The sequence below is a fragment of the Corynebacterium endometrii genome (assembly GCF_004795735.1).
GTDB classification, from domain to species: Bacteria; Actinomycetota; Actinomycetes; order Mycobacteriales; family Mycobacteriaceae; genus Corynebacterium; species Corynebacterium endometrii.
On record NZ_CP039247.1, the window covers coordinates 1897848 to 2013190 of the forward strand.

General features: G+C 63.0%; 98 protein-coding genes, 6 tRNA genes and 2 pseudogenes (2 of these 106 cut by a window edge). 41 read left to right on the top strand and 65 right to left on the bottom strand.

Annotation, left to right across the window (positions count from 1 at the left end):
• From CENDO_RS08565 to obgE, 13 genes are all read right to left on the bottom strand, one after another.
• A protein-coding gene (locus CENDO_RS08565) for a ComEC/Rec2 family competence protein (RefSeq protein WP_342773404.1) crosses the window boundary here: on the bottom strand, positions 1-1473 show its 5' portion. It extends 234 nt beyond the left edge of the window; only the first 1473 of its 1707 coding nucleotides appear in the window; its start codon is at positions 1471-1473; its stop codon lies off the left edge, out of view.
• A complete protein-coding gene (locus CENDO_RS08570) occupies positions 1470-2174 on the bottom strand; it encodes a ComEA family DNA-binding protein (RefSeq protein ID WP_136141656.1) in 705 nt (234 codons plus the stop codon). Before CENDO_RS08570 ends, CENDO_RS08565 begins: the two co-directional genes overlap by 4 nt.
• A gap of 159 nt (positions 2175-2333) precedes the next feature.
• Complete coding sequence (locus tag CENDO_RS08575; RefSeq protein WP_136141657.1) at positions 2334-3182, bottom strand: DegV family protein; 849 nt, start codon at positions 3180-3182, stop codon at positions 2334-2336.
• On the bottom strand, positions 3179-3880 hold the full coding sequence (locus tag CENDO_RS08580; RefSeq protein ID WP_136141658.1) for a histidine phosphatase family protein: 702 nt from the start codon (positions 3878-3880) through the stop codon (positions 3179-3181). Before CENDO_RS08580 ends, CENDO_RS08575 begins: the two co-directional genes overlap by 4 nt.
• 6 nt (positions 3881-3886) lie before the next feature.
• Positions 3887-4357, bottom strand: coding sequence for a ribosome silencing factor (gene rsfS, locus CENDO_RS08585; RefSeq protein WP_136141659.1), 471 nt, complete (start codon positions 4355-4357; stop codon positions 3887-3889).
• 108 nt (positions 4358-4465) lie between these two features.
• The gene (nadD, locus tag CENDO_RS08590) at positions 4466-5095 is read right to left on the bottom strand and encodes a nicotinate-nucleotide adenylyltransferase (protein ID WP_136141660.1); all 630 of its coding nucleotides are present in this window, start codon (positions 5093-5095) and stop codon (positions 4466-4468) included.
• A gap of 72 nt (positions 5096-5167) precedes the next feature.
• Positions 5168-6118, bottom strand: coding sequence for a hypothetical protein (locus CENDO_RS08595; RefSeq protein WP_136141661.1), 951 nt, complete (start codon positions 6116-6118; stop codon positions 5168-5170).
• A 91-nt stretch (positions 6119-6209) separates the two neighbouring features.
• A complete protein-coding gene (locus tag CENDO_RS08600; protein ID WP_136141662.1) occupies positions 6210-7106 on the bottom strand; it encodes an alpha/beta hydrolase in 897 nt (298 codons plus the stop codon).
• A gap of 21 nt (positions 7107-7127) precedes the next feature.
• Positions 7128-8435 (bottom strand): glutamate-5-semialdehyde dehydrogenase, encoded by a 1308-nt coding sequence (locus CENDO_RS08605; protein ID WP_136141663.1) that lies wholly within the window; start codon positions 8433-8435, stop codon positions 7128-7130.
• 137 nt (positions 8436-8572) lie between these two features.
• Positions 8573-9484: a D-isomer specific 2-hydroxyacid dehydrogenase family protein gene (locus CENDO_RS08610; RefSeq protein ID WP_136141664.1), complete on the bottom strand. Its 912-nt coding sequence runs from the start codon at positions 9482-9484 to the stop codon at positions 8573-8575.
• Positions 9485-10423 (bottom strand): D-isomer specific 2-hydroxyacid dehydrogenase family protein, encoded by a 939-nt coding sequence (locus tag CENDO_RS08615; RefSeq protein WP_136141665.1) that lies wholly within the window; start codon positions 10421-10423, stop codon positions 9485-9487. It abuts the gene before it with no gap.
• Positions 10424-10449: 26 nt separating this feature from the next.
• Positions 10450-11646 carry a glutamate 5-kinase gene (proB, locus tag CENDO_RS08620; RefSeq protein WP_136142231.1) on the bottom strand — a complete coding sequence of 399 codons (1197 nt, stop codon included), beginning with the start codon at positions 11644-11646 and terminating at the stop codon, positions 10450-10452.
• A gap of 268 nt (positions 11647-11914) precedes the next feature.
• A complete protein-coding gene (obgE, locus tag CENDO_RS08625) occupies positions 11915-13447 on the bottom strand; it encodes a GTPase ObgE (protein ID WP_136141666.1) in 1533 nt (510 codons plus the stop codon).
• Positions 13448-13584: 137 nt separating this feature from the next.
• Between obgE and CENDO_RS08630 the strand changes: the two genes are divergently transcribed.
• Genes CENDO_RS08630 through CENDO_RS08640 form a run of 3 tightly spaced genes read left to right on the top strand, consistent with a single transcriptional unit; the run spans position 13585 to position 15646 of the window.
• The gene (locus CENDO_RS08630) at positions 13585-14010 is read left to right on the top strand and encodes a hypothetical protein (RefSeq protein WP_136141667.1); all 426 of its coding nucleotides are present in this window, start codon (positions 13585-13587) and stop codon (positions 14008-14010) included.
• A gap of 5 nt (positions 14011-14015) precedes the next feature.
• Positions 14016-14498, top strand: coding sequence for an RNA polymerase sigma factor (locus CENDO_RS08635; protein ID WP_246014250.1), 483 nt, complete (start codon positions 14016-14018; stop codon positions 14496-14498).
• Positions 14495-15646 (top strand): hypothetical protein, encoded by a 1152-nt coding sequence (locus CENDO_RS08640; RefSeq protein WP_136141669.1) that lies wholly within the window; start codon positions 14495-14497, stop codon positions 15644-15646. The genes CENDO_RS08635 and CENDO_RS08640 overlap by 4 nt, the downstream gene beginning before the upstream one ends.
• A gap of 24 nt (positions 15647-15670) precedes the next feature.
• Here CENDO_RS08640 and CENDO_RS08645 read toward each other — a convergent pair whose 3' ends face one another.
• From CENDO_RS08645 to ndk, 5 genes are all read right to left on the bottom strand, one after another.
• On the bottom strand, positions 15671-18982 hold the full coding sequence (locus CENDO_RS08645) for an AAA family ATPase (protein WP_136141670.1): 3312 nt from the start codon (positions 18980-18982) through the stop codon (positions 15671-15673).
• A gap of 154 nt (positions 18983-19136) precedes the next feature.
• On the bottom strand, positions 19137-19415 hold the full coding sequence (gene rpmA, locus CENDO_RS08650) for a 50S ribosomal protein L27 (RefSeq protein ID WP_136141671.1): 279 nt from the start codon (positions 19413-19415) through the stop codon (positions 19137-19139).
• A gap of 42 nt (positions 19416-19457) precedes the next feature.
• Positions 19458-19763 carry a 50S ribosomal protein L21 gene (gene rplU, locus CENDO_RS08655; RefSeq protein ID WP_136141672.1) on the bottom strand — a complete coding sequence of 102 codons (306 nt, stop codon included), beginning with the start codon at positions 19761-19763 and terminating at the stop codon, positions 19458-19460.
• Positions 19764-20003: 240 nt separating this feature from the next.
• Complete coding sequence (locus CENDO_RS08660; RefSeq protein ID WP_136141673.1) at positions 20004-23408, bottom strand: translation initiation factor IF-2 N-terminal domain-containing protein; 3405 nt, start codon at positions 23406-23408, stop codon at positions 20004-20006.
• Positions 23409-23764: 356 nt separating this feature from the next.
• Positions 23765-24175 carry a nucleoside-diphosphate kinase gene (gene ndk / locus CENDO_RS08665; protein ID WP_136141674.1) on the bottom strand — a complete coding sequence of 137 codons (411 nt, stop codon included), beginning with the start codon at positions 24173-24175 and terminating at the stop codon, positions 23765-23767.
• Positions 24176-24258: 83 nt separating this feature from the next.
• On the opposite strand from ndk, the gene CENDO_RS08670 reads away from it, so the two are divergent.
• Entirely contained in the window at positions 24259-25338 is a 1080-nt protein-coding gene (locus tag CENDO_RS08670; RefSeq protein ID WP_136141675.1) for a purple acid phosphatase family protein, read from the top strand.
• Between the two features lie 5 nt (positions 25339-25343).
• Here the strand turns inward: CENDO_RS08670 and CENDO_RS08675 are convergent, their stop codons facing one another.
• From CENDO_RS08675 to CENDO_RS08690, 4 genes are all read right to left on the bottom strand, one after another.
• Positions 25344-25802 (bottom strand): DUF4233 domain-containing protein, encoded by a 459-nt coding sequence (locus tag CENDO_RS08675; RefSeq protein ID WP_136141676.1) that lies wholly within the window; start codon positions 25800-25802, stop codon positions 25344-25346.
• Positions 25799-27349 (bottom strand): bifunctional tetrahydrofolate synthase/dihydrofolate synthase, encoded by a 1551-nt coding sequence (gene folC, locus CENDO_RS08680; protein WP_136141677.1) that lies wholly within the window; start codon positions 27347-27349, stop codon positions 25799-25801. The genes CENDO_RS08675 and folC overlap by 4 nt, the downstream gene beginning before the upstream one ends.
• Positions 27349-30087 carry a valine--tRNA ligase gene (locus CENDO_RS08685; protein ID WP_136141678.1) on the bottom strand — a complete coding sequence of 913 codons (2739 nt, stop codon included), beginning with the start codon at positions 30085-30087 and terminating at the stop codon, positions 27349-27351. Before CENDO_RS08685 ends, folC begins: the two co-directional genes overlap by 1 nt.
• Positions 30088-30153: 66 nt before the next feature.
• The gene (locus tag CENDO_RS08690) at positions 30154-31137 is read right to left on the bottom strand and encodes a malate dehydrogenase (RefSeq protein ID WP_136141679.1); all 984 of its coding nucleotides are present in this window, start codon (positions 31135-31137) and stop codon (positions 30154-30156) included.
• A gap of 285 nt (positions 31138-31422) precedes the next feature.
• Here CENDO_RS08690 and CENDO_RS08695 point away from each other — a divergent pair, with 285 nt between their 5' ends.
• Entirely contained in the window at positions 31423-32193 is a 771-nt protein-coding gene (locus CENDO_RS08695; RefSeq protein WP_246014252.1) for a TetR/AcrR family transcriptional regulator, read from the top strand.
• A gap of 62 nt (positions 32194-32255) precedes the next feature.
• On the opposite strand, the gene clpX is transcribed toward CENDO_RS08695, so the two are convergent.
• Positions 32256-33536, bottom strand: coding sequence for an ATP-dependent Clp protease ATP-binding subunit ClpX (gene clpX, locus CENDO_RS08700; protein ID WP_136141680.1), 1281 nt, complete (start codon positions 33534-33536; stop codon positions 32256-32258).
• A 299-nt stretch (positions 33537-33835) separates the two neighbouring features.
• Between clpX and CENDO_RS08705 the strand changes: the two genes are divergently transcribed.
• Entirely contained in the window at positions 33836-35146 is a 1311-nt protein-coding gene (locus CENDO_RS08705) for an MFS transporter (RefSeq protein ID WP_136141681.1), read from the top strand.
• Between the two features lie 63 nt (positions 35147-35209).
• On the opposite strand, the gene CENDO_RS08710 is transcribed toward CENDO_RS08705, so the two are convergent.
• Both CENDO_RS08710 and CENDO_RS08715 read right to left on the bottom strand, forming a co-directional pair.
• The gene (locus tag CENDO_RS08710; protein ID WP_136142233.1) at positions 35210-35854 is read right to left on the bottom strand and encodes an ATP-dependent Clp protease proteolytic subunit; all 645 of its coding nucleotides are present in this window, start codon (positions 35852-35854) and stop codon (positions 35210-35212) included.
• 35 nt (positions 35855-35889) lie between these two features.
• Positions 35890-36489, bottom strand: a complete 600-nt coding sequence (locus CENDO_RS08715) for an ATP-dependent Clp protease proteolytic subunit (protein WP_136141682.1) — start codon at positions 36487-36489, stop codon at positions 35890-35892.
• 163 nt (positions 36490-36652) lie between these two features.
• Here CENDO_RS08715 and CENDO_RS08720 point away from each other — a divergent pair.
• The 3 genes from CENDO_RS08720 (at position 36653) to CENDO_RS08730 (ending at position 39781) form a co-directional block, all read left to right on the top strand.
• Positions 36653-37878 (top strand): IS3 family transposase gene (locus CENDO_RS08720; RefSeq protein WP_136141683.1). Its coding sequence is split into 2 segments (ribosomal slippage): positions 36653-36914 and positions 36914-37878, totalling 1227 coding nucleotides; the frame shifts between segments, so codons are not numbered across the junction.
• 49 nt (positions 37879-37927) lie between these two features.
• Positions 37928-38686, top strand: a complete 759-nt coding sequence (locus tag CENDO_RS08725) for a hypothetical protein (RefSeq protein ID WP_136141684.1) — start codon at positions 37928-37930, stop codon at positions 38684-38686.
• Positions 38687-38758: 72 nt separating this feature from the next.
• A complete protein-coding gene (locus CENDO_RS08730) occupies positions 38759-39781 on the top strand; it encodes an HNH endonuclease signature motif containing protein (RefSeq protein WP_136141685.1) in 1023 nt (340 codons plus the stop codon).
• A 136-nt stretch (positions 39782-39917) separates the two neighbouring features.
• Here CENDO_RS08730 and tig read toward each other — a convergent pair whose 3' ends face one another.
• From tig to CENDO_RS08755, 5 genes are all read right to left on the bottom strand, one after another.
• Positions 39918-41267, bottom strand: a complete 1350-nt coding sequence (gene tig, locus CENDO_RS08735; protein ID WP_136141686.1) for a trigger factor — start codon at positions 41265-41267, stop codon at positions 39918-39920.
• Between the two features lie 92 nt (positions 41268-41359).
• A tRNA-Pro gene (locus CENDO_RS08740) sits at positions 41360-41433 on the bottom strand.
• A 151-nt stretch (positions 41434-41584) separates the two neighbouring features.
• Positions 41585-41797: a YbdD/YjiX family protein gene (locus CENDO_RS08745; protein ID WP_136141687.1), complete on the bottom strand. Its 213-nt coding sequence runs from the start codon at positions 41795-41797 to the stop codon at positions 41585-41587.
• Entirely contained in the window at positions 41798-44083 is a 2286-nt protein-coding gene (locus tag CENDO_RS08750; RefSeq protein WP_136141688.1) for a carbon starvation CstA family protein, read from the bottom strand.
• Positions 44084-44349: 266 nt separating this feature from the next.
• Complete coding sequence (locus tag CENDO_RS08755; RefSeq protein ID WP_136141689.1) at positions 44350-45147, bottom strand: DUF1542 domain-containing protein; 798 nt, start codon at positions 45145-45147, stop codon at positions 44350-44352.
• Positions 45148-45315: 168 nt separating this feature from the next.
• Between CENDO_RS08755 and CENDO_RS08760 the strand changes: the two genes are divergently transcribed.
• From CENDO_RS08760 to CENDO_RS08770, 3 genes are all read left to right on the top strand, one after another.
• Positions 45316-45390: transfer RNA gene (locus CENDO_RS08760), tRNA-Gly, on the top strand.
• A 121-nt stretch (positions 45391-45511) separates the two neighbouring features.
• Positions 45512-45913 (top strand): hypothetical protein, encoded by a 402-nt coding sequence (locus tag CENDO_RS08765; RefSeq protein WP_136141690.1) that lies wholly within the window; start codon positions 45512-45514, stop codon positions 45911-45913.
• A gap of 54 nt (positions 45914-45967) precedes the next feature.
• A complete protein-coding gene (locus tag CENDO_RS08770) occupies positions 45968-46801 on the top strand; it encodes an aldo/keto reductase (protein WP_136141691.1) in 834 nt (277 codons plus the stop codon).
• A gap of 115 nt (positions 46802-46916) precedes the next feature.
• Here the strand turns inward: CENDO_RS08770 and CENDO_RS08775 are convergent, their stop codons facing one another.
• Positions 46917-47399 carry a ribose-5-phosphate isomerase gene (locus CENDO_RS08775; RefSeq protein WP_136141692.1) on the bottom strand — a complete coding sequence of 161 codons (483 nt, stop codon included), beginning with the start codon at positions 47397-47399 and terminating at the stop codon, positions 46917-46919.
• 11 nt (positions 47400-47410) lie between these two features.
• The gene (locus CENDO_RS08780; protein WP_136141693.1) at positions 47411-48025 is read right to left on the bottom strand and encodes a DsbA family protein; all 615 of its coding nucleotides are present in this window, start codon (positions 48023-48025) and stop codon (positions 47411-47413) included.
• A gap of 117 nt (positions 48026-48142) precedes the next feature.
• Between CENDO_RS08780 and pepN the strand changes: the two genes are divergently transcribed.
• The 4 genes from pepN to CENDO_RS08800 all read left to right on the top strand — a co-directional run bounded on the left by pepN (position 48143) and on the right by CENDO_RS08800 (position 53397).
• Positions 48143-50686, top strand: coding sequence for an aminopeptidase N (pepN, locus tag CENDO_RS08785; RefSeq protein ID WP_136141694.1), 2544 nt, complete (start codon positions 48143-48145; stop codon positions 50684-50686).
• Between the two features lie 141 nt (positions 50687-50827).
• Positions 50828-51223, top strand: coding sequence for a hypothetical protein (locus CENDO_RS08790; protein ID WP_136141695.1), 396 nt, complete (start codon positions 50828-50830; stop codon positions 51221-51223).
• Positions 51223-52659, top strand: a complete 1437-nt coding sequence (locus CENDO_RS08795; RefSeq protein WP_136141696.1) for a sensor histidine kinase — start codon at positions 51223-51225, stop codon at positions 52657-52659. Before CENDO_RS08790 ends, CENDO_RS08795 begins: the two co-directional genes overlap by 1 nt.
• Positions 52660-52713: 54 nt before the next feature.
• A complete protein-coding gene (locus CENDO_RS08800) occupies positions 52714-53397 on the top strand; it encodes a response regulator transcription factor (protein ID WP_136141697.1) in 684 nt (227 codons plus the stop codon).
• A 33-nt stretch (positions 53398-53430) separates the two neighbouring features.
• On the opposite strand, the gene CENDO_RS08805 is transcribed toward CENDO_RS08800, so the two are convergent.
• Complete coding sequence (locus CENDO_RS08805) at positions 53431-54150, bottom strand: SDR family oxidoreductase (protein WP_136141698.1); 720 nt, start codon at positions 54148-54150, stop codon at positions 53431-53433.
• A 122-nt stretch (positions 54151-54272) separates the two neighbouring features.
• Between CENDO_RS08805 and CENDO_RS08810 the strand changes: the two genes are divergently transcribed.
• The gene (locus CENDO_RS08810) at positions 54273-56186 is read left to right on the top strand and encodes an FAD/NAD(P)-binding protein (protein ID WP_246014254.1); all 1914 of its coding nucleotides are present in this window, start codon (positions 54273-54275) and stop codon (positions 56184-56186) included.
• On the opposite strand, the gene CENDO_RS08815 is transcribed toward CENDO_RS08810, so the two are convergent.
• A complete protein-coding gene (locus CENDO_RS08815) occupies positions 56183-57358 on the bottom strand; it encodes a cystathionine gamma-synthase (protein WP_136141699.1) in 1176 nt (391 codons plus the stop codon). The two genes, CENDO_RS08810 and CENDO_RS08815, sit on opposite strands and share 4 nt — an antisense overlap.
• A gap of 132 nt (positions 57359-57490) precedes the next feature.
• Between CENDO_RS08815 and CENDO_RS08820 the strand changes: the two genes are divergently transcribed.
• Positions 57491-58543, top strand: a complete 1053-nt coding sequence (locus CENDO_RS08820; RefSeq protein WP_136141700.1) for a mechanosensitive ion channel family protein — start codon at positions 57491-57493, stop codon at positions 58541-58543.
• A 2-nt stretch (positions 58544-58545) separates the two neighbouring features.
• Positions 58546-58962 carry a globin domain-containing protein gene (locus CENDO_RS08825; RefSeq protein WP_136141701.1) on the top strand — a complete coding sequence of 139 codons (417 nt, stop codon included), beginning with the start codon at positions 58546-58548 and terminating at the stop codon, positions 58960-58962.
• Between the two features lie 28 nt (positions 58963-58990).
• Here the strand turns inward: CENDO_RS08825 and ald are convergent, their stop codons facing one another.
• From ald to CENDO_RS08855, 6 genes are all read right to left on the bottom strand, one after another.
• Positions 58991-60082: an alanine dehydrogenase gene (gene ald, locus CENDO_RS08830; RefSeq protein ID WP_136141702.1), complete on the bottom strand. Its 1092-nt coding sequence runs from the start codon at positions 60080-60082 to the stop codon at positions 58991-58993.
• 144 nt (positions 60083-60226) lie between these two features.
• The gene (locus CENDO_RS08835) at positions 60227-60916 is read right to left on the bottom strand and encodes a DUF8185 domain-containing protein (RefSeq protein ID WP_136141703.1); all 690 of its coding nucleotides are present in this window, start codon (positions 60914-60916) and stop codon (positions 60227-60229) included.
• Between the two features lie 47 nt (positions 60917-60963).
• Positions 60964-61419, bottom strand: a complete 456-nt coding sequence (locus CENDO_RS08840; protein ID WP_136141704.1) for an acyl-CoA thioesterase — start codon at positions 61417-61419, stop codon at positions 60964-60966.
• Between the two features lie 9 nt (positions 61420-61428).
• Positions 61429-63099 (bottom strand): energy-dependent translational throttle protein EttA, encoded by a 1671-nt coding sequence (ettA, locus tag CENDO_RS08845; RefSeq protein WP_136141705.1) that lies wholly within the window; start codon positions 63097-63099, stop codon positions 61429-61431.
• A gap of 78 nt (positions 63100-63177) precedes the next feature.
• Positions 63178-63888, bottom strand: a complete 711-nt coding sequence (locus tag CENDO_RS08850) for a single-stranded DNA-binding protein (protein WP_136141706.1) — start codon at positions 63886-63888, stop codon at positions 63178-63180.
• A gap of 190 nt (positions 63889-64078) precedes the next feature.
• A complete protein-coding gene (locus CENDO_RS08855) occupies positions 64079-66163 on the bottom strand; it encodes a bifunctional copper resistance protein CopD/cytochrome c oxidase assembly protein (protein ID WP_136141707.1) in 2085 nt (694 codons plus the stop codon).
• 136 nt (positions 66164-66299) lie between these two features.
• Here CENDO_RS08855 and CENDO_RS08860 point away from each other — a divergent pair.
• From CENDO_RS08860 to cmrA, 3 genes are all read left to right on the top strand, one after another.
• Positions 66300-66373, top strand: a tRNA-Arg gene (locus CENDO_RS08860).
• 257 nt (positions 66374-66630) lie between these two features.
• Entirely contained in the window at positions 66631-66900 is a 270-nt protein-coding gene (locus CENDO_RS08865; RefSeq protein WP_136141708.1) for a hypothetical protein, read from the top strand.
• A gap of 55 nt (positions 66901-66955) precedes the next feature.
• On the top strand, positions 66956-67804 hold the full coding sequence (gene cmrA, locus CENDO_RS08870; protein ID WP_136141709.1) for a mycolate reductase: 849 nt from the start codon (positions 66956-66958) through the stop codon (positions 67802-67804).
• A 111-nt stretch (positions 67805-67915) separates the two neighbouring features.
• On the opposite strand, the gene CENDO_RS08875 is transcribed toward cmrA, so the two are convergent.
• Positions 67916-69451, bottom strand: a complete 1536-nt coding sequence (locus CENDO_RS08875) for an alanine/glycine:cation symporter family protein (protein WP_136141710.1) — start codon at positions 69449-69451, stop codon at positions 67916-67918.
• 375 nt (positions 69452-69826) lie between these two features.
• On the opposite strand from CENDO_RS08875, the gene orn reads away from it, so the two are divergent.
• Together orn and CENDO_RS08885 are read left to right on the top strand one after the other, a co-directional pair.
• Positions 69827-70489: an oligoribonuclease gene (gene orn, locus CENDO_RS08880; protein ID WP_136141711.1), complete on the top strand. Its 663-nt coding sequence runs from the start codon at positions 69827-69829 to the stop codon at positions 70487-70489.
• Between the two features lie 50 nt (positions 70490-70539).
• A tRNA-His gene (locus CENDO_RS08885) sits at positions 70540-70615 on the top strand.
• A 165-nt stretch (positions 70616-70780) separates the two neighbouring features.
• On the opposite strand, the gene CENDO_RS08890 is transcribed toward CENDO_RS08885, so the two are convergent.
• Positions 70781-72022: a L,D-transpeptidase gene (locus CENDO_RS08890; RefSeq protein ID WP_168707193.1), complete on the bottom strand. Its 1242-nt coding sequence runs from the start codon at positions 72020-72022 to the stop codon at positions 70781-70783.
• 269 nt (positions 72023-72291) lie between these two features.
• Here CENDO_RS08890 and CENDO_RS08895 point away from each other — a divergent pair.
• From CENDO_RS08895 to CENDO_RS08905, 3 genes and pseudogenes are all read left to right on the top strand, one after another.
• Positions 72292-72364: transfer RNA gene (locus CENDO_RS08895), tRNA-Lys, on the top strand.
• A gap of 243 nt (positions 72365-72607) precedes the next feature.
• A pseudogene (locus CENDO_RS08900) lies at positions 72608-73793 on the top strand (IS1249 family transposase).
• Between the two features lie 251 nt (positions 73794-74044).
• Positions 74045-74236: a hypothetical protein gene (locus tag CENDO_RS08905; RefSeq protein ID WP_136141712.1), complete on the top strand. Its 192-nt coding sequence runs from the start codon at positions 74045-74047 to the stop codon at positions 74234-74236.
• Between the two features lie 86 nt (positions 74237-74322).
• On the opposite strand, the gene CENDO_RS08910 is transcribed toward CENDO_RS08905, so the two are convergent.
• Positions 74323-75687: a glutaminase gene (locus CENDO_RS08910; RefSeq protein ID WP_136141713.1), complete on the bottom strand. Its 1365-nt coding sequence runs from the start codon at positions 75685-75687 to the stop codon at positions 74323-74325.
• A 45-nt stretch (positions 75688-75732) separates the two neighbouring features.
• Here CENDO_RS08910 and CENDO_RS08915 point away from each other — a divergent pair, with 45 nt between their 5' ends.
• Positions 75733-76284 carry an isochorismatase family protein gene (locus CENDO_RS08915; protein WP_136141714.1) on the top strand — a complete coding sequence of 184 codons (552 nt, stop codon included), beginning with the start codon at positions 75733-75735 and terminating at the stop codon, positions 76282-76284.
• Positions 76285-76330: 46 nt separating this feature from the next.
• Here CENDO_RS08915 and CENDO_RS08920 read toward each other — a convergent pair whose 3' ends face one another.
• Positions 76331-76609 (bottom strand): DUF3618 domain-containing protein, encoded by a 279-nt coding sequence (locus tag CENDO_RS08920; RefSeq protein WP_136141715.1) that lies wholly within the window; start codon positions 76607-76609, stop codon positions 76331-76333.
• Positions 76610-76723: 114 nt separating this feature from the next.
• Here CENDO_RS08920 and bcp point away from each other — a divergent pair, with 114 nt between their 5' ends.
• From bcp to CENDO_RS08935, 4 genes and pseudogenes are all read left to right on the top strand, one after another.
• On the top strand, positions 76724-77194 hold the full coding sequence (gene bcp / locus CENDO_RS08925) for a thioredoxin-dependent thiol peroxidase (RefSeq protein ID WP_136141716.1): 471 nt from the start codon (positions 76724-76726) through the stop codon (positions 77192-77194).
• Positions 77195-77200: 6 nt separating this feature from the next.
• A pseudogene (locus tag CENDO_RS11190) lies at positions 77201-77332 on the top strand (TetR/AcrR family transcriptional regulator); the annotation flags it as partial.
• A 34-nt stretch (positions 77333-77366) separates the two neighbouring features.
• A complete protein-coding gene (locus tag CENDO_RS08930; RefSeq protein WP_136140358.1) occupies positions 77367-78749 on the top strand; it encodes an IS3 family transposase in 1383 nt (460 codons plus the stop codon).
• A complete protein-coding gene (locus CENDO_RS08935) occupies positions 78750-79286 on the top strand; it encodes a TetR family transcriptional regulator (RefSeq protein ID WP_136141717.1) in 537 nt (178 codons plus the stop codon). It abuts the gene before it with no gap.
• A 76-nt stretch (positions 79287-79362) separates the two neighbouring features.
• Here the strand turns inward: CENDO_RS08935 and acpS are convergent, their stop codons facing one another.
• From acpS to CENDO_RS11195, 3 genes are all read right to left on the bottom strand, one after another.
• Entirely contained in the window at positions 79363-79764 is a 402-nt protein-coding gene (gene acpS, locus CENDO_RS08940; protein ID WP_168707217.1) for a holo-ACP synthase AcpS, read from the bottom strand.
• 17 nt (positions 79765-79781) lie between these two features.
• The gene (locus tag CENDO_RS08945; RefSeq protein ID WP_246014256.1) at positions 79782-88637 is read right to left on the bottom strand and encodes a type I polyketide synthase; all 8856 of its coding nucleotides are present in this window, start codon (positions 88635-88637) and stop codon (positions 79782-79784) included.
• 135 nt (positions 88638-88772) lie between these two features.
• A complete protein-coding gene (locus tag CENDO_RS11195; protein WP_168707194.1) occupies positions 88773-88934 on the bottom strand; it encodes a hypothetical protein in 162 nt (53 codons plus the stop codon).
• Positions 88935-88972: 38 nt separating this feature from the next.
• On the opposite strand from CENDO_RS11195, the gene CENDO_RS08950 reads away from it, so the two are divergent.
• A complete protein-coding gene (locus tag CENDO_RS08950; protein ID WP_246014258.1) occupies positions 88973-89650 on the top strand; it encodes an HNH endonuclease family protein in 678 nt (225 codons plus the stop codon).
• A 156-nt stretch (positions 89651-89806) separates the two neighbouring features.
• Positions 89807-90823: an HNH endonuclease signature motif containing protein gene (locus CENDO_RS08955; protein WP_136141720.1), complete on the top strand. Its 1017-nt coding sequence runs from the start codon at positions 89807-89809 to the stop codon at positions 90821-90823.
• An 8-nt stretch (positions 90824-90831) separates the two neighbouring features.
• Here CENDO_RS08955 and CENDO_RS08960 read toward each other — a convergent pair whose 3' ends face one another.
• Both CENDO_RS08960 and CENDO_RS08965 read right to left on the bottom strand, forming a co-directional pair.
• Positions 90832-92094: an alpha/beta fold hydrolase gene (locus CENDO_RS08960; protein WP_136141721.1), complete on the bottom strand. Its 1263-nt coding sequence runs from the start codon at positions 92092-92094 to the stop codon at positions 90832-90834.
• Positions 92095-92115: 21 nt separating this feature from the next.
• The gene (locus CENDO_RS08965; RefSeq protein WP_136141722.1) at positions 92116-93114 is read right to left on the bottom strand and encodes an SPFH domain-containing protein; all 999 of its coding nucleotides are present in this window, start codon (positions 93112-93114) and stop codon (positions 92116-92118) included.
• A gap of 95 nt (positions 93115-93209) precedes the next feature.
• Between CENDO_RS08965 and CENDO_RS08970 the strand changes: the two genes are divergently transcribed.
• Positions 93210-94742, top strand: coding sequence for a hypothetical protein (locus CENDO_RS08970; protein WP_136141723.1), 1533 nt, complete (start codon positions 93210-93212; stop codon positions 94740-94742).
• Here CENDO_RS08970 and CENDO_RS08975 read toward each other — a convergent pair.
• The 5 genes from CENDO_RS08975 to CENDO_RS08995 form a co-directional block, all read right to left on the bottom strand.
• Positions 94718-95920, bottom strand: coding sequence for a site-specific DNA-methyltransferase (locus CENDO_RS08975; RefSeq protein ID WP_136141724.1), 1203 nt, complete (start codon positions 95918-95920; stop codon positions 94718-94720). The genes CENDO_RS08970 and CENDO_RS08975 overlap by 25 nt on opposite strands.
• Positions 95921-95941: 21 nt before the next feature.
• Positions 95942-96811, bottom strand: coding sequence for a pyruvate formate-lyase-activating protein (gene pflA / locus CENDO_RS08980; RefSeq protein WP_136141725.1), 870 nt, complete (start codon positions 96809-96811; stop codon positions 95942-95944).
• A gap of 21 nt (positions 96812-96832) precedes the next feature.
• The gene (gene grcA2, locus CENDO_RS08985) at positions 96833-97084 is read right to left on the bottom strand and encodes an autonomous glycyl radical cofactor GrcA2 (protein ID WP_136141726.1); all 252 of its coding nucleotides are present in this window, start codon (positions 97082-97084) and stop codon (positions 96833-96835) included.
• Positions 97085-97109: 25 nt separating this feature from the next.
• Positions 97110-99206, bottom strand: coding sequence for a formate C-acetyltransferase (gene pflB, locus CENDO_RS08990; protein ID WP_425456174.1), 2097 nt, complete (start codon positions 99204-99206; stop codon positions 97110-97112).
• Between the two features lie 290 nt (positions 99207-99496).
• A tRNA-Leu gene (locus tag CENDO_RS08995) sits at positions 99497-99579 on the bottom strand.
• Between the two features lie 99 nt (positions 99580-99678).
• Between CENDO_RS08995 and CENDO_RS09000 the strand changes: the two genes are divergently transcribed.
• Positions 99679-100122, top strand: coding sequence for a hypothetical protein (locus tag CENDO_RS09000; protein ID WP_136141728.1), 444 nt, complete (start codon positions 99679-99681; stop codon positions 100120-100122).
• Between the two features lie 35 nt (positions 100123-100157).
• On the top strand, positions 100158-100505 hold the full coding sequence (locus CENDO_RS09005; RefSeq protein WP_136141729.1) for a DUF3817 domain-containing protein: 348 nt from the start codon (positions 100158-100160) through the stop codon (positions 100503-100505).
• A 69-nt stretch (positions 100506-100574) separates the two neighbouring features.
• Here CENDO_RS09005 and rdgB read toward each other — a convergent pair whose 3' ends face one another.
• Genes rdgB through clpS form a run of 7 tightly spaced genes read right to left on the bottom strand, consistent with a single transcriptional unit; the run spans position 100575 to position 105162 of the window.
• Positions 100575-101177, bottom strand: a complete 603-nt coding sequence (gene rdgB, locus CENDO_RS09010; protein WP_136141730.1) for an RdgB/HAM1 family non-canonical purine NTP pyrophosphatase — start codon at positions 101175-101177, stop codon at positions 100575-100577.
• Positions 101178-101179: 2 nt separating this feature from the next.
• Complete coding sequence (gene rph, locus CENDO_RS09015; protein ID WP_136141731.1) at positions 101180-101908, bottom strand: ribonuclease PH; 729 nt, start codon at positions 101906-101908, stop codon at positions 101180-101182.
• 19 nt (positions 101909-101927) lie between these two features.
• Positions 101928-102695, bottom strand: coding sequence for an MBL fold metallo-hydrolase (locus CENDO_RS09020; RefSeq protein ID WP_136141732.1), 768 nt, complete (start codon positions 102693-102695; stop codon positions 101928-101930).
• 58 nt (positions 102696-102753) lie between these two features.
• Positions 102754-103554 (bottom strand): glutamate racemase, encoded by an 801-nt coding sequence (gene murI / locus CENDO_RS09025; RefSeq protein WP_136141733.1) that lies wholly within the window; start codon positions 103552-103554, stop codon positions 102754-102756.
• A gap of 7 nt (positions 103555-103561) precedes the next feature.
• Positions 103562-104260 carry a rhomboid family intramembrane serine protease gene (locus CENDO_RS09030; RefSeq protein WP_136141734.1) on the bottom strand — a complete coding sequence of 233 codons (699 nt, stop codon included), beginning with the start codon at positions 104258-104260 and terminating at the stop codon, positions 103562-103564.
• Between the two features lie 11 nt (positions 104261-104271).
• Complete coding sequence (locus CENDO_RS09035; protein ID WP_136141735.1) at positions 104272-104811, bottom strand: DUF2017 domain-containing protein; 540 nt, start codon at positions 104809-104811, stop codon at positions 104272-104274.
• A 51-nt stretch (positions 104812-104862) separates the two neighbouring features.
• Entirely contained in the window at positions 104863-105162 is a 300-nt protein-coding gene (gene clpS, locus CENDO_RS09040; protein WP_136142237.1) for an ATP-dependent Clp protease adapter ClpS, read from the bottom strand.
• A gap of 197 nt (positions 105163-105359) precedes the next feature.
• Between clpS and CENDO_RS09045 the strand changes: the two genes are divergently transcribed.
• Genes CENDO_RS09045 through CENDO_RS09055 form a run of 3 tightly spaced genes read left to right on the top strand, consistent with a single transcriptional unit; the run spans position 105360 to position 109240 of the window.
• A complete protein-coding gene (locus tag CENDO_RS09045) occupies positions 105360-106697 on the top strand; it encodes a nicotinate phosphoribosyltransferase (RefSeq protein ID WP_136141736.1) in 1338 nt (445 codons plus the stop codon).
• 17 nt (positions 106698-106714) lie between these two features.
• Positions 106715-108697, top strand: a complete 1983-nt coding sequence (locus CENDO_RS09050; protein WP_136141737.1) for an ATP-dependent DNA helicase — start codon at positions 106715-106717, stop codon at positions 108695-108697.
• Positions 108698-108730: 33 nt separating this feature from the next.
• Positions 108731-109240, top strand: coding sequence for a GNAT family N-acetyltransferase (locus CENDO_RS09055; protein ID WP_136141738.1), 510 nt, complete (start codon positions 108731-108733; stop codon positions 109238-109240).
• Positions 109241-109438: 198 nt separating this feature from the next.
• Here the strand turns inward: CENDO_RS09055 and CENDO_RS09060 are convergent, their stop codons facing one another.
• From CENDO_RS09060 to nrdF, 4 genes are all read right to left on the bottom strand, one after another.
• On the bottom strand, positions 109439-110194 hold the full coding sequence (locus CENDO_RS09060) for a peptidyl-tRNA hydrolase (RefSeq protein ID WP_425456175.1): 756 nt from the start codon (positions 110192-110194) through the stop codon (positions 109439-109441).
• Positions 110187-111350: a phosphoserine phosphatase SerB gene (serB, locus tag CENDO_RS09065; RefSeq protein ID WP_136142238.1), complete on the bottom strand. Its 1164-nt coding sequence runs from the start codon at positions 111348-111350 to the stop codon at positions 110187-110189. The genes CENDO_RS09060 and serB overlap by 8 nt, the downstream gene beginning before the upstream one ends.
• 188 nt (positions 111351-111538) lie before the next feature.
• The gene (gene ctaD, locus CENDO_RS09070) at positions 111539-113260 is read right to left on the bottom strand and encodes an aa3-type cytochrome oxidase subunit I (RefSeq protein ID WP_136141740.1); all 1722 of its coding nucleotides are present in this window, start codon (positions 113258-113260) and stop codon (positions 111539-111541) included.
• Between the two features lie 402 nt (positions 113261-113662).
• Entirely contained in the window at positions 113663-114652 is a 990-nt protein-coding gene (gene nrdF, locus CENDO_RS09075; protein ID WP_136141741.1) for a class 1b ribonucleoside-diphosphate reductase subunit beta, read from the bottom strand.
• Between the two features lie 123 nt (positions 114653-114775).
• Between nrdF and CENDO_RS09080 the strand changes: the two genes are divergently transcribed.
• Positions 114776-115343, top strand: the 5' portion of a protein-coding gene (locus tag CENDO_RS09080; RefSeq protein WP_210726528.1) for a FadR/GntR family transcriptional regulator. 125 nt of this gene lie beyond the right edge of the window; 568 of the gene's 693 nt are visible here — the first part of the coding sequence; its start codon is at positions 114776-114778; its stop codon lies off the right edge, out of view.

The window sequence follows — 115343 nt, forward strand, 5'->3', positions numbered from 1 at the left end:
CTCCTGCCCGCCCAGCGCGGCCAGGGTGAGCGCAAGAATGGTCACGGCGACGGTGAGCCTGGGGCGCGCGTAGACCAGCCCCACGAGGATCCAGCCGTACGCGACGATGACGGCCAAGGGTTGGGCGGGCACCGTCGCGATGGGGGCCGCGCGTGTGCCCAAGGCAACGGTGTTAATCCACCAGGTGAAGGGCTCGATGAGGCAGAGGACTACCTGGGCGGGCACGTCCCACGGCAACAGCGCCAACCCCGCGGCGGCAAGCCCTAAGATGGTCACCGGAGCGGTGGCCGGGGTGACCAAGACGTTGGCCAGCACGGAGACAATGGAGACCTCCCCGGCCATGAGCGCGATAATAGGCATGGTCACTGCGTCCGCGGCTACCGCGACCGCCAGCCCCCTGCCCACGATATCCGGCAGGCCCAGCGGCGCAAAAAGCTTGTAGAGCAGCGGGCTCAGCGCCACGATTCCGGCGGTGGCGGCGCAAGAGAGCGCAAACCCAAAGTTGGCGGCCAGACCGCTGCTGATGGCCAGGCACACAATGATGGCGATGGCGAGCGCGTGAACCGGCTCCATCTTGCGGCTGCCCACCACGGCGATAAGCCCCACGATTCCCGTCACCGCCGCGCGCAGCACGGAGGGCTCCGTTCCCACCAGCCCAACGAACACGGCCAACGCCGCGGCCGCCGCCGCGGTTTGAACGCGCGGGCCCAGGCTGAGCATCCGGCACACGAGCACCGCCGCGGCGCACACCAGGGTGACATTGGCGCCGGAGACCGCGGAGAGGTGGGATAGGCCCGTCTCGATGTAGAGCTGCTGCTCCGCCTCGCTCTGCAGGGACGTATCCCCCAGCACCATCCCCGGGATGAGCCCCTGGCTGGCCTCCCCCACCGTGGAGGCCACCTGTGTGCTGAGCGAGCGCGCGACGTGCTCCGTCCACGCGGCAAAGCCCTCCGGCGGCGCGGAGGACTCCAGCGTGCCGCTGGCCGTGACCGGGATAAGCCCCGGCTGGGTGGCCGAGGAATAAAAGGCCTTGACGTTTACCCAGGCGCCGGGGGCGAGGTCCAGGGCGGTGTGCGCGGACGGGTCGAGGAAGACCGTGATGGGCTCGGGCAGCCCGGCCACGTTGAGCTCGAGGATGATGCCGCCGCCCGTCACCTCGCGGGGTGCGGAGGCAAGCGTGCCGCCCAGCTGCATGGGGTAATCAAAGTCCTCCGCGCGGTCCTTGCGCGTGGCGGTGAGCACCAGCCCTGCCAACCCCACGGCCGCCGAGAGCACGCCCTGGCCGCGCTGCCGGGTAACCCACCCGGCCACAATCGCCGCCGATATGGCCGCGATGGCCAACCAGCCGGCGTCGAGGATTACCGCCAGGCTCACCGCCCACATCACCAACGCCGCGGGGACCAGGCGAAGCTCCCGCAGGGCAACCTTGGAGCCCTTCTCTACCTGCCCGGAGCCGGCGCGCACCGCCGTCACAGCGTCACCTGGTCTTCCAATTGCGCAAACTTCGCGGGGCCGATGCCGTTTACGTCAAGCAGCTGCTCGATCGCGGAAAACTGGCCAATGGATTCGCGATGCGCGACTATCGCCGCGGCCGTGACCTGGCCTACGCCATTGAGGCCCTCCAGTTCCGCGGCCGTGGCGGTGTTGATGTTGACTGTGCCGGGCTGGCCGGTGGGGGCGGCGTCGGACGCAGGGGCAGCGCCGGGGCCCTGGATGGTACTAGGGCCCCGGCCCTGGGGGTTGACGACCAGCTGCTGGCCGTCCTCGAGGCGCTGGGCCTGGTTGAGCGAGAGCGTATCGGCGTGCGGCGAAGGCTTCGCCTGGGCCAGGGCGTCTGCCACGCGCGCGCCAGCCTCCAGGGTGTAGAGCCCCGGCGCTTCCACCTCACCCACGACGGAGACCACTAGGCGCTCGGGCTCAGGCACCGCGGTCTGGCTGGCCGCGGGCTGCGTGGGAAATTCCCCCGGGGCGGAGGTAATCACCGTCTCCTGCTGGCCGCGGCTGCTCACCCCGACCCACGCCACGAGGATGACCACCACCACGCACGCCGCGGCCACCGCCTGCCACATGGGCACGCGCAAGCGCGGCCGCGGATACTGAATGTCTAACAGGTCCTCTTCGCCCGTCGGCCTGGTCAGTTCGCGCAACCGATTCGAAATATCTGGCTGACCCATACACGCCACTGAACCAGCCCGCGCGGATGACTTACCAGCCCGGCGGGCGCGCCTGTGGATAACCAAACCGCGCACCCCCGTTCGCGCACGATTATCCACAGATTTTCAGCCGCAGCGCCCCTCCCCTGGACATTCCTGCAACGGCCTATTAGAGGCAGGTCAACGCCTTTGATTGGCGGGAGTGGGCTCAGGCGCCTCGGAACTAAAGACCACGGACACGGCAATGGCGCCCGGGCCGGCGTGCACGGCGATCACCTCGTTTAAGGGGCAGGTGATAAAGGAGGTGCCCTCGGGCAGGGCCTGCTCAAGGAGTTCGCGAAGCAGCTCCGCGGGCTCGGGGGCGTTGCAATGCTGGATGGCTACAAACGCCGGCTCGCCATCCGCGCGCTCCGCGACCAGCTCCACCAGCTTGGAAAACGCCTTGGTCTGCGTGCGGGTCTTGCCCACCAGCTCCAGCTTGCCGTCCGTAATCGACATAATCGGCTTGGTGGCCAGCAACGCAGTGGACAGCATCGCGGTGGTCGCGGACATACGGCCGGATTTTCGCAGCGCATCGATGGACTGGATGTACGCCCAGGTCTTTGCCCGCCTGAGCGTATCCTGCGCGGCCTCGAAGCATTCCTGCACGTCGGCGCCGTCAAGCGCCAGCCGGGCCGCCGCCATTGCCGCGGCACCCATGACCATGCCCGCGGATTCGGAATCTATGACCCGGATCTTGTCCTCATCGAACACGCCCGAGGCGTTGACCGCCTGGGAATACGTCGAAGACAAGACCTTCGATAAGTGGATGGCCACCACTCCATCGTCCTGGCCATCGCGGCGGGAACGCTCCATGGCGCGGCCGTACGCCGCCGCCAGCTCCAACGCCGAAAGGCCGGAGGTGGACCGCTCCGTGCCGTCCTTGCCCTGCCCCGCCATCACGTGCAGGTCGATGACGTCTATCCCCAGCTCATCGACAACGTCCTGCGGCAAGCTCGCGGACGCGTCCGTTACTACTTGAACCGTCACTGGTTATCAGCCCCAGCCCCGCCGGGGACCTTGGCACCCATGTTCCAGCCGTCAAAGTACCAGGTAGCGCCCTCCACATTGCCGGCGTTAAAGTCCACGGAGGACTCGGCCTTTTCCGGGTTGAACGCCGGGCGGGCCGTGAGCTGCGCCCAGTGCGTGTTCTTCAGGCCGGACAAAATGCCGTACTGGGATACCTCCAAGCCCAGCAGGTGGCAGGTCAGCGCCGCGATGGTGCCACCGTGGGCCACCACCAGGACGGTCCCGTCATTCCACTCCGCGTAATCACGCATGAGCTCATCGATAACCGGGCGGGCGCGCTCAGCGACCTGGACGCGGGATTCCCCCTCGGGCGGAGCCCAGGTTGGATCGTGGCGCCAAATGGCGCGGGCGCCGGGAAACTCGAGATCGACCTCGGAGGAGGCCATGCCCTGCCACCGCCCCAGGTGCGTCTCGCGCAGGCGCTCATCCACCGTAAACTCCACGCCCAGCTCCTCGGCTACCACGCGCGCCGTTTCTTTAGCGCGCACCAGGTCCGAGGCGATAATCCGGGAAACGCCCTGGCCAGCCAGCAGGCGTGCCGCCGCCGACGCCTGGGTGTAGCCCTCATCGGAAAGCTCCGTATCCAGGTGACCCTGCATACGTCCGGTGGCGTTATACGTAGTCTGACCGTGGCGGATCAGAATCAGGCGGCGGCTCATGGGGTATTAGAACTCCTCATCCTCTTCAGGCATGGTTTCTGCCAGAGGAATCTCGTCGATTGACTCAACGTCACGAGTATTGACTTCCTGCGCCCACTCGCCCGGGCGGGAAGGGGGCTCTATGCCCTCAATCTCCACCAGCGGGCAATCATGGTACAGGCGGTCGAGGCCGTAATAGTCGCGCTCCCCTTCGCGCTGAACGTGCACCACGATGTTGCCGTAATCCAGCAGCACCCAGCGGTTTTCACGATGGCCCTCCCGGCGTTTCGGCTCGAAGCCTTCCTTGGTCAGCTCATCTTCAACCTCTTCAACGATGGAGCGCACCTGGCGCTCATTGTCGGCGGAAGCGATGACAAAGACCTCAGTGATAGCCAGCACGTTAGAAACGTCAATGGCGGCGATGTTAGAACCCAGCTTTTCCTGGGCAGCGTGCGCCGCGATGGTGGCCATGCGCTGAGCAACGTCAGTAATAGACAATGAGTGTTCCTTTTCAAACTCTCTACAATAATCAGGGTTAAACTACCCTATTCTTGCACGTTGACGCGACTAATACATAGTTTCCACAACCGCATCCACGCCGCACGGCTACAGCGGACGGACGGGATGCGGGGTATACAACCGGTTCTTGGCGATGTACTGCACCACGCCGTCCGGCACCAGGTACCACACCGGCTCACCTTGGGATGCGCGCTCGCGGCAGGCGGTGGAGGAAATCGCCATGGCGGGAATGTCCACGAGGTCCACGTTGTCCCGGTACTCTTCCGGCAGCATGTCCTTGGTCAGCTCGTATCCGGGGCGGGTCACGCCCACGAAGCGGGCCATTTCCAGCATGTCATCCCAGTCGCGCCAGGACATGATGGAACTCATGGCGTCGGCGCCGGTAATGAAGAAAAGTTCATCGTCGGGAAAGATTTCGCGCAGATCCCGCAGGGTATCGATGGTGTACGTGGCCCCGCCGCGGTCGATGTCCACTCGCGATACTGTAAAACGCGGGTTGGAGGCCGTGGCCACCATGGTCATCAGGTAGCGATGCTCCGCCGCGCTTACCTCACGGTCGGCCTTCTGCCACGGCTGGCCTGTGGGGACAAAGACCACCTCATCGAGGCTGAATAGATGAGCCACTTCGCTCGCCGCCACGAGGTGGCCGTTGTGGATGGGATCGAAGGTTCCGCCCATGATGCCAATTCTGCGGCGTGCGGGCTGGTTAACTGTCATGGCAGAAAAGTATAACCCGAACGCCCGCCGGGCCGCGCCCCTACGGCGCCACCGGCAGACGAGCGGGTTAGCTTAGCGGTAGCGGACCTGGTCCACAAACCGGCCGAAGGAGTCCGCGACCTGGTTGTCCCACCGGGAGTGCCGCAGGAAATAACGGCCATGGTTGCCACCGCTGGCGCGGGAGCCCTCAAGGGTGGCGACGGACAAATCGCACACGCCGTCCAGCGGCAGGCAGTAGTTCACGCGGTTGCCGGTTGCCGCCCCGTCGCGGGTGTTGTTCGGGAACAGGCCGAGAATGCCACCGGCGCCCCCGCCGGGTACTCCCACGGTGTGCCGGTCGCGTGGGGCGGTCATGGGGTTGCCCATGTAGATAACGCCGGCCAGCTGGCCGCGGCGGGCAAGTTCGCGCTCGTGTTCGGCAAGGATCATGGCCCCCTGGGAAAAGCCCACGGGGATATAGCTTGGGTGGCAGCCGGAGGCGCGCTCATAGTCGTTGACCGCGTCCATAACCCCGCCGCGGCCGGCGTTGACGGAGTAGACGAATTGGGTGGCGGCGGAGATAGCGGTGTTAATCACCGGCGCGCCGTAGGTTGCGGCGATGGACAGCACCGCGCCCAGGGTGTTGGGCTGGGCAATGTTCGGGACCTCATACTCCGGGAAGATCGCCGGGTAATAGTTAGGGGACAGCCCCAGGACATGAACGTCCTTCATCAGGGAGGCGCCGTTATGGGTGGCGGCGTAGCGGGACTCGGCCGTGCGCAGGAAGGCGCGGATGGTCTCCCCCTCCCAACCGTTGGAGGCCCATGCGGCCTGGTTGGAGTACCAGGTTGGGTATACCTGAGTGTTTTGCCCGGAGCCGCGGGCGGCGAGCACCACCACCGCCGGGCAGCGGGTCTGCGCGTCGGCTTCCGCCGGGTTAAGGGCCTGGGGTACGGCAACGATTCCCACCGCCGCTGCGAAGGAGGTTGCGATGACGGCCAGCCTGGTCCGCAGCGTGCGGCCGGCGCGAGTAAATCCGCCCATGGGGACTACCTTCCATATATGCGATTTTTCTAAGACGTAGACAGCATAGACAGATCCACGGGTGATTGCATCTTTAATTACACCCGGGTGATTAATTCTCCCGGCTGACCCAGCTGACGAAGGTCTCCGCCACCAAAACGTCCTGGGAGGTGGGGTTGCCCGCCGCGGCGTCGAGGAAGTAGGAGGCGTGCTTTTCGGCCTTGGTGGAAAGCGCATCCATGGCGGATTCCACGGTCAAGTCGCAGGCAAAATCCCCGTCGAGGCAGTAGTTAATGCGGCGGCCGGCGGGCAGCGCGGCGGGCTGCGGCAGCAGGTGGGCGGGGACCGCGGCCGCGAGCCCGCGCGGGCGGTTCAACGGGTTGCCCAGGTAAATCGCCCCGAGCAGGCGCCCCTTGGCGGCTAGGTGGCGCTCCACGCTGGTGCCCACGATCGCGCCCTGGGAATACCCGGCCACCACGTAGTGTGGGGCGCAGCCCGTGCGGGCCTCCCAGGCGTCCACGAAGGCCGGCGCGTTGTCCATCCCGGCGCGCATGGAATCGAGCGCGCCCACGGTCACACCGCGCACGAGCGCGGGGATGTCATGGGTCGTGAGCACGCCCCACAGGCGCGAAGAGGTCTGCGAGGAGGTCAGTTGCTCGCCCTCCTCCGCCAGCGGCGGCAGTTGCATAACCGCGGGATAGGCCTGGTCATCGAGGCCCAGGACGTGCACGTCATCCATCACGCCCGGGTGCGCCTTTTCAACGTAGTGGAAAAAGGCGCTCCAGTTAGGCCCCTCCCAGCCATTGGAGGGCATCGAGCCAGGCGAGTAGCGCTGCGGGCCAAAGTACTGCCCCTCTTTTTCGTTCTGGTCGGAGCCGCGCGCGGCCAGCACTACTACCGCGGGGCACGTTTCTTCCGACGACGCCGCCGCCGGCGCCACCGCCCCACCAACTACGAGCGATGCCGCGATGGTCGCGAGGGCTAGGGGCAAGGAGGTAGGAAGCTTCATGGCAATAGTATAGCTAACCTTTTATGGGCGGCACTGGCCATTTCCCTGCAAAATCCACTTGGTGGAGGTAAGTTCCGGCAGGGCCATGGGACCGCGGGCATGGAGCTTCTGGGTGGAGATGCCGATTTCGGCGCCCATGCCGTAGACCTCGCCATCGGTAAAGGCCGTGGAGGCGTTGAGCATGACGGCCGCGGCATCTACCTCGTTGGCGAACTTAAGCAGCACGTCGGCGTCCTGGGCGGCAATGGCCTCGGTATGGCCGGTGGTGTAGCGGGCGATGTGCTTGATGGCACCGTCTACCCCATCGACTACCTTGGCACAGATGTCATGGGACAAGAACTCCTCCTCCCACTCCTGATCCGTAGCCTCCACGGCGCCTTTAACGCCAAACGCCTCGAGCTCGGAGACCACGCCGTGGATGGTGACGCCGGCATCTTGCAGGGCCTCGATAATGCGGAGCTTGGTGGCGTCGGACAAAGCGGCGTCCAAAAGGACCGCCTCGGTCGAATTGCATACAGAGGTGCGGCGGGTCTTGCCGTTGACCACCATGGCGATGGCCTTGTCCACATCCGCCGAGGCGTCCACGTAGAAGTGGCAGTTTCCGGTTCCGGTCTCAATGGTAGGCACGGTAGCGCCCGTGACCACCGCGTTGATGAGCCCCGCGCCACCGCGAGGAATAACCAGATCGACCAGGCCGCGGGCGGTGATGAGATCCTGGACGGAATCGCGCGTCTCGCACGGCAGAAGCTGCACGCCCTCACGCGGCAGGTCAAACCGCTCGAGGGTAGTCTGCAGGATGTCCACCAGCTTGGCGTTGGAATTGCGCGCGGACTTGGAGCCGCGCAGCAGCGGCACGTTGCCGGACTTGAGCGCCAGGCCGAAGGCGTCAACCGTGACGTTGGGGCGGGCCTCGTAGACCATGCCCATAACCCCCAGCGGCACGCGAACCTGCTTCATCTGGATGCCGTTATCCATGGTGCGCCCGCGCAGGATTTCCCCCACCGGATCCTCCAGGCCGGCGACTAGGCGCAGGCCGTTAGCGATGCCCGCCACGCGGTCCGCGTCAAGGGCTAGGCGGTCCACCAGGGAGTCAGACATCCCGGCCGCGCGGCCCGCCTCGATGTCCTTCAAATTAGCGGCGAGAATGTCCTCCGTCGCCGCCACCAAATCATCCGCGGCGGCACGCAGGATCTCATTTTTGCGCGGGGTGGTCAGCTGCGCAAAGACGGGCGCGACGCCCTTCGCGGCCCGCGCCTTGGTCAACACCTCCTCGCGCTCTGCGGCGCGCTCTGGGGAAAGTTGGGCAGAATCAGCTTTAATGTCAGACATATACACCATTGTACATATCGCCCATCCCGCAAATCGCCAGCTTGGGGCGTTCTGGAGCTAGGGCGCGGCCGCGCCTACCCCGCCGCGGGGCTAGGCCGCTTCTGCGTTACTCGCCATGGCGCCTTGGCCCCTGGGGTTTAGTAACCGGCCTCCGCGTCTACCTCGTAGTCAAGGGTGCCGTCCTTTGCGAAGGAGGCGGCGGACTCAATCGCGCGGGACGCCACGCGCTTGCGCACCGAATACGGCGGGTTGGCCTTGTGCGGGGTGATGACCACGCGGGGATCCTCCCACAGCGGGTGACCGTCCGGCAGGGGTTCGGGATCCGTCACGTCCAGCGCCGCGCCGGCAATCTCGCCGTCCGCCAGGGCTTGGACCAGGGCGTCCGTGTCCACCAGGCCGCCGCGGGCAACGTTGACCAGTACGGCGTGGGGCGGCATGGCGCGCAGGGCGTCCGCGTTGACCATCCGGTAGGTCTCATCCGTCAGGGGCGCCAGGATGACGAAGTAATCGGCCCTCGGCCACACGGCGTTTATATCCTTAAACGTCAGCACCTCGTCCGCGCCCGGCACCTCGCGCCCGGAGCGGTTAACGGCAATAATCTCCACGCCAAAGGGTTTGAGCAGCTCGATGAGCCGCACAGCAATCCCCCCTGCCCCCACGATGGCCACGGTCTTATCCTCGAACAGGAAAGAGGTGTGATCCTCAACCTCCTGGTGATTGGACCAGCTCCCGGACTGCGCCACGTACTTGTGGGCGTGCAGCTGCGCGAGCAGCAGGGCCAGGGTGGATTCCGCCACGGTGTTGTCATACAGGCCGGCGCCGTTGGCCCAGCGCACCCCGGAAGAGCGGATAACGTCCATCACGTGCTCCACCCCGGCAAACGGGGCTTGGACGAAGCCCAACCCCTTCGGCACGGATTCGGGGAAGTCCTCGGGGCCGCCGTTAAAGACCCAGAACTCGGCGTCATCGCGCGCCACCTCCTGGTGTCCGGCCTCGGTCAGCTCGGTGATGGTCTCTTCCCACGGGTTGGGGAACATATGGAATTTCATCTAATAACCCCTCTCCGGGTCTACTTCGGTAGGCATGGTCTCCCCCGCCGCGAACGCGGCGCCGTTAGCGTTGACAATCTCCCCCAAGTGCCACATCGCCACGGAGCTATTCGCGGCGATGTGCGGGGTGATGGTGCAATTCGGCAGGCCCCACAGCGCATGGTCGCTCGGCAGCGGCTCGGGGTCCACCACCTCCAGCCCGGCGCCGGCAATCTCGCCGGACTCCAGCGCCCACACCAGCGCGTCCGTATCCACGGTCTTACCCCGTCCCACATTCACGAGGATAGCGCTGTCCTTCATGGCCTTAAGCGCCTCGCGGCCAATCAGCTTGTCCGTCTCTGGGGTGTGCGGCATGGTCAGGACCACGAAATCGGCGGTGGGCCACACGCTGGAAACCTCGGAGGCCGGCACGGTCCTGTCGGCGCCGGGCACCTCGCGCCCCGAGCGGTTGACCGCCACGATGCGCACCCCAAACGGCTTGAGCATCGCAATTAGAGCTTTGCCTATTCCACCCGCGCCGACCACAGCAACCTCCTTGGCGTCTTGGCCCTTGGCGGAATACAGCCACGCCTGGGCCGCATCCAACTGCTCATTTTTGGACCAATCCCGCTGCATGCCCGCCGCCTTGTGCTGGTGGGCCTGCGCCAGCAGGAGCGCCAGCGCGGACTCGGCCACCGGCATGGCGAAGGCGCCGGCGGTATTGCACCACCTAACGCCGCCGCCCTTAATCAGCCCGCGTTTAATCAGGTGATTTACTCCGGTAAAGCCGTACTGAACCCACCCGATGTTTGCGGGTAGGCGTTCCGGGAAATCACGCGGGTTGCCGGAGGTAAAAATGAGCACGTCCGCCTCATCCAAAGAGGTGACGCGCTCATGGCCCGCGGCGTCCAAGTCGCGGGCGGTAATCTCCCAATGATGGGGGTGCATGACGTATTTCATGCGCCCCAAGATACGCGAATCGGGCGCTAGACGCGGGAAGCGTAGTTAGACAGGTAATCCGCGTGGACCACGGCGCGCTGGAGCTCGGACGGGAGCTCATCGGTGTGCTTGCCGATGATCGAACGCAACGTGGTGGAGTCAAAGTTGACCTCGCCGCGGCCAATGATGGTGGACTCCGGGCCCACAATGTCCAGGATCTCCCCGGCGCGGAATTCGCCCACTACCTCCGTGATGCCAACGGCCAGCAGGGAATTGCCGCCGCGGGTCACGGCCTTCATGGCGCCCTCGTCGATGCGCAGGGCGCCGCCCGCATCGGCGGTGTAGAGCGCCCAGAACTTCCAGGCGGACAGGCGGCGTTCCTCACGCGTGTGGAAGACGGTACCCACGCGGGAGTCCTCGAGAGCGGGGCCAATGTTATCGGCGGAAGTCAGCAGCACCGGCACCCCACCACGCGCGGCCAGGCGGGCGGCGGAGACCTTCGATGCCATGCCGCCGGTGCCGACCTTGCCGCCGTCGCCCGCGGCAACCTCCTTCAAGTCCTTGCCGGTGCGGACCTCGGAGACGAAGCTCGCGTCGGGCTCGGCGGGGTTCTTGTCGTAGAGGCCGTCGACATCGGAGAGCAAGAACAATGCGTCGGCGCCGGTAAGGTGCGCCACCAGCGCGGAGAGGCGGTCATTGTCGCCGAAATGCATCTCGGAGGTGGCCACCGTGTCATTCTCATTGACGATGGGCACCGCGCGCATGTGGCGCAGGCGCTCGATGGTGCGCTGGGCGTTGCGTGCTCGGTCGCGGGCGCCGGCGTCGGACGCGGTGAGCAAAACCTGGCCCACGGTGCGCCCGTAACGGGCGAAGGAACGGGACCACTCGTACGCCAGGTGCACCTGGCCCACGGACGCCGCGGCCTGCTTGGTGGCCAGGTCCTGCGGGCGTGAGGTCAGCCCCAGCGGCTTCATCCCGGCCGCCACCGCGCCCGAAGACACGATGATCACGTCCGAGCGTTCCATCCTCGCCTGGATCGCATCCACAATGTGGTCGATCTTGCGCGGATCCACCGAAAAATCGTCCCCGGTCAGGGAGGAGGAACCAATCTTGACTACGATGCGCTTGGCATCGCGGATGGTCTCACGCAGAGGGGAATCGTGGCCCATGGCCATGGATTCGCCCGCGTTGGGGGCCGGCGCTGGGAACTCAACGTCCGGCGCGTGATCAGAATACGGCTGCATGGGCAGCGGCCTGGCAGGGATTACCTGGCCGTCTAGGGTCTCAGTCAGGTGGTGGTTCGGATTCTGCGCGATCTGATCATCTTTTTCGGTGGTCATGGCGGCAATAATACAAGCTTTATAGGGCCAATCCCCTATAAGCGGGGATAAGGAAACTCCTTGCCCTACGACTTTGTGGGGTTAGCCGCCGCGCCGCCCTTGGGGTGGGGTACCGCGCCCCTGCGCTTCCGCGGCAAAGGGGCATGCCCCGAGCCGCGGAAGCCTGCGCGCGCTAGCCCTGCCAGCGGTCCCGGTTCGCGGACTCGCGGGTGACCACCTCGTCCTGGCCGTAATCGAACTCGTCGATGAGTCCGCGGCGGGCCTGGGACGCGCGCTTGCGCTCGGCGGCGGACGCGCGGTTTGTGCCCAGCAGGCGGGCGTCCTGACCGCGGCCGGCCAGCGTTGGATCGCCGCCGGTCATCGGTTCCCACTCGAAGGTAATCTCGCCGATGGTAACCGGGCAGCCCTCCACGGCGCCCATCTTGCGCAGCTCCTCTTCCACGCCGGCCTTGGCCAGGCGATCGGCGAGGTAGCCAATGGCCTCGTCGTTTTCGAAGTCAGTCTGGATGATCCAGCGCTCGATCTTCTCGCCCTCCACGATGAAGCCGCCCTCAACCTGCGGATCCTCACGCACCACGAAATCGGCGAAGGATCCGCCAGAGCGCTTCTTACCCACGCCCTGCGGGCGGATGACCGTGTGCCGCTCATCCACCTTGGCCTTGGGTTGGGACTTGCGGTGCTTGGTGACCATCTCGAGCAGCTTGTATTTCAGCGGTTCCAGGCCCTTGCGCGCCACGGCGGAGATGATAAAGACCGGCCAGCCGTACTTTTCCTCGAGATCTGCCTTCACGAACTCCGCTAGCTCCTGCGCCTCGGGCACATCCGCCTTGTTCAGGATGATGATGCGTGGGCGGTCCCGCAGATCACCCAGGCCGGTGTCCGCGTCCAGTTCGGACTGGTAGCTGGCCAGCTCTTTTTCCAGCGCGTCGATGTCAGATTCGGGGTCACGGCCCGGCTCGATGGAGGCCGTATCCACCACGTGCGCCAGCACCGCGGTGCGCTCGATGTGGCGCAAGAAGTCCAGGCCCAGGCCCTTGCCCTCGGCCGCGCCCGGAATCAGGCCCGGCACGTCAGCAATGGTGAAGGACTCGTTGCCCATATCCACCACGCCTAGGTTTGGCTGCAGGGTAGTAAACGGGTAATCGCCAATCTTTGGCTTGGCGGCGGACAGCACGGAAATCAGGGAGGACTTGCCGGCCGATGGGAAGCCCACTAGGCCCACGTCCGCCATGGATTTGAGCTCCAGCACCAGGTCATGGGCCTGACCTGGCTCACCCTGCAGGGCAAAACCTGGGGCCTTGCGCTGCGCGGACGCCAAGGCGGCGTTGCCCAGGCCGCCGAAGCCGCCCTCGGCCGCGATGAAGCGAGTGCCCGGGACCACGAGGTCCGCCAGCATATTGCCGTCCGCGTCGTGGACCACGGTACCTGCGGGCACCTCAAGGATGAGGTCCTCGCCGCGGGCGCCATTGCGCCAGTCACCGGCCCCGTTAGCGCCACGACCGGCCTTAAGGTGCGGGCGGTAGTGGAAGTCCATCAGCGTGTGAATCTGCGGCGAAACCTCCAAGATGATGTCACCGCCGTGGCCGCCATTGCCGCCGTCCGGACCGCCCAGCGGCTTAAACTTCTCACGGTGCACGGAAGAGCAGCCGTGGCCGCCATCGCCTGCCTGCAAATGCAGCGTTACGCGGTCAATAAATCGAGCCATCGGGGGCCAAACCTCCACATCAATTAAAAATTCTTCCTGCCAGTGTAATGGAGCACCCGCCTCCGGCAACAAACAGGTTGAACCTGTTATTCCGCCCGGGCCTTTAACCGCCGGGCCGCATCGCAAGGAGAACCATCATGGCTTGGAACCGTAACCGCACAATAATCACCGCCGCCGGCGCCCTGCTGCTTGGCGCGGCTGGCATCGGGGCTGCCACCGCTACCATTCCGGACACGGCGAATCACTCCGCCCCGCAGCCGCTCATCACCATTGACGGCACCTTCAAACCGCTCCAGGAACTCGCAATCTACGCGGACTGCCAGGCCGGCGAGCGCGCGGATCTGACCACGTCTTTTGGGGCACACGCTATCATGTCTCCCGCCGCTGACAGCGGCGCCTTGGTGGGCTTTGTCACCGCCCCAACTAGCATTGAACCGGGCCCTGATGAGGGCTATCACACCGCGACCGTGACCTGCCAGGATTCCACCTCCGCGACGGTGCGCATCCCGTCCGGCGGCAATGATTCAGCAATGGAACCAAAGCCCCTTAATAAGGCACAATAAGCCCCGTGCGTGACCGTTTTACCCGCTATTACCGGGACTGTTACCCGGGCGTCCTGGCCTTTTGCCGGCGCAGGGCGCCGCTTGACGCCGCCGAGGATCTCACCGCGGAGGTCTTCGCTCGCGCCTGGCGCAACCTGTCGAACGTGCGGGACCCAACCCGCCCCCTGCCCTGGCTATACGGTATAGCCCGCAATGTAGTGGGCGAATACTACCGCTCCGCCGCGCGGCATCCGGAGCAGCCGGCTGAGGACATGGGTGAGCGGGCCGTTGCCGCGCGCACGGACGCTGTGGATGCCTCCATAGACGTCACCCGCGCGCTACGCAGCCTGTCCGCCGATGACCAGGAGATTCTCATGCTTTCCGCCTGGGAGGACCTCACACCCAAAGACATCGCCGAAGTGTTCAACATCTCGCCCAACACCGCCCGCGTGCGCATCCACCGCGCACGTACCCGCCTGGCCCAGGCCCTCGAAGGAGTCCCCCAATGAAGAACCCATTAGACCAGCTGCGCGCGGCTAATCCACACCCCACCGCGCCCTTGACACCTGAGGAAAAGGCCCGCGCAGACGCCACCTTGCAATCTATTTTGGCCACCACGCCCGCATCCACACCGGCCAAACCCCACGATGAGCTTTCCGCGCGCCGCGCCCGCCGGCGTCATCAGCCGTGGCTGGCCGCCGCCGCGGTGGCAGGCGTGGTGGCCGTGGGCGCCGCCGGCGTAATCTTCGTGGGCGGCCAACCGGCGGTGGCTACGGCGGAAGAGGTCCTGTCCCGGTCGGCGGACGCGTCCCTTGCCCAGGACAAGGCCGCGGACGTGGGGGTGACCTCCCGCGATTTCCTACAACGCAGCGACAGCCTGGACGGCGCAACCATCACCACCACCTACCAGGTGGATAACGCTGGCGATATCACCATCGATAGCCACACCCAGGGCGCCCCGGCCGGCGCGTTGGCCGCATGGTCCCCGGATCCGGCCGTGGACGTGGCCGCGCTCAAGGCCGTGGAACCCGAACAGCTGCGCACCTACATCGACGCGCGGTTTCCATCCACCGCCCGCGGCGCCCTGGAACTCCTGCTCACCCCGGGTATTTCTTCCCCGCAGCAAGCGGCGCTGTATGACATTTTGGCATCCCTGGACGGCAACGAGGTGGGCACCGTCAAGCCGTCCCCCACGGGCGGCGAGGACGAACTGGTCACCGTCATCCGCGACGCTGACCGCTTGAGCTTCTCCGTGCTCCCCGCCACCGGCCAGTTGGTGTCCGTCACGGGCCTCGTGGGAGACGGCGTGACCACCACCGTGGGTTCCATGGCCGTGCTTGATTGTGTGTCCGTGGTGGGCCTTAACGGGCCGGAATCCATCTCCTTAGCCTGCGGCGACGGGAATCAGCTGGTTACCGAGCTGCAGTGGGAGAATTGGGGCGCGGATACCGCGGTGGCTACGGGCATCGAATGGCTCAATGACTGCGATCCATTCTGCGCCGAGGGCACCTTCCGCACGACCCCGGCAACCGTCACCGTCAGTGAACCCACGTCCTGCGGCTACAACACCCGCGTGTACTCCAAGCTTGAGCTCGCGTTTCCGCAGGACCCCGCACGCGAACCGGCAACGTTCAACATCGGCTGCGCGCGCGGGTAGGGCACGGCACTATAGCCCGCCGCGCTAGCCCAGGAAGGACTGGGCCACGTCCACAACCGTGACATCGGCGATGGTCAACATCTCCTCCTGGGGCGGGTTATTTTGGCCGATCCAGACCATGTGCCGGGTCTCGATGGATTTGGCAAAGTTACGGGCCCAACGGGCGTTGGCCCGCTGGTTGTCCGGGATTCGGCCGTAGACTAGGGCCGCGACCTCGCGCACCAGCGGCTCATTGAACTGCCACGTCTTGGCCAAGATCGCCGCAACGATTCCCGCTATTTCCTCAGGGGTGTAATCCGGGAACTCAATAATCCGCGGGATGCGGGAGCGCAGCCCCTCATTGGTATCCAGGAACCTCTGCATATCAGCGGTGTAGCCGGCGAAGATGGCCACGAATTTGTCGCGGTCATTTTCTAGGCGAGTGAGCATCGTGTCGATGGCTATTCTTCCAAAATCATTATCGCTCTGGCCCGCCAGTGTATAGGCTTCATCGACGAAAAGGACTCCTCCCATGGCCTCATCGAGAACCCGGCTGGTCTTTTTCTCCGTCTCACCAATGACCGAACCAACGAGGTCCGCGCGTCCCACTTCCTTGACGGTGGTGGTATCGAGGATGCCGAGGTTGTAGAAAATCGCCGCGATAATGCGTGCAATGGTGGTTTTACCCGTGCCGGGATTGCCGGTAAAGACGGCGTGATAACTAGGTTGTTCAACTACGATGCCCACATCCGCCAACCGCTTGTTCGCGCGTGCGGTACTTACCATCTCATTAACCCACGCCTTGACGTTGTCCAGGCCGGCCATGGCGTTGAGCTCAGCGAGTTTTTCCTCGATGTTTTTCTGCTTTTGTTCCTCATCGCCGCCAATCAAGGCGTCCACGTCCTCATCCGCGATTACCTTGAGCTGCTCGGCGTTAAGCGAGGACAGGTTACCGGCGGTCTCCGTGGTGAGGCGGTCAATCTGCTTGCGAATAAGGTCCTCGTTGAAGTTACGGATCCAGCGGCCGTTAGATTTATCTGAACTGCGCAGGTATTTCTGTGACACCGCCGCGCGGTATTTTTCCTCATCGACTACGTAGTCACTTGATTCAAGGCCTTTCAGGCCCATCGTTGTGATTTCTTCTACCGAGTAATCCTCAAAATCAAAACGGGTGCTAATGCGTGATGCCAGTCCCGGGTTCATGGATAGAAGGTCCTGCATGCGGTCCGCGTAGCCAGCGAAGATCACCATCAAATCGTCGCGGTTATTCTCCATAAACGCCAAGATGGTATCCACCGCCTCCTGCCCGAAGCCATTATTGGATTCCTGGTAGAGCGTGTACGCCTCATCGATGAAGAGGATGCCGCCGAGCGCGGATTCCAAAATTTCCTTGGTCTTTTTAGCCGTGCCGCCCAACCTATCGGCCACAAGATCTTCGCGAGAGACCTCTACAAACGTGTTGTTACGGATGGCCCCCGCCTGGTACAGCGCCGTGCCCAGCAGGCGCGCGACGGTGGTCTTACCGGTGCCCGGATTGCCCAGGAACATGCTGTGCAGCGAGAAGTGACTCGTTTCCTGGCCCGCCCTCCTGCGCGCTTCGTTGTAGCGCACCTGATTGATAAAGCTGCGAATCTGTTGTTTGACCTTCGACAGGCCTATAAGTTTATCCAGCTCGGCCATGGGGTCTACGGGCCTTGGCTCCACCTCCGGTTCTACCCACACGCCGGGATCCGGTTGTTGGGGTTCCGTCTGGTCGTCCGGCGCCACGGTGACCTGGGGCGGGACCTGGACGGTAGCGCCCTCGGTAGCAACGATGTGGAAACTTCCCCCCTCTTCAATATGAGTAGAGCCGATCGTTGCCGTGCCCGTAACGTAGCCCTCATGGTCGCCGGGTTCAAAGGTCGCTGAATTCAATGTGACGGAGCTAAGGTCGTCCACGATGAGGCATCGTTTATTGTAATTGTTGTCTCGGAAAATGACTGACCCCTCGACCCCGGAGCCGCCCGAAGCCGTTAACCTGTACGCGAGAGAATCTCGCAATTTAACGAAACCAAAGTGGTTGACTTCCAGCCATCCCACATCACTTTTGTGAAAACGAGCCTGGCCCTCATTACGCACCGCAATCGAGACGAGTTCCGCGTTGAAGACGTCCGCGCAGGAATCAGCGGCGGTGCCCGCGTTGTCAATAGAGAATCGCGCGGCCAGCAGCACTCCTTCTACGATGACCGAAATCTGTTCAAGGGTCTCATCCATGAGCATAGAGACGTCAGTAAGGTATAGGTTAGACTCTTGGCACACGAACGCTGTACACATGGACTTGGCCGCCCGAACGCTCATATTCTGCAGCGCCACCTGCGCGCCGTTTATCACTGACAAGGTTTCCTCGACAACAAGGAGGGTCTCATCGACACCTGCACCCACCAGCGTGAGATTCCGTTGCAACGCTAGGGGCGGCAAGTAGTAGATTCCCGGCCCCATCTGTACGGTCATCCCCGGACGCAACCGGGGCAATACAACCTCGTTGAAGTTGTGCGCATCGCCTGGCAACCATTCCATTGGGCGTGCTCTGTGGTCCTTTTCGACGAACTCAAACTGCGGTGACGAGCAATAAATAATGCCGCTGCGCTCAACCAATCCCCACATCCGAGCCGCACGGCCGTCCGGATCCATAACCGAATCGATATGAATCCGGGAATTAACACTCTTGATCGTTGCATTTTCAGTCAGGTTATTGAGCCGTTCGATGTGAATAGATGAACCATCTTTGGCACAAAGAGCCAGGCGGCCAAGTGACGGAGCCAGCATCAAAAAGCCCTGCGCTTCAAAAGACGCACCGTTATACGCACCCACCGCACCCAGTGCCGAATTTTCCACCTCGGCCGAAGCACCGTGCAGGCTTACTTCACCCACCTGCGAGTTGCTAATACGCAGCGTGCCCTTCTGACCAGCCTCAATCTCGCGGCAGGTAGCAGCCGTGAGAAGATTCGAGTCACGAATGGTTACCTGGCCGTCGATCGCCTTCACCAAAGACCCCGGCGTGTCATCACTGGAAACGCCCAGGACTGACTCCACATCGAGACTGCCGCCCCCAACCACGCTCACGCCATTTAAAGCTCCCGACTTCTGGATGGTTAGGTTGCGTATGGTGACGGTGCCCTCAATCCACAGCGCTCCCCGTAAAATGATGCCGGACGCATCCCCAATCCCCTCTATCGTGACGTCCCTGACGGCGATATCGTTGCATTCGTAGACGCCCGGGCCCAGGCGCAGCGTGTCACCTGCCTTGGCGTCAGCCCGGTTAACAATTGCCTCTAGGGTCGTGGTGCCAGAGGGGTTGTCAATAGTATGAACCGTCATATCCTGCGCGTTTTCATCGATAGGGAAGCAAATAGGGGCTCGAGTTATATGAGCACGCCAGCTAATAATAATTGGGGAATATTCAAATGCGAAAAGGTCCAGCCATATCGGCTGGACCTTTTGACAAAGCTACGCGCTTGGCGCGGGCTATTCCTTAAGCGGAAGCCTCGGCGGCTGCCTCTTCTGCAGGAATGATGTTTACGATGCGGCGGTTGCGCTTGATAGCGAACTGTACGGAACCTGCCTCAAGAGCGAACAGGGTATCGTCGCCGCCACGGCCAACGTTCTCACCTGGGTGGAACTTGGTGCCACGCTGACGAACGATGATCTCGCCGGCGTTAACCTTCTGACCGCCGAAGCGCTTGACGCCCAGGCGCTTGGACTCGGAGTCACGACCGTTGCTGGTGCTGGAAGCACCCTTCTTGTGTGCCATGTGGTTTTCCCTCCTTCAAAGGGTGTAAGAGCAAGCTAGAGCTTACTTGATGCCGGCAATCTTGATTACGGTCAGCGGCTGGCGGTGGCCCATGCGCTTCTTGTAACCAGTCTTGTTCTTGTACTTCAGGATATCGATCTTCGGGCCCTTAACGTGCTCGACGATCTCTGCAGAAACCTCAACCTTAGCGAGGTCATCAGCCTTGGACTTAACGTCTGCGCCATCGACGAGCAGAACCGGGGTGAGAGCCACGGAAGAACCTGGCTCACCCTCGATCTTCTCGACCTTGACGAGGTCACCTTCGGCAACCTTGTACTGCTTGCCGCCGGTCTTGACGATCGCGTACATAGGGCACCCCTTATCTAAACTCGACTCAGGGCGGAATAAAGCCCTGATTGGACAATTACTTTCTGCGTTCAGGCCACGCCTTACTGCGCCCGGACCGCCATGGTTGAGATGGATGCGACCATAGCAATCCAGCGCTGCGCACTTCTGGCCTAAACAGCGACTTTCAAAGACTACCCCGTAAGCACCTCAAAGTCCAAACCGGGTATGACGCGAGTTCCCGCGGGCGCTCGCGTCGCACCACTATTTGGAGCTTCGACGTGCTACACGGCGCCGGCCGCGGCCTCCTTTTGCGCCTTTAGCCTGGGCCTTATCCGCGGATTTAGCCTCGGGTTTTGACCCAGCGGGTGCGGATGACCGGGCGGCGGCCTTGGATACGGACTTCTTCACCGCACGCTTGCGTCCCCGGCGCGTCTTGACCACAACGGCCGAGTCTTCGCCGCCAGGTTGCTTACCGGGCACCTCTTCTGGCTCCTTGGACTCGACCCGCGCGGGCTTCCGCGCCGTGGTGCGGCGCACCGCGCGGCGGCGCCGCTTCGACGTCGCGGCGACAGCCTCGGCCGGCCTGGAGCCCTGGTTTTCCACCCCGGCACCCCGGCCGGCATCCGGCGCGGATTCCGGTTCAGGCTCGTGCGCCGGCTCCTGCGGCTTGTCCTCGAAGTCCTCCGGGCGCGGGCGGTGATCGGAGCGGGAGTTACCACGGGTCTTGCGCTTGCGGCGAGGCGACCTCTCAAACTCCTCCACCGCTTCCTCGTAGCTTCGAGCGGAGGCCTGGGAGGAATCGGCCTGAGCCGTTTCCTCTTCGTCCGGAACGTAGGAGGTGAACTCCTCGACGTCATCGGCCCGCTCGGCGTTCTCGGATGCGGCGGTAGCGATGTCCACGATCTCCTCTGCCGACCCCTTGCGGCCACCACGGGAACCGCGGCGGCGGCGCTTGCGGGTGCCGGAGTTGACCTCTTCCCGTTCTTCGTCCCGTTCCTCAACCAGGACGGAGGCGGCGAGATCCTCGATGGAGGTGGCATCTTCCGTCAAGGTGGCGTCCTCGGCGGGGGCGGCGTCGGAAGAGTCGGCGGCGTCCTGCGCGTCCTCATGGCGGTGCATGGCAACGGCGGCCGGATGACGGGCCGGATCCTGATTACTCTTGCGGCGCGGGCGGCGCTTCTTCTTGCCGTCATCCTCATCGTGATCCTCAACCGGATCCTGGTGCAGGATGATGCCGCGGCCGTTGCAGCACTCGCACTCGGTAGCAAACGTCTCCACCAGGCCCGTGCCCAGGCGTTTTCGAGTCATCTGAACCAGGCCGAGGGACGTGACCTCAGAGACCTGATGGCGCGTACGGTCGCGGCCCAAGGCCTCCTTGAGGCGGCGCAGGACCAGTTCCTGATTCTCCGGGAGCACCATGTCGATGAAGTCCACGACGATCATGCCGCCCAAATCCCGCAGGCGCATCTGGCGGACGATCTCCTCGGCCGCCTCCAGGTTGTTGCGGGTCACGGTCTCTTCGAGGTTTCCGCCGGAGCCGGTGAACTTGCCGGTGTTGACGTCGATGACGGTCATTGCCTCGGTGCGGTCGATCACCAACGTACCGCCGGAGGGCAGCCAGACCTTGCGGGACAAAGCCTTTTGAATCTGCTCATCGATGCGGTACATCTCAAACGCGTCCTGACCGTCATGGTCATTGCGGTTGTATTTTTCCACGCGATCGGCCAGATCAGGCGCCACGGACTCAACATAGGCCGCGACCTTGTTGTACGGGCGGTGGCCGTCCACGATCAGCTTGCTGAAGTCCTCATTGAACAGATCGCGGACCACCTTGACCAGCATGTTTGGCTCTTCATACATGGTCACCGGTTTAGCGCCCTTGGAATTCTTCTCCTTCTCCGCGCGGGACATGATGTCCTCCCACAGATCATGGAGGCGGTGCACGTCCGCCGCGATGGCTTCCTCCGGCACGTTTTCCGCCGCGGTGCGGATGATGGCACCGCCCTTACCGGGCACGACGCGCTCCAGGATTTCCTTGAGTCGCTTGCGCTCAGGGGCCGGCAGTTTGCGGGAAATACCGGCGCTGCGGCCGCCCGGCACGTAGACCAGGTAGCGACCGGCCAGGGAAATCTGGGTGGTCAACCGCGCGCCCTTATGCCCGATTGGGTCCTTGGCCACCTGAACCAGCACCTGGTCGCCGGACTTGAGCGCCTGCTCAATGCGGCGGGAACGCCCGCCCAGTCCCGTGGAACGCCAATCCACCTCACCGGCGTAGAGCACGCCGTTGCGGCCCAGCCCGATGTCAATGAACGCCGCCTCCATGGAGGGCAAAACGTTTTGGACGCGCCCCAAGTAGATGTTGCCGATCAAGGAGGCCTGCGCCTCCGAGGTCACGAAGTGCTCCACCAGCAGGCCGTCTTCAAGCACGCCCACCTGCGTCACCGTTCCCGGATGATCCGCGCGGTCACGCTCACGCACAACCATGGTGCGCTCGACGGATTCGCGGCGGGCGAGAAACTCCGCCTGGGAGACGATGTGGCGGCGCTCGCGGCCCTTCTCGCGCAGCTCTGCCCGGCGGCGGCGCTGCGCCTCGATGCGGGTCGAACCGCGGATCGCGCGCGGCTCATCAATGATCTCGACCTCATCATGGTCACCATGGCCCGAGGGGCGAGTATCGCGATCCTGGCGGCCCCGGCCGCGGGAGGTGCCGCGGCGCCCGCGACGCCTGGAACCGGACCTTTCATCCTGATCCTCGCGGTTGTCCTCGCGCTCATCCTCGCGGCGCTCGGCGTCCTTCGCCTGACGCTCCGCCCGCGCCGGCGAGACGCGCGGCTCCGTGGCGGTTGGCGCCATGAAGATCGGCGCGAATTCATACACCTCGGGTTCGTCATCCGGCATTGGGGTCAGCAACGGGGTGCCGTACTCGTCATCGAAGTCATCCTCAGATTCCTCGATCGCCTCGCGCAGCAGTTCCGGATCCACCGTGCCGATGTCGAGGCCGTAATCGTGCTCGTAGCCCGGATCCGGCTCCCCGGCGGGATCCTGCTCGCCGCCGGCGGAAGTCTCCGCCTCAAGCTCGGCCAGCTCGGCTTCAACCTTGTCCTCGATCTGGGAAATCTCATTGTCAACGTTCTTGCGGACCCGGTAGCGCAGCTTTTCCTCCGCGTCACTCTCGCCATCCGCGGGGCCGGTTGCCGCGTCCGTGTTCGGCGCGGACTCCTCAGCGGGGGCGGACTTGCGTACTGCCCGCTTGACCGCGCGCTTGGCCTTACCGCGCGGCTTCTTCTTTTCCTCCGCCTGGGCCACGCCGGCTTGCTCCTCCTCGGACGCGCCAGCATCGTCTTCCCGCTCGGACGCCTCCGCCGCCTTAGCGGCCTTTTTGGGGCCCTTCTTGGCAGGCTTGCGGGTGGCCCGCTTTTCCGGCGCGCCCTCTGGGGCTTCCGGATCTGCGCCGTTTATTTGAGCGATGGCCGCGTTGATCTCGTCATGGGTCAGGCCGGCCTGGACGTTTTTCTTGATTCCCATCTCGGCAAAGGCCTTGACCAGGACCTTGGATTCGATGCCGAGCTTCTTCGCCACGATGTACAGGCGGGTCTTTTCAGCCAGGCTGGAAACGTCAAACTTTTCCAGTTGTAGTTCAGTTTTCTTTTCGGTGCGTGCAGCCACTGGCTACTCCCTCTAGTTATCAGGCGTCATCCCCGGGCGCAGACGCGTCCTCCCCGCCGCCGAGGCTGGGGTCCGCGCCGCCGCCGCACAAGGGCGCCAAAAGCGTAAATATGTGTTTCCGATATGCGGTTGTTGTCCGTGCGCCAGCGAACATCCCGTTCGCAGGTACATTGCGCACTCCACCTCATTGTTCCACACTTCCGGGCTTAGGGTCGCTTTTGCTCCCGCTGGCGCGGTTAAACCCACGGGGATAGAGGGCCCGTGGCACGCAAAAAGCCTGAGCCGGCTAAGACTCAGGCTTTTGTTCATCGGGCACCTAACGGGACTGCGCGCGCAATCCCCGCACGGGGTGGCCCTTACAGGTTAGGGAACCAGATGCCAATCTCACGCTCTGCGGACTCTGGGGAGTCGGAGCCGTGCACTACGTTCTCGGCAACGGAAAGGGCGAAGTCACCACGGATGGTGCCAGGGGTCGCCTTGGACACTGGGTCAGTGCCTCCGGCCAGCTGGCGCCAGGCCTCGATAGCGCGCTCACCCTCGACCACGCCAGCAACCAGCGGCGCGGAGGTGATGAAGTCAACCAGCTCGCCGAAGAATGGCTTGTCAGCGTGCTCGGCGTAGTGCTTCTCGGCGGTCTCGCGGTCAGCGACGCGCAGATCCATGGCAACGAGCTTGAGGCCCTTGCGCTCGATCCGGGAGATTACATCGCCAATGTGGCCGTTCTTAACGCCGTCAGGCTTGATCAGAATCAGTGTACGTTCAGTCATGGCTCATATCGTACCTTATGGCCCCTCCCCCAGCCGGACCATGGGTAGTTTTTGGCATCATCCACTACAGGTAGATTGGGGCGGTGCGTTATTCCCGTCCGCTTGCCGCTTCCGCTCTGCTTTTAGGAGCCGCCTTCCTGGGGCTCGGCGTCCACGCCTCCCCCACGCCGCCGCAATCGATCGTGGTGGGCGTGGGGGCGGATGAAACGCAACGCACGGTGACGTGGCTGTCCTCGATGCGCACCGGCGCGGTGAAGGTCGATGGAAAAGTGGTGCCGGCGGAAAGCCGCCGAACCCAGGTGGGCCTGTTTACCCACACCGCCACCTTCCCTATCACCCCGGGCACCCACGTCAGCTACAGCGTCGGCGCCGGCGGCAACTGGAGCGCCCCGCGGCGCCTGGAAGCGCCCGCCTCGTCCGAGTCCTTCTCCTTCGCCTTCCTCGGCGACCCCCAAGTGGGCGTGCGTTCCATTGAGGAAGATTCCGCGGGATGGCGCGCGGCCACCGATGCCGCTACCGCGAAAGATGTGGATTTCCTGATTAGCGGCGGCGACCAGGTGCAGCAGGGAATCCGGCCGCATTACCGGGGATTTTTCGCCAATGAGGCCCTGCGCACGCACGCCTGGGCGGTGGCCAATGGCAATCATGACAACCGCAACCGGGCGGCCTTCGTCCAGCGCTTTGGCCGCGCCGAGCGCCACTGGGCCTTCGAATGGAAGGGCGTGAAATTCTTGATGCTCGATGGCAATGAGCCAGAAACCATCGCGGATTTCCTGCGTGGCCAGCGGCCGGGGGCATGGACCATTGCCGTCATCCATCAGCCGCCGTACACGCAGGGCAAGCTCAACGCCACGGCGGAATACATCCGTGACAACCTGACGGGCGCCTTCGCCGATTCCGGCATTGACCTGGTCTTAAGCGGGCACAACCACAGCTACACGCGCAGCCATCCCATCGAGGGCGTGACGTACGTGGCGGCCAATTCCTCGAGCGGTTCAAAGTTTTACGAGTTAGACGGGCCGGTCAAGGGCACCACGGCGGCGTGGAATCAGGACTTCACGCCGGATTTCACCGTGGTGCGCGTCGAGGAAGATCGGCTTAGCGTGAGTAGCCGCAACGTGGGCAACAAAAAAGTGGTTGATGAGTTCACCATCAACCACTAGGTGCCCTACTGGCCCGCCTCTAGGTGCTGGGTAGTCAGCAGGCCGCGGCGCATGCGCTCAATCATGTTGGAACGCAGGTGCAGGGCGAAGAACCAGATGCCGATGTAGATAAGCACCATCGCCGCCAGAGACCAATGAACGAAGAATCCCACCACCAGGCCCACGAGCTGGATCGCCAGGGTGACAGGAAAGAACCATGGCTTTTTCACAAACGCCGGCAGGATGAAGTGGATTAGGCCCAGCACCGTGATAAAGCCCCAGTTGAACGGGGTCCACAGCGCGCCGCCCTCAACCTTAAGCACCACCAGCAGCGCCAGCAGGAGGGAGATTCCCTCAAGGATCAGCACGCCAGAGACCATTCCGTTAAGTCCCTTGAACGGGTCCTTGACCGGTTTATGGCCTAGTCCCAGCGGCCCAATCTCCTCCTCCGGGACCGGCCTGTGGGCGGGGTCTGGCTTGGTCATGCGGGTTCCTTTCCAAACATGGCGCGTGCTTCTCCGGCGGTAACCACCGAACCAGTGATCACGATACCCGAGCCGGATTGAATTTCGGCATCCTCCGCAAGCTCCACCGCGCGGGCGTAGGCGGACGGCAGGTTCTCCTCCACGTAGACGCGCTCCTCGCCGAAGATCGAGCGGGCCAGTTCGGCCAGCTCGTACGCGTCCATGGCGCGCGGGGACCGCGATTGGGTGATGACTACCTCGCTGAGGTACGGCTCCAGTTTCTCCAACACGCCGCCCGCGTCCTTGTCCCCGAAGATGCCCACCACCCCGATGAGGCGGGAGAAATCAAAGTCTCGGGTCAGCGCGGCCCCCAGCGCCTTGGCACCATGCGGGTTGTGGCAGGCGTCGATGAACGTGGTGGGTGACGTGCGCACGCGCTCCAAACGGCCCGGGGATACCGCGCGGGCAAAGCCGGTGCGCACATTCGCCTCGTCGAGCGCATGGCCCGGGGCCGCGCCGAAGAAGGCCTCCACCGCGGCCAGGGCCACCGCGGCGTTTTTAGCCTGGTGTTCGCCGTGCAGGGGCAGGAAAATATCGTTGTAAGTCCCGGACAGGCCCTGGATGGTGAGCTGCTGGCCCCCCACCGCGATGCGGCTTTCCGTGGTGCCGAATTCCACACCGGAGCGCGCCACCGCGGCGCCGACGTCCACGGAGCGCTGCAAAATAATATTCATCGCCTCCGGCTCCTGCTCCGCGACGATGGCGATGCTTTCCCGGTTGGCCACGAAATCATCGGAGTCCGGCTCCGGCAAAGGCTTTATGATGCCGGCCTTCTCCGTAGCGATCTCGGCGAGCGTATCGCCCAGGTACTCCGTGTGGTCGAGGCCGATGGGCATGATGACGGACACGTCGGAGTCGATGACGTTCGTGGCGTCCCAGGTGCCGCCCATGCCCACTTCGACCACGGCGACCTCGACGGGGGCGTCGGCAAAGGCGGCGTAGGCAAGGCCCACCAGGACCTCAAACTTGGACATCCGCGGGCCGCCCTTTTCTACCGACGCCGCGTCCACCATCTCCACGAAAGGCTTGATTTCCTCCCAGATCCGCACGTAATCGCGCGGGTGAATGGGTTTGCCGTCAATGCCAATTCGTTCAGTCACCAGCTGCAGGTGGGGGCTGGTCACAAGGCCCACGCGGCGGTGGAAGGCGCGCAGCAGGGAGTCGATCATGCGCGAGGTGGAGCTTTTGCCGTTCGTCCCCGCCACATGGATGGTCTTGAAGGACTTTTCCGGGTTGCTCAGAAGGTCCATGAGCATCTGGATGCGCTCTAGGGAGGGCTCAATTTTGGTCTCCGGCCAGCGTTCATCGAGCTCCGCTTCCACGCGAGCCAGGGCGGCCAGCTCCTCTTGGGTCGCTTCCTCGGGGGGCGCGTCCTCATACTCCTCCGGCGCCCCGGTGCCTAGGTTGAGAGTGAGCCCTGACTCGGTGATTTCCACCGGGCCGCCGTCGGTGCCTTCGGCCAGGGCGTCGACTACCTCGTACTCCTCGTCGCTTTTGCCGCGGCCCACTACTTCAGCCCCTCCAGGCGGGCGGTGATCCGCTCCACCTCTTCCTGCGCCACGGCCTGGCGGGCGCGGATCTTGTCCACCACGGCCTCGGGGGCCTTGGACAAAAACGCCTCATTGGAAAGCTTCGCGCCGGTCTGCTCCAGCTCCTTATTGGCCTTGGCCAGGTCCTTTTCCAGGCGCTTGCGCTCGGCCGCCACATCCACGGCACCCGAGGTATCTAGGGCTACCTCGACGGTGGCCTGGGACAGGCGAACCTCGACGGTCGCGGATGCGGTGAAATCATCGCCCAGGGCGGTGATATTGGCCAGGTTGCGAACCAGGGTCTCCTGCCCCGCCAGATCGGCGGCGGCGAAGTCCAGGCGGCCGGGAACCTTCTGGGATGGCTTGACGCCCTGGTCGGCGCGGAAGCGGCGCAGCTCCGTGATGAGCTTGTTCGCGTCATCGATGCGGCGGGCCGCGACCTCATCCTTGGCTTCTCCCCCGTTGGTGTCCTCGGCGGTTGGCCATGGGGCGGTCACGATGGTCTCACCGCCGGTCAGGGCCTTCCACAGCACCTCCGTCACGAACGGCATGGTGGGATGCAGCAGGCGCAGCACAACGTCTAGCACGCGGCCGAGTACCACCTTGGTGTTTTCACCGGTGGCGCGCTCCTGCTCCGTTGCGGCCTCTGCATCGCGTGGAATCTGGGTCTTGGTGATCTCCAGGTACCAGTCGCACAGCTCATCCCAGATGAAGTGGTAGAGCAGCTCATTGGCCTTGGCGAACTGGTAGCGGTCCAGGTAATCATCCACCGCGACGCGCACCTCTTCGAGGCGGTCCAGGATCCAGCGGTCCGCGTCCGTCAGCGCATCACGCGCGGGCAGCTGGGCCACCTCGGCGCCGTTCATCAGCGCGAATTTAGACGCGTTGAACAGCTTGGTGGCAAAATTGCGGGACGCGGCGGCCGCGTCGTTGCCCAGCGGCAGGTCGACGCCGGGGTTCGCGCCGCGGGCCAGGGTAAAGCGCAGCGCGTCCGCACCGTAGTCGCGCACCCAGTCCATGGGATCAATTCCGTTGCCCAGGGACTTGGACATCTTGCGGCCGTGCTCGTCGCGGACGAGGCCGTGCAGGTAGAGATCTGTGAACGGGATCTGTGGGCGTCCGTCCGGGCCAGCACCGAGGATCTCGGGGGTCTGGGTGGAGGCGAACGTGCCGAACATCATCATGCGGGCGACCCAGAAGAACAAGATGTCATACGCGGTCACCAGGACGTTGGTTGGGTACCACTTTTCCAGGTCCGGGGTCTTCTCGGGCCAGCCAAGGGTGGAAAATGGCCACAGCGCGGAGCTAAACCAGGTGTCCAATACGTCCGGATCCTGCTCGTAGCCCTCCGGCGCGGTCTCATCGGGGCCCACGCAGATAATGTCACGCTCAATCTCCCCGGACGCATTCTTGCGTTCCGGGCCGTACCAGATGGGGATGCGGTGGCCCCACCACAGCTGGCGGGAGATGCACCAGTCATGCATGTCATCGACCCACTCGAAGTAGCGCGGCTCCAGGGCGGTTGGGTGGATGGTGGTATCCCCCTCGCGGACGGCCTCACCGGACATGCGAGCCATCTCGGCGACCTTGACAAACCACTGCTTGGACAGGCGGGGCTCGATGGCCTCACCGGAGCGCTCCGAATGGCCCACCGAGTGGACATACGGGCGAATCTCCTTAACAATGCGGCCCTGCTCGGCCAGCGCCTCGCGCACGGCCACGCGGGCCTCCTCGCGGGTCAGGCCATCGAACTGGGTGCCGGTATTCGCGATGTGGCCCGTGGTGTCCATGACCGTAGGCATGTCCAGGCCGTGGCGCTGGCCCATGGCGTAGTCATTAGGATCATGCGCCGGGGTGATCTTCACCGCGCCGGTGCCAAACTCTGGATCCACGTAATCATCCGCAATGACCTTGAGCTTGAGGTCATCGCGGAACGGGTGGGCAAACTCGGTGCCAACCAGGTGGGAGTAGCGCTCATCATCCGGATGCACCGCGATGGCCACGTCACCCAGCATGGTCTCCACGCGGGTCGTGGCCACGATGAGGTGCGGCTCATCGTCGTTGAGGGAGCCGTAGCGGATGGAAACCAGCTCGCCCTCAACGTCTTTGTAAATGACCTCGATGTCAGAAACCGCGGTCTCCAGCACCGGGGACCAGTTGACCAGGCGGTTGGCCTGATAAATCATGCCCTTGTCGTAAAGCATCTTGAAGATGGTCTGCACCGCGCGCGACAGACCGTCATCGAGGGTAAAGCGCTCGCGGGACCAGTCCACGGAGTCACCAATGGCGCGCATCTGGTTCTGGATGGTGCCGCCGAACTCCTCCTTCCACTCCCAGACCTTGTCAATAAACTCCTCGCGGTCATAATCCCAGCGGGATTTGCCCTCGGTCTCCTTGAGCTTGGCCTCCACCTTGGTCTGGGTGGCGATGCCCGCGTGGTCCGCGCCCGGCAGCCACAGCGTGGCGTAGCCCTGCATGCGCTTGCGGCGGATGATGGAATCGATAAGGGTGTGGTCCAGCGCATGGCCCATATGCAGCTGGCCGGTCACGTTCGGCGGCGGCAGCATGATGGAAAACGGCTTGGCCTCGCTGGAAGCGTCCGGCGTGAAATACCCGGCGTTAACCCAGCCCTCATACAGTTCTTGTTCTACGGCCTGGGGTTCCCAGGACTTAGGCAGTTTATCGGCGCGGTTGGTTTCTTTGTTTAGCTCAGTCACCCGGCCAATTCTACCTGGCACGTCAAACGCCCCGCGCTTGGCGGAAAAACGCGGGGCGTTGGCCGTTTACTTCAGCAGGTCAGCCACCGCCGCGCGCTCATCGCGCAGCTCCTGGACGGAGGCTTCGATGCGCTCTTTCTGCGCCTCGGTGAGCTCGAGGCCGTGGACTATCTCCCAGGTGCCGTCCTTGGCGATGGTCGGCAGGCCGGCGATAAGCCCTTCGTCGATGCCGTAGGAGCCGTCGGAAGGGATGGCGGCCGTGCGCCACTGGCCATCGGAGCCGTGGATCCAATCGTGCATGTGGTCCACCGCAGCGGATGCCGCCGACGCCGCCGAGGACTTGCCGCGCACCTCAATAATCTCCGCGCCGCGGTTAGCCACGGTAGGGATGAAGTCCTCCGCGTACCACCGGTCATCGATCAGGTCCGCTACCGGCCGGCCGTCAACCTCGGCGAAGGCCACGTCGGGGAACTGGGACGCGGAGTGGTTGCCCCACACCACGAACCGGGTGAACTCATCCGTGTTGTGGCCGGTCTTGCCAGCCAGCTGGGCCAGCGCGCGGTTGTGATCCAGGCGCATCATGCCGTTGAACTGGCTTGGATTAAGATCGGGCGCGTTGTTTGCGGCGATCAGCGCGTTGGTGTTCGCGGGGTTGCCCACGACCAGCACACGCACATCCCTGGCCGCATAATCATTAATCGCCCTACCCTGCTCAGTGAAGATCTTGGCGTTAGCGTTCAGCAGGTCCGCGCGCTCCATCCCCTTGGTGCGCGGCATGGCGCCCACGAGGAACGCCGCCTTGGTGCCATCAAAGGCCTCCTTCGGATCCGCTGTGACCGTAATCTTGCGCACCAGCGGGAACGCGGAGTCAAGCAGCTCCATGGCCACACCCTTGGCGCCGTCCAGCGCCGACTCGATCTCCAGCAGGGCCAGCTCAACCGGCTGGTCCTTGCCGTAGACATCGCCGTTGGCGATGCGCCACAGCAGGGAATACGCGATGTTGCCGGCGGCTCCGGTGACGGTGATCTTGACTGGGTTAGCGGCGGTCATATGGATTATGCCTTTCCGTAAAAGAAGAATGAAGTTCCTCCCCCAGCCTAGACCTCCGGAGTTTTTCGCGCATCGGCGGAAAACGGGCGGATTGACCAGCGCCGCGGCACCCCAATACGGAGGTAACACCGGAATCCCTACCCCCGAATATGTTGGGCTTTTGCGCTAATCGCCACCGATTTTCAGCGAGGTTTGACCACCGCGACGGGATTTGGGGCACGATAGATACCAGGCGTGCGCTAGCACCCTTAAAGAGAAATAAGTTTGACCAATAACTTTACCCTTATGCTTTCTCAACCACGGCTGGAGGCTCCGATGACCGTCGATGACCACACCACTTCACCTGACGCCGGTAATGCGCCCGGTGCAGGCGAAACGGTGACGGCCGAGAAGGTGATCGAAATCGGCATCCAACAGTTCGCAGACCATGGATTCGCGGAGACCAAATTGGATAACATCTCCCGGATTTCCGGCATGTCTAAGCGGATGATCCACTACCACTTCGGCGACAAGCGGGGGCTGTACGTGCGCTGCTTGGGGGCCGCAGCCGAAAGGCTAACTCCCCCCGAAGAGGCCCTCCATATTGATTCCAACGTGCCCATTGAGGGGATGCGCAGGCTCGTGGACGTCTTATACTTCCTCCACGTGGAAAACCCCGACTGCGTGCGCCTGATGGCCATGGAATCGGCCACCAACGTCATAGACGCCGGCGAGGTCCCCGCCGTGGCCGATTTGTCCGGCATGGCCCTGCACATCTCCAAGCTGCTGATGCTGGGCCAGGATGCCGGCGCCTTCCGCCCCGGCATCTCCGCCAATGACCTCTTTATCCTCATCTCCGCGCTGGCCTCCCACCGGGTGACGAACAAATCCATGCTGGCCAACCTGCTGGGCGTTGACATGGACACCAAGGACAACACGCTAGGCCTGCACCGCATGACGGTGGACACCATCCTCGCCTTCCTGACGGCCAACATCCCTGACATCGGTTTCGAGTCCTATCTCACCGCCCGCCCACTTCCCGAGGAAGAAAACGCCGTAACGGACATCTACGGCTAAACGCAAATGCACCGAGCCCGCGCCTTTAAAGGCACGGGCTTTTTTAGTTGAAGGCGCGGGTTCTACGCGGACTCGGCCTGCCGCTCGACGAATACGTACTGCGGCTCCTCCTCACCGCGCACACACGCGGCCGAGATGACCACGCCCGAAATATCCTCACGGTCCGGCAGGTCATACATGATGGGAACGAGCAGCTCCTCCATGATGGCGCGCAGGCCGCGGGCACCGGTCTTGCGCTCGAGTGCCAGGTCAGCAATCTCCTCCAGGGCCTCCGCCTCGATGTTGAGCTCGGCGCCGTCCATTTCAAAAAGGCGCTGGTACTGCTTGACCAGCGAGTTCTTCGGCTCGGTCAACACCCGCACCAGGGACTCCTGGTCCAGGTTGTCCACGGTCGCGACTACCGGAAGGCGGCCGATGAACTCAGGGATGAGGCCAAACTTCACCAAATCCTCCGGGCGGACCTGCTCAAACAGGTCCATGCGCTCGCGCTCTTCCTGGGTATCGAGCTTAGAGCCGAATCCCACGCCCTTTTTACCCACGCGTTCGGCGATGACCTTATCCAGCCCCGCAAACGCGCCGGCCACGATGAACAGGATGTTGGAGGTATCGAGCTGAATGAATTCCTGATTGGGGTGCTTGCGCCCACCCTGGGGCGGAATGGCGGCAACCGTTCCTTCCAATATCTTCAGCAAGGCCTGCTGCACGCCCTCACCGGATACGTCACGGGTGATGGATGGGTTATCCGATTTGCGGGAAATCTTGTCCACCTCATCCACATAGATGATTCCGCGCTGGGCGCGCTCAGTATCGAACTCGGCGGCCTGCAGGAGCTTGAGCAGGATATTTTCCACGTCCTCACCCACGTAGCCAGCCTCGGTCAGCGAGGTGGCGTCGGCGATGGCGAAAGGCACATCCAGCATGCGGGCCAGCGTCTGCGCGAGGTAGGTCTTGCCGGAACCGGTGGGGCCGAGCAGCAGGATATTGGACTTGGCAATCTCCACCTCCTCCTCGGGGTCACGCTTGCGCATCCCCTTGGCCGCCTCCTCAGCCTTGATGCGCTTGTAGTGGTTGTAGACAGCTACGGACAACACGCGCTTGGCCGAGTCCTGGCCGATGACGTACTTATCCAGGAACGCGGAAATCTCCGATGGGCGCGGGAGGCGTACCTCCTTTTCCTCACCTTCAGCTGCCTGAGCCGCACCTAGCTCTTCTTCAATGATTTCATTGCAGAGCTCAATGCACTCATCACAGATGTACACACCGCCGCCGGCGATGAGCTTCCTCACCTGCTTCTGGGACTTGCCACAGAAGGAACACTTGAGGAGATCAGCGCTTTCTTGCATAGGGGCTTGTTTACTCTCTATCTAGGTGGACGGGAAATACCGCGTAACTATCGCCCGCCTGGCGGGCCCGCGGCAATGCTAACCACCATAGTAAACCAACCGGACTACCCTTCCATTCCCCAGCTCCCGCGTGGCGAACAGGGGAGCGAAAAGTCCTTGGGATGAATTAAAATCCCCCAATTCTACGAAATAGACAAAGCGGTACAGTAGCTTGTTCCCTACGCATGTAGGCGCCCCGGGTCCGTGGATCCCGGGCAGGTAGCCCGTTACGGAAACGGCAGAAGGATTTAATCAACCCCATGGATATTCGCGAACTCATCGATTCCTCACGGATGACCGGCTTCCAGTGGTTCATCATTGCCATCGCCTTGTTCATCAACGCCCTGGATGGCTACGACATGGTGGCCATGGCGTTTGCCTCCACCGCCGTGACCGAGCAGTTTGCCCTCACCGGCGGCCAGCTGGGTTGGCTGTTATCCTCGGCGCTCATCGGCATCGGCTTGGGCTCCCTATTCTTGGCGCCGCTGGCGGATCGCTTCGGCCGACGCCTCCTTATCACCCTATCCCTCTCCATCGACCTGGCGGGCCTCGTGCTGACCGCGTTGGCGCCCTCCTTTGGGGTGCTGCTGGCGTCCAGGGCGCTGACCGGCGTGGGCGTGGGCGGCATCCTGGCCGGCATTACCGTGTTGGTCTCTGAGTACTCCAACCTCCGCTTCCGCGGCTTGGCCATGGCCATCTACGCCTGCGGCTACGGCCTGGGTGCGTCCCTGTGCGGCGTGGTCGCCGGCCGCTACATTCCAACGCAGGGCTGGGAGATAATTTTCTGGGTCGGCGCCGCGCTGTCCGCGCTCGCCTTGGTTTTGACCATAGCGTTTATCCCGGAATCCCCGGACTTCCTGGCCACCCGCGGCCGCCTCGACAAGGTCAGGGCGGTGGCCGCCCGCCTGGGCCACGGCGCCGACGTGCACGTCGCCCCGCGCAACCACGCCGCTCAGGGCTCCTTCAAGGACCTTTTAGCACCGCAGTTCCGCGCAACGACCATCAAGATCTGGATTGGTTTTACCCTGGTCATGTTCGCTTTCACCTTCGCCAACCAATGGACGCCGCAGCTTTTGACCGAGGCCGGCCTCACCGCCGAGCAGGGCATCCTCGGCGGCATCATGCTCTCCTTTGGCGGGACCATCGGGGCGATTGTCTTCGGCGTTATCTCCACCAAGATCGACTCCCGCCCGCTGCTGGTGGCCTTCTCCCTGGCGTCCGCGCTTGTCCTCGTGGGCTTCTTCCTGGCCGCCTCTACCCCGTCCCTAATGTTCACCTTGGGCGTGGCCGTGGGACTCTTTCTCAACGCCTGCGTTTCCGGCCTCTACACCGTTACCCCGGAGGCCTACCCGTCCGCCATCCGCACCACCGGCGTGGGGACCACCCTGGCCGTGGGCCGCGCGGGCGCCATACTCTCCCCCATCCTCGCCGGTTACCTGCTCGACGCCGGCTGGACCCCGGGCGCCCTCTACACCGGCGCCGCCGTGGCGGTCGCCCTGGCGGCCGTGGCCCTGATCGGGGTCAAGGCGTACTCCGCCGAGCCCACCGAACGCCAGCCGGTGGCCGCCTAAGATGCGAAAGCGTCCCGACCAGGTGGTTGGTCGGGGCGGTCTGCCGTGCGGCTTAACGGGCCTTTAGCCGTTGAGCTTACGGTAATCGAAAACGGTATCGATGATGCCGTACTCCACCGCCTCCTGGGCGGTGAGAATCTTGTCGCGGTCAGTATCGATGCGGATCTGCTCGGCGGAGCGTCCGGTGTGCTCAGCCAGGGTGTGCTCCATCAGGGAACGCATGCGCTCAATCTCCTTGGCCTGGATTTCCAGGTCAGAGACCTGGCCCTGGGTGCCCTGGGTGGCAGGCTGGTGAATGAGAACTCGGGAGTTTGGCAGCGCCGCGCGCTTACCCGGAGCGCCCGCAGCCAGCAGCACAGCCGCCGCGGATGCGGCCTGGCCAAGGCAGACGGTCTGCACGTCCGGGCGCACGTAACGCATGGTGTCATAAATGGCCATCAACGCGGTGAACGAGCCGCCCGGGGAGTTGATGTACATGGTGATGTCACGGTCCGGGTCCATGCCCTCAAGCACCAGCAACTGCGCCATGATGTCATTGGCGGAGGTGTCATCAACCTGGGTGCCCAGGAAGATGATGCGCTCTTCAAACAGCTTGGAGTATGGGTTGGTCTCCTTGGTGCCCTGTGCGGACTGCTCGATGAAGGAAGGCAGCACGTAGCGGGACTGCGGGGAAGCCGGGGCCTGCGAACCAGCCTGTGGGAAAGGCATCTGGAAATTAGACATTGGTGTGTTCTCCTTATCCCTTAGTTGCTAATAGGACCGTTAGTGGTCTCGATGACGTGGTCAACCAAGCCGTAATCCTTGGCCTCCTGCGCCGTGAACCAGCGGTCACGGTCGGAGTCCTTGGTAATTTGCTCGAACGTCTGGCCGGTGTGCTCGGCAATGAGCTGGGCCATCTCCCGCTTGGTGGCGGCAAACTGCTCCGCCTGGATGGCGATGTCCGCTGCGGTACCGCCCACGCCTGCGGAAGGCTGGTGCATCATGATGCGGGCGTGAGGCAGCGCGTAGCGCTTGCCCGGGGTTCCGCCGGAGAGCAGGAACTGGCCCATGGATGCCGCTAGGCCCATGCCGTAGGTGGCAATGTCACATGGGGAATACTTCATGGTGTCATAGATGGCCATGCCGGCGGTCACGGAGCCGCCCGGGGAGTTGATGTACAGGGAAATATCGCGAGTGGGATCCTCTGCGGACAGCAACAGGATCTGAGCGCACAGCTTGTTCGCGATTTCATCATCGACCTGCTGGCCGAGGAAAATAATGCGTTCGCGCAGGAGGCGCTCATAAACACTATCGCCGAGGTTCATTCCCGCGCTGGCGCCATTCATTGAAATCTTGTCAGACATAAAGAAGTCACTTTCTCCTTAGTCGTTATTTAACTCCCACCACAGTACCGGTCTTTGCCCGCTTTCTGGCAACTGTTCGCTAATAGCGTTGGATAACCCCAGTTGCGGTTACCCTCGAGTAGTGGACACCCGATTAGGACGGATACTGTGTCCGTCAGAGAGGATGTTCATTATGAGTCAAACACGCCGGAAGTACACCTCGGAGTATCGGGCGGAGGCAGCCAGGCTGGTCATTGAGACTGGTCGGCCGATTGCTCACGTTGCTGAGGAAATCGGAGTCAGCGCCGGTTTGCTGGGCAGGTGGGTCAAAAATGAGCGCGAACGCCAGGGAACCGTCGACGGGATGAGCGAGGCCGATCTACGTGCTGAGAACGCCAGGCTGCGCCGTGAGTTGGCTGAGGCTCGAATGGATAACGAGTTCTTGTCAAAAGCAACAGCCTTCTTCGCTGCGAAGCAACGACAGCGGAACGATTCGAACTAATGCAGCGGGAGAAGGCGAACTACAGCATCAAGCGCATGGCCAGGCTTTTGAAGGTATCTCGTTCTGGCTTCTATAAGTGGGTCTACAAGCAGCGGCAGCGCGATTGCGGCGAGGATAGGCGCCAGAACTACTTAGAGGCGCTGGACAAGCAGATTAAGAAGATTTGGGATGAATCAGATGAAGTCTACGGCTCACCACGGATCACTGCGGAACTAGCCGATTACGGCTTCTATCCTGACCGCAAAACGGTTGCCAAAAGGATGCGCCTGATGGGTATCGAAGGCATCTCGCCACGCAGGTTCGCTCCTGTCACGACCATCCAGTCCGAGCACGGGTCGAATCTTCCTGACCTGGTTAAGCGCCTGTTTGATGCTGGTGATATTAACCGGGTATGGCTATCGGATATTACCTATCTGCGCACCGGTGAAGGATGGTTGTACCTGTGCGTTATCCGCGATGGGCATTCCCGCCGGGTGCTGGGCTGGGCGATGGATTCTGCTCAGACAACGGACTTGGTGGAACGTGCACTGCGCATGGCGCACACGCTGCGCGGTGAAGTACCTGATGGTCTGGTGTTTCACGCTGACCGTGGGTGCCAGTTCACCAGCACACAGATGTGGCAGGTTTGTCAGGAACTAGGGATTTCCCAATCTGTGGGCCGTACAGGGGTGTGCTTTGATAACGCGATGAGCGAGTCGTTTTGGTCCACGCTCAAGACCGAGTTCTATGACCGGTCAACGTGGGTCACCAGGGACCAGGCATGCAAGGCGGTGGCCTATTGGATTGAAGTGGTCTACAACCGGCGGCGCCGACACTCGGCCATCGGGATGATCCCACCCGTTACCTTCGAAAACCAGACCACCCAAGAAAAGACCCCAACTACCGCGGCCAGTACTAAAGCCGCTTAACTACGTGTCCACGATTTGCGGGCAACCCCACAGTGGTAGCATCGGCCCCATGAGCGAGCTGGAACGGCGGGCGTTAAACCATGAGGTTGCACGGTTCACTAGGCGCAACGAATTAACGCTCAAAGAAATTTCCTCCGCCACGGTGCCCGCTTCGCTGGCGTGGGTTCTTGGCAGCAACGGGTTTGTGGTTGCCGCCGCCGCGGCGGGCGTAGCGGCCCTGGCGGCCGCCGGCTTTGTCCTGGCCACTAGGCGCCCGAAGATGATCACCGTCATTCAGGAGGATTGGCGAAGCACTGATTACAGCACGCTGCAAAAACTGGCGTACTTCTCCCCGATTCTCATCTTCCCCACCGCGGTAACCGCAGGCTGGGCGGACCTGGGGCTGGAGTTACCCGCCGCGTTGATGGTGATCCTTGCCGTGGTTGCGTGCATGGTATCACTGACCTTCTCCATCTACGGTCTAATCAGTTCCAACCGGCGCATGGGCAGGCGGCGGGCCAACGAGATCCTTCGGCATTCCTCCCTAGACGGGGTCACCGAGCCCGCGTTACGCGCCGCCACGGACCATTCGGGCATCGTCGCGGCGATGCTTGCTGTGGGAGCGGTTGACGAGTTGTGGATAACCAATAAGCGACTGTCCCGGCTGCTCGGCAAGAACGTCGAGGATTACATGGACCAACTGCTTGAGCTAGAGAGCACGGGCGTGGTGAAGATCCGCAAGATTGGGCTGCAGGTAAGTCCTCCCCATTGGACCATAACGCTCACAGCCGCCGGCGTACGCGTGCTAAAAGAACTCAACTACCGTTAGTTTTACGGAGTTATCCACAGGCCGGGCTCGGATGCTTGCCAGGGGTGAGTGCGTAGCTTTAGCGTTGGATTCATGAACTTGGACGAGTATTTCGCGCTCCGCGCCCGCGGCATCGAGCTTGTGCGCGCGGTGCGGGGCTCGTCCGTGCCAGAATTGCAAGCCCGCGGCGCGGCCGAGGGCGAAGCCCGCGATCTGGCCAACCTCCACGAGGTCTACTTTGGCAAGACCCCGTATACCGGACTGCAACGCACCGCCCGCGAGACCCACCACGGGGTGGCCGACCTTATACTCATCGAACGCTACGTTCGCCGCGTTAAATCGAAGTTGGACGCCTGGAAGTTGCGGGCGAAGCTGTGCAGGGCCGCTGCCCGGGACATTTCCCGGGTGGCCACGAGGGAGTTAAAGAAGCTCAATCCACCTAAGCCCGCCCGGGACGGCGTGCGCGTCACCCGCGGCAAGGACAAGTGGAAACTGGGGATTACCGGGCCGTCCCGCGCCATCGCCGAGGTATGGGAATGCCTCGACGGCACCCTCGAGAATTTCACCCAGCAATTCTTCAACTCGACCAGCCGCCCGGAAGTAACTACCAACGTAGTCATCACGCTGGACGAGCTGGATCAGATAGCCCGCGGCGACGGCGACGAGCTGGTCCTCAAGCTCTTCAATGGGGCCACGATGACCGGTGCGGAGTACGTGAACTCGCGACTGAGCAAAATCGGTTTCGCGGGGCTCTTCCACCCAATGATGGGGCCGGTCGATTGCTACCGGACTGAACGCTTCGCCAATGACAAGCAGCGCCGGCTGCTGTCCATGGAAAACCCCACGTGCGCGTGGCCCGGCTGCAGGCGCCCCGCCACGGAATGCCAGTTCCACCACATAGTGGCCTTTAAGCACGGCGGCTGTACCAATGTCTCCAACATGGTTCCGCTCTGCGCATTCCACAACGCTCGGAATGCGGATGATCCGTTCTGGGTCAACCGTTTCGGCCGCATGGACAGGATCACTGGCCGGACGGTATGGGTGCCGCCCTATCCCGGGCCGCCGGTGCCCACAGGAATATATGCCCAGGCTCCGCCGTTGGCGGGCCGGAGGTAGGCGTACGCGAAGCCAGTGAAGGCGCAGTGCCCCTGCGCCGCGTTGGCATGCCGCATTGCTGCGGACTTACGCCAAGGATCGCAAAGCGCCCCGCAGGCTAGTGCGGGGCGCTTACATGCTTATAAGCGTGGGGAGTTTAGTTCTCCTCGTCGGCGGCGTCCTCTTCGACCTCGCCGAAGTACTGCTCAACATCGACCTTGTTGCCGTCCTCGTCCTTGACCTCTACGCGGCAGATGGCGGCAGCGAGCGCCTTGCCACGGCGGACATCGGCGAAGAGGTTGCCGATCTGGCCGTTGGACTGGATCTGCTGGATGAAGGTGTTTGGATCCATGCCGTAGGACTGAGCGGTGAACAGGATGTGGTCAGTCAGCTCCTGCTGGGATACCTCTGGCTGCTCTTCGTCAGCAACGGTATCTAGGAATAGCTGGGTGCGTACGGACTCTTCAGCCTGCTCGCGGGACTGCTTGTCAAACTCCTCGCGGGTGGTTCCCTGAGCCTCAAGCAGCTGTGCCAGTGCCTTCTCGTCGTGAGCCAGCTGGCCCAGGATCTGGTGGAGCTGGTTGTGAACCTGCTCCTCAACGACTGCCTGTGGAAGCTCGAACTCAACCTCAGCCAGTGCGGCCTTCAGGACCTCGTCGCGGATGTCTACGGCCTGCTGGGACTTCTTCTGCTCCTCCACGTTGGACTTGGTGGACTCGCGCAGCTCCTCGATGGTGTCAAACTCGGACGCCATCTGTGCGAACTCATCATCCAGCTCAGGAAGCTTGCGCTCCTTGGTCTGCTGAACGTGGACCTTGATGGTCGCTTCCTTGTCCTTGTACTCGCCACCGGCAAGGGTGGTGGTGAACTCAGCGTCCTCGCCGGACTTCATGCCGCGCAGAGCGGTGTCCAGGCCCTTGATGAGGTTGTCATCACCGATCTGGTAGGACAGGCCTTCAGCCGCCATGTCCTCGATTTCCTTGCCGTCAACCTCAGCCTTGATGTCAATGATGCCGAAGTCGCCGGTCTTCATCTTGCGCTTGGTGTCCTTCATCTCACCGAAGCGGGAAGCAAGGTTCTCCAGCTCCTTCTCGACGTCCTCATCGGAGACCTCAAGGGTAGGTACGGTGACCTGCAGCTTGGAGAAATCAGGGACCTCAATCTCCGGACGGATGTCCACCTCAGCGGTGAACTCTACGAAGTCCTTGTCCTCGATCTTGGAGATGTCCACGTCAGGCTGGCCGATGACCTTGAGGTCATTTTCCATGACGGCCTGCTCGTAGCGGGTAGGAAGCATGTCATTGACTACCTGCTCCAAGATTGGGCCACGGCCGAAGCGCGCGTCAATGAGCTGGCGCGGAGCCTTGCCCTTGCGGAAGCCTGGAATATTAACCTGCTGCGCGATGGCCGCGTAGGCCTGGTCAATCTCCTTGTCCAGCTCTGCGAATGGAACATTAACGGTGAGCTTAACGCGGGTGTCGCTCAGCTTGTCGACGGTGGTCTTCACGAGTAACTCTCCTGGGCTCTCATTGAAAAATAAATTTAAACAAAAAAGGGGCCTGGGCAACCCACCGATGGGTTATCCCAGACCCCCATACGTCGGGGCGACAGGATTTGAACCTGCGACCCCCTGCTCCCAAAGCAGGTGCGCTACCAAACTGCGCCACGCCCCGTATGTACGGTGTTTGTTGTACGGGTTGAAAGCTTACAACGAAACAACCCTAACACAAAATCGCAACCAAACCGGCACGTCAACCTGCATTTTGGGAACCTGACAACCCCGCGAGTTGCCGCTTTTAAGCGCCAAACCGCGGGGTTAATCACCTAGCAGCACCGGGAGGCGGGATTAGCCTCTTGCTCATCATATTTTGCCTTCCAGAATTCTTTCTTGGTTGGCACGGGCCGCTCTGGGTGGCGGGCCCGGATATGCGCCACATACTTTTCGTAAGACTTATCCCCCACCAACTCACCCATGTACCACCACACAGTCTTGGCGGCGCGGGATACGGCGGAAACGGTTGATATTACGGCCGCCATTTAATGCCCCACATGCTGGTCTGGGAAACGGGCGTTCCAGGCCTCGACGAGCGGCTTTTCAGCGTCGCTGACCGCCATGCCTGCAGGCGCAAAGTAAGCGGATGGGGTGAAAGGCTCCTCGGTAGTTTCCGGGGCCTGGCCAGCCTCGTACTGGCGGGCGGCCTTGAAGGCCACGACCACGCAGATGACAACCACGATGGCCACCAGGATGGCGTATAGGGCCGATAGCGAGCCCTGGACGGCGGTGTTTCGGATGACCGTGTCAATTTCCTCGGCGGTCTTAGCGGTGCCAAATTCGGTCAACCCCTGGGCCTTGGCGTCGCGGAAGGACGCGTTTTGGGCCCAGTATCCAATCGATGGGTTGTCATGGAAGATCTTCTGGAAGGAAGCGTAGAAGGTCACCACCACGTCCCAGACCAGCGGAATTCCCGGAACCCAGAGGTACTTGTAACCGGTCTTCTTAGCCACGACCACCAGGATGAGGCCCAGCGCGATTGCGGCCAGCAACTGGTTAGCAATACCGAACAGCGGGAAGAGCATGTTGATGCCGCCCAGCGGGTCGGTAACACCCATCAGCAGGATGGCGCCCCAACCGGCACACACGATGATGGTGGAAATCCATGCACCAATCTTCCAGTGGGGGTCCTTGAACTTGCCCAGGCCCGGGATGGAGCCAAAGGTGTCAGAGATGAGGAATCGGGCCACGCGGGTACCCGCGTCGATGGTGGTGAGAATGAACAGCGCCTCAAACATGATGGCGAAGTGGTACCAGAAGGACTGCAGCGCATCGTTGCCGAAGATGTCAGTCAGAATCTGTGACATACCGAACGCGAAGGTGGGCGCACCGCCCGTTCGGGAGATGATGGATGGCTCGCCGATATTCGCGGCGGCGGTCGCCAGCAGCGCGGGGTCAATGTCAGGGCCGTTCAGGCCCAAGCCGTTGACGTATGCCGCGGCGGCCTCGGGGGTGCCACCGGTCAGGCCCGCGGGTGCGTTCATGGCGAAGTACAGGTGCTGGTCGATGATGCAGGCGGCAATCAGCGCCATGATGGCCACGAAGGACTCGATGAGCATGGAGCCGTAGCCGATCATGCGCATCTGAGATTCCTTCTCTACCATCTTCGGGGTGGTGCCGGAGGAAACCAGCGCGTGGAACCCGGAGAGCGCACCGCAGGCGATGGTGATAAATAGGAATGGGAAGAGGTCACCAGCAAAGACTGGGCCGGTGCCGTCCAGCGCAAACTGGGTCACGGCCGGCATCTGCAGGGCAGGACGGTCGATGAGGATACCCACCGCCAGCAGGCCAATGACGCCGATCTTCATGAAGGTGGACAGGTAGTCACGCGGCGCCAGGAGCAGCCACACCGGCAGAATCGCAGCAACCAGGCCGTAGATAATGAGGCACCAGGCAAGGGCGACCTTGGACAGGGTAAACCAGTCCTGGCCCCATTCGGTTTCGGCCACCCAGCCGCCGCCGATGATGGCCACAACCAGCAGGACCACACCGATGACGGAGGTCTCAGCCACCGCACCCGGGCGCAGGTAGCGCATGTATAGGCCCATGAAGATAGCGATGGGGATGGTCATACCGATGGAGAACACGCCCCAGGGGGACTCGGCCAGGGCGTTGATTACAACGAGGCCCAACACCGCGATCAGCATGATCATGATGGTGGCAATGGCGAACATGCCAATCGCGCCGCCGAAGGTGCCGATCTCATCCTTCAGCATCGTGCCCAGGGAGCGGCCCCGGCGCCGGGTAGAGATCCACAGCATCAGGTAATCCTGCACCGCGCCGGCCAGGATCACGCCGATGATGATCCATAAGGTGCCCGGCAGGTAGCCCATTTGCGCGGCCAAGATTGGCCCCACGAGCGGGCCGGCGCCCGCGATAGCGGCGAAATGGTGGCCAAAGAGCACGCGGCGGTCAGTCGGAAGGAAGTCCTTGCCGTCATTGTCGTACTCCGCCGGCGTAGCGCGATCAGCCCGCGGCTTCACGATGGAGAGCTCGATAAAACGCGCATAGAACGTAAACGCGATGATATAAGAACCCACGGCGGCCAGAACCAGCCACATTGCGTTGACGGTTTCGCCGCGGGAAAAGGCCACAAAGCCCCAGCCCAAAGCGGCCAGGATGGCGATGATGCCCATAATGATGCGGGTCTTGACGGACATTGGACGGTTGTCCTCGACGCCCACTGGCAGATCAGTGGCGTCAGTGTAGACGTATTTCACCCCTTCGGGCGGGTTCGCCAGGTTCGGATCCTGGCGCACAGGCGTGGACATTGGCAGCCCTCTTTCAAGTGTGATGTATCCAGATTTCGCCATCAATATTCCACTGAATGAGACCTTCTGTCCATTTTGTGAGATTTTTTCCATAATTCGGACGGCCCCGGCTACCCCCAACCGCGGGAGGGACGCATCACCACTCCACGGCGCCCAGCAACCCCGTCCAGGCAAAGAAAAAGCCGCACCCGCGACCAAAAGTCGAGGATGCGGCCACGCCTGCCCGCTTAAGAGCCGTCTACACCAGCGGCGCGAGTACGGACGGGCTAGAAATCGAATCCAAAATCGAACAGCCCGCCGCCGTCACCCCCGTCGCCGCCGAAGAATCCGCCGTCATCACCCCCGAAGTCGCCGCCGTCATCGCCGCCCAAGTCTCCCGCGTCCTCACCGCCGACGTCGCCGCCGGCGTCACCGCCCCAGTCGCCAGCGGCCGCCTCCTCGCCGGAGTAGGCCACGCCGGACATGCCCATGAACATGGCGTTGAACATCATGGAATAGCCCATAAACCACACGCCGGTGGTCAGAGCGTCCGCCCACCACGGGCGGGAGTACCAGCCGGCCGGCACGGGGCGTCCCGCAATGGTGCCGCCCGGATAATAGTTAGGCGTTTCATCCGACGCATACGGCGAGGCCGTCAGCGTCTGCCCATCCGCCTCGATGGTGCGCTTTTCCGTTACCTTGCCCGCCGCGCGCTGGCCCTCCAACGGCGGCAGCTCGGGGCCGGGGGTCATTCCCATAATTTCGCGGGCAGCATTGACATAGTGCATGCCTTCCAGCGCGGACTCGCGAGCCAACTTGGCCTGCTTGGCTGTGGTCGCGCGCGCGATGGCGGAGTTGGCGGCGGTGAAACGCTCGGAGGCGTCGGCCATAGCCTGCGTCGAGGCGGCGTCCGTGCCGGAAATGCTCATGACCTGGCCGCCGAGGCGCTCAATCCAGCGACGCGCGTCAGCCTGCGCGTCCTCAAGCTGGGCCTGCTCGCGCTCGGCCTCACGCTTTTTATTCCCGCGCGAGCTCAAGTACCACGCGCCACCGCCAACGATGGCCACCAACAGGAGAGGTTCCACGTACGTGCCTCCACTACTTTGCGTTCGAACTACTACCCTTACCAACGCACTCCAGCCCCATTTAGTTCCCGCGCTAACCGGGCCATTTTTAACTTCGCTGGTGCATGCGCTAAAATTCTTAATCACTGTCATGAAGCGGCGTCGATAAGGCGCCTTCAGGACGGCAGTGGGAATGTCGTATAGTGGCTAATACCTCAGCCTTCCAAGCTGAAGACGCGGGTTCGATTCCCGTCATTCCCTCCACTTTCTCCCCGCGAGCCGGATACCGGCCGCGGGGTTTCGCGTACGGGCGGGTGTAGCCAAGCGATCCCGAGGGTTGCGCGCCCCCCTTTCCTTTGCCCGGCCTTGACGCTAACCTGTGAGCATGAACACACCTTCCGAGCAGACGGCAGCAGACCAAGAGCGCAACAGGGCGGCCATCGACGCGTATGCGGCGCAGGCCAAAGCCACGTATGAGGCGTTCTCCTCGGAGTTTTCCTCCGAGCATAAGCCCTGGTCCATCCCCTGGCTCAATGATTTCGCCGAATATGTTGCCGCCCACCCAGACGCCTTCCCCGAGGAGCAATTAGCGCAGTATTTGGGCCAAGGCCTGGTGGAAAACCACGATGGGCGCTGGGGCGTGCTGGACCCGGATGGCAAGGACATGGGCGTTTTTAATAAGGAAGGCTCGGGCCTGACACCGGTGGCGGAGCACGCCCGCGACATGCTTGAGGGCAAGGGCACTGGGGACTTCGGGGACTTTTGGTTAAATTTCACGCACCCTTAGGCCCACGCCCCGGCCTGGATACACCTCCCCTCGCTTTTGCGTACCCTGGGCCACATGACCACTTCAGTACCAACAGTAAAGCTCAATGACGGCCGCGAAATCCCGCAGCTTGGATACGGCGTATTCAAGGTGGATCCGGCCGAGACCAAGCAACTCGTGGCAGAAGCCCTGCGGGTGGGCTACCGCCACATTGACACCGCGGCCATCTACGGCAACGAGGAGGGCGTGGGCCAGGCCATCGCGGAATCCGGAATCCCGCGTGAGGAACTGTGGATTACCACCAAGTTGTGGAATGACCGCCAGACCGATGCGGCCGCGGCGCTGGACGAATCCCTGGAGAAGCTGGGCCTCGACTACGTCGATCTGTACCTCATCCATTGGCCAACCCCTGAGAAGGGCACCTACGTGGAGGCGTGGAAGCAGCTCATCGAGCTGCAGAAGTCCGGCAAGGCCCGCTCGATTGGCGTATCCAACTTCTTCCCGGAGCACCTGGACGAGCTGGAGAGCCAAACGCCCGTGACCCCAGCGGTAAACCAAATCGAGCTGCACCCATACCTGCAGCAGTGGAAGGACATCGACGCGGCCCGTTCCCACGGAATCATGGTGGAAGCCTGGGGTCCCCTGGGCCAGGGCAAGTCAGACCTGCTTGAGCAGCCTGAGATTACCGAGGCCGCCGAGGCCCACGGCGTAACCCCCGCCCAGGTGGTCATCCGCTGGCACCTGCAAAACGGCACCATCGTCTTCCCGAAGTCCGCCAACCCAGAGCGCATCGCGGAGAACTTTGACGTCTTTGACTTCGAGCTCAGCGATTCGGAGATGGCCGGAATCACCGGCCTCGACCGCGGCGAAGAGGGCCGCGGCGGCGCACACCCGTTGGAATTTAACTAATCGCCGCCCCCGAAGCGGCAACGCCCCCGCCGGGTAAAGATAATCGCCCCAGGCTCACGAGCGGAGCCAGGGGCGATTCACACGGTTTTCGTTAGCCCACCTGCGGGGCCTTTTCCTACAAGGTCTTTGCTTCGGGTACCTCTGGGGCGATGCCAGTGCGCTCATAATCGGCGAGGATGTCGATGCGGCGCTGGTGGCGCTCCTCGCGGGACCACTCCTGGTCCAGGAAGGCGTCGACTATAGCCAGCGCCTCCTCCTCGGAGTGCATGCGCCCGCCAATGCCAATGAGCTGGGCGTTGTTGTGCTCGCGGGCCAGGCGCGCGGTCTCAACGGACCACGCAAGCGCGCAGCGCGCGCCCTTTACCTTATTGGCTGCAATCTGCTCACCGTTGCCGGAACCGCCCAGCACAATGCCCAGGGAACCCGGGTCGTTGACCGTGCGGGCGGCCGCCTCGATGCAGAACGCCGGGTAGTCATCCTGTGCATCATATTCGTGTGCGCCACAGTCAATGACTTCGTGGCCTTGGCTTTTCAGGTGCTCGGCGATGGCATTTTTCGTCTCGAAACCTGCGTGGTCTGCTCCTAGATATACGCGCATAGTTCTATATCTTACACGTGCGGCATTTCCGTACGGGTGCGCTTGAGCTCAAAGAAATACGGGTACTCGGCCAGGCGGACGGCGGCGTCGAAAATCTCGCCGGCCTCTTCGCCCTCCGGGATGCGGGTAATGACCGGGCCAAAGAAGGCGGTATCCCCCAGCTTGACGACCGGGGTGCCCACCTCATCGCCCACGGAGGAGATGGCGGATTCGTGGAATGCGCGCAGCTGGCCGTCCGCGTCCTCGGTGTTGGCGACGTCGGCAAGAGCTGCGTCTAGCCCGGTACGCCGCAGGGCCTCGGCAATCACATCATCGTAAGCGCCGTAGCCCCCTCGGCCGGAATTGTCCTCACGGTGCACGATGGTGCCCATGGTGGTGTAAAGCTCATCGACCTTGTCCGGCTGCTCCGTGGCCACCTTGGCAAACACACGGGCCGGCCCCCAGGCCGCCTTCATCTTTTCCGTGTAGGTAGCATCCAGCTCGCGGCCGTCATTGAGGACCGCCAGGGACATGGGGATGAATTCCACCTCAATATCGCGGACCTTCTCAACTTCCTTGATCCAGCGGGAGGTCACCCACGCGAACGGGCAGGTCACATCGAACCAAAACTTCACCGGGGTTGCCATTGACACTCTCTCTTTCGTCTATTCGGTGGTCAGTCTCACACCAGCCTAGCCGCGCGCGTACCCTGGATGCAGAATTATTTACCGGCTAACACTGCATTGAAGGAGATTTTCCGCCCTATGACCTCAGTAAACCTGACCCACGTCGAGGCCCAGCAGCGCTCCCAGCTCATAGACGTTGATAACTATGACGTCCACCTGGACCTGACCGGCTCAGAAACCCACTTCACCTCCACCACCGTGGTGACCTTTAGCGCGCGTGAGGCGGGTTCCACGTTTATTGACCTGCGCGGCGAGTCCGTGAGCGAACTGACCCTGGACGGCAGCGCGCTGGAGACCGCCGGCTATGACCCGGCGGCGGGCATCGCGCTGAACAACCTCACCGCCGGTGCCCACGAGCTCAAGGTGGTGGCCCAAATCCCGTACTCCCGAACCGGCGAGGGCCTGCACCGCTTCGTGGATCCCGCGGACGGCAACGTCTACCTCTACACCCAGTTTGAGACCGCGGACGCCAAGCGGGCCTTCGCCTGCTTCGACCAGCCGGACATGAAGGCCACCTACGACCTGGCGTTTACCACGCCCGCGGACTGGAAGGTCATCACCAACTCCCCAGTGACCCGGCAAGCTCAGGGGGATAACGTGGTCCACCGCGCGCGGGTGGATTACCAACTGTCCACCTACCTCATCGCCCTGTGCGCCGGCCCCTACCATGAGATTACGGACGCCTGGACCGGCGAGCTGACCCATCACCCAGAGACCCCGGCGGGCCAGCCCACCTCCATTGAGGTCCCCCTGGGCCTATACTGCCGCCAGTCCGTCGCGGATCACCTGGACGTAGAGCGCCTGTTCACGGAGACCAAGCAGGGGTTTGACTTCTACCACCGCAATTTCGGCTTCGCGTACCCGTTCGGTAAGTATGACCAGATATTCGTTCCGGAATTCAACGCCGGCGCCATGGAGAATGCCGGCTGCGTCACCATCCGTGACGAGTACGTCTTTACTACCCAGGCCTCCCACTACCTCTACGAGCGCCGCGCGGACACCATCCTCCATGAGCTGGCCCACATGTGGTTCGGCGACCTGGTGACCATGCAGTGGTGGGATGACCTGTGGCTCAATGAATCCTTCGCCACCTGGGCGGCGGCCATTTCCCAGGCGGAGGAAACCGAGTATGACACGGCGTGGGTCACCTTCGCCAACGTCGAGAAGTCCTGGGCTTACCAGCAGGATCAGTTGCCAACCACCCACCCCATCTCCACCGACGCATCCGATATTGAGACGGTAGAGCAGAACTTTGATGGCATCACCTACGCCAAGGGCGCGTCCGTGCTCAAGCAGCTGCAGGCATACGTGGGCCGCGAGGAGTTCTTTGCCGGCGTGCGTCGCCACTTCGCCGCGCACCAGTGGTCCAACGCCACCTTCGCGGACCTGTTGGGCCACCTGGAGGAGGCCTCCGGCCGCGACCTGAGCTTCTGGGCCAGCCAGTGGCTCAAGACCACCGGCATCAACACCCTGCGCGTGGTCACGAAGGAAAAAGACGGGGTTATTACCTCTGCGTCCCTGCTGCAGGGCGGCGATCCGCTGCGCACCCACCGCGTCGGCGTGGGCGTCCATGCCCTAGTCGATGGCGCGGTCAAGCGCACCAAGCGCATTGAGCTGGACATCGATGGTGAGTCCACGGAAATTGCGGACCTGGTGGGCCTGCGCGTGGAGGACTGCGAATTCATTCTGCCAAACGATGAGGATTTGACCTATGCCCTGCTGGAGCTGGATGAGCGCTCACTGGAATTCCTCATCAACAACATCGACAAGTTTGAGGACCCCATGGCCCGCACCCTGTGCTGGTCCACCGCGTGGGAGATGACCCGCGCCGGCACCATGCGCGCGCGTGATTTCGCGGCGCTGGTGGCCAAGGGCGCGGCGGCCGAGACTGAGCTTGCGGTGCTCGAGCGCATCATCATGCAGGCCACCACGGCGCTGGATGCCTACGCGGATCCCGCCTGGGCCGAGGCCGAGGGCTACGCCCACCTGGCGCAGGCCCTCCTGGACGGCACCGATACGGATAACCAGCAGCGCTACATTGTCTTCGCCAACGCTTTGACCAAGCTTCCGCTCACGAAGGCCACGCGCGCATTCTGCCGGGACGTGCTGGAAAACGGGACCGATCAGGGCCTGCGCTGGAAGGCGATTGCGGCACTTTCCGCCGACGCCGCCTTGCCCGACGCCCCCTCCACCATCGCCGCCGAGCTTGAGCGCGATAAGTCCTCCACCGGCCGCTCCTCTTCACTGCGCGCGCTGGCCGCGATTAATACGGATGAAAACAAGCGCGCCGTGTGGGATGAGTTCATGGGCGGGCAGCTGTCCAACCTCGAGCTGCGCCACAAGCTGGAGGGATTTACCTACCCCGGCGCCACCAAGCATTTGAACGGCATGAATGAGGAGTACTTCGACAAGGCGGAGGAGATCTGGACGTCGAATTCTTCCGAGATTGCCCAGGCCACCATCAACGGCGCGTTCCCAAGCTGGGACGTCAGCGAAAAGGCGCTCGCGCGGGCGGATAAATTCCTCGAGCGCGAGCTGGCCGGCGGCCTGCGCCGCATCGTCACCGAGCAGCGCGACCGTGTGGCCCGAGCCCTGCGAAACCGCCGGGTAGACGCGTCCTAAGGCTCCGCTAGCGGCCCGGGCGTGCCCAGGGATTAAAGCTCTTTCACTTTGATGAAGGAACTTTAATCCCTTTTTCGTTGCCTTTTGTTTTCCCGTCGCGATACTGGTTAGTAGCAAAATGAAAGGATTGGAGCCCACCTCATGTCTCAAAGGATTAGGACCTACGCCCCATGGATAGCGGGCGGAGCGCTCATCGCCGCTATCGGCGGCGGCGCCTACGGCTTGACGAATTCCACCAAGGTGCCGGCCGTGGACTCCACGCAGGAAACCATCAGCCTGGTGGTCGAGCCCTCTGCAACCGCACCGAGCGGCGAGACTAACGAGCCCTCCGCCGCGAGTGAAACTCCGTCAACGAAGAAGCAGCCTACGCCACCCCCCACTGCGCAGGCACCTGGCGGTACCCCGGCCCCACAAGTCCAAAGCAATAACGGGCAGGTAGCCCCCTATATTCCACCTCCCAACATCCAGACCTGGGGCGATGACGACTGGGATGATGACTGGGGTGACGATTGGGACGATGATGGGGATGACGATTAATGACTAAGGCGCACCGGCAAGATGGCTCGCTGAGGCTTCGCATCCTGGTTCCGGTCATCCTGACGGTCCTGACCGTGCTGGGCACCATGTTCCTGTTTACCCGCGCCGCCCTTTTGGGCGAGGTCACCGATGGCGCCAATAGAGACATAGTCCAGGAATTGGATGAACTCGAGCGGTTCGTGGAGGATTCCTCCCGCCCGGAATCCCCACTCGCCTTTGGTACCGCCCGGGAATTGGTGACCTATTACATCTCCCACCAGATCCCCGGGGATAAGGAGACCATACTGGGCATCGTGGAGGGCCGCGGAGTCATCCAGCCCGATTTAAGCCAAATGGGACCCAACCATCCGGCGCCCCTAGCGTTGGATGCGCCCATCATCGCCGAGATCACCACGTCTCCGCATCCTTCCGGGGTGTTTGATTCCCCTGAGCGCGGCCAAAGCCACTGGGGGCGCGTGCAGATTGAGACCGGCCCCGGCGGGGAGCCCGTGACCTTCGCCGTCATCTCGTTTGTCCAGGACGGAATCGATAACGCCGAGCGCCAGGTCCGCTGGCTCGGCCTCATAGGCTTGGGCTTGTCCCTCCTAGCCGTGGTAGCCGTATGGCTGGTGGTCAACCGCATCCTGCGCCCAATCCAGGATCTTGAGGCGGTGTCTTCTTCCATCTCCAACTCTGATCTCACCTCCCGGGTTCCGGTCCACAGCAACGATGAGATTGGCCGCCTGGCCTCCACCTTCAACGCCATGCTGGACCGGCTCGAAACGGCCTACCGCGACCAGCGCACGTTCGTCGATGACGCGGGCCACGAGCTGCGCACCCCCATCACGGTGGTGCGCGGGCAGCTGGAGCTGCTGGAAAACAGCACACCGGAGGAGCAAAAGCGTTCCGTGGCCCTGGCCACCGCCGAGCTGGACCGCATGTCCCGCATGGTCAATGACCTGTTAATCCTTGCGGTCTCCGACGCGGGCACGCTGGTCAAGGGCGCGGACGTAGACGTCGCCGAGCTCACCATCGATATCGAGGACAAGGCGGAGACCCTCTCCCCCCGCATCCAGCTGGTGGAGGTGGCGGAGGGCCAGGCCTTCCTCGACGAGCAGCGCATCACCCAGGCCGTGCTGGAGCTATGCCGCAACGCGCTGCGTTACAGCGAGGGCGCGGTGGAGGTTGGATCCTCATTGGATTCGTCCAACTTCGAGATTTGGGTCAAGGATTCCGGGCAGGGTATCGCCCCGGACAAGCAGGGAAGCCTCTTCGCGCGCTTCTCGCGCGGCGAGCAGCCCGGCGCGGCCCGGCCGTCCGGCGCGGGCTTGGGGCTGTCCATCGTCGACGCCATCGCCAAGGCCCACGGCGGCACGGTCCGCGTGGATTCCGAGGTTGGCAAGGGCTCGCAATTTACCATCGTGATTCCGCGTTTCAGCACCACCCCCGCCGCCTAGCCTGCGGGGGCCAGAAGTTACCGATAGAAGATATATGACCGGGAAAGGGAGAACATGCCACGTATCTTGATTGCCGAGGATGACCGCGGTATTTCTGACTTCATCTCGCGCGGCCTGCGCGGTGAAGGATACGAGTGTGACGTTGTTGAGGCCGGCCCCAACGCTTTCGCCGCGGCCCGTTCTGGCGACTATGACCTTGTGATCCTGGACCTTGGCCTGCCGCACATGGACGGCGCCGACGTGCTGGAGCAATTGCGCGCCCTGGGCGTGCGTATCCCCATCATTGTGCTGACCGCGCGCACCAATATCGAGGACCGCGTCCGCAGCCTCGAAGGCGGCGCGGACGATTACATGCCGAAGCCATTCCAGTTTGCGGAATTGGCCGCACGGGTGCGCCTGCGGCTGCCGCGCCCGGGTACCGGCTCCGCCAATGAGGAAGACTCCATGGCCCTAACCCACGGTGACATGACCCTGGACCTGCGCGCACAGCGCGTGCAGCTGGGAGGGAAATGGAAGGACTTATCGCGCCGCGAGACCGCTCTGCTTGAGGCCTTCCTCCGCCACCCCAATGAGGTGTTATCCCGCGCCCAGCTGCTCGAAATGGTGTGGGAGATCGGTTTTGACCCGGGTTCCAACGTGGTGGATGTCTACGTGCGCACGCTGCGCAAGAAGGTTGGCTCGCAGCGAATCGAGACCGTGCGCGGTTCCGGCTACCGCTTGGCACCGGCGGATGAGTAACGGGGCGGGGCCTCTCCCCCCCACAACGCTTGACTAGCGTGAAGCCTTGAGGCGCTTGCGATCCGCCAGCTCGATGCGGGGGCGGACCTGAACTTCGGTGAGTTGTGTCGAGGGGCCAGCGTCGATGACGGCGCGCACTGCACGGGCCACCTCGACCGGCTCAATGACCTCTGCAGGATCGTAATCCTGAAGGCCGGCGAGCATCGGCGTATCCACCGGGCCCGGGGCCACAGAGCTAACCCGGATGCCCAGTTCCGCCTTGCGCAGGGAACCGGCCAGGGCGTAGAGGGCGTGTTTGGTCGCGGCGTACACCGCGTTATCCGGAAGGTCCGCGCGCCCCGCGCCGGAGTTGATGAAGATGACGGTGGCCTCGGCGGCGCGCAGGGCGGGAAGATAGCGGCGGGTAAGCTCCGCCGGAACGTGGACGTTGATGTCCATGTGCCTGCGCCAATCGGCGGGGGTGGCCTCCTCGACGGACATGCGGTGCGCGATGGCCGCGGAGTGGACGAGCACTTTCACCTCATCCAGCTCCGGGAGGCCGAGTTCGCTCAGGGGCTTGCCCGGCGAATCCAGGAGGTCCAGCAGGTCTGCCTGCACGGTGGTCACGCCGTCAATGGCGGCCAGCCGCGCCAATTCCTCGGCATTGCGGCCCACCGCGTACACGGCGTAATCCCGGGACAGATCCGCCACCATTTCCTTTCCCATGCCGCCGGTGGCTCCGGTGATGATCGCATTGCCCTTTTTGTTTGCCATTTAAACTATCTCCTTGCCTGTACGTAGCGCATAAGCTCTATGCTGCGGAAATCTCCTATACTGATCTGCATCCACTCTACTTAAACCCCCTATCCCCTCATCCGGAAAGGTTCTCAATACACGTGACTGCAACCATAGCCATTGTTGGTTCTGGCCCACGCGGAATTTCCGTTCTTGAGCGTTTGGCCTCCTACTTAAACGCCATGGAGACCATTCCGGAGCTGACAGTCCACCTCATTGATGACGCCCGCCACGGCTCGGGCAGGGTGTGGGATGCCGGGCAAACGCGGAACCTGTGCATGAACACGCTGGCGCAGAACATGACCCTGTTCACCGAGCCGGGCGCCACCGTCGGCTCCCCGGTTTTGGAAGGCCCCACGCTTTTCGAGTGGGTGAAGCTGCTGCGCGGTGACCGCTCTGCCATCTCCACCATGAAAGTGCGCCTTTATGACTCCTACCGGCCTGACCCCAAGGTCGCCAAGGAGTTCGCGGAAGAGATCGCCACTATCAAGGCATGGTCCCATCCCTCGCGCGCGCTGTGCGGCGCCTATTTCAACTGGGCCCTGCATGTGGCCACCATCTTGCTGCCCAGGGAGGTAACGCTGGTCCACCACTTTGCGCGCCTAGAATCCATTCAGACGGGCGCTGACCGCGATATCCTCAGCCTGTCTGATTCCTCCATTGTGGAGGCGGACGCCACCGCGTTGGCCTCCGGATGGATCTCCCCTGGGCTCAGCGATGAGGAAGAGAGGCTGGCCGCGGCGGGGCTGAACTGGATCCGCCCGGATAACCCGCTGGATCAGCCGGTCCATAAGCTCCCCGAGGGCGGGGACGTTTTAGTACGCGGCCTGGGCATGGGCTTCTTCGATGTCATGACGCTTCTCACGAAGGCCCGCGGGGGCAGGTACGAAAGGGATTCGTCGAGTTCCAGCGGGTTGAAGTACGTCCCGGCCGGCGGGGAGCCCACCTTGTATGTTGCCTCGAACCGGGGCTACCCGTTCTTGCCGAAGTCCGAATATGGCGCAATGCCTCCACGGGCCAACCTGGAGCGCTTCGAGCGCACCGCGGAGACGGTCAGGGACGCAGGCCAGATCGACTTCGCCGCGCAGCTGTGGCCCGCCATCGTCCGCGATGCATTCGCGGCGTATTACACCCGGTTAAGCGAGACGGCCCCCGGCGCCCTGCTTACCTCATTGACGGAAATTATTGCCGCGATTGACGGCGTGGATCTAGAGGCCCGCGCGGATACGGCGGACGCTGTGGCGGTTCCCCAGGCGCTGACCCATGCCCTGGCGGAACTGACCACCAAACCTCTAGACCTGGCGCACCTGTTCAACCCGTTGGGAGGCTTCGAAGGCGATATAGACGCCCTTACGCAACGCATCGCGGCGGGCGTGGGGGAAGACATCGTGGAGGCTGAGCGCGGGTACGCCTCCCCCGTCAAGGCGGCGCTGCGGGTGCTGTCCGAGGCGCGCCGGCCGGCCTCCATCATCGGCTCCGAGGGGCACTTCACCTGGGAATCCCGTACGGGCGCGTACGCCCAGTTCGCGGCCGTGGGACAGATGGTCGGTTCCGGCCCACCGCTGTTTCGCACCCGTGAGCTGCTCGCCTTGATTGAGGCCGGGTTCGTAAAGTTCGTGGGCCCCGGCGCAGAAGTGCTCATCGAAAAAGACGCGTTCGTTTTAAAATCCGGCGAGCGCGAGGCCCGTTCCGCGACGCTCATCGACGCGTGGATGCACCACCCAGACATTCGCATACCGGCGGATGACCTGACTCGGTCCATCCTGGATGCGGGGCGCGTCCGCCCCTTTAGGGACAATGGCCACAGCACCGGCTCCCCGGAGGTTGACCCCGCCACGCGGCTCACGGTCAATGCGGACGGCAGCCTGGATAGGCGCCTGCACATCGTGGGCATCCCCACCTACGCGCAGCTGCCGGCCACCACCATCGCACCCATGTCCGGAACGGATTCTTTGATGCTACAGGAAACGGACAAGACCGCCCGTTCCCTGCTGGTGTCGAGCGGAGTAATCTAGCTACCTAGGGCGTCGAAGGCCTGTTGTAGATCCGCCAGCAAATCGTCAATGTCCTCGATGCCGATGGACAAACGCACTAGGTCCGCCGGCGGCACTAGTTCGGAGCCCTCGGCGGAGACGTGCGTCATGGTCTGCGGGTGCTCAATTAGTGATTCCACCCCGCCTAGGGACTCCGCCAGGCAGATGAGCCTGGTATTCAGGCACAGCTGGCGCGCGTGCTCCGGGTTGGCCAAGCGGATGGAAATCATGCCGCCGAAACCCGTCATCTGCTTCGCCGCTAGTTCATGGCCCGGGTGAGAAGGCAAACCCGGGTACAAAACCTGGGCAACCTCATCGCGGGCTTGTAGGAATTCGGCAACCGCCTGGGCGTTGGCGCAGTGGCGGTCCATGCGCACTCCGAGGGTCTTGATGCCGCGCGCGGTGAGGTAGGCGTCGAACGGGGATGACACGGCGCCGACGCAGCCCTGGAAGTAGAGGAGGGAGTCGTCGGTCGAGGCGCAATTGGTCACCACCGCGCCGCCCAGCACGTCGGAGTGGCCGCCCAGGTACTTGGTGGTGGAATGCACCACGAAATCGGCGCCGAGGTCCAAGGGCCTCTGCAGGTACGGGGTGGCAAAGGTATTGTCCACGGCCACCTTGGCATGGCCCTTGACCGCGGCGACCGCGGCGATGTCCGTAATATTAAGCGCCGGGTTGGTGGGGGTTTCCAACCAGATAAGCTTGGTGTTTTCCCGCAGCGCGGCCTCCACCGCCGCCACGTCGGTGGTATCAACGATGGACAGCTCAACGCCCCACTGGCCCAAGTCATTGGCTATAAGGCGGTAGGTGCCACCATAGGCATCATTGCCCAAAATTATGTGATCGCCCGGGCGCAGGACGATGCGCAACAACGCGTCCGCCGCGGCCATGCCCGAGGCAAAGACCCGGGCGTGCTCAGCGCCCTCGAGGGCGGCGAGGGTCTTTTCTAACGCTCGAACGGTGGGGTTGGCCACTCGGCCGTACTCGAAGCCGCCTCGCAGCTGGGCCAAGCCGTCCTGCGCGAAGGTGGTGGAGGCGTAGATTGGCGTGTTGATGGATCCCATGTATGAATCAGGCTCGTAGCCTGCATGGATGGCGCGGGAGCTAAACCCCTTGGCAAGCTGCTGCTTGGTTGCGTCACTAGTGCCAGTCACGAAAAGCCTTTCTCTTATGAATCAATCTCCGCCCATACTAGACCAAGCGGTCCATCATCCTTAGCGATTAGCCTTTTATATTCACCCGTCCTCCCGGGGGCGGCGGGAGATATTCGCCTAGAATCGGAAACCATGAGCACTGCAACGAAAGCCCCAACTGTTGAAGATTTAAGCGAAAGCGCCTCTCAAGCCACAGATGAAGCCGTAGACGCCGTTTCGAGTTGGTGGGACAACCCGCTCACCCAGGAATGGCTGGTCCGCAAGCCCATTATGATCCTCATCATTTTGGTGATCGCCATCGTGGGCCATTGGTTCCTCTACCGCCTCATCCGCCGCATCGCCGGCGAAACCATCCGCAAGGGAGGGCTCAATAACAAAGCCATACCGCGCATCAACCTCACCTGGGAGGGGCGCGGTCCGCGCCTTTCACGCCGGCAGCGCCAGCGGGAGGAACAGCAGCTCAAGGCCATGGACAAGGCGCGCGAGGAACGCCGCGTCTCCCGCATCGAAACCCTCGCCAGCGTGGCCCAATCCGCCGCGGGCATCTTTGTGTGGGTCTGGGCCTCGCTGGCCATCCTGTCTGAAATCGGCGTCAACGTGGCCCCACTTATCGCCTCGGCCGGTGTTGCCGGCGTGGCGCTTGGTTTTGGCGCCCAGTCCCTGGTCAAGGACTTCCTCTCCGGCATCTTCATGCTCCTTGAGGACCAATACGGCATCGGGGACACCATCGACCTGGGCAACGGCGCCTTCGGCACGGTCGAGGAGATCTCCCTGCGCATCACCACCGTCCGCGATATTGACGGCGCGTTGTGGTACGTGCGCAACGGTGAAATCCTCCAGGTAGCCAACCACTCCGATGAGTATTCCGTGGCGCGCATCCAGATTCCTGTGGCCCACGCCAACGATCAAGACGAGGTCCTCGGCGTCATCAAGGAGGGCATTGCCAGGGGCGCTCAGGACGAGGAAATCAGTGGACTACTCCTGGAGGAGCCGCAGGTTCTGGGCATTTCGGACTTCGCCGTGGATCACGTCTCCTACCGCGTGGTGGTCAATACCCTGCCGGGGCGCCACTGGGAGGTGCAGCGCGTCTTGCAGTCCGCCGCACTCGATGCCCTCAACGAACATGACATCGCCACGCCGTACCCGAAGGGCAAGGCGGCGCTGTTCAATGGCGAGGAGGAGTAAGCATGCAGATTGACCGCGGTAAACCAGTCAATGTTTTCGAAGAGGTTGGCGGGTGGCCGACCTTTGAAAAACTCGTCGCGGGGTTCTATCAGCGCGTTTCCTCCGACGACATCCTAGGCCCCATGTATCCCGAGGATGATATGGACGGCGCCAGGGATCGCCTCACCTGGTTCTTGGGCCAGTATTGGGGCGGCCCCCAGCTCTTTACCGCCGAGCGCGGTCATCCAGCGCTGCGGATGCGGCACGCCCGCTTCACCATCGACGACGCGGCCGCCAAGCGCTGGCTGAAGCTGATGGGCGAGTCACTCGATGAGATCGACGAGGAGACCATCGCCCCGGCCTATCGCGCCATTATGTGGGAGCACATGGAGCGCGTGGCGAACATGCTCATCAACCACAACCCGGCGTTCCACCAATAGGGCGGGGCCGCGTGGCGCGAATGCTGGGCTAATCCCGCCAGCCGAAGGCCGCGCGAACCGGCTCAGAGACCAGCTCGCCGCCGCGCGTCATGACGCCCGGGGCCAGGCCCGGGAAGCGCCCGATGGCCCCCTCAACGCCCTGGGCGGCCACCGCGCGGATATACGGCAGGGTGACGGAGTTGAGCGCGCGGGTGGAGGTATTGGCCACGGCGCCCGGCATATTGGCCACGCAGTAAAAGAGCGTGTCGTGGACCTTGTAGGTCGGCTCATCATGGGTGGTCTTGTGCGAATTCTCAAAGCAGCCGCCCTGGTCGATGGCCACATCCACTAGGACCGCACCCTTCCTCATGCGCTTGACCATGTCCTCGGTGACCAGCTTTGGGGCCTTGGCGCCGGCCACCAAGACCGCGCCGATGACCAGATCCGCCTGAGTGACCTCCGCTTCCAGCGTGGCCGGGTCCGAAATCTGGGTGCGCACGCGCCCCTGGTACTGCTCATCGAATGAGGCGAGCACGTGGGGGTCGAGGTCCAGCACGGTGACCTCGGCGCGCAGGCCCGTGGCCATGGCCACCGCGGAAGCCCCCACGGCGCCACCGCCGATGACCACCACGCGGGCCGGTTTGGTACCCGGCACTCCGGATGGCAACACGCCGCAGCCGCCTTGGGTGGACAGCATGTGGTGGGAGCCTTCTATCACGGCCAAGCGGCCGGCGACCTGCGACATGGGAGTTAGCAGGGGAAGGCTGCCGCGCGGATCCGTCACCGTCTCGTAGGCAAGGGATGTGACCCCGGAGTCCACCAACGCCTGCGTCAGCGGCCTGGACGCGGCGAGGTGAAGGTAGGTAAAGAGAATCAGGTCCGGGCGCAGGAAACCATATTCCTCGGCTAGGGGTTCTTTCACCTTGAGCAGCAGTTCCGCCTCGGCCCAGGTTTCCTCCGCGGAGGCCAGAACGTGGGCGCCGGCGGCCTCATAGTCTGAGTCTTCAAAGCTGGCGCCGAGTCCGGCCCCGGACTGGACGTAGACCTCGTGGCCGTCGGCGATGAGGGTCGCGGCCGAAGATGGGGTCAGCGCAACACGGTTCTCATTGTTCATGATTTCCGCGGGTACCGCGATTTTCATGTCACACTCCTTCGCGTAAATGATGTGGGCCACACCACGATAACGCGGAAATGACTTTCGCGCCGCGGGACGCACAAACCCAGCGACCCTTAAGGCGCCCGGCCCGCAGGCGCCCGAAGTCCCATCTACCCGCTGCTTTTAGCGCTAGAACAGGGACAGCCCCGAGGACCGGTAGATGGTGCCAAAAGGTGCATCGACGCGCAGCCAGCGCCCGCGCCTGGCCACGCGCAGGTGGCGCGGGATATCCAGCGGCGCGGAAAAGCGCGGGATAAGCCCCAGAGAGGTACACGCGAAGATCACGCGCATGGGCACGTCGGCGCTGGCCCCGGAATCCTCATTGGTCACCGTGATGACGGTCTGGTTCAGCAGGCTGGCCGGCGGGCCCAGCGGCCCTGAGAACTGGCGGGCTAGCGCCTGGCCCTGGTCGGCCAGTTGGCGGACCACGTCCACGGGAACGATGTCTATTTGCTCAAAACCCTGGGCCGGCGGCAGAGCGCCCGGCCAGGATGGGTCCCGGGCGGGCCCCAGGTCCAGGGTGACGGGAATGGGCGCGCCGGAGTCCTTTTCCCCCTCAGCGGCATCCTCCAGCGCCGAATTCTCCTGGAGCGCGCCGAGCGTGGCCTGGGCGGAGACCACCGCGCCATCGCGCGAGGCTTGGCCCCGCACGCGGCGGGAGGCCACCACCTCGAAAGGCGTGGTGACGAAGACGTCCACCCCCTGCTCGTCGATCTGCCGCAAGCGCGCGGAGGCGGTTGCGTCCAGCCCCACCGCGCGTGCAAGAAGGGCCTGGAGTCCAGGTCCTCCCCCGTCGATCCGGAGGGATTCATTAACCATGGCTTCCAGGCCCTTTCTTTAGTTTGGGTATGAGACGGAGAAATCCTTTAGAGGATGTCCCCGAGGCCGGAGTCCGCCTCGGTGGCGGCGTCCGTTTCATCGGCGTCGATGAGGATGGCTTTTTCCTCATCGGTCAGTGGACGCGGCTTCTGGGTCTTCACGTCTACCGCCACCTGCACGCACTCAACCACACAGGCCACGCTGCCGTGCTTGTCCTTGATTTCCTGGCGGGTGACGAAGGACGTGTTGCCGATCTCCACGACCTGGCTGTCCACCTGCAGCTCCGTAGTACCCTCAGGCTCCACTGGCTTGCGGAAATCAATGTCCAGGTGGCGAACGAAGGCCGCGAATTCCCTGCCCTGGGAGAAGAAATTGTGCTCCGCCCACGCCAGGCGGGCCTCCTGGGCAATCTCGACGTAGTTGGCATTCATCAGGTGGCCGTAGCGGTCAAAGTCCGCCCAGCGGACGGCCACGCGATGGGTGTGGATAGCCGATTGAGTCATGCGTACTCCTTAACGAGTCAGCTTGCGGTGGGTAACGCGGGACGGGCGAGCTGCTTCCTCACCCAGGCGCTCTACCTTGTTCTTCTCGTAGTCTCCGAAGTTACCCTCGAACCAGAACCACTTGCCCTCTTCCACGTTGCCCTCCCAGGCGAGGATGTGGGTGCAGGTGCGGTCCAGGAACCAGCGGTCGTGGGAAATAACAACCGCGCAACCGGGGAACTTCTCCAGCGCATTTTCCAGGGAACCCAGGGTCTCAACGTCCAGGTCGTTAGTAGGCTCGTCGAGGAGGATCAGGTTGCCGCCCTCCTTGAGCGTCAGCGCAAGATTCAGGCGGTTGCGCTCGCCACCGGAGAGAACCTTGGAAGGCTTTTGCTGATCGGGGCCCTTGAAACCGAACGCGGACAGGTACGCACGCGATGGCATTTCGTTCTGGCCAACGTGGATGTAGTCCAGGCCGTCAGAGACCACTTCCCAGACGGTGGCCTCAGGGTCGATGTTCTCTCGGTTCTGGTCGACGTAGGACAGCTTGACGGTCTGGCCCACCTTGACCTCGCCGGAATCCGGCTGCTCCAGGCCAACCATGGTCTTAAACAGGGTGGTCTTACCCACGCCGTTGGGGCCAATAACGCCGACAATGCCGTTGCGAGGCAGCGTGAAGGACAGGTCCTTAATCAAGACGCGATCATCGAAGCCCTTGGTCAGGTCGATAGCCTCAATGACCTGGTTACCCAGGCGTGGAGGGGTAGGGATCTGGATCTCTTCGAAGTCCAGCTTCCTGTACTGCTCGGCTTCTGCAACCATCTCCTCATAGCGCTGCAGACGGGCCTTGTTCTTGGCCTGGCGAGCCTTGGCGCCGGAACGGACCCATGCCAGCTCTTCCTTCAGGCGCTTTTGCAGCTTCTGGTCCTTCTTGCCGGCGACCTCGAGGCGCTGGGCCTTGGTCTCCAGGTAGGTGGAGTAGTTGCCCTCGTATGGGTAGAGCTTGCCGCGGTCCACCTCACAGATCCAGCCCGCGACGTGGTCCAGGAAGTAACGGTCGTGGGTCACGGCCAACACGGCGCCCTTGTAATCGGCCAGGTGCTTCTCCAGCCACTGGACGGACTCGGCGTCAAGGTGGTTGGTTGGCTCGTCGAGAAGAAGCAGGTCCGGCTCACTCAGCAACAGCTTGGCCAGCGCGACGCGGCGGCGCTCGCCGCCGGAGAGGTTGGTTACCGGGGCGTCGGACGGAGGGCAGCGCAGAGCCTCCATGGCCTGCTCGATCTTGGAGTCAACCTCCCACGCGTCGGCGGCGTCTAGCTCCTCCTGGAGCTTGCCCATCTCTTCCATGAGCTCATCGGTGTAGTTGGTGGCCATTTCCTCGGCAATCGCCTCGAAGCGCTGCTTCTTTTCGAAAATCTCACCAAGACCCTCTTCCACGTTGCCACGGACGGTCTTTTCCTCATTCAGAGGCGGCTCCTGCAGCAGGATGCCAACGGTTGCGCCCGGGTCCAGGAAGGCCTCACCGTTGGACGGCTGATCCAGGCCGGCCATGATCTTCAGGATGGAGGACTTACCAGCGCCGTTAGGGCCCACGACGCCGATCTTGGCGCCCGGGTAAAAGGCCATGGTGACGTTGTCCAAAATGACCTTGTCACCGATGGCCTTGCGCACGTTTTTCATCGTGTAGATGAACTCGCCCATGATTCCCCTTTTTTCTTAGGTAGTGGGTGTAAAGCTTTTTATCACTACAGAGGGTACATCATTGGCGCTGGCGAGGGTTTACACCATAGCTTTCTCCTTGGATTTATCTACCTGCGCGGCCCCACCGCCCAGATCCAGCCCGGCGCGGGCGTCATGGCTGCGCTTGCGGTCTTCAAAGCTTGGGCGTCCGGTCTCGCCGCGCAGCGCGGGCGGAAGGTCGTCTTCCCGCGGCTCCGGCGCGGCTCCTTCCGCCGCCTGGTTGCCCTCGTTTGCGGATTGACCGTAGTGGTCCTCATCGATGGGGCAATCATTATCCGAGCTATCGAATCCCGGATCGTCGATGCCCGCCTCATTGTGGATGGAATCATTCTTCTTAGAGGCCACGGCGTAACGATTGAGATCTAGGCCCAGGAAATTGGCGCGCATGATGGTACGGGATTGGTTTTGGCCCTGGCCGTCCGCCCACATGTTGGTCATTAGCGAACCCACCGCGATGACGGGCATGCCTTTGCTCAGTGATTTGCGTACGTTGATGCCGAACTGTCCCCAGACCTCAACGTCCATAAACAACAGGTCGATGTCCTTCCACGACTCTGTATTGCCGTTGTTCGGCGTTGAATTCTGGGTGGTCTGCGCGGGCTGGTCCTCGGATGGATTTGCCGGCTTGAGGTCGCGGACCCTACGCGATGAGGCGACGCGGACCACGGTTTTGATCTGCCCGCTCCTGAGCCTGATGGTCCGCGGGTCCTGGGTGAGGTGGCCGGTGATGGTGATTGGATGCTGTGACATGGATTTCCCCCGTGTAGGTAGATGTAAATGTAGCCGCTTTTTGGGCTACACCCGCATCTTGGCCACGTCATTCGGCCCCGGCAACGCTGCACAGCGCGCCTGTGGATAACGCCCGCCCCTACCCCCGCACGGGTGGGCGTTATCCACAGTTTCGGACGCGGCGTTGGGGCGCCGGGAACCGCTGAGGCGCTTAGCGTTCGCGGAAACGGTTGGTGTTGCCGTCGGACGCCAAGGCGGCGAGCATCTTGTTGTACTCCTCGATGTCCGCGTCCCCATCTATGTCCGCCTTGGCGTCGTGGCGCACCGCCTCCGAGCGGTCCTCCCGCAGCCACTCAATAAACAGGCGGCCGAAGACAACTACCAACGGGAACTGGCCGAAGCCCCACGCGATGCCGCCACCCACGCGCTGGTCCTGATACAAATCGATATCCCACGGCAGGCCCAGGCCTGAGTAGAAGGTCTCCCCCAGGATTCTGGTCAGCTGCATAAGGTACACGCCGGCAAACATGTGCAGCGGCAGCGAGGCGAACAAGATGGCCAGGCGCACGTACGTTGGGGCGCGCTTGGGCAGCGGATCCGGGCCGATGACCTCCCAGAAGTAGACGTAGCCGGAGATGATGAAGATCCAGTTCATGATCACATGGCCGGCATGCTCCGAAATGGCCACCTCGTACAGCGGGAAGGACAGGTAGACCACGTAGAAGAAGATGAGGAACTGGATGACGTTGACAAACGGGTTGGTCACGACGGCCAACACCTTCGACTTGGTCAGCGCCTCGGCCCAGTCATGGATGCCGGGGCGGCCAGGCTCGCCCGGCTGGAAGGCCTCCATAATCAGGGTGAGCGGCGCGCCCAGGACCAAAAAGAGCGGCACCACCATGGATAGGATCATGTGCCCCAGCATGTGCATGGAATACATGGCCGGAATGTAGATTCCGATGCCGGTTGACATGACCACGAACAGGGTCGCGCACCCCAGCATCCACCAGGCTGTGCGCCCGGCGGACCAGGTCAGGCCGCGGCGGCGCAGGCGGTAGAGGGCGTAACCGTAGAAACCGGCCAGCAGCATGGCGATGGTGCCGAACATGATGTCAAAGCGGAACATGGTCCACACGTTCGTCACCGTTGGGGCAACCTCCAGGTCATAGCCCAGCTCAACGGCCATGGTGGACAGGTTGGGGTCCCGCGGCGGCGGTGGCGGGGTGCGCCCCATGGTAATAGCCACGCCCACGGTGGCCGCCATGACCAGGACCTCCACAACGGCCACGCGGATAAACAGGGCGGGGCGCGCCGCCAGCTGCGGAATGGTGCGCGTGCGGTGCAGGACGCCGAACACGCCGAGGGCAACGGTCAGTACGGTCTTGGCCACCACGATCAGCCCATAGCGGGTGGTAAACCAATCAGAAAATTCGATGCGGACGGCCGCATTAATGACGCCCGTAATGCCCATGGCGATAAAACAGGCAAGTGCAATGTTGGAATACCGGCGCACCGCCGTGGTCATGTCGGGGCCCAGCCGACGCCCGTGCGCGATCAGCCCCAGAAGCCCGCCCACCCACAGCAGCATGAAAAGGAGGTGCCACAGGAAGGTATTGGTGCCGTAGTCATGGTCACCGCCGGCCGCGGAATGCCCCTCCATGCCCAGGGGGATGAGCATGGCGATGGAGCCTGCGAAAAGGAGCGGCTGGCTGGCCCAGCGGCGGGAAAGCATGCCGCCAATGGCCACCAGCGCGGCAATGCCGGCCGTCCACAGCCAGGCCCTGGCCGTGGCCACCTGCTCGAGCGCCATGGACATCATCTGCGGGTTGAGCACGTCCACAAACGGGGTGCCGGAAATATCCGACATAACAAGTGGGACCTCCACCAGCGCGGTGGCGGCCACCGCCCAAGCGGCGATGGTGCCCGTGCGGGAGGCCACGTGGCCATCCACGCTCAGCGGCGCTTCAATCAACCGCGAATTATCCCCCTCCGGAACCGACGGGGAGATAAAGAAGGCGGATGAGAGGTAAGAACCCACGGCCAGGGCCATAAAGATCCACGCCACGCCCCGGAAGAACGGCAGGCCAAAGGTAGTCAGGCGGCCGGGATCCGGGATGCCTAAGGCGGCTAGGGAATCCTGCAGAAAGAACAGCGAGACGAACCCCGCGACGAATCCAGCAACGATCACGCCCGCTGCATACACCGGCCATGAGGCCTTGGCACGGTGGGAGTTTTTGGGCCTTGTAGTGCTATTTTGCCGGTTCAGTTCTGAGTCAGAACGCTGCGCGGAAGTCATGAGGACCATTGTAACGGGGCCGGCAAATCCTGAAAGTCCACGGGCACCCATGAAAGCCACGCGCGCCTAAGGCCCTACCGTTGCGGGTTCGTTTGGTGACGCACCCACGACGTGGGCTAGAATCTGTATTGATTACGCCTCCATAGCTCAGTGGATTAGAGCAGCGGGTTTCTACCCCGTTGGTCCCGGGTTCGAATCCTGGTGGGGGCACTGATGAACGCCGCCACCTTCCAGCATAATTGCTGGAAGGTGGCGGTTTTCTTTTTTCTAGCCACCGTTCGCGCCAGTTACCGCCGCGCCAGCCCCCGTGCGCTTTGCCTTTACCGGGGATGACCGCACCGCTACGGGAACGCGGGCGTTTAGCGGTTTTACCGTCCCCGCGCTGAAGGGAATGGCTCCGGTTTAACGGCGGGGACTACTCCCCGCCCCGGCCCGCTGAAGGGACCTAGGCGTGCGAGCATGACCGCATGCGTTCCCCACTGCTCGCCCCCTTAGTGACCGCCGCTACCGGCGTCATCTCCATTACGACCGTAGCCATCTATGCCGCATTCATGATTCTGCTCATCCTTCCCCGTCCCCTCGCAGCGGCGGGCAGCTTTGCCTCTGCCACCTTCTCCCCCGCCATCATGCTGCTCATGCTCCTGACAGTGCTGACCACGACGCTCGCGGGGATCCAGGTAAGCAGGCGCCGCGGTAGACGCACCGGCATGGACGAGGACGACGATCACCGCCCTTGACCGGTAGGCTTGGGCAAGATTAAGTACTGAAAACCAATCAAGGACGGTCTTTCCCATGGCGTTGCCTTTCATCTCTAAGCTCACCAAGCGTGGCTCAACCGGCCCGGGCCTGCCAGCGCCTAGCCCTCAATCCTGGGCGCTTATCACCGGCGCCTCGCAAGGCATCGGCGAAGCCATGGCCCGCGACTTGGCGGCCATGGGGCACAACCTCATAGTGGTCGCCCGACGCAAAGAGGTCTTAGAGGCGCTTGCCTCCGAGCTCGAAACCGCCCACAACGTAAAGGTCGAAGTATTCGCAGCGGATTTGTCTAAGGACGCCGATGTTACGGACCTGATTGAGTTCATGGGCAACCGCGAGGTATCCATCATTGTCAACTCCGCCGGAATCGCGTCCTTCGGCAAGTTCATCGATCAGGACTGGGACTACGAATCCAACCAGTTCGCGCTCAACGCCACCGCGGTTCACCGCTTAACCAAGGCCGCGCTGGACCAGATGATTCCGCGACACTCCGGCGCCATTTGCAACGTGGGCTCCGCGGCGGGCAACGTGCCCATCCCCAATAACGCAACCTATGTGCTCACCAAGGCTGGGGTAAACGCGTTCACCGAGGCACTCCACTACGAACTCAAGGGCACCGGGGTTACCTGCACGCTGCTGGCTCCGGGACCGGTGCGCGACGCGGTTATAGCTGAGGAGGAAAAGTCCATCGTGGACAAGGTAGTCCCGGACGTATTGTGGACCACGTATGAATCTTGCTCCCGTGAAACCCTTCAGGCTATGGCCGCCGGCAAGCGCCGTGTAGTGCCGGGGCCGCTGTCTAAGGCCATGAACGGCATCTCCGCCGTGGCCCCTACCGCCGCGCTCTCCCCCGTGATGGGCTGGTTCTACTCCAAGATGGGATAAGTATCCACATTCAAAACGTGCCCGGCACCAGCTTCCCTTTGCGGGAAGCGGTGCCGGGCACTTTTTATTCGAGCGCTAGCCTAGAAAACAGCTAGGTAACGCCGGGGGAGATTAGCCTTCCTCGCGGGCGGCCTCTACCTCGCGGGCCTGCTCCTGATAGTGGCGCTTGTAGGTAGTCCAGAAGTCCGCGTTCTTGATCCCCAACGCCTCTGGGTTGAAGACTGGGTCCTTGCCGGCCTTCTTCTGCTGGGTGTAATCCTTGAGCGCCTTGAGGGCGGGGCCCTGAAGGAACAGGATGGCAACGATGTTGAGCCATGCGGTGGCACCCACGCCAATATCGCCCAGGGTCCAAGCGGAACCAGGGGTGGTCACCGCACCGATAATGACGGACGCGATGATGAGGACGCGCAGCAGCCAGATGATTGCGCGGCGCACGCCCTTGTTAGGGATCCAGCGGTTGAAGTAGGACAGGTTGGTCTCAGCCATGTAGTAGTACGCCAGAACCGTGGTGAAGGCGAAGAAGCCAATGGCGATTGCGATGAAGGTAGGTCCGAAACCGGAGAACATGGTGTTCATGCCTTCCTGGACGTAACCAGGGCCTACGGCAACGCCGTCAGGCAGCGCGCCCGCGTAGCGCACGGCGCCCTCTTCGGACTCACCCTCGAAGACCTTGTACATGTCGGTGGAAATGATGATGAACGCGGTAGCGGAGCACACGAACAGGGTGTCGACGTACACGGCGAAGGCCTGGACGAAGCCCTGCTTCGCCGGGTGGGAAACCTCGGCCGCCGCGGCGGACTGTGGGCCGGTACCCTGGCCAGCCTCGTTGGAGTAGATGCCACGCTTGACGCCCCACATGATTGCCACGCCCAGCATGCCGGCGAAACCAGCTTCGAGGTCAAACGCCGAACGGAAGATGAGGCCGAATACCTCTGGGATCTGGTTGAAGTTTACGAACAGGATAATCAGCGCGAAGATGATGTAAAGGCCAGCCATGAACGGCACCGCCATGGACGCGAAGTTCGCGATGCGCTTGATACCGCCGATGATGATAATGCCCAGCAACACGGCCATGACCGCGGCGGAGATCTTAACGTCGACGCCCCACGCGTTATCCACCGCGGCGGCGACACCGTTGGCCTGAATACCCGGCAGGAAGTACGAGGTAGCCAGGATCATGGAGACGGCGAATACGATGCCGTAGACAAGCATGAACGGCGCGGCCTTGGTGTGTTTGAACGCCTTCTCGATGTAATACGCGGGACCGCCGCGGTATTCCCCGGTGTCTTGATCCTCTTCCTTGTAAATCTGGGCCAACGTACATTCGATGAAGGAGGTTGCCGAACCCAGCAAAGCCACAGCCCACATCCAGAACACGGCGCCCGGGCCACCAAACGCGATAGCGGTCGCAACGCCGGAGATGTTACCCACGCCAACACGGCCGGCGAGGGAGATCATCAGGGACTGGAAGGAGGACACGCCAGCTTCTGATTTTTCGCCGTCACGAAGCTGTTTGATCATGTCTGGAATGCATCGAACCTGCAGGCCCTTGGTGACCACGGTGAAGTAGACACCGGCGCCGAGGCACAGGAAGACCAGAGCAGGTGACCAAATAAGGTTATTCAGCGTTGTAAGGAAATCTGCCATCTGTTTCTCCACATCTTGAACTTGGACGGCCCCTACGCCGGGATCCGTTTGTTAAATCATTCCCTATTGGTCGGCAGATTGTTTTCCAATTTTCCAGGTTCCCGGCCGGCCGCGCCACCCCGACTACCGATAGTCCTATAGAAATTGGCCATGAGCTGGGAGTTTTGAAACTTGTCCCAAATCACAGATTTACACATTTGTAGCGCACAACATACTAAACCTGCCCCCTTTTAGGGGAAATAGATTTATGGAGCGATAACGGCTTCGCAATATATGCACCGCGTTGGAATTATTCCCGCGGGATCCCCGCTGTATTCCCCGCCAGTTTTTCGGCTTGCGTTCCCCATAGGCCGAACCACAACATAGACTGACCCCATGACTCCTTCCAACGCCACCCAGCAAGCCCACGTTGCCACCCCGGACAAGCGAGACCGAATTGTCTGGATCGATCTTGAAATGACGGGCCTCGACACATCCCGCCACGTCATAGTCGAGGTAGCGGCCCTCATTACCGACAGTGAACTCAACATCATCGGCGAGGGCATAGACCTGGTGGTCCACGCCACCGAGGAGCAAATGGCAGAGATGGACGATTTTGTCACTCAGATGCACGCCTCTTCGGGGCTGGACAAGGAGATTGCCGCCTCCTCAACCTCCATCGAGGAAGCGGAGCAGGCCGTTTTGGACCTAATGGCCGAGCACTGCGATCCAGAGCACGCCCCGCTCCTGGCGGGCAATTCCATCGCCACTGACCGGATGTTCATCCGCGAATACATGCCACGCCTGGAAGCCGCACTCCACTACCGGATGATCGATGTCTCGACCATCAAAGAGCTCACCCGCCGGTGGCACCCCCGCGCCTACCAGAATCAACCGGACAAGGGAATGGCCCACCGCGCGCTGGCGGACATCACGGAATCCATCCGCGAACTGGACTACTACCGCCGCTGCGTCTTCCGCACCGATGAGGGGCCCACCACCGAAGAGGCCAGGGACGCAAAGCGCGGCGCTACCGAGGCCTACCAGGCGTTTTTGTAAATCTCCCACCATCGAGTAATCTATGTATCGCTGCTTGTTCAGCAGCGATGGTGGCTGTAGTTCAGCTGGTAGAGCACCAGGTTGTGATCCTGGGTGTCGCGGGTTCGAGCCCCGTCAGCCACCCCAAAGAGCCAGGGGCCTTGAATTGGAACTTCCATTCAAGCCCCCTGGCTTTTCACTTACCCAGTTTTCCTCGGCGATGGACGCGCCCCCTATCCGCCAGCGCGCGCTCTAACCGGCCCCGGCTCCATCGCCCGGGCGCCGCGCCGGTGTCACCCGGAGCGGGCCGCGTCAATCGGCGTTACCCTCGGACCACTTTTCCCAGCTCAGATTCCAGTCCCCCAGGCCGTCACTTACGGGCAGGTAACCGGCCGTGGTGTTTTTGACCCGCACAATGTCACCGCGCTGGGAAATCGATTGGAACCAGGCGGCATCCTCATCCGTCATATTGATACACCCATGGGACTGGTTGGTATTGCCCTGCGCCCACACGGACCACGGCGCACCGTGAACATAGATTCCGGAGTAAGACAGCTGGGTCGCGTAGTTAACGTCGGTGCGGTACCCGCCCTCCTCATGGGAGTAACCGAAGGTCTCGGAGTCCATGGTCAACTGCTGATGCATATCCCCCACGATGTAGCGGCCGTTAGGCGTTGCCCAGCGAGTGTTGTCAGTACCCAGGGAGACCGGAATCTCGCGCAGGAGTTTCTTGTTCCTGTAGACCTTCATGGTCTTGGTTTCGTCATCCACTATGGAGATCACGCGTTCGCCAATGGTGAAACTGGTGGAATAGTTTCCATCGCCACGGATGCCGCCGCCTAGGTCTACGCCTCGAATATTGGCGTTGACCTCAACCTCAGTGCCGGACTCCCACAGGTGCTGCGGGCGCCAGCGAACCTCGTAATCGTTGAGCCAGTAGAACGCGCCCTCTACCTCGGGGCTGGCCTTGACCTCAATGGCACCCTGAGCCGCCTTTCTGTCCTGGATGGGCTGCGAGAAACGCACGGCTACGGTTTGCCCCACGCCAACCGTCGACCCATCCAGCGGCCCAAGCGCCGCCGAGGCCGTGCCGGTCGCTTCTGGGGTCGTGAAGGTCACGGTCGTGGTCTTGCCGTTCATATCCAGCGCCTCGATCGTATAGGTGCGGTTGTAGCCCAAGGTCTCGTCAGAGGACCAGACCTTGCCGTCCGCGGACAGGGTTTCCTGCACCACGTAGCCCACCTCGTTGGTCATGGTGACGGTCTCTAGGCCTTCGCCCAAAGACGTCACGGTCACGGGGGTGAAGGGGTCCACGTTGCGCGCCCCATCCTCGACGGATACCTCCGGCGCGGGATCCGGCTCCGGTTCCTTGGCGCCAGGCTCGGAATCCGCGGCCGTGACAGCCAGCCCCGCCGCGGCGCGGTCATCTCCGGGCCCATCGGCACTACCGGTGGAACATGCCGCGATTGCCATGGACGCAGCAAGAGCAACGCCGGCTACCGTACAGCGACGAAACACAGAACCCGCTTTCACGGACTTACCCCTCAAACGCATTTCCCATCAACCAACAAAACACCCCACAGCCTAGCCATGTACCGCACCGATATCCAGACCAATGGGGCCCTCACGAAGCACTGATCCCCAATCGTTGCAATCGCGCCATCACGCTTTTTGCGGGCAGCCACGAACGCGCCTTTTTGATACCACGTTTTTAACCGCCAAAACCCGAATCACGCTGGCGATTTGTTAACTAAACGGCACATGAGTATAGTTATTTTTCGTTGCAAGGACAGCTTCCACAGAGAGGCCGGAACGGCAACCGGGCGCCATTAGCTCAATTGGCAGAGCAACTGACTCTTAATCAGTGGGTTCGGGGTTCAAGTCCCTGATGGCGCACAAAACGCAGGTCAGGCCGTAATTTTACCGCCTGACTTTTTTCATGTCCAGTTATCGTTTCATCCACCACCCGCGCCGCTTGCGGGTTAAGTAAAGAAAAGTGTGTCTAAAATCCGGTGTTTACCCAGTTCATTGCGCATAAAATGCTGATTTATTGCTCGTGATGAGCTATAAACCATCCTAGCTTGCTCAATACCGTGTTTCTTTCTCGTCTGTGCTAGACAGCCGTGGTGGGCTTGGTCAATGACTAAGAATCGACCTCATTGCCCTGTTTGCGCTGGGAAAATGAAGAAAAACGGCACCACCAGCAAAGGCACCACCAGATGGCGGTGTACCGATCCATCATGCGGCGCATCATCAGTACGACAGACCCAACAATCAGCAAAGAACGCGGCAACATTTCGCCAGTTCTACTCCTGGATCACAAGCACCCAATCACTGGAATCCATTGCCAACAGCGCAGGTACGACACGGCAAAAGTCTGCACCACAGATTCTCGTGGTGCTGGCTAATCCAGCCGCAACCTTTCATCGATACCCAACGCATATACGACCAAGTCTTCATCGACGGCACCTACCTCAACAAGCAATGCCTACTGATGATGTCCACCATCGACCACGTCATCGCTTGGCACTGGTGCACAACAGAAAACACCCACTCCTACATACAACTGCTCACCCAGATCCGCCCACCGCTTATCGTCACCCTTGATGGTGGACAAGGAGCGTACTCGGCTATTTGTTCTTGCTGGCCGGAAACGAAAATTCAACGCTGCACTGTTCACGTCCAACGACGAATCCGGCATCTGACAACATCGAGACCGCGAACGGATGCCGGTAAAGCTATCTACGCACAAGCTCTCGCCCTGACAAAAGTGTCTAACCGCGAACAGGCAGCGCACTGGGTCGTTAATCTGCACGATATTGAACGCACCTTCGCACAGTTTCTCAATGAAAAGACCTTCTATGCACCAGACCAACACCGAAGAGGGAAAACCTGGGAGTGGACACACCAACGAGACAGGAAAGCACTTAACTCACTCAAACACGTCTACCGGCAAGGCTGGCTGTTTACCTGGCTTGAACCACCACAGGGATTCCATGGGCAGGCGAAATCAACCACCAATAGCCTAGAAGGAGGCATTAACTCACCACTGAAACTGCTAGCGCGAACCCACAGAGGAATGACCCGCGAACATCAACGAACGATCATTGATTGGTGGCTACTCTCACACACGCAACTGCCTGACGATCCGATAGAAATCGCCAGGCAGCAACGCTGGGGACAAGACGCACTCGCCAAAGTATCCACCTTGACCCACAACGAGAACCACGCCGACCAGGAAACAGGACGACCAGCCCTCTACGACAACGCTATCCCAACCGACTACCAACACAACATCGGAATACGACAAGGCACCATCGGCTAAAGACAAAACATCCGGCCGGCAACACGCCGACTAGACACACTTTTCTTTACTTAACCCCCGCTATCACATCGCGATGCAACTCTGGGCCGGTGGGGCGTGGCCCCGCCACGGGCGCGTTAAAGGCTCGGGTTAGACCCACGGCACAATCACAGATCGATAAAGATCCCGTCGCCTCATCCCACGGCGCGGGCCTAGGCCGGTAGAAAGGTGGTCTGTACGCATTCCCCAGATATCTTGAAGGAGAATTAACCATGAACCTTGACGGTCTTGCAGATAAGGCAAAGGAAGCCGCCGCCAACAACCGTGACAAGATTGATGAGCAGGCCGACAAGCTCATTGATTCCAAGGTCCAGGGTGAAAACGCCGAGAAGGTAAAGTCCGGCGTTGACAAGGGCCTGGATTCCGTCCTCGGAGACGGCGCCGACAAGGGCGAGCAGCAGTAGGCCCAGGGCCCCAAAGGTTACAACGTAGCTAGAACAAAGCAGCCAGCACCGGTACGCGGTGCTGGCTGCTTTGCTTATTCAGGGGTCTAGACTCCCTGGCCGTTGATCTCGTAGTCCTCGCCATCGGGCTGGTTGTCACGGGACGTTTGCTCGGCGTCCTTGTGCTTTTCATCGCCAACAAGGGACGCCACGGCGGGGACGTCGGAGGAATCGCGGAGGGGCACCTCGGTGCCGTCGGAGAGGGTGCGGTCAGAAAGGATCCCATCAGGGTCGATCGCCGCAATGTGGTGGCCGTCCTCACGCAAGCGGCGCAGGCCCTCTTTGAGCATGCGGCGCGCAATCTTGCTGGAGCCGGAGACAAAGGAGAAGTCCAGCAGGATGTTCTTCTCCTCCAGCTCATACTGGGCGAATACCTCGTGGAGGATGGATTCCGCCGCGTTGAAATTAATGTAGCCCTGCAGGCGGACCACGGCATCATCGCCCTCGCGGCGCACGGAACGCACCGCGTTGACCCCATAGCGCTCCACCGTGGACATCAGGTGCAGGCCCATGTCCTTGCTCATCAGCTTGAAGGCCTCCACGCCGCGCACGGAATTGCCCTCCTCGTTCAGGCGGGGGCTCAGCGTCGAAATACCCAGCAGGCCCGGCAGCGTGCCAATCAGGCCGCCTGCCACACCGGATTTGGCGGGGATGCCCACCTGCGCCATCCAGCGGCCGGCCTGGTTGTACATGCCCGCGGAACTCATCACCGCCATGGTAAGACGGCAGACGTCCGCGTCCAGTATCTTCTCCCCCGTGACCGGTTGGCGGCCGCCGTTGGCCAGGGTCGCGCTCATCACGGCCAGGTCCTTTACGGTGACCAGCGTCGAGCACTGGTTGGTGTAGGTGAGCACGGCATCATCAGCGGCGTCCTCAATAATGCCGTAGGTGCGCAGCATGTAGGCCAGGGACATGTTGCGGTCCGCGCCCTGCAGCTCACTGTCATTGACCTCCGCGTCGATGGTCAGCTCGCGCCCCGCCAGGCGGGAGAGGAATTTGCGGATGGTCTCCACGCGCTCCTCCGGGGAGGACTCCGCCCCGTTAATCAGCTGGTTAACCGCGATGGCGCCCGCATTAATCATGGGGTTTACCGGGCGGCCGTCATCCCCCAGGCTCATCTCATTGAACGCCTCTCCAGACGGTTCCACGCCCACCGTCTCGGCGACCTTGTCCGGGCCCAGCTCCTGGAGCGCCAGCGCGTAGACGAACGGCTTGGAGATGGACTGGATAGTGAATTCATAATCCGCATCCCCCACCGCGTAGACATGGCCGGAGGTGGTGCACATGGCGATGCCCAGCTTGTCCGGGTCAGCGTGGGCCAGCTCTGGGATGTAGTCAGCAACGTCGCCGTCCTTGTTGTCACGCACGGCGTCGAGGATTTCTTCGAGGTAAAAAGGAATGGGTGTTTGCATAAGGCCACCCACTTTACCCGTCTTTGGCCGCTAGACTTGGGGCGCATGAGGACAGCTTTGATAATCGTTGACGTGCAATATGATTTCTGCCCGGGAGGCAGCCTGGCTACCGCGCGCGGCCATGAGGTGGCCGCAAAGATCGGCCGGCTGCAGGCCTCCGGGCGGTACGCGGCGCAGGTGACCACGCAGGATTGGCACATCGACCCGCGGGGCCACTTCTCCGAGCAGCCGGATTTCGTGGACACCTGGCCCGTTCATTGCGTGGCGGAGTCCCCGGGCGCGGCGCTGCATGCGGATCTCGATGAATCTTTCATCGATGAGCGCTTCTACAAGGGGCGATACTCCGCCGCCTACTCGGGTTTTGAGGGCAGCAGCGCGTCCGGTCAGTCCCTGGCCGCATGGCTCAAGGCCCAGGGCATCGAGGCGGTTGAGGTAGCGGGCATCGCCACGGATTATTGCGTCCGCGCCACCGCGTCCGACGCCGCCCTAGAGGGCCTCCACGCCACCCTCCTTAGCGAGTATTGCTCCGCCGTGGATGAATCTAATAATGACAAGGTCTTCGCCGAACTCGGCGGGCTGGGCGTCAAGATTGCATAAAAAAGGCACCCCGGAGGGTGCCACGAGGCGCTCCGCGCGCTAGCAACTAGCGGCGCTCTGCCAGCAGGCGCTGAAGCTCCTTGATGTCATTGGAGCGGCGGCGGGAACGGAATACGGCCAGGGCGATGCCGCCCACGATTACCGCGGCGATGCCCGCCAGCGCCATCTGAACGTTTTGATCCTGCAGCTTTTCGGTAGCGGCTACCTTTGCGTCGGCAGCAAGTGCCTTTGGCTGGCTACGGTTAGCCAGCTCGTCGAGGGTGCCGGCCAGCTGACGGCGGGTGCGCTCAATCTCGCGCTGGATGTCCTCAATGTTGCGTGCCACGGTATAAAACTCCTGGAATATAGTTAGTGCATCAATTATCAGTAACCAGACTAGTCTAACCCAACCCGTTCGTGCACAAGCGTCCAAGGGCCCGGTGGCTGTATTGTTGAATGCATGACTGAGCAGATTCGATTGGAAGAGGGCGCTAAGGCCCCTGATTTCACGCTGACGGATGATGCCGGCAATGAAGTCTCCCTGCGTGACTTCACCGGTCAGCGCGTCGTGGTCTACTTCTATCCCCGCGCCAACACCCCGGGTTGCACCAAGGAGGCCTGCGATTTCCGCGACAGCCTCTCCCAGCTCAATGACGCAGGTATCGCAGTGCTGGGAATCTCCCCTGACAAGGTGGATAAACTGGCGCAGTTCCGCGAGGAGCATGACCTCAACTTCCCCCTTCTGTCCGATGAAACCAAGGAAGTCATGCAGGCGTACGGCGCCTTTGGCGAGAAGAAAAACTACGGCAAGGTAGTCCAGGGCGTCATCCGCTCCACCTTCGTTGTTGAACCTGACGGCACAATCGGCCTGGCCAAGTACAACGTCAAGGCCACCGGCCACGTTGCCCGCATCATCAAGGACATCCTTTAAAGCCCCATGACCGCCACCTCTGACACCGAAATCCTGGTCCCGCGCCGCAGGCCGGCCCAGGCGCGCAGCCGCGAGCGCTTCGAGCGCATCCTTCAGGCTGCCCGTGACGTGTTGGTGGAGACCGGTTTTGAGTCCTTTGGGGATGCGGACGAAATCCTGGAGGATTTTCCGCATGACTAATATTCGATACACGGATGCCCAACGACTTAAGGCATTAGAAGTATTCGACAGAACTCAATCTGCTACACAGACTGTCCGGGAGTTGGGCTACCCAGGCCGTTGGACGCTCCATCGCTGGATTAGGGAACGTTCTGAACCCCCAGCCGCCCCTATTCGGCGTACAAGCTTGAAACGCTACCCATTTGCGACAAAGCTTAAAGCTGTCGAACTCTTTGTCTCCGGCATGTCTCCTGATGCCGTTGCAGCCGAGTTGTCGCTGAACTCGAAAATGAGCGTCTATGCTTGGGCTCAACGATTCCGCGAAGAAGGAAAGTGGGGGTTGATGAGCGCAACTGAACGCAAACAGTCAGCAGGTATCGTAACTCACAAAGCTTTTGAAAAGTCACTTCCAGACGATGCGACGGAACTTAAGAAGCTGGCAGCGCGCCTATCAGTAGAAAAGGCTGTGTTAGAGAAAGAGCTGGAAGAAATAAAAAAAGACGACAGCATCGACCCGACCAACCTCAGTAACAGGTTTAAAGCCATTGTGGTCGATGCGTTACGGTCTACGTTCCCAATTTCACTGCTGCTCGATATCGTCGGACTATCCTCATCTAGCTTCTACTACCAGCTCAACGTGCTCAAGGCCCCTTCAAAATATGCGGGGCTGACCGAAAAAATTACCGAAATCGTAGAAGATTCCGGATTTAGTTACGGATATCGTCGCGTATGGATTCAGCTGAAAAACTTAGGCATCAAGGTCAGTGAGAAAGTTGTACGTCGAATCATTTCTGCCGAAGGGTTAACGGTGCGCTACGTTAAGAAAAAGCGTGGTTATTCGTCATATCGCGGTGAGATTTCAGATGCACCGCCGAACCTGGTTAAACGGAATTTTCATGCTGATAAGCCTGGGTTACTGTGGTTGACAGATATTTCAGAATTCCCTGCTGATGACGGAAAAATATACTTTTCAGCGTTGGTGGATTGTTTCGACGGAAAGATTGTAGGAGCAACGACGAGCCACCATCCCAATCAGAAACTTGCTGACGATTGCCTAGCTCAGGCGATTGAAAGTGATGGCCCTGCAGACCCAACAAAATTAGTGATTCATTCCGATCGGGGTTGCCATTACCGAGGTAACAGTTGGATCCAAGCCTCCCGGGACATCGGCTTTGTTCGTTCGATGTCGAAGAAAGGATGCTCACCGGACAATTCGGCGTGCGAGGGATTGTTCGGTCGAATGAAGAATGAGATGTTTTACGGGCGTAAATGGCGCCATCGCGACGAGTTAGAGCACGCAATTCATGACTATGTTGACTTCTATAACGAACGAAGAATCAAACTTGAATACGGCGGATTAAGCATCAATCAACGCCGACGCAATTTACTACTCTAAATGTTCCTAAAAAATGTCCGCATCCCCTTTACCTTTGATGAGGTCTCCCGCCGGGCGGGCGTTCCCATCGGCACGCTGTATCAATTCTTTGCGAATAAATACGCGCTCATCTGCGAATTGGACCGCCAGGACACGGCCGCCAACGTGGAGGAATTGGAAAAATTCTCCCAGCATGTCCCCGCCCTGCAGTGGCCGGATCTGTTGGATGAGTTCATCGATCACCTGGCGCGGATGTGGCGTGAGGATCCGTCCCGCCGCGCGGTGTGGCACGCCATCCAGTCCACCCCCGCCACCCGAGCCACCGGCGCCGATACTGAGCGCACCATGCTTTTACCGCTCGCCGCCATCCTCGAGCCGCTGGCGCAGGACATGGAGTACGAACAGCGCATCGAGCTAGCCCGGTTTCTAGTCCACACGGTGGTCTCACTCCTCAATTACGCCACCCACGCCGATTCCGACGAAGACTTTGACGCCGTAGTCACCGAAATCAAGCGAATGCTGGTGGCGTACCTGTTTTCCGTGGCAACCGGCACGTAGCCAAGCCGCCATCAGTGCGATGAGTATTGGTTGCGTTTGCGATCCCCTTGCTTCACCGGCGAACGAAACGGCCGGTTTAGAGACTAAGCAGGCACGTGGCGGTGGCGTAATCACCGTCATGGCTTATGGATAACGCCGTGGTGAACTCACCCAAGGAATCCACTACCCGCGAGGCGAGGGAGGGCGCGATCTCATAGGCCACTCTCCCCCACCGGTCGGCATGGACCTCAATCGCGGCCCAGTCCACGTCCTGCTCATCCATCACGGGCGGGCGCCCGAACAACCCCTGAGACCACGCCTTGATAAAGGCCTCCTTGGCGGCCCAGCGCCCCGCCAGGTGCTCGGCGCGGATGCCGGCGGATCTTCCGGCCGCCACCCGCAATTCCCGCGTGGAAAAGACCGCCTCAAAAGTGGAACCCGGGCGTTCCAGCTGCTCCGCGAACGCGGGGATGTGGACAAGGTCCACGCCAATGAACATGCTCATGAACTCCAAGGCTACTTCCCCGTGGTCAGCACGCCGTTGACCAGGCGTGCTGACCCGTCCAGCAACACCGCCGCCTCGCGTTCCTTCGAGCCGTTGGGGCCTAGGTTGCGCTCCCGCGGGCGTTCATACAGCGCCGGGCCGCCGCGCATCGCCTTTTCAATCCGGCGCAGGCCGGCCGCCTCGCGCTCGCGCGCCCTGCGCCGCCACGTATCCGCAGCGTCCTCGCCACGCTCGGCGGCCAGCGCCGCCTGGAAGGCGCCGGGATGCACCACGGCCACCAGCGCGGAGACGTGGCCGAAGCCCAGGGAGGTCACAAGGCCCGCGCGCGGCGGATTCTCACAGCGGGAAAGATCAAGGGCCGTGCGCAGCCACGTCAGGTGTTGATGCTCGCGCAGCACTGGATCCACGCAGTCCAGGCTGCGATTCGGAGGGATCACCCCGGAGCGCAGCACCTGGGTGATCCCCACCAGCTGGAAGGCCGCCGCGCCGCCCTTCGCGTGCCCGGTCACGGTCTTCTGAGAGACCACAAACAGCGGGTTGCCCGGCGTGCGGCCCAGGGCCTCGGCGATGCGTTCATGCAACTCGGACTCGTTGGGATCATTGGCGTTGGTGGAGGTGTCATGCTTGGATATGACGGCGATGTCATCCGCGGTGACCCCCAGCTCGCGCAGCCCCCGCGCGAGGCGGGAATCCGCGCCCCCACGGGCCGCGCCCAGCGCGCCGAGGCCGGGTGCGGGGATGGAGGTATGGGCGCCGTCGGCGAAGCTTTCGGCAAATCCCACCACGCCCAGCACCGGCAGGCCATGGTCCGCGGCGAAGGAGGCGCGAGCCAGCAGCAGGGTGCCGCCGCCCTCAGACTCGATGAATCCACCGCGGCGGCGGTCATTCGCCCTGGAAAAGTAGCGGTGCGGGATGCCCTTGGCCTCCATCTCCGAGGAATCCGCGGTGGCGGCCATGTCCCCAAAGCCCGTGATCCCCTCGATGCCCAGGTCATCAACGCCGCCGGCCACCACGAAATCAGCCTTGCGCAGGCGCAGCTTATCAACGGCCTCCTCGACGGATACCGCCGCGGTGGCACACGCCGCCACCGGATGCACCATCTGCCCGTATCCGCCCACGTAGGACTGCATGACGTGCGCGGCGATCACGTTGGGCAGCGCCTCCTGCAGGATGTCATTCGGGCGGGGCTGCCCCAGCAGCTTGTCGATATAGAGCGAACGCAGGGACTCCATGCCGCCCATGCCGGTGCCCTGTGTTGAGGACACGCGCGCCGGGTGCAGGTGCTCCAGCAGCTCGGCCGGCGAGAAACCGGCGGAGACGAATGCGTCCACCGTGCAGACCAGGTTCCACACCGCCACGCGGTCCAGGTTGTCCACCATGTCCGCCGGGATGCCGTAGCGAGCGGGGTCAAAGCCCTCGGGGATCTGGCCGCCCACGAAGCGGGTCATGGCCACCCGGCGCGGCACGCGCACCTCGGAACCGGCCGGGCGGGTGACCCGCCATTCGGTGCCGTCGAAGCGCACGCTCGCCCCCTCGATGCCGGCAAAGGAACGCGCGGTCTGCTCATCCGGCACGCTAAACGTGATGGGGTTTTCCAAATAGACGGTGGTCAGCTCCGGCGCCAGGTTGTCCACCATTGGCATGCGTGGGCCGAAGTCATCATGGTAGCGGCGCACCCCCACCCGGGCTAGGACCTCATCGTGGAAGCGGGCGTGGATGTCTTCCTCCGCAACCTCCTGGCCATCCCGGTCAACCCAGGCGCCGTCCCAGGAAATTAGGCCGGTGGCCCAGGCCAGCTCCGTCACTCCCGCGGCGGAAAGCCGCCCGGATACCTCCACGTCAAAGCGGGTGCGGGCGGAGCCCAGCGGACCCAACTCGCCGGCGCCGACAATCACCACCATGTCATCCAGGGCCTGGGTCACGCCGCCGAAATCGGGGCGAGTCCATTCGATTGGCTGATACGGCGTGGGCAGCGCGCGCAGGGTGCGCGGGGTCTCAGCGTCCACGGTGCGCTCCGGCGCAACCTCCTTGGCCAGGGCCGAAAGATCGAGGTCCGCCTCCGCCAGACCGCCGGTAAGATCCAGCTCGAACGGCGCCCGGGCGGCGCGGGCGCGGGCCTCACGAGAAGCGCCCTCCAGGAGCAGTGCCCTCGCCATTTCAGGCTGGGAGAAGGTCTTAATTCCCCTGGCTTCAACGGCTTCAACCAGCTTATCGTTGCCGGCCATGAGCCCGGTGCCGCGGGTCCAGCCGATGTGGGCGTGGACCAGGCTGGCGCGCTGAGCCCAGACCGGCTCCGCGTTCCAGCGGGCCACCAGGGCGTCGAGGGCGGCCTTGGATTCGCCGTAGGCGCCGTCCCCACCGAAGCGGCCGCGGTTGGGAGAGCCCGGTATGACCACGTGCAGGCGGTGGCGGACGTTGGTGTCCGCGCCAATGGAGGACAGCCCGGCGATGAGCCTTTCGACGGCCCACAACAGCAGGCGCATCTGGGATTCGGTGCGTGGTCCCGCGTCCAGCAGCGTGCCGGAGACCGGCGGCGCCGCGAAGGGGAAGAGCAGGTCCGGGGTCAACGCCGGTTTTATCAGCGTGGCGGCGCCGCCGACGGTGGCGGTCTGCTCCGTGCCGATCCACTGGATGAGCGCGTCCAGATCCGCGTACGAGGCCAGGTTGGCCGGGACCACCCACAGCGCCGCGTTGCCCGCCGCCCGGGTGCGGTAGAGATCCTTGTAGAACTCCAGGCGCTCATGGCTCAGGCGTGAGGTGGTGGCGATGACGGTTGCGCCCCCGGAGAGCAGTTCCCCCGCGATCTCGGCCGCGATGGAATTCGGCGAAGCTCCCGTTAGCACCGCTACCTGGCCGTTGTACTCGAGGCTTTCCGGGTTCTCCCGCGCGTTCCGCGCGAGGGACTCAAGGCCCAAGTAATCCGCCATGTGGGCCACGGCCTCGCCGGCGCCCCACGTGTTCACGGCATCCGCGTCGAGTTGCCCGGCGGCCACGCGGACCAGGTCCTCGCGGGCCGAGGCCCAGCGGTCATCCAGTAGGACGGCCTTGTTCGCATCGAAGGCGGGGGCCACCTGCCGGGGCCAGTCGGCGCCCAATTCATTAGTCACCAGCTGGGCGAGCGCGGCGTTTTCATCCGTGTCACCCGCAATGGGCGTGGACGGGGGTTTCAGCCCTAGCCGCGCGAGGAGTCCGCGCGCGGTCTCCGCGAGAATGCCGCCATCCCCCGTGATTGACTCCGCGAGCTCGTCCAGCGCGGCGGAATCCACCTTGGCCGCGCCGCCTCCCGCGGCGGACGGCTTAGTTATGGCGATGCCCGCTTTGCGCCCCGCGGCCGCGACGGCGGCGTCGATAAGTGCGTCCAAGTCGGCGGGGTTGGCCGGCGATTGCGGGGACAATACCGCCAGCTCGCCTCCGCGCAGGGACGCGCCTTCGCGCGCGCCGAGCACCAGCTCCGCCGAAACGCGGTCCACCCAACCGGGGCCCAGGCGCCACGTTCCGGCGACACGCTCGGCCAGGTAAGCGGGCTTTTTGCCCGCGGGTCCGGTGATCCGGCGCAACGCTTCGCCCACCTGCACGGACAGGACCGGACCAAAGGCCGTATACCCCTTCGCCCGGCCGGCGACGGTGTCCTTAAGCTCAGCGATATCCGCGTCCGCCGCGCCCTCGATGGCCCCCAGGCCGAACTCGGTGCCCAAATCCATAAGCAGCTGGTTGCGGCGGGAGGATACGCCCTCGACTAGCGCCTCGATGGAATCGGTGGCCCCTATCTGATCCGGGCGGACCTTGGTCCACAGGGCCACGAGCATCTCGGTGGCTTCGGCCGCGCCGAAGGCCAGGTCCGCAGGGGCGGCAGGCGCCGGCGTCCCACCGGCCGCGGGTGCGGGGGCAACCTCCCGCGCCTCCTCAGCCGGCTGCCGGGTTGGCTCCGGGGCTTGCGGCACGGGGCGCTCGGTGGCGTCCTCGGCAAACGCCGCGGCGCGGTCCCGCTCGATGTTGAACACCTCGATGCGCCCCGCGGCCTCACGGTACCGCGGCAGGCGCAGGGTCTGGCCCAGCATGTTAGCCAGCGTCGGGGACGTTCCCACGCCAACCTCGACAAACCGTTCCACGCCCAGGCCCGCGTCCGCCGGCGACAGGAGGAGATCCTGGGTTTCTATCCAGCGCACCGGGGAGGCAAACTGCCAGGCGAGCAGCTCAATCAGCAGCGTGCGGCCGGTGCGGACCGGGTTGGCGGCGGCCTGCCCAAAGTTGTCCAGAATGCTTCTTACCTGCGCGGAATCCACCACGGCGGCCATGGATTCCACGAACTCGCGGCTGATTTCAAACGGCCGGGCGACCAGGTTAGGTACGTAGCGCCCCACAAGCGCATCCAGGTCAATATCCTCCGGGATGAGGGAATCTAAGTGCTCGCGGAAGTCCGCAACGCCGTCCAGCAGGTGCGAGGAATGGAACGGCACATCGATGCCGGGGATCATTACAAGCCCGCGCTGGCCCGGCGCGCGCCGTTCCACGTCCCGCGCAAGCGCGCGCAATCCCGTGCGCGTGCCGGCCACGGCGTACTGCATGCCGGCGATGTTGTAATTGACGATCTCTAGGAACTCGCCGGACTCTTGGGCGATGGCGGCGACGTAGTCAAAGACTTCCGTCGCGGACACACCAATCTTGTTGGGCCGCAGCGCGGCCAGGCCATAGTTTGAGTTGCCCTCATCATCGCGGTCCACGAGGCGGTGCATGGTCAGGCCGCGGCGGTAGACGATCTCCACCACGGCCTCCAGGGACAGCACCCGCGCGTAGGCGGCCAGGGCGTTGTATTCGCCCACGGAATGGCCGGCGAAGAAGGCGCCGCGCTGGAGCACGCCCGCTTCCTCCATCTCCGCGACCTGCGCGCAGCCCAGGGTGGCCATGGCCACCTGTGTAAATTGCGTGAGGAATAGCGCGCCGTCCGGGTGGGTGAACTCCTCGCCGTCTACTACCACGGAGGCCGGGTTGTTGCGGACTATCTCGAGGATGGAAAAGCCCAGTTCCCGGCGGGTGTGGCGGTCGGCGCGGTCCCAGACGGCCCGGGCGGCCGCGGAGGTAGCGTAGGAGTCCATGCCCATCGCCTGGGCCTGGATGCCCTGGCCCGGGAAACCGTAGAAGGTCCGCGGCGCGGCCATGGTGGCGCGGGCCTGGAGGACCGTCTCGCCGCCCGCGGTGGCCGTCACGGCGCGCACCTCACCGCCGGAGTCCAGCGCCACGCGTTCCACCACGTAGGTCACCTCCGTGCCCGGCAGCACCGGCGCGAGCATCGTCGCGTCCCACGAACGCAGCCGCGCGCCGTCGAAGCTGGCGGCCAGCTGCCCCAGCGCGGAGGTCCACATGCCGTGGACAATCACGCCGCCCTCGAGGCCCGCCATGCGGGCGGCGGCCTCTGATAGGTGGATTGGGTTCCGGTCACCGGTCACCACGGCGAAGGGGCGCATGGAGGGCGGCGCGGTCACGGTCGCCTCGTGGCGGAAGCTGGCGGCGGTCGCGCGTTCCTCGCGCGGGTCGACCAGACGGCCCGCCGCCTGCGTGCCGCGGCGTCCGCGGATGGCGAAACGCTCGTTCAGGCTAGCCACCGGCTCACCGCGGCTGTCAATGTCAACGGCTACGTCGACGATGCGGCCCAGCTCGGTGTCCGCCACCTGGCGTAGGCGGGCGGTTACCCTCAGCTCGCCCGGTTCCGGCTGGCGGTGCAGCTCCAGGTTGTGTTCTAGGTGGACCAGGTTGAGCATTCCCTCCACCACGCGGGAATTATCGCCCGCCTTAGCGCCCGCGATGACGGCGAATATGGCGGGCCACGCGCGCCCCACCAACACGTCGGCGGCGGTGCCGCGGGCACCGGGCAGGTAGCCGGCCGTAACGTTGTCATAGGCGGCGATGTGGTCCGCGGTTAGCTGCGCCGTCCAGCGCGCGGCCCCGTCGATGACCTCGGGCAGCTCACCGCCGGCGACAAGGCGCGTCAATTCGCCCATCGCGGCGCGCGCCTGCCCCTCCCCGACCTCCACCGTCGCGTTCAGCGGCGCATCGTCGGCAAGCCGGATGGGCAAGCGTAGCTCGCCGCCCGACTCCGGCAGCGGCACGGTCAGCGTGCCGCTATTGGCGCCGTCCGCGTTGAGGGTCGCCAACTGGGAGGTTTGGCCTACACGCAGCGCGCGGAGCGGGTTGGGCTGCTGGCGCCCCGCCCACGAGATGCTCGGGCAGGCCAGGGCGCGTTCTAGGAAACCCGGGACCTTGGCCTCGGCGAGCACCCTTTCGGCGGCCACGGACTCGAAGCGCCCCAGCAGCTGGGCCACCGGCTCATCGACCCGGTCGATGCCGGCCACGGCAGCCGTGCCGGGGATGATGGAGACCTCATCGGCGCCGTAGCGTTCATCATGGGCCTGCCACAGCGAATCCGCGCGCCACCAACGGCGCACATTGGCGTCGAGGACGGGGACGAAGTTCGCGGGCTTTCCGGCGCCGGAGAGGAGGTCGAGGAAGAAGGCGGCGTCGGATGCATGGACGCGCTGCTTCGTCGCAGCCGGATACGCCGCCACCAGCGCGCGCACCGCGCGGCCGGGATGCCGGGCGTCAAAGGCGACCCGGGCGGCGAACTCGCCATGATCGGCCGGGGTGAGGCGGGCCTCGGCTCGGTCCAGCATCTTTCCGAAGCGGCGCGCCCACGACGCGTCCGCCCATCCGCCGCGGTAGCTCAGCTCCAGGTAGCGCTCCAGCCACGTCTCATAGGTCATGTCCTCAACGTCACCGAAGTACGGCTTGGCTGTGCGCGCCAGCGCGTTGACGATCTCCTGGCGGCGGGCTTGAACGGCCGCATCATCGCCGGCCACCTCGTCGAGCAGGCGGGCGCAGCGGGCCCACGAGTTATCAATCTCGTGGATGTCAGCGCCCAGCTGGGACAGGGAGGAGGCCATGCCGTGTTCGGCCCTGCCGGCCCCCACCCAGCCGCCGTTAACCGCGGCGGGTATCCCGGTCGCCTCCACCAGCGCCCGCTTTACCGCCGGGGACGCGGTGGATTCCTTGCACGCCATCGCGGCGGTGCCGATGATGATCCCGTCCACCGGCATGGGCGCTAGGCCATACGCCTTGGCCCAGGAACCGGTCAGATACTCCGCTCCGCGCTCCGGCGTGCCGATGCCGCCGCCCACCAGCAGCGAGACGTTATCCCGCCGGCGAATCTGCGCGTACCGTGCAACGAGCAGGTCATCCAGGTCCTCCCACGAGTGGTGGCCGCCGGCCTTGCCTCCCTCTACCTGCATGATGATGGGGACCTCCGGCAGATCATCGGCCACCGCCAGCACGCGGTCGATGTGGGCCACCGCACCCGGCTTGAACGCCACGTACGGGATGTTATCCGCGCGCAACTGGCGCACCAGCTGCACCGCCTCCTCGTGCGGCGGGATGCCCGCGGAACACACCAGTCCGTTGACCGGCAGCCCCGACGCGCGGCGGCGCGGCACCACGCGTTTTCCCTCTACCTGCGTACGCCACTGCTTCGGGGACAGGTACATCGCGTTGAACTGGGCGTTAATCCCCGGGTCGAGCAGCCGCGTCAGGCGGTCCAGGTTGGCGTTGAGGACCTCCTCCGTCACCTGACCGCCGCCGGCCAGCTCCGCCCAGTAGCCGGCGTTGGCCGCCGCGGCGACTATCGCGGGATCCACGGTGGTGGGCGTCATCCCGCCAAGGATCACCGGGGAGCACCCCGTCTGTTCCGTGAAACGGGTCATCAACCTGGCCTGGCCGTTGTGCACGAAGCGCTTGGGCGCGAAAGCGGAATACGGACGGGGCAGCTCCGGGGCGGCGCCCGCGTCGAAGAGCGCCGCCTGGTTGGACGCGACGTTGAGCGTTCCTACTCCCCTGCCTGCGGCGGCCTCGGCGGTCAGGGCCTCCGCTCCCCTGCCCGGCCCGCACTCGAAGATCCAGCGGGCGCCGGAGGCGATGGCCTCGCGCACGCGCGCCGGCCAATCCACGCGCTCCGTGAGCACGGCGCGGGCGGCCTCAACGACCAGCTCCGCATCGATGCCTACCACCGCGGCCCAGCGCTGCACCCGCTCCACCGCCGCCTCCATGGCCGGGTGATGGTACGCCGCCTGCACGTCCAGCGGGTTGACCGTCAGCTCCAATCCACGGCCGCCGCGTTCCTTGCCCTCCAGCGCCTTGGCCTCACGCGCGGCCTGCTGCTCAAGCTCCTCCACCACGCGGGCATTGTCCTCCGGCGCGCCCGTAACCACCACGTTTTCGCGGCCGTTGACGAGCCCCACGACGCTACCGACGCCCAGCGCGTCGATCACCCGCTGCGCGCGATTGCGGTCCACGCCACCAAGGGCCACCATCGGCGCGCCGGCCGCGGAGCGCACGAGGCCCTCGCGGCGGGCGGTAAGGGTAATCGCCGCGCCGATAAGCTGCGCCAACGCAATCACGGTGGCGGCATCCGCGCGGCCGCCGGCAACGTAGGTGGCAAGGGTGCCCTGGGAGTGGCCGATCACCGCGCGCGCCGCCGCCAGTTCCAGGCCCTGCGCTTCCAGCGTGCGGAGCGTCGCGATCTGCGCGGTCACGATGCCCGGCGTGGACACGGCCGCGGCGGATAGATCGAACGCAGGCACGCCCTTCGCCCACGCCACCGGCTCGAAGCCGTGCGGGAAGAAGGCCGCAAGCTCATCCTCGAGCGGCTCCAGCAGCTCACGAGCCCGGGCCAGCTCACTATCGATGGTGGCGCCCGCCGCGATGGCCTCCCGCAGCGTCTCCAGCCACGGGTAGCCCTGGCCGGAAAAGCTCAAGGCGAAAGGCTCGGAATCCAAACGTTGGATTAGACGCGGGGCGGTTGGTACTTGGTGTGTGGTGTTCACGTGGGTGCTTACTCCTCAAAGTGCGGGGATTAATCTAGCTTGCCACAAAAAGATGAGGATTCCATCATCTTTTGGCGCGTCTTCGCACCTTACGCAGGCGTAACCTCGGCGTTGGCGCGGCTTACGGAAACATTTTTAGTCGCTAAGGATCGTGCGAATCGTGTCCCTAGCCGCGTCCAATTCATCCCGCGGGGTCTCCCCCTCGAAGATCTGGCATGGATGATCCGGCACCACCGGAGCGGTGCGTTTGACGCCCGTTTCCTCCGCCCATGAATCAAACAAATTATCGATGCTCATAATGCATGTCAGTCTACCCCTGTAAGGTGTGCCGCACGATGACTAGATACCGGGGATTTGGCCGCCTGGCCGTAGAGATTGCGCTGATCATCGCCGCCGTGGTGGCGGTGGCGGTCTGGCGCGATGATTCCTTCGACGTGACCGCGCCCGCACCGCCCACGCCCGCGCTGGATGCACTGGAGGTGCGCCCACCCGAGGCGCGCGGTAAATACTCCCGGGAGGCATTTGGTCAAAGGTGGTCAGACGATGTGGAGGTCGGGTTGGGCCACAACGGCTGCGATACGCGCAATGACATCCTTGCGCGGGATCTCACGGACGTGGAGTTTAAACCGCGCACCCGGGATTGCGTGGTGCTATCCGGCACGCTCGAGGACCCGTTTTCCGGCGAGCTCATCTTCTTCCGGCGCGGGCAGGACACCTCAACGTTGGTCCACATCGACCACGTAGTCGCTCTGTCCGACGCCTGGTCCACCGGCGCCCAGGCCTGGTCACCCCAGCGGCGGCGGGATTTCGCCAATGATCCGCGCAACCTACTGGCCGTCAGCGGCGAGCTGAACCAGGAAAAGTCCGGGTCCAACGCCGCGCGGTGGATGCCTCCCAATGCGGCGTTTCGATGTGACTACGCCGCGCGGATCGTCGAGGTCAAGTCAGCCTACGGGCTCTGGGTGACGCGGCCCGAGCGGGACGCCCTGGCGCGTGAATTGGCGCGGTGCTGATCACCAACGTCGGAGCCGGGGTTGAAGTTCCCGGCGCGCGGCCGGGGCCGGAAATCTGTGGATAACCAGCGCCACGGGCTCAACGCGGGCGCGGTTTATCCACAGGGCGCGGCCGGGCGCTGGCAGCGGGATTGACGCGTCCTTAGGGTTCGAGGCATGAGTATCAGGGACTATTTCTCACAGCGCGCTCGCGGGGTGGGGCTCATCGGGGAGGCACAGGGGCTGTCCAAGGCGGACCTTGTGGCGATGGGCGCCGAACCCGACGAGGCGGACCAGATGCTGGCGCTGTACCGCATCTACTTTGGCGAGACCACGTTTACGGGCTTTCAACGCACGGCAAGGCAGTCCGCGCACGGATTGGCGGCGTTGCAGCGCATCGAGCGCCACGTCCGCAGGGTGCGCGGCGAACGCAAGGCGTGGCGCCTGCGGGCCGAGTTGTGCCACGTCGCCCCCGGGGACATCGACCGCATCGCCCGCGCCCGCCTCGCCGAGCTCAACCCTCCGCGCAAGGAGGAAGATGGGGTCAAGATCCGCCGCGGCAAGGGCAAGTGGAAGCTGGTTATCACGGGCGATTCCAAGGACATCGCTGACGTATTCGAGCACCAAGACGGCTCCTTGGAGACCTTCCTGGACGGCTGTTTCGCCGCCGGAACCCAACGCCCGGAGGTGACCACGAACGTGATAGTCACCCTTGACGAACTGGACCAGATCACCCGCGGCGAGGGCGACGAGCTGGTGCTCAAGCTCACCAATGGCGCCACGATGACCGGCGCTGAGTACCTCTCCGCGCGCCTGTCCGCCCACGGGTTCGCCGCGATCTTCCACCCCGTGGAGGGACCCGTGGACCTGATGCGCAGCGAACGCTTCGCCAATGGCAAACAGCGCCACCTGTGCTCGCTGGAAAATCCCACGTGCGCCTGGCCCGGGTGCAATTGCCCCGCCACCGAATCCCAGGTCCACCACATCACTGCGTTTAAGGACGGCGGGCTGACGAACGTCCGAAACCTCGTGATGCTCTGCCCGTATCACAACGGCATCAATGCGGATGACCCGGAGGGCCCCAACCCCCGCGGCCGCATGGACCGCGTCCTCGGAGCCACCGCCTGGATTCCGCCATATCCCGGCGCGCCGGTATTGACCGGTATCTACGCCAAGGGGGGTACCGCAGCTTAAGATCCGGTTTAGTGTTCGTGGACGAGACGCCGGAGCTCGGCGAAGATGCCGGCCCCGTCTTCGGCGATGCCGTTGTGCTGGTAGCGGTTGGTGATCATCGGGCGCAGATCGCGGTAGGTATGCGCGGTGGCCAAGGACTCCTCGAAGGGGACAAAGATGTCATCGACGTAGATGCATGCGCCGGCCACCGGTGCGGATTCGGCCAGCGCGGCCGGATCGTAGGGCGAATCCTGCCACTGATACGCCGCCAGCGCCTCGGCCGCGTCCTTGAAGCGGGCCAGGGCTGGGTCTTCATCGAATTGCCACGGGAAGATGTGCTCGCCGGTGAGGTAGCCGCCGGGGCCGGCGTCCTCGGCGAATTCGGGGAATTCCTCGCGCACGCGATGCGCGGACCAACCGGTGACCCGCTGCCCGCCCACGCCCCCGTAGATGGATTCGTGGATGGCGGCGTACAGCGGGCCGGCCTCGAAGCTCACCCGCGCGCCGACATTGGCGAGAAAGTCCGTCTTAAGCCGCTTTTCCCCGCGCACCGTGCGGAACGGATCCTCCAGCAGGTAGGCCAAGTTATAAAAGCCGGTTCCGCGCCCCAGCTCGATGCCAATGGTCCGAAACCTCCGCGAACTCAGGCGCTCACCGGTGGGCAGCAGTTCCTGCGAGTTGTCCAGGTGGGCCACCACCTCATCGATGCGCTCCTGCGCCCACGGGAACTGGCGGGTGAATTGATCATGGCGGTACTTCAACTTGGCAAAGGTCACCCGGTAGAGCTCGTCCGCGCCCTTGTCCAGGGTGGGCAGGCCGCCGGTGAGGAAGGCGGCGCTCACCGAATTCGGAAACATGGAGCAGTACGCGGTGATGCAGAATCCGCCAAAGGACTGGCCAAACAGCGCCCACTTGTCTATGCCAAGGTGCTCGCGCAGCGCCTCGGCGTCGCGGCAGATGTTTTCCTGGCGCAGGCTGGCCAGGCGCTCTACGGAAATGTCCTCATCCGGGCTGCCCGCATCAATCCTATGGGAGCGGCCAGTCCCGCGCTGGTCTAGCAGGATCCACCGAAATTCCTTGAGCGCCTCGCCCATGACCCCGGATGCGCCCACCGGACGGGGTGCAGGAAACCCCGGCCCTCCCTGGAGCCACACTATGGCGGGCTTCTCCTCCCCGCCGTCCGCGCAAACCTCGCGGGCGAATAGCTCGAAGGTCCCCTGGGATGGATCTGCATAATCCCACGGGACCTCGATGACGTGTTCTTTTACGGTATGGCCAAACTGGATGCTCATGCGCCCCAGTCTATCGAGCGCCTAGTTATCGCCGCGGCGTTGTTCGCGCAGTTCGTTGAAATGCTCGCGGGCCTGGCGCACCTGGCCCGAAGAGGCCCGGGTCTTCGGCTCCCGCCCGCGCCGGGCGGATTCGTCGAGCGCGTGGTTGGACATGAGCACGTCACGCATCCCATCGAACAGGTCGGCCATTCCCCCGGGATTGGACGGCATGTAGAGCACGGATGCCTGGCCCTTGCCGGCCACATCCACCATGGCGTCAAGGTATTGCGATACCAGCATCAGCGTCTCCGGGGACTCTTGAATACCAGCGTTGCGCAGCATCTCGTACTGCGCGGCGATTCCTTCGACAATCTCCTTGCGCTGCTCCGCCACGCCGCGGCCCTGGAGCTTGCGGGCCTCCGCCGCGCCCTCTGCCTCCTTGACCACGCGGATCTTCTCCGCCTCCGCCTGCGCCACGGCGGCCTCACGCTCGCGCTGGGCGGCGTTGATGGAGTTCATCGACTCGCGCACCCGCTCGTCCGGGCGAATGTCCGTGACCAGCGTATTGACGAAGTCCCAACCGTAGGAGGCCATGTTGTCCCGCAGGGACGCGGCCACGGCCCGGGCAATGTCATCCTTGGAGGAAAAGGAATCATCCAGCGTCATATTTGCTACCGATGAGCGGACGTTATCCTGCACGTAGGCCACGATTTGCTGCTCGTGGTTGGAAAGCATGTAGTACGCCTCGCGTTCGCGCCCCTCTACCACCTGGTATTGCACGGCCACGGGAATCTGCACGAACACGTTGTCTTTAGTCTTGGTCTCCACCATTACATCCAGCTGGCGAACCTGAAGCGAGATTTTATCGCGCACCCGGTCTACGAACGGGGCCTTGAAGTGCAGGCCCGCGTGGGCCACCTTCTGGAACTTGCCCAGGCGCTCCAGGATGGCCGCCTCGCGGGTGCGGACTATATAGAAACCATCAAAAAGCGTCAGGATTACAACAATGGCGATGACGCCAGAGATAATAAACCCCGTCAAAGATCTCACCTCACGAAGATCGAAAAATTTTCACTTCCTAACCATTGTGCCCGAGCTTGATACTGCTCGCAGGCTGAGCGACCCCAAGGAGCCCCATGAGCCAAGGCTGGACCTACCGCTGGCTATGGCTACCCGCGCTCGCGGTGGTCATCTTCGCCTATAACCTCGCCATCACCTTCGTCGAAGCCCCAGGCGCTAACCTCGCCAGCCGGTTATTCACCGCGATCGCCGCATTCGCCGGCGGCTACGAGCCCCTCGAGGGCCAGCCGGCATCCCCCTCCCTGGCCTACGGGGTGGGTCTGCTGGCGGCAATCCTTTTTACCTCCGGTTCCATCATCGCGGCATACTTCTCCGCCACTCGGGAGATGTGGGCCAAGCGCCGGGCCGCGGGCCGCGCTGACGTGACGGTACTGGGTGACACCGAAGAAGCGGCGTTCATCGCCGCATCGGCGCAGGAGGAGGGCCTGGAGGTCTTCCACATTGGCCCGCAGAACGCCCCGCACGAGTTGGGAAGCAATTCCATGCTCACCGCGCACGAGGATCCCCTGCTGCGCAGGGCCATCGAAGCCTCCCAGCGCACGTTCATCGTGGATGATGAGTACTCCACCTCCGCGCGCGTCGCCCAGAGGTTGCGCACCGCCTTGGGCTTCGAGCCCAGGCTCATCCAGGTCATCGACGCCCCCAACTTAGACAGCGTGTTGCGCCCGCCGGTAATCCAGCACCGCATCCCGGACACGGGCGTGGTGTCAGTCAGCGATAACATCGGCCAGCTGGTGGCGGAGCTGCTGCTGTCCATCGCGCCGCAGCGCCACACGCTGGCGCTGTGGGATGCGACGCAGGACCCGGGCATCCAGCGCTGGATCGATGACGCGGACCGCGCCCAGCACATCATCACCGGCTTCGACGCGCTGAAAGACGCGCCTAGCCCCGCGGAGGCGGACGTGGTCATCCTCGATGAGTCCAGCATTGGCCTGTTGACGCAGGCCTACAACAATGGCGCCACCATCATCGCGCTGCTGCCCATGACCGCGCTGTCCATCATGTCCTGGGTCGCCGCGGACTCGACCGACGCCATCCAGGCCCTCCGCCACCGCTCCCGCGCCCGCATATACTCCATCGATCCCGGCCACACGGGTTATGACTATCGCCTGTTGACCCAGAATATGCACACACACTGGGCCAGGTCCTTCCACATGGCACAGTCGGTGCTCTACAGGGAAACGGATCCGTGGGACTATCAACACTTTGGCCGTGAGGAGCAGCTGGCGAGCCAGGCCGTGGATTTCATGCTGGCGAACCTGGATAGCCATGGCCTGCGGCTCGAGCGCGGGGCGGAGCCCGCCGAACTGTCCGACTCCGAGGTCTACTCCCTAGGCCGCGCCGAGCACGCGGCCTGGTTGCGCCGCAGCTGGCGCGATCCGGCCACGGGCCGCGAGTTCGGCGTGGATATGACGAACGTCCAAGACGCCAACGACGAGGACGTGGACGGCGAATTCGAGCGCGATCACCGCGTCGCCGAATGGGATAAGCTCCCGGACGAAACCCGCACCTACTACCTCAACGTGGCGCGCACCGTATACCCGGGGCTGGCGGCCCTGTACGGCTACTCCATCACGCGCAAGGTATAGACCTCGAGCCCAGTATCCAGGCCGGGGCGGGCGAGCCGGGCGCCGGCGCCTACAAGCCGCGCGCGGCCGATGTCCGTGAGCCTTTCGAAACCGGCCGCGCGCGCCGGGGACTTAGGCGATGTGGCGGCCGGGAGCTGGACCTGGATGTGGCGGCGCGTGCCGCCGTCGGCGGCGTTGAGCTCCAGCACCGCCTGGCCGGTGGTGCCCGAACCGGAGAAGAAGTCCAGCACCACGGCGTCCCGTCCGCCCAGAATCTGAATCAGGTGGGAAATCAGCCGCACGGGCTTGGGGTGTTCAAAGATCCCGGGAACTCCGGTGGCCTCCTCCGCGTCCCTGCGGCCGGTGCGGGTCACGCCGAAGCGCTCCCCGTCCAGGATGGACCGAGGCCTAGCCCCGGGCTTGGCGTAGTTCTTGGTGTAGACGTAGCCGCGACGGAAAACCAGGTCATCGAAGTGCTCCGCGACTTTCTCGCGGCTCCAACGCCAGCGCGCCACCCTCTCGCGCCCGGCGGGCTGATCCGGGCGGTAGGTGCGCCCATCCGGGCCTGTAATCACGTAGTCCAATGTGGGCAGGTAGCCCAGCGTCTTAGAATCGAGGCGCACCAGGGAGTAGCGGCCGCGCTCGTCTTCGTGGACGTATTTCGTGGACGTAACCCCCTCCGGGTCCGGGTTGAAAGCCGCCTTGGAGGCGTCCTTGGCATAGACCAGCACGTACTCGTGCTCCACTACCGCGAACTTGGAATCATTCTTGCCCGTACCGGCCTTTTTCCAGATGAGCTCTCCGGCGAAGTTATCCTCGCCGAAGACCTCATCGCAAAGCAGGCGCAGGCGCGCCACCTCGCGTTCGCCGATGGAGATGGCGATAAAGCCCGTGCCCGCCAGCAGCTCACGCGCCAGAAGAAGGCGCGGGTACATCATCGATAACCACGCGGCGCCCGGCCACTTGTCCAAGTAGACAAACTCGCGGCCGGTGTTGTACGGCGGATCGATGTAGATTACGTCTACGGCGTCGGCGAACTCGCCGCGCAGGTGCTTGAGGACCTCGAGATTGTCCCCCTCGTAATACCGGTGCGCCGAAGCCTCCCCCGGTTCGCGCACAAGCTCCGTGGCCACGGGCTCGGCGGCTTGGGCTGCCGCGGCCTGCTTGCCAGGCCAGCCCAAACCAAAGCCCTCGACCATGGACGCCCCCTTGTGTGCAATCTAGTAAACGGTCAGCCCCTTAGCGCGAAATACCTCGCGCGCGGCCTCCACGTCTTCCGGCGCCGGCGGCTGGGTGCCCTCTAGATTGTAGGTAAAGCCCAGATCCTTCCACTTATCGACACCCATGTTGTGGAAGGGCAGTACCTCAACGCGTTCAACGTTGGACTTCCACCGCGCGACGATGGAAGCCACATTTTCCACGTTTTCGGCCGCGTCCGTAAGCCCTGGGACCAGCACGAAGCGCACCCAGACGGGTTTGCCCATCTTATTGAGGCGGTCGCCGAAGTCCAGGGTGGGCTGGAGCTCGCGGGTCGTCACATTCTTGTAGGTGACCGGGTCGCCGGACTTGACGTCGAGGAGGACTAGATCGATGTTGTCCAGGTCGTCGTCGGACAAGCGGGCGCCCAGGAAACCTGAGGTGTCGATGGCGGTGTGGATGCCCGCCGCGTGAACCTCCGCCAACAGGCGGCGGGTAAACGCGATCTGGAACAGCGGCTCACCACCGGAGACGGTGAGCCCGCCCCCGGTCGCGGCGAATACCCGCTTGTACCGCTTGACGCGCTCTACGGCCTCATCGAGGCGCTCGAGAGTGCCGTTCATCATGCGCATCGTGTCGGGGTTGTGACAGTACTGGCACCGTAACGGGCAGCCGGACAGGAACATGGTCATGCGCGTGCCCGGACCGTCAACCGCGGTCACCAGCTCCCAGGAATGCACAAGAGCCATATCGCCCGTGCGCCGGGCTTGCAAAAGCTCAGGACGGGTGATCTCATCACGCTCGTCGCCCACGCCGAGTCCCGCGGCTATGCCGCGGACCCTTTCGCCCTGCTCGGGAGCGAGTTTTACAACGCCATTGGTGCCGTCAGCCATACCAACCTTTCCTGAATCCGCTTAGGACTCGTGGTGGAAGGTACGGGAGATGACATCCATCTGCTGCTCGCGGGTCAGCTTGACGAAGTTCACCGCATAGCCGGACACGCGAACGGTCAGGTTAGGGTACTTCTCCGGATGCTCCATGGCGTCTTCCAGGGTGGACTTGTCTAGCACGTTGATGTTCGCGTGGTACAGCCCCTGGTTCATGTTGTGCTCGTCGCGAGCAGACTTCATGGAAGCGAGGCGCTCATCGAAAGTTTTGGTAGCCATTGTTTTTCTCCTTTGAGAGTTGGGGTTAGTTTTCAGTGGTCTCCATGACGAACCCGGCATCGAGCACGCCAACCAAGTTGTTGATGCGCTCCTCCGGGGTACGCCCCAGGCCGGCCGGGGTGATGGTGTTGGTCAGCGAGATGCCGTCCAGGGCGTCCTTGTAGTCCAGCTTGCCCACGGACAGCATGGAGGCGACCATGCCGTGGCTGTCCGCACCGTTTTCTGGGTTTGCGCCCGGCGCGAACGGGGTTCCTGCCTTGTGGCCGGATGGGAACGCGCCGGTTGCCTTGCCGTAGACCACGTTGGAGGTGATCGTCAGCACGGACTGGGTGGGGATTGCGTCACGGTACATCGGGATGGCCTTAATCTTCTCCATCACCGTGTGGACGATGGTGGCCGCAATGTCATCGGCGCGGTCATCATCATTGCCGTAGACCGGGAAATCGCCCTCGGTCTTGTAATCGACAATCAGGCCGGATTCATCGCGAATCGGGGTAACCTTGGCGTACTTGATGGCCGCAAGGGAGTCGGCAACGATGGACAGGCCGGCGATGCCGCACCCCATCGAGCGAACGATGTTGGAATCATGCAGCGCCATCTCGATGGCCTCGTAGGCGTACCGATCGTGGCAGTAGTGGATGATGTTGAGAGCCTCGACGTAGGTGCCAATGACCCAGTCGAGCATCTCCTCGTACTTCTGCCAGACCTCATCGAAGTCCAGAGGGCCGTCCCCTTGAATTGGCTCGTAGCCCTCTACGACCTGCTTGCCGGAGACCTCATCGCGGCCGCCGTTGATGGCGTAGAGCAGTGCCTTGGCGGCGTTGACGCGCGCGCCGAAGAACTGCATCTGCTTGCCCACGGCCATTGGGGATACGCAGCAGGCGATCGCCGCGTCATCGCCCCACTGCTCACGAATCTGGCGGTCAGACTCGTACTGCAGGGACGAGGTTTCAATGGAGATGTGGGCGCAGAACTTCTTGTAGCCCTCCGGCAATGCCGGATCCCAGAAGATGGTGAGGTTTGGCTCAGGTGATGGGCCGAGGTTAACCAGGGTCTGCAGCAAGCGGAACGAGGTCTTGGTGACCTGGTGGCGGCCATCGGAACCGAAGCCGGCATCGGACCAGGTTGCCCAGTAAGGGTCACCGGAGAAGATCTGGTCATAGTCGATGGTGCGCAGGAAGCGGACGATGCGCAGCTTAATGATCAGCGCGTCGATGATTTCCTGGGCCTCGACCTCGGTGATCTCACCGGCGGCGAGGTCACGCTCGAAGTAAATATCGAAGAATGCGGAAAGGCGGCCGAAGGACATGGCGGCGCCGTCCTGGGACTTTACCGATCCTAGGTAGGCGAAGTAGGTCCACTGCACCGCCTCCTTGGCGGTCTTAGCGGGGCCGGAGATGTCAAAGCCGTAGCGCGCGGCCATAGCCTTGAGTTCCTTGAGCGCCTTGATCTGCTCGGAATGCTCCTCGCGGTAGCGGGCCCAGTGCTCAGAAAAGCCGATGTCCGCCACGGCGTCGCGGGAGCGGGTCTTTTCCTCAATCAGGTAATCCACGCCGTAGAGCGCCACGCGGCGGTAATCGCCGATGATGCGTCCGCGACCGTAGGCATCGGGCAGACCGGTGATGATGTGCGAGGAACGGGCCGCACGGATGCGCGGGGTGTAGATGTCAAAGACCGCGTCGTTGTGGGTCTTGCGGTACTTGGTGAAGATCTTCTTGATGTCTTCCTCAGGCTCCTTGCCCGCCTCACGGATAGCCTGCTCCACCATGCGCCAGCCGCCGTTGGGCATCATGGCGCGCTTGAGTGGAACGTCAGTCTGGAGGCCCACCACCACGTCATCGTCTTCAAAGATGTAGCCGGCAGGGAACGCATCAATGCCGGACGGGGTGTGGGTATCTACGTCATAAATGCGCTTCTCACGCTCGATGGACAGGTAATTTTTCTCTAGGTAGTCCCAGGTGCGCTTCGTCTTATCGGTTGCGCCTTCCAGGAAGCTAGAGTCCCCGTCGTAGGGAGTGTAGTTGCGCTGGATAAAATCACGGACATCAATCGTGGAGGTCCATGGGCCTGGCTCGAAGCCTTCCCATTGCTCGAACGCTAGTGGCTGCGTTGCGGTGGTCACTTGTGGTGACTCCCTTCTACTGCTTTTGTAAAGCTGACGCATACCAGTCTAAGCCGCGCATGCATCTTTAGCCATGTGAGAGCCTGTGGGATCCCACACACAGCTCGGCTAAATCGGGCCTATTCGGGCGGACTTTCACACTGGGCACCGCCTTTGCGAAGTTTTGACCCGGCCCATCGCCTCCCCTACGGGCGCGCGAGCGGGAAGACGCGGTGGAATTGTCGTGCGTTAGGGGTGTGAGGGCAAAGGAAAAAGGCCGTTTAACTAAGTTAAACGACCTTTTCTAAGCGTGCGCCTGGAGAGACTTGAACTCTCACGCCGTAAAGACACTAGAACCTAAATCTAGCGCGTCTGCCAATTCCGCCACAGGCGCTTGCTGGCAATAGTCTATATGCATGCGCACCAAAACCCAAACGCGCCGCGCCCACGCCCGGCACTCCAACTTTAGATGGACTTGAGCAGTCCAGCGGGTATGGTTGTATGCGTGAGTAATTCGAATGTAACCCCGCGCAAGAAACTAAAGGTGCGCTGGTGGCACATCCTGCTCATCGCGGTGACGTGCGTGTGCTTCTTGGGCCTTGCGTACTGGCAATGGACCCGCTTCCAATCAGGTTCGGGCACCTTCCAGAACTTGGGCTACGCGTTCCAGTGGCCCCTGTTCGCCGCTTTTGTGATTTATGCGTACAAGACGGCGATGCGCTATGAAAATGAGCGCATCGAGGCCGAAAATGAGGCCGCCGAGATGTCTCAGGCCGCTGGCGAGCAAGGCGCCGGGGCCACCGCTTACCGCTACGAGGCCCCCACGGAAACCCAATCGGTGAAAAAGATCGATGAGGATTTCCTTCCCCAGCGCTCCGCGATGAGTGTGGAAGAATTCAATGAGCTCAACAAGCCGCGCCGCGGCCAGCATGGTTAATTGCAGGCGCGTTTACTACTAGAAAGACTTACTTTATGACTGCACCTCAGGTTCACCCAGAACGCCAAAAGCGCGTGGCTGGCGCGCTGAAGTTCTTCTCCATCGCCGCAACCATCACCGGTATCTTCCTGCTCATCCTGGTAGTCCGCATGATCCTGGAGTACATCGTGGGCATGGAAATGCCTTCTTGGGCCACCTACGTCGCGCAGGCGCACGGCCTGGCCTACATGGTGTACCTGGTCTCCATCTTGAACCTGGCCCCTAAGGCCCAGTGGTCCGTGGGAAAGTGGCTCACCACCGCCCTAGCCGGCGTTGTCCCCTTCCTCTCATTCTGGATGGAGGCCAAGCGCCGCAAGGAAGTTAAGGCGCAATTCCAGCTCTAACCCCCTTCCAACACTTAGGGCCACCGCGCATGCAGCGCGGTGGCCCTAGGTTTTGTACCCCGGCGTGGTCTACTGCGCCAGTTGCGCGATGACCGGAACCAGCTGCGCCAGCGCGCGGCCGCGGTGGGATACGGCGTTCTTTTCCTCCGGGCTCATCTGCGCCGCAGACCGGTCCTCACCCGCCGGCATAAACAGTGGGTCGTAGCCGAAGCCATTGTCCCCGCGCGGCGCTTCTAGCAGCGTGCCCGGCCAGCGGCCCTCCACCACGTGCTCCTGGCCGTCCGGGGTTACCAGCGCGCAGACCGAAACGAAGGCGGCGCCGCGGCGCGCTGCCGGCACGTGCGCCATCTGCCCCAGCAGCAGGCGGTTGTTGGCCTCATCGTCGCCGTGACCGCCAGACCAGCGGGCGGAAAGCGGGCCCGGCATGCCGTTGAGTTCGTCGACGCTGAGGCCGGAGTCGTCGGCAACGCAGGCGAGCCCGGTAGCGGCGGCGCCGGCGCGGGCCTTGATCACAGCGTTATCGGCAAACGTGCGGCCGTCCTCGACGGGCTCGTCGTACGGCTCAACCGCGGACAGTGGGAGCAGCTCAACGCCGGACAGGCCTGAGTCGGACAGAATGCGCTCCAGCTCGCCCAGCTTTTTCTTGTTATTCGACGCGACCAGCAGCTTCATGACTACCAGCCCAGGGCGACCTTCTGCGCGGCGATGAGCTCCGTGCAGCCCTTCTCCGCCACGTCCAGCATCTCATTCAACTGGGCGCGGCCGAACAGGCCATGCTCGCCGGTGCCCTGAATCTCGACAAAGTCGCCGCCTTGCTGCATGACCACGTTGAGATCCACCTCGGCGCGGGAATCCTCCTCATACGGCAGATCCAGGCACACGTGGCCATCAATGATGCCAACGGAGACGGCCGCGATTGGGTCCAGCAGCGGCTCGCCGGGGACCACGCCGCGCTCCTTGAGCACCGCAATCGCATCCGCCAGCGCCACGTATGCGCCCGTGATGGACGCGGTGCGGGTTCCGCCGTCAGCCTGGAGCACGTCGCAGTCCAGGTTGATGGTGTTTTCACCCAGCTGGCTCAAATCCACCGCGGCGCGCAGGGAGCGGCCCACCAGGCGGGAGATTTCGTGGGTGCGGCCCTTGACCTTGCCCGCCATGGACTCGCGGCGCATGCGGTCATGCGTCGCCGCGGGGAGCATCGAGTATTCGGCGGTTAGCCAGCCCTCACCGGAATCACGCTTGAAACGCGGCACGCCCTCCTCCACGGAGGCGGTGCACATCACGCGGGTGTTACCAAACTCCACCAGCACGGAGCCGGCCGGGTTGGTGGTGAAATTGCGGGTGATACGGACGGTGCGCAGCTGGTCTAGCGCGCGCCCATCGAAACGGGTGAATTCAGTCATGCCCCCAGGCTACCCGGGGTTAAAGCTCAAATTCCATTCCGGCCTTGCCCAGGATGACCTCACCGCTAAACTCCGCCTGCGCGGCGGCCAGCGTTGCCTCGGCGTCGCCCCACGGCTGGAGGTGGACCAGCACTAGGGTTTTCGCGTTGGCCTGCGCGGCGAGCCGGCCCGCCTCGGCGCCGGACATGTGCATGTTGGGGGCTTTGCCTTCCGAGGTTTCCCCCCACGCCGCCTCGCACAAAAACACATCTGCGTCACGGGCCGCCTCGACCAGGTCTTCGGTGTAAGCGGAGTCCGCGGAGTACGCGATGGCCGTGCCCGACGTGGCGTGCTCCATGCGCAGCGCATACGTCTCAATGGGGTGCAGCGTCTTAAACGGGGTGACGTACACGTCATCGATGAGTTCGCGCTTGCGGTCATGCCACTGCTCGAAGGCGAAGGAATCGGAGAAATCATCGACTTCGTCGGGCACGTCGGCGGACAGGCGCCCCAGATGGACCGGGGTGTGGCGCGGACCCACCAAGTAATTGCGGGACGCGGCGGGTTTGACGGGATGGAAGCGCCGCCAGACCAGGAGCGACGGGAAATCCATGCAGTGATCCGCGTGGAGGTGGCTCAGCAGGACGTGGGCATCGCAAGGATCCTGCACGGACTGCAGGTTAGCCAAAGTACCTGGGCCTATATCCATGACGATGGAGGGCGCGTCCGGGAAGGACACAAGATAACCGGATGCTGGGTTACCAGGAACCGGCACGGAACCGGAGCAACCAAGAATCGTCAACTTCATGGCACTGATAATTCCAGAAATCTTTGTAATTCGCCGCAATTATGGCCAAAAAGCACGTTTACGACCCCGTGTGGCTGACCTCACCAATGCCCGGGCCCAGGAATCGAGTAGCCAGCTTGGCGAAGGATTCCGGGTCGCCGGTGGCCTCGAAACTCCGCGTAGGGACGTTATCCTCCGGGGCCAGCAAATCCAGCCGGGTCAGGGTTTTGAGCACGTCCTTGGCGGTTTCCTCAGCGGAGGAGACTAAGGTCACGCCGTCCCCCATCGCCAGCTGGATCACGCCGGTGAGCAAGGGATAATGCGTGCATCCCAGGACCAGCGTGTCCACCCCGGCGGCCTGGAGCGGGGCCAGGTAGCCTTCCGCCACGCCCAGAATCTGGCGCCCCATGGTGATGCCGCGCTCGACGAATGGCACGAAGTCCGGGCAGGCGGTGGCAAAGGCCTCCACCTGGGGGTTGACCGCGAATAAATCCTGGTAGGCGCCGGAGTTGACGGTCCCTTCCGTGCCAATCACGCCCACCTTGTTGTTGCGGGTGGTGGCCATGGCGCGGCGCACGGCGGGGCGGATGACCTCCACCACGGGGACGTCATAGCGCTCACGCGCGTCGTGCAGGAACGCCGCGGTGGCGGTGTTGCAGGCGATTACTATCATTTTGCATCCGCGGGCGACCAATTCATCCGCGATGCGGGTGGAAAGTTCGCGAACCTCAGCGATGGTGCGGGGACCGTAGGGCCCGTGCGCGGTGTCCCCGATGTAGATGATGGACTCGTTGGGCAGCTGGTCCATGATGGTGCGAGCCACGGTCAGCCCGCCGACGCCTGAGTCGAAGATCCCGATGGGCGATGTTGCGGTGATCATTGCTCCCCTAACGCTTGCGGTGCTGGAGCTGGGCGAGCGTGTCATCGGAGGTGATAACCATGCCCGCTACGATGCCGCCGATAGCGCCGAATAGGTGCCCCTGCCAGCTCACACCCGGCGTGACCGGAAGCACGCCCCAGATAAGACCCGAGTAGGCCATCCCCAGGACCACACCCAGGGCGAACTGAATCAGGGAGCGATTGAAGATTCCGCGCACGATGAGGTACGCCAACCAGCCATACACCAGGCCCGAGGCGCCGATGTGCAGGGTTCCCGGCCCGCCCAGCAGCCAGGTGCCGATCCCGCCGACCAGCAGGGAGATGACGGTCACCTCCCACCACGCCAGGCGGCCCGAAAGGCCAATGAGGAAACAGAAGATGGCGCCGGGAATGGTGTTAGACAAAAGGTGTTCCCAATTGGCGTGGAGGAATGGGGAGAAGAAAATGCCCCAGATGCCACCGAAGTCCAGCGGGCGGATGCCGTAGGCGTTGAGTCCTCCGCCGAAGACGACCGCGTTGATGATGAACACCGCCCAAATGATGACCACGTAGCCCACGGCAAAGGTGATTCCCGTGCGGATGCGTCCGCGTCGGGTGTAGTTGTGCGAACCGCCGCGGTTGACCTTGCGCTCCGGGAGCTGCGGCGCGGTGGGGCGGGCCCCACCGCTGAACTGGGGCTCCCGGAATTGAGGATTCTGATAAGTCATAGTGGCCCCCTTTAAGGCATCAGCGCGTTGAGCAGCGAATCCTGGTTGAATGCGAGCCATTCCACCAGCGCGTCGCGATCAGCTTCGGCGGCCTCGCCGCCACGCACCTCGCCCGCGGCGACCCACAGGCGCAGGTCATTGAGGCCGGAAAGAAAGGCGTGGGCCTCTGCCTCCGATATGGAAACCTCCACGCCGCCATCGGGGCCGAGCGCCTGGTTGATGACCTGGAGGTTGCGCAGCTTGGCCTTGGCGATGTCATTTTCGTGCAGCGCGCGCATCAGGCCGGAATCCCCCTCATAGGCCTCATCCCCATCACGCATGAAATCGGGGAAAAGGCGCGCGAGCGAGGGGTCCTCCGGGGCCTCGGTGTGGCCGGAAGGCATGTCCATCATCTCCGCCAGTTCATCCTTGGGGGCGGATTGCGCACGCGCAATGATGGATTCCGACACGGTGGCGGTGAGATCCCCCAACACCTCCCGCTCCATGGGCTCGAGGACCGTGTGGAACCTAACCCCACGCATCAGGGACTTCTTTTTCTTCCAAGCCTGCACTAGTACTTCTTTCTAAATCTCACGCTGAAAGTCGGCAATCGGCGGCGGCCTTTAGCCGGCCTGCTGCATGGTAGCCCACAGGCCGGCAACCTGAAGTTTCTTCACGTCAGCTTCCACTTTGTCCCGCTCGCCGGAGGATACGGCGGCCTTGCCCTCCGTGTGGACCTGCATCATGAGCTCATTCGCGCGCTTTTTGTCATAACCCAGGACGGTTTGGAATACGTATGACACATAGCTCATGAGGTTGACGGGATCATCCCAGACTATGCACATCCAGGGCAGATTCTCGCTGGTGGCTACGTCTACCTCTATCGCTTCATCGAGCTCTGGTGTGGCCATAGGCGAGCCCATCATGTGCACACTGATGCCGGTTGCTGACAAGTTCATGTACTCCAGATTAACCAATAACTCGCCTCTGCCACTAGTGGCCACGGCAAGCCCTTGGTTGCGGCGTGGCGGCCGTATCATCCACCCATGTGCGCCGGAACGGGCCGGCAAGGGGCAAAGAATCGAATGATTCTGAGAAGTTTTTGACTAAGCTTGGCCTGGTGACTACTAACACTTCTTCTTCCATCCCGGCGGACCGCTCCACCGCGCTGCTGACTGACAAATACGAGCTGACCATGCTCCAGGCCGCGCTGCGGGACGGCACCGCAAACCGCAAGGTAGCGTGCGAGGTCTTCGCCCGCCGCCTGCCCAACGAGCGCCGCTACGGCGTGGTGGCCGGCACCGAGCGCGTACTGCACGCGATCAGGGACTTCCGCTTCACCGAGGAGCAGCTGGCGACGCTGGACTTCCTCGATGAGCGGACCATCGAATATCTGCGCAATTACAAATTCTCCGGCCAGGTTGACGGCTACCGGGAGGGTGAGCTGTACTTCCCTTACTCGCCCTTGTTGACCGTGCACGGCACGTTCGGCGAGTGCGTGATCTTGGAGACGGTCATCTTATCCATCATGAACTCGGACTCCGCGGTGGCCTCCGCCGCCTCCCGCATGGTGGTTGCCGCGGATGGGCGCCCCATCATCGAAATGGGCTCCCGGCGCACCCACGAATACGCCGCGGTAACCTCCTCCCGCGCCGCATACCTAGCGGGTTTTGATTCCACTTCAAACCTGGAGGCCGCCCACCGCTACGGCATCCCCGCGTCCGGCACCGCCGCGCATGCGTGGACGCTGCTGCACATCAATGAGGACGGCTCCCCCAACGAGGAGGCCGCGTTCCGCAGCCAGATCGAAGACGCCGGCGTGGGCACCACCCTGCTAGTCGATACCTATGACATCACCAACGGCGTGGCTACCGCAGTGAAGGTGGCCGGGCCCGAGCTGGGCGCCGTGCGCATCGACTCGGGCGATCTGGGGGCCGTGACCCGCAGGGTGCGCAGGCAGCTCGATGACCTGGGCAATCACGGTACCAACATCGTGGTTTCCTCAGATCTGGACGAGTTTGTCATCGCCGCGTTGCGCAGCGACCCGGTCGACGTTTACGGCGTGGGCACCTCCGTGGTCACCGGCTCCGGCGCGCCCACCGCCTCCATGGTCTACAAGCTCGTTGAGGTAGAAGGCCATCCGGTGGCCAAGCGCTCCTCCTCTAAGCAGTCCGTCGGCGGCGCCAAGCGCGCGGTGCGCACCTACCGCTCCACGGGCGTGGCCGTTGAGGAAATCGTCTTCCCCTTCGACGCGCAGACCCCGGATACCGGAGCCTTGGAGGCGCGCGAGCTGACCGTCCCGTTGATGCGCGACGGCGAGCTGGTTGAGGACCTGCCTAGCCTGGAAGAGGCCCGTGAGCACCGCGCCGCGGCTATCAAGACGCTGCCGTGGGAGGGGTTGTCCTTGACTCGCGGTGAGCCCGCGGTACCCACTCGCCTTTCGGGGTTTAACTCCTAGTAGACTCCTTAACCCTGATGAGTGATGAGACCCCTGAGAAGCTAACCACCGAATCCCTGCTCACCGCCGCCGTGGAGGCGCTGGGCGGCGCGCGGCGCGAGGGCCAGGTGCGCATGGCCCTGGCCGTGACGGAGGCCCTGGAGCGCGACCGGCACCTCGCCGTGCAGGCGGGCACCGGTACCGGAAAATCCCTGGCGTATCTGGTTCCGGCCATCCTGCACGCCCATAACACCGGATCGACGGTGATAGTGTCCACGGCCACGCTGCAGCTGCAGCGCCAGTTGGTGGGCAGGGACCTGCCCCGGTTAATGGACGCTCTTTCGCCGGTGATGGGGCGCACCCCGACCTTTGCCATCATGAAGGGGCGCTCAAACTACGTCTGCATGAACAAAGTGCTCGGCGCGTTCGTGGAGCCCGAGGATGAGGGCATATTCGAGGAAGAGGCCATCTCACGTATGGGCCAGCACGTGCGCCGGATCGCGGATTGGGCGCAGGATACCGAGACCGGGGATCGCGATGAATTGGACCCGGGTGTTCCGGATTTGGCGTGGCGGCAGTTGAGCGTGACGTCGTCGGAATGCTTGGGCGCAACGCGCTGCCCGCACGGCGAGGACTGCTTCGCCGAGGCCGCCCGCCAGCACGCCCAGAACGTAGACGTGGTGGTGACCAACCACGCGATGCTGGCCATCGATGCGGTCAGCGAGATGAACATCCTTCCCGAACATGACGTGGTGATTGTCGACGAGGCGCACGAGCTGGACGCCCGCATCACCTCCGTGTCCACCGCGGAGGTCACGGCGCGCGCCATCAAGCTGGCGGCCAACCGGGCCAAGTCCCTAGGGGCGGAGGGCAAGGAGCACCGCCTGGCAGAGATGGCGGATGAATTCGCCCTGACCATGAGCGAATTCGAACCCGGGCGCTGGGTGGACATGCCTGACGAGGCGAAAAGCCACCTGGATTCGCTGGGGCAGGCGCTCGCCAGCTGCAAGACCGCGCTGGGCACCGGCTCCGAGGAGGAAAAGGCCAACGACCCGGAAAAGTACGCCGAACGCATCAACCTGGTCAACCACCTGGGCGAAATGGTGGAGACCGTTACCCGCATCCTGGACGTCTTCGAAACGGATGACCCGGCCAAGCACTTCGACGTGGTCTGGCTCTCCCACGATGAACGCTTCAACACGGACACCTTAGCCGTGGCGCCGCTGTCCGTGGCTCCCCTGCTCCACGAAAACCTATTTGGTGAGCAAACTGTGGTGCTGACCTCGGCCACCCTGGCCCTAGGCGGTCGATTCGACGCCATGGCCGCGCAGTGGGGCCTGCCGAAGGGAACGTGGGACTCGCTGGACGTGGGCACCCCCTTCGACCCAGCCAAGGCCGGAATCCTCTACGTGGCGCGGCACCTACCCGCCCCCGGGCGCGACGGGCTGGCGCCGGAGACCCTGGAGGAAATCCGCGAGCTGATTATGGCCGCCGGTGGGCGCACCCTGGGGTTGTTTTCCTCCCGCCGCGCCGCCGAGGAGGCCGCCCAAAAACTGCGCAACAAGCTCCCCTTTACCATTCATGTTCAGGGCGAAGATTCCGTGAGCGCGCTGGTGGAGAAGTTCACCAAGGATGAAAATTCCTGCCTGTTCGGCACGTTGGGCCTATGGCAGGGCGTGGATGTTCCAGGACCGGCGTGTTCCCTGGTCATTATGGACAGGATCCCGTTTCCCCGGCCGGATGACCCGTTGATGCAGGCGCGCACCGAATCAGCCAAGGCGGAGGGCCGCAACGGGTTTATGGAAGTATCCGCCACCCACGCGGCGCTGCTCATGGCGCAGGGTGCGGGCAGGCTGCTGCGCTCCGTGACGGACCGTGGCGTGGTGGCGGTACTGGATAATCGCTTAGAGACCAAGCGTTACGGTTCCTTCCTGCGCAACTCCATTCCGCCGTTCTGGTACACCACCAATCCCGAAACGGTGCGCGGGGCGCTAAAACGCCTTGTGGGCTCGGGCGGCTAGGTTCTAAGGCTGGGTGAGGTATATCATTTCCGCATGACTGGATCCGACCTGCCTCAGCTTACGGCCCCATTTTTGAAGAACCTGCGCCCATTGGCCCCAAAGGACGCAGAAAAGCTCACGGAGGCCTGCCAGGATGCCGAAACGCAGCGCTGGACCAACGTCCCGCCGGCGTACACGCTCGATATGGCGCACGCGTTCATCCGCGGCACCGAATGCAAATGGGCCATGACCGACGAACGCGACGACTTTTGCGGCGTCATTGAGCTGCGCCCACGCAATGACTTCCTGGCGGACCTGGGATACCACACCGCGCCGTGGGCGCGCGGCCAGGGGTTTACCACCGACGCGGTAGTTACCGTGACCGAGTGGGCCTTTGGCCAGGGTTTCCACCGCATCGAGCTCAAGGCGGACGTCAACAACGTAGCCTCCCGCCGCGTCGCCGAAAAGGCGGGCTTTGCGTTCGAGGGCGTTGCCCGCGGCTCGCAGCACATGCACGGCCGTTTCGATGACCTCGCGGTGTACGCGCGCCTGGCTACGGACTAGCGAAAGACAGCGGGACGGCGTTCGGGGCGAGACGGCGTTCGGCGCGCGGCGGTATGCGTCGCGGGGCTGAGCCCAAACGACTGATCGCAAAGGACCTACATCAAGAAAAACCGCCTGGATTTCCTCCTAATGGCGGGAAAATAACTCGGTGTAGGTCTTTTGCGATCAGTCTTTTGTGTTTTCGCGATGCGGAAATCGCTACTCGTGTAGTGGGGCGCGCAGGGCGCAGACGGTGGCTGAGCCCGGCGCTATCTCCGTGTAGCCGGCGTCGCGGATGATGACCGCGCCCGGCTGGGCGCAGGCGCGCTGGAACGTATCGCGGCCCACCTCACGGACGGACAGGGCAAAATCGCGCGCGGCCCAGGCCTCAGCCTCTTCCAGAGTCATGGCCGCGCCCAGCAGCATTGAACCGTGGCCCACCTGGGCCGCGGCCTTTCCCGCGCTCATCCCGAGCGAGGCGTCGACATAGAGGATGGGCCGGTCTGCCGGCGCGCTAGACAACGCCTCTAGGGGAAGGTCCGTGCCTGAAATCTGCAGCTTCCTGATGGGGTGCGGGACCTCACTGACGGCCGATGGGGCAAACGCTCGGGCCAGGTTATCGACCGTGACGCCCGGCAAGGCCTGCACGTTATCCCAGGCGGCGTTGCGGCCGCGGCGCGCCACTTTGCGGATGCGCCGGCCGTACCACCCGGCCAGCGCCTCGGCATAGGCTGTGTCCCTACCGGCGCGATCATCCAGGCATGCGGCAATAACGGCGCGGGCCGCGGCAACTAGCACCTCATTGCGCGCGGGTGGGTCCTGTTTGGGAATGTTCAGCGCGATCTGCATGGCCTGGACCGTCTCCGGGCGGGACGGGTCCTCGATCTCTAGGTCCTCGCGCGGGCCGCGCGGATGGCTTACCGCGGATAGGCGATGGTGGGCGACGCGAAAGGCCGCGGGGTCGTGGCTAAGCACCTTCGACTTCCTCACGAGGGATACCAAGGATGTGGAGGATCTCATCCATGTATGGATGGTTGATGGACGCGTCCGCAACCTCGCGCAGCGCGGGCTTCGCATTGAACGCGATGCCCAGGCCCGCGGCTGTGATCATGTCGATATCGTTGGCGCCGTCTCCAACGGCGACGGTTTGGGAGATGTCGAGGCCGGCGTCGTCGGCGAATTCGCGGAGGAATTCCTCCTTGGCCTTGCGGTCGACCACCTTGCCGGTCACCCGGCCGGTGAGCTTGCCGTCAACCACCTCGAGCGTGTTGGCCCGCACGTAATCGAGATCGAGGTCCTTAGCCAGCCCCTCGAGCACCTGAATGAAGCCCCCGGAGACCACGGCCACGCGGTAACCCATCTTCTTGAGCGTGCGGATGGTGGTGCGCACTCCCGGGGTCAGAGTGAGCGAGGCCGCGGTCGAATCGATGACGGAGGCGTCCAGACCCGCCAAGGTGGCAACGCGCTCGCGGAGGGACTCTTCGAAATCCAACTCGCCGCGCATCGCGCGCTCGGTCACCTCGGCTACCTCAGCCTCTTTGCCGGCGTGGGCCGCGAGCATCTCAATGACCTCACCGGTAATCAGGGTGGAGTCACAATCGAAACAGATGAGGCGCTTGGCGCGTCGGGACAGGCCGGCGCGCTCGAAGGCGATGTCCACGCCCAGCTCCGCGGCCTGAAGGGCAAGGGCCTTGCGGATAGCGCCAGAGCTTTCAGGCACCGTCACGTACAGCTCAATCCCGGTGACCGGATAATCCGAGATACCGCGGATTCGGTCAATGTTGATGTCAAAATTGGCAAGCGTCTGGCCGATGGCGGAAATATGCCCCGCGGTAATCCGACGCCCCAGGACGACCACCGCATGGGTGGAGCGGGGACGGGCCTTTGCGCCATCCCGCTCATCCACGGAGACGTGCTGCTTGTAGATGCTCAGCGTATCGCGCAGGCCCTGCCCTACCTTTTCCAGCTTGCCCCGCTCGATGGAAACGTACGCCGCGAGCGCGATGCGCCCGGCAAAGAGATCCTGCTCCACGTCCATCAGCTCGGCGTGGTGGGAGGACAAGACTCGGAAAAAAGCCGCGGACACCCCGGGCTTATCGGGGCCGGTGGTCGTGATTACGGCAGTGGTCATCAAGGCATCTGTATCAGTCACGCGCTTAATTATTACACGCCCCGTATTTATGCAGCTACGCGTGTCCCATAGTGGGGTACGCGTTGGGCTAAAACGGCGAGCACCGCCAGCGCCTCCGGGGAGGAACTGACGGTGCTGTCAGGAGTCTTTTGGCTTTGTGAGAAGCCTAGACGGTGTGCCGCCTCTATTTAGCGGTGCACGTCCTCACGGTCATCGTGGCCGTGGCCAAGGTGAGCCTCAGCACGCATGCGCTGAACCATGTGTGGGTAGTGCAGCTCGAACGCAGGGCGCTCGGAGCGGATGCGTGGCAGGGCAACGAAGTTGTGGCGTGGAGGAGGGCAAGAGGTTGCCCACTCCAGGGAGTTGCCGTAACCCCATGGGTCATCAACGGTGACAATCTCACCGTAGCGCCAGGACTTGAATACGTTCCAGATGAATGGGATGACGGACGCGCCCAGTACGAAGGAGAAGATGGTGGAAATCTGGTTGAACAGAGTGAAACCATCGGTGTCCAGGTAGTCCGCGTAGCGACGTGGCATACCCATGTTGCCCAGCCAGTGCTGAACCATGAAGGTGCCGTGGAAGCCGATGAAGGTCAGCCAGAAGTGAATCTTGCCGAGGCGCTCATCGAGCATGCGGCCGGTCATCTTCGGGAACCAGAAGTAGACGCCACCGATAGCGGAGAATACAACGATGCCGAACAGGGTGTAGTGGAAGTGGGCAATCAGGAAGTAGGACTCAGCCAGGTGGAAGTCCAGTGCCGGGGAGGCCAGCATAATGCCGGTCATGCCGCCGAAGAGGAAGGTAACCAGGAAGCCCATAGCGAAGATCATTGGGGTCTCCCAGGTGATGTGGCCCTTCCACATGGTGCCCACCCAGTTGAAGAACTTAACGCCGGTAGGAACCGCAATCAAGAACGTCATGAAGGAGAAGAATGGGAGCAGGACCGCGCCGGTTACGAACATGTGGTGTGCCCACACGGCCATGGACAGAGCGCCGATGGCGAGGATGGCGAAGATCAGGCCAATGTAGCCGAAGACTGGCTTACGGGAGAACACCGGGATGATCTCAGAGATAACGCCGAAGAATGGCAGGGCCAGAACGTATACCTCAGGGTGGCCGAAGAACCAGAACAGGTGCTGCCACAGGATAGCGCCGCCGTTAGCGGAGTCGTAGATGTGAGCGCCGAGCTTGCGGTCATACAGGACACCCAGTGCCGCAGCGGTCAGCAGCGGGAAGATCATCAGAACCAGAACGGAAGCAACGAATACCGCCCAGGTGAACACCGGCATGCGGAACATGGTCATGCCAGGCGCGCGCATGGTCAGCACGGTGGTGATCATGTTGATGGCGGAAGCGATGGTGCCAACACCGGTAGCGCCCACGCCGACAATCCACATGTCGGCGCCGATGCCTGGGGTGTGGACGTCATCGGCCAGCGGCAGGTACATAGTCCAGCCGAAGTCCGCGGCGCCACCAGGGGTTGCGAAACCGAGCAGCATAACAACGCCGCCGATGAGGGTGATCCAGAAACCGAATGCGTTCAGGCGTGGGAAGGCCACGTCCGGAGCGCCGATCTGAAGCGGCAGGACGTAGTTACCGAAAGCCCACACAACCGGGGTTGCAAACAGCAGCAGCATCACGGTGCCGTGCATGGTGAACAGCTGGTTGAACTGCTCGTTGGAAAGGAACTGCAGGCCCGGGGTGAAAAGCTCAGCACGGATCAGCAATGCCATGAAGCCACCGAGGAAGAAGAAGCTAAAGGCCATGATCATGTACATGATGCCCAGCTGCTTGTGGTCGGTGGTGGTCAAAAATACCCAAGCCTTGTTACCGGTCTTCTCATTACCGGTAGGCGTAGGGCGGGTTGGCTGGACGTAATCGTCAAGCCGTGGCGCCACAGCGGTCATTAAGAATCCTCCTGACTAACGGCGTAGCGGATTTAGGGCCACTACGCCCATGGATTTACAGAGACTAATCCTAAGTCAGCGCGCGTCCTATTTCCAGCTGTCAATTAACTTTCTTTTCCCTCTATAGAAGGCCAATGTGACAGAAGTGACTACATTCCCGCAGCACGTTAGGCGTAGCCACATAAACCCCACCAAAACCTCGTCCCCCTGGAGTGGCACAGCCCACACTCCCCCACCCCTTTTTCCTTGCTTTTAGGCCCCGCGAGCGACCCCCGAAACCCCCCGGGATACGTCATCCTTAAGGTTGATGACAAAACAGAAAAGGTGGGCCAGCGTAACGCCGGCCCACCTCAGCGCCCACTTAGGCGTGGAAGTGACGTGTGCGCGCGGTCGACGCGCGTTTTAGAAGTCCCAGTCCTCGTCGGTAGTCTCCTCGGCCTTGCCGATGACGTAGGAGGAACCGGAACCCGAGAAGAAGTCATGGTTCTCATCCGCGTTCGGGGACAGGGAGGAAAGAATCGCTGGGGATACGCGGGTTTCATCCGCCGGGAAGAGACCCTCGTAGCCCAGGTTGTTCAGCGCCTTGTTGGCGTTGTAACGCAGGAAGCGCTTGACGTCCTCGGTCCAGCCGAGGTCATCGTAGAGATCCTCCGAGTAATCGGTCTCATTGTCATAAAGATCGTAGAGGAGCTCGAAGGTGTACATCTTCAGCTCATCCTGCTCAGCCTGGGTCAGTTCCTTCAGCCCCTGCTGGTACTTGTAGCCAATGTAGTAACCGTGGACCGCCTCATCGCGGATGATCAAGCGGATGATGTCCGCGGTATTGGTCAGCTTGGCGCGGGAGGAGAAATACATCGGCAGATAGAAGCCGGAGTAGAACAAGAAGGACTCCAGCAGCGTGGAGGCCACCTTCTTCTTCAGCGGATCTTCGCCCTTGTAATAAGAAAGGACAATCTTGGCCTTCTTCTGCAAGTTCTCATTCTCCTCGGACCAGCGGAAGGCGTCATTAATCTGCTGCGTCGAGGACAGGGTCATAAAGATATTGGAGTAGCTCTTCGCGTGAACGGACTCCATGAAGGCGATGTTGGTGTATACCGCCTCCTCATGCAGGGTCTTGGCATCCGGCAACAGGGATACGGCGCCAACCGTGCCCTGGATGGTATCCAGCAGGGTCAAACCGGTAAACACACGCATAGTAGTCTGCTGCTCGAGCTCGGTCAGAGTCCTCCAGCTCGGCAGGTCGTTGGACACTGGAACCTTTTCTGGGAGCCAGAAATTACCGGTGAGGCGATCCCAGACTTCCTGGTCCTTCTCATCCGGAATGGTGTTCCAGTTGATGGCCTTAACTGGCTTATCGTGGCTTTCAAGGTAGCCGTCATACTCGTGAGTCAACTACTAGCTCCTACGTAGGGTGGATAGGGATTCGGGCCTATCCGGTAAAAGTTCAATCGGGGTCAAGGGTACCATCAGAGTAAATAAACGGTATGCCGGGAAAGAAAGCGGGAGGTGCTGGAGGTGGCGTCGGGCAAAGCGGGGCCTTTGGCGGGCGCGGTGTTAGACGCCGTGGGCCAAGCCATCGCGGGCGGGGCTTATGCGCCCGGGGACAGGCTGACGCTGCGGGGACTCGAGGCCGAATTTGGGGTCTCCCGCACGGTCGCCCGCGAGGCGATGCGCGCCCTGGAACAGCTGGGCATGGTGGAATCCTCCCGGCGCGTGGGGCTTACCGTGCTACCGATGGAGCGCTGGGCCGTGTTTGATCCCGCGGTAATCGCCTGGAGGCTGCGGGGTGAGAAATCGCGGGCCGCGCAGCTGCGCACGCTCAATGAGCTACGCGTGGCTATCGAGCCGCTGGCCGCCCGCCACTGCGCTGAACACGCCAGCGAGGCGGACCGCGCGGAGATTCTGCGCCTCGCCGGCGAGCTGTGTAAGCTTGACGCCCACCCCTCCCCCAAGGTTGGCGCGGAATTAGAGGTGGACCTGCAATTCCACACCGCGATTCTGCGCGGCTCCCGCAACGAGATGTTCAACGCGCTCGCCCCCTCGTTGCTGGCCATTTTCAAGGGCAAGTCCATCTTCGGCTCCG

What these genes read in the sequence shown, in the direction of transcription:
- CENDO_RS08970 (WP_136141723.1), top strand. Translation starts at nt 93,210, where the DNA reads ATGAGCCAAGGCTGGACCTACCGCTGGCTATGGCTACCCGCGCTCGCG.
- CENDO_RS08890 (WP_168707193.1), bottom strand. Translation starts at nt 72,022, where the DNA reads ATGCGTTTGAGGGGTAAGTCCGTGAAAGCGGGTTCTGTGTTTCGTCGC.
- bcp (WP_136141716.1), top strand. Translation starts at nt 76,724, where the DNA reads ATGACTGAGCAGATTCGATTGGAAGAGGGCGCTAAGGCCCCTGATTTC.
- CENDO_RS08615 (WP_136141665.1), bottom strand. Translation starts at nt 10,423, where the DNA reads ATGAAATACGTCATGCACCCCCATCATTGGGAGATTACCGCCCGCGAC.
- CENDO_RS08630 (WP_136141667.1), top strand. Translation starts at nt 13,585, where the DNA reads ATGGCTTGGAACCGTAACCGCACAATAATCACCGCCGCCGGCGCCCTG.
- CENDO_RS08960 (WP_136141721.1), bottom strand. Translation starts at nt 92,094, where the DNA reads ATGAGCATCCAGTTTGGCCATACCGTAAAAGAACACGTCATCGAGGTC.
- rplU (WP_136141672.1), bottom strand. Translation starts at nt 19,763, where the DNA reads ATGTACGCGATCGTCAAGACCGGCGGCAAGCAGTACAAGGTTGCCGAA.
- CENDO_RS08905 (WP_136141712.1), top strand. Translation starts at nt 74,045, where the DNA reads ATGAACCTTGACGGTCTTGCAGATAAGGCAAAGGAAGCCGCCGCCAAC.
- CENDO_RS08750 (WP_136141688.1), bottom strand. Translation starts at nt 44,083, where the DNA reads ATGTCCACGCCTGTGCGCCAGGATCCGAACCTGGCGAACCCGCCCGAA.
- CENDO_RS08675 (WP_136141676.1), bottom strand. Translation starts at nt 25,802, where the DNA reads ATGACCAAGCCAGACCCCGCCCACAGGCCGGTCCCGGAGGAGGAGATT.
- CENDO_RS08780 (WP_136141693.1), bottom strand. Translation starts at nt 48,025, where the DNA reads ATGGCAACCCCGGTGAAGTTTTGGTTCGATGTGACCTGCCCGTTCGCG.
- rdgB (WP_136141730.1), bottom strand. Translation starts at nt 101,177, where the DNA reads ATGAAGCTGCTGGTCGCGTCGAATAACAAGAAAAAGCTGGGCGAGCTG.
- CENDO_RS08745 (WP_136141687.1), bottom strand. Translation starts at nt 41,797, where the DNA reads ATGGCGGCCGTAATATCAACCGTTTCCGCCGTATCCCGCGCCGCCAAG.
- rph (WP_136141731.1), bottom strand. Translation starts at nt 101,908, where the DNA reads ATGACTGAATTCACCCGTTTCGATGGGCGCGCGCTAGACCAGCTGCGC.
- ctaD (WP_136141740.1), bottom strand. Translation starts at nt 113,260, where the DNA reads ATGACCGCTGTGGCGCCACGGCTTGACGATTACGTCCAGCCAACCCGC.
- CENDO_RS08710 (WP_136142233.1), bottom strand. Translation starts at nt 35,854, where the DNA reads ATGCCTTTCCCACAGGCTGGTTCGCAGGCCCCGGCTTCCCCGCAGTCC.
- CENDO_RS08795 (WP_136141696.1), top strand. Translation starts at nt 51,223, where the DNA reads ATGACTAAGGCGCACCGGCAAGATGGCTCGCTGAGGCTTCGCATCCTG.
- cmrA (WP_136141709.1), top strand. Translation starts at nt 66,956, where the DNA reads ATGGCGTTGCCTTTCATCTCTAAGCTCACCAAGCGTGGCTCAACCGGC.
- CENDO_RS08875 (WP_136141710.1), bottom strand. Translation starts at nt 69,451, where the DNA reads ATGGCAGATTTCCTTACAACGCTGAATAACCTTATTTGGTCACCTGCT.
- CENDO_RS08715 (WP_136141682.1), bottom strand. Translation starts at nt 36,489, where the DNA reads ATGTCTGACAAGATTTCAATGAATGGCGCCAGCGCGGGAATGAACCTC.
- CENDO_RS08775 (WP_136141692.1), bottom strand. Translation starts at nt 47,399, where the DNA reads ATGCGCGTATATCTAGGAGCAGACCACGCAGGTTTCGAGACGAAAAAT.
- CENDO_RS08910 (WP_136141713.1), bottom strand. Translation starts at nt 75,687, where the DNA reads ATGCAAACACCCATTCCTTTTTACCTCGAAGAAATCCTCGACGCCGTG.
- CENDO_RS09055 (WP_136141738.1), top strand. Translation starts at nt 108,731, where the DNA reads ATGACTGGATCCGACCTGCCTCAGCTTACGGCCCCATTTTTGAAGAAC.
- CENDO_RS08705 (WP_136141681.1), top strand. Translation starts at nt 33,836, where the DNA reads ATGGATATTCGCGAACTCATCGATTCCTCACGGATGACCGGCTTCCAG.
- CENDO_RS09005 (WP_136141729.1), top strand. Translation starts at nt 100,158, where the DNA reads ATGACTGCACCTCAGGTTCACCCAGAACGCCAAAAGCGCGTGGCTGGC.
- rpmA (WP_136141671.1), bottom strand. Translation starts at nt 19,415, where the DNA reads ATGGCACACAAGAAGGGTGCTTCCAGCACCAGCAACGGTCGTGACTCC.
- CENDO_RS08950 (WP_246014258.1), top strand. Translation starts at nt 88,973, where the DNA reads ATGACTAGATACCGGGGATTTGGCCGCCTGGCCGTAGAGATTGCGCTG.
- CENDO_RS08695 (WP_246014252.1), top strand. Translation starts at nt 31,423, where the DNA reads ATGCTTTCTCAACCACGGCTGGAGGCTCCGATGACCGTCGATGACCAC.
- CENDO_RS08820 (WP_136141700.1), top strand. Translation starts at nt 57,491, where the DNA reads ATGAGCACTGCAACGAAAGCCCCAACTGTTGAAGATTTAAGCGAAAGC.
- CENDO_RS08805 (WP_136141698.1), bottom strand. Translation starts at nt 54,150, where the DNA reads ATGGCAAACAAAAAGGGCAATGCGATCATCACCGGAGCCACCGGCGGC.
- CENDO_RS08915 (WP_136141714.1), top strand. Translation starts at nt 75,733, where the DNA reads ATGAGGACAGCTTTGATAATCGTTGACGTGCAATATGATTTCTGCCCG.
- clpX (WP_136141680.1), bottom strand. Translation starts at nt 33,536, where the DNA reads ATGCAAGAAAGCGCTGATCTCCTCAAGTGTTCCTTCTGTGGCAAGTCC.
- CENDO_RS08790 (WP_136141695.1), top strand. Translation starts at nt 50,828, where the DNA reads ATGTCTCAAAGGATTAGGACCTACGCCCCATGGATAGCGGGCGGAGCG.
- CENDO_RS08975 (WP_136141724.1), bottom strand. Translation starts at nt 95,920, where the DNA reads ATGGTCGAGGGCTTTGGTTTGGGCTGGCCTGGCAAGCAGGCCGCGGCA.
- ald (WP_136141702.1), bottom strand. Translation starts at nt 60,082, where the DNA reads ATGAAAATCGCGGTACCCGCGGAAATCATGAACAATGAGAACCGTGTT.
- CENDO_RS08600 (WP_136141662.1), bottom strand. Translation starts at nt 7,106, where the DNA reads ATGAAGCTTCCTACCTCCTTGCCCCTAGCCCTCGCGACCATCGCGGCA.
- ettA (WP_136141705.1), bottom strand. Translation starts at nt 63,099, where the DNA reads ATGGGCGAGTTCATCTACACGATGAAAAACGTGCGCAAGGCCATCGGT.
- pflA (WP_136141725.1), bottom strand. Translation starts at nt 96,811, where the DNA reads ATGGCTGACGGCACCAATGGCGTTGTAAAACTCGCTCCCGAGCAGGGC.
- proB (WP_136142231.1), bottom strand. Translation starts at nt 11,646, where the DNA reads ATGCAGCCGTATTCTGATCACGCGCCGGACGTTGAGTTCCCAGCGCCG.
- CENDO_RS08610 (WP_136141664.1), bottom strand. Translation starts at nt 9,484, where the DNA reads ATGAAATTCCATATGTTCCCCAACCCGTGGGAAGAGACCATCACCGAG.
- CENDO_RS08770 (WP_136141691.1), top strand. Translation starts at nt 45,968, where the DNA reads ATGACCACTTCAGTACCAACAGTAAAGCTCAATGACGGCCGCGAAATC.
- CENDO_RS08640 (WP_136141669.1), top strand. Translation starts at nt 14,495, where the DNA reads ATGAAGAACCCATTAGACCAGCTGCGCGCGGCTAATCCACACCCCACC.
- CENDO_RS08800 (WP_136141697.1), top strand. Translation starts at nt 52,714, where the DNA reads ATGCCACGTATCTTGATTGCCGAGGATGACCGCGGTATTTCTGACTTC.
- CENDO_RS08690 (WP_136141679.1), bottom strand. Translation starts at nt 31,137, where the DNA reads ATGACCGCCGCTAACCCAGTCAAGATCACCGTCACCGGAGCCGCCGGC.
- CENDO_RS11195 (WP_168707194.1), bottom strand. Translation starts at nt 88,934, where the DNA reads ATGAGCATCGATAATTTGTTTGATTCATGGGCGGAGGAAACGGGCGTC.
- murI (WP_136141733.1), bottom strand. Translation starts at nt 103,554, where the DNA reads ATGATCACCGCAACATCGCCCATCGGGATCTTCGACTCAGGCGTCGGC.
- CENDO_RS08855 (WP_136141707.1), bottom strand. Translation starts at nt 66,163, where the DNA reads ATGACTTCCGCGCAGCGTTCTGACTCAGAACTGAACCGGCAAAATAGC.
- CENDO_RS08840 (WP_136141704.1), bottom strand. Translation starts at nt 61,419, where the DNA reads ATGACTCAATCGGCTATCCACACCCATCGCGTGGCCGTCCGCTGGGCG.
- pepN (WP_136141694.1), top strand. Translation starts at nt 48,143, where the DNA reads ATGACCTCAGTAAACCTGACCCACGTCGAGGCCCAGCAGCGCTCCCAG.
- ndk (WP_136141674.1), bottom strand. Translation starts at nt 24,175, where the DNA reads ATGACTGAACGTACACTGATTCTGATCAAGCCTGACGGCGTTAAGAAC.
- CENDO_RS08935 (WP_136141717.1), top strand. Translation starts at nt 78,750, where the DNA reads ATGTTCCTAAAAAATGTCCGCATCCCCTTTACCTTTGATGAGGTCTCC.
- CENDO_RS08645 (WP_136141670.1), bottom strand. Translation starts at nt 18,982, where the DNA reads ATGACGGTTCATACTATTGACAACCCCTCTGGCACCACGACCCTAGAG.
- grcA2 (WP_136141726.1), bottom strand. Translation starts at nt 97,084, where the DNA reads ATGGCTACCAAAACTTTCGATGAGCGCCTCGCTTCCATGAAGTCTGCT.
- CENDO_RS09050 (WP_136141737.1), top strand. Translation starts at nt 106,715, where the DNA reads ATGAGTGATGAGACCCCTGAGAAGCTAACCACCGAATCCCTGCTCACC.
- nadD (WP_136141660.1), bottom strand. Translation starts at nt 5,095, where the DNA reads ATGACAGTTAACCAGCCCGCACGCCGCAGAATTGGCATCATGGGCGGA.
- CENDO_RS08835 (WP_136141703.1), bottom strand. Translation starts at nt 60,916, where the DNA reads ATGGTTAATGAATCCCTCCGGATCGACGGGGGAGGACCTGGACTCCAG.
- clpS (WP_136142237.1), bottom strand. Translation starts at nt 105,162, where the DNA reads ATGGGCTCGCCTATGGCCACACCAGAGCTCGATGAAGCGATAGAGGTA.
- CENDO_RS08605 (WP_136141663.1), bottom strand. Translation starts at nt 8,435, where the DNA reads ATGTCTGACATTAAAGCTGATTCTGCCCAACTTTCCCCAGAGCGCGCC.
- orn (WP_136141711.1), top strand. Translation starts at nt 69,827, where the DNA reads ATGACTCCTTCCAACGCCACCCAGCAAGCCCACGTTGCCACCCCGGAC.
- CENDO_RS08595 (WP_136141661.1), bottom strand. Translation starts at nt 6,118, where the DNA reads ATGGGCGGATTTACTCGCGCCGGCCGCACGCTGCGGACCAGGCTGGCC.
- CENDO_RS08580 (WP_136141658.1), bottom strand. Translation starts at nt 3,880, where the DNA reads ATGAGCCGCCGCCTGATTCTGATCCGCCACGGTCAGACTACGTATAAC.
- CENDO_RS08930 (WP_136140358.1), top strand. Translation starts at nt 77,367, where the DNA reads ATGACTAATATTCGATACACGGATGCCCAACGACTTAAGGCATTAGAA.
- CENDO_RS08730 (WP_136141685.1), top strand. Translation starts at nt 38,759, where the DNA reads ATGAACTTGGACGAGTATTTCGCGCTCCGCGCCCGCGGCATCGAGCTT.
- CENDO_RS08725 (WP_136141684.1), top strand. Translation starts at nt 37,928, where the DNA reads ATGAGCGAGCTGGAACGGCGGGCGTTAAACCATGAGGTTGCACGGTTC.
- CENDO_RS08955 (WP_136141720.1), top strand. Translation starts at nt 89,807, where the DNA reads ATGAGTATCAGGGACTATTTCTCACAGCGCGCTCGCGGGGTGGGGCTC.
- CENDO_RS08850 (WP_136141706.1), bottom strand. Translation starts at nt 63,888, where the DNA reads ATGTCACAGCATCCAATCACCATCACCGGCCACCTCACCCAGGACCCG.
- obgE (WP_136141666.1), bottom strand. Translation starts at nt 13,447, where the DNA reads ATGGCTCGATTTATTGACCGCGTAACGCTGCATTTGCAGGCAGGCGAT.
- CENDO_RS08765 (WP_136141690.1), top strand. Translation starts at nt 45,512, where the DNA reads ATGAACACACCTTCCGAGCAGACGGCAGCAGACCAAGAGCGCAACAGG.
- CENDO_RS08570 (WP_136141656.1), bottom strand. Translation starts at nt 2,174, where the DNA reads ATGGGTCAGCCAGATATTTCGAATCGGTTGCGCGAACTGACCAGGCCG.
- CENDO_RS09030 (WP_136141734.1), bottom strand. Translation starts at nt 104,260, where the DNA reads ATGACTTATCAGAATCCTCAATTCCGGGAGCCCCAGTTCAGCGGTGGG.
- serB (WP_136142238.1), bottom strand. Translation starts at nt 111,350, where the DNA reads ATGACCACTGCCGTAATCACGACCACCGGCCCCGATAAGCCCGGGGTG.
- CENDO_RS09000 (WP_136141728.1), top strand. Translation starts at nt 99,679, where the DNA reads ATGGTTGTATGCGTGAGTAATTCGAATGTAACCCCGCGCAAGAAACTA.
- CENDO_RS08825 (WP_136141701.1), top strand. Translation starts at nt 58,546, where the DNA reads ATGCAGATTGACCGCGGTAAACCAGTCAATGTTTTCGAAGAGGTTGGC.
- CENDO_RS08865 (WP_136141708.1), top strand. Translation starts at nt 66,631, where the DNA reads ATGCGTTCCCCACTGCTCGCCCCCTTAGTGACCGCCGCTACCGGCGTC.
- CENDO_RS09020 (WP_136141732.1), bottom strand. Translation starts at nt 102,695, where the DNA reads ATGAAGTTGACGATTCTTGGTTGCTCCGGTTCCGTGCCGGTTCCTGGT.
- acpS (WP_168707217.1), bottom strand. Translation starts at nt 79,764, where the DNA reads ATGTTCATTGGCGTGGACCTTGTCCACATCCCCGCGTTCGCGGAGCAG.